The 115,343-nt window shown below is 40.3% G+C and carries 120 protein-coding genes, 1 riboswitch and 1 other annotated feature (2 of these 122 running past the window's edge); of the genes, 5 read left to right on the plus strand and 115 right to left on the minus strand.

Features of this window, described 5'->3' with window-relative positions; all coding sequences use genetic code 11:
• From CR194_RS07970 to smc, 57 genes are all read right to left on the minus strand, one after another.
• Nucleotides 1-105 carry the 5' portion of a hypothetical protein gene (locus CR194_RS07970; protein ID WP_110609152.1) on the minus strand. 237 nt of this gene lie to the left of the window's left edge, so 105 of the gene's 342 nt are visible here — the first part of the coding sequence; its start codon is at nt 103-105; its stop codon lies off the left edge, out of view.
• A complete protein-coding gene (locus CR194_RS07975) occupies nt 105-593 on the minus strand; it encodes a chemotaxis protein CheD (RefSeq protein WP_110609153.1) in 489 nt (162 codons plus the stop codon). Before CR194_RS07975 ends, CR194_RS07970 begins: the two co-directional genes overlap by 1 nt.
• Nucleotides 586-1,227, minus strand: a complete 642-nt coding sequence (locus CR194_RS07980; protein WP_110609154.1) for a chemotaxis protein CheC — start codon at nt 1,225-1,227, stop codon at nt 586-588. The genes CR194_RS07975 and CR194_RS07980 overlap by 8 nt, the downstream gene beginning before the upstream one ends.
• Nucleotides 1,227-1,703, minus strand: coding sequence for a chemotaxis protein CheW (locus CR194_RS07985; RefSeq protein WP_110609155.1), 477 nt, complete (start codon nt 1,701-1,703; stop codon nt 1,227-1,229). The genes CR194_RS07980 and CR194_RS07985 overlap by 1 nt, the downstream gene beginning before the upstream one ends.
• 54 nt (nt 1,704-1,757) lie before the next feature.
• The gene (locus CR194_RS07990) at nt 1,758-3,791 is read right to left on the minus strand and encodes a chemotaxis protein CheA (protein WP_110609156.1); all 2,034 of its coding nucleotides are present in this window, start codon (nt 3,789-3,791) and stop codon (nt 1,758-1,760) included.
• A gap of 15 nt (nt 3,792-3,806) precedes the next feature.
• Nucleotides 3,807-4,895, minus strand: coding sequence for a protein-glutamate methylesterase/protein-glutamine glutaminase (locus tag CR194_RS07995; RefSeq protein ID WP_110609157.1), 1,089 nt, complete (start codon nt 4,893-4,895; stop codon nt 3,807-3,809).
• Between the two features lie 15 nt (nt 4,896-4,910).
• Entirely contained in the window at nt 4,911-5,795 is an 885-nt protein-coding gene (locus tag CR194_RS08000; RefSeq protein WP_110609158.1) for a MinD/ParA family protein, read from the minus strand.
• Between the two features lie 7 nt (nt 5,796-5,802).
• On the minus strand, nt 5,803-6,915 hold the full coding sequence (gene flhF / locus CR194_RS08005) for a flagellar biosynthesis protein FlhF (RefSeq protein WP_110609159.1): 1,113 nt from the start codon (nt 6,913-6,915) through the stop codon (nt 5,803-5,805).
• Entirely contained in the window at nt 6,915-8,960 is a 2,046-nt protein-coding gene (flhA, locus tag CR194_RS08010) for a flagellar biosynthesis protein FlhA (protein ID WP_110609160.1), read from the minus strand. The genes flhF and flhA overlap by 1 nt, the downstream gene beginning before the upstream one ends.
• A 45-nt stretch (nt 8,961-9,005) precedes the next feature.
• Nucleotides 9,006-10,085 carry a flagellar biosynthesis protein FlhB gene (gene flhB / locus CR194_RS08015; RefSeq protein WP_110609161.1) on the minus strand — a complete coding sequence of 360 codons (1,080 nt, stop codon included), beginning with the start codon at nt 10,083-10,085 and terminating at the stop codon, nt 9,006-9,008.
• Between the two features lie 3 nt (nt 10,086-10,088).
• Nucleotides 10,089-10,865 carry a flagellar biosynthetic protein FliR gene (gene fliR, locus CR194_RS08020; protein ID WP_110609162.1) on the minus strand — a complete coding sequence of 259 codons (777 nt, stop codon included), beginning with the start codon at nt 10,863-10,865 and terminating at the stop codon, nt 10,089-10,091.
• A 4-nt stretch (nt 10,866-10,869) separates the two neighbouring features.
• Nucleotides 10,870-11,139, minus strand: a complete 270-nt coding sequence (gene fliQ, locus CR194_RS08025) for a flagellar biosynthesis protein FliQ (RefSeq protein WP_110609163.1) — start codon at nt 11,137-11,139, stop codon at nt 10,870-10,872.
• Between the two features lie 12 nt (nt 11,140-11,151).
• Nucleotides 11,152-11,820, minus strand: a complete 669-nt coding sequence (fliP, locus tag CR194_RS08030) for a flagellar type III secretion system pore protein FliP (protein ID WP_110609944.1) — start codon at nt 11,818-11,820, stop codon at nt 11,152-11,154.
• A gap of 8 nt (nt 11,821-11,828) precedes the next feature.
• Nucleotides 11,829-12,521: a flagellar biosynthetic protein FliO gene (locus CR194_RS08035; protein WP_110609164.1), complete on the minus strand. Its 693-nt coding sequence runs from the start codon at nt 12,519-12,521 to the stop codon at nt 11,829-11,831.
• A gap of 21 nt (nt 12,522-12,542) precedes the next feature.
• Nucleotides 12,543-12,905, minus strand: a complete 363-nt coding sequence (locus CR194_RS08040; protein WP_110609165.1) for a response regulator — start codon at nt 12,903-12,905, stop codon at nt 12,543-12,545.
• A gap of 32 nt (nt 12,906-12,937) precedes the next feature.
• Entirely contained in the window at nt 12,938-14,137 is a 1,200-nt protein-coding gene (fliY, locus tag CR194_RS08045) for a flagellar motor switch phosphatase FliY (RefSeq protein WP_110609166.1), read from the minus strand.
• Entirely contained in the window at nt 14,130-15,125 is a 996-nt protein-coding gene (gene fliM / locus CR194_RS08050) for a flagellar motor switch protein FliM (RefSeq protein ID WP_110609167.1), read from the minus strand. Before fliM ends, fliY begins: the two co-directional genes overlap by 8 nt.
• A gap of 30 nt (nt 15,126-15,155) precedes the next feature.
• The gene (gene fliL, locus CR194_RS08055) at nt 15,156-15,587 is read right to left on the minus strand and encodes a flagellar basal body-associated protein FliL (RefSeq protein WP_110609168.1); all 432 of its coding nucleotides are present in this window, start codon (nt 15,585-15,587) and stop codon (nt 15,156-15,158) included.
• Between the two features lie 2 nt (nt 15,588-15,589).
• Nucleotides 15,590-15,811, minus strand: coding sequence for a flagellar FlbD family protein (locus CR194_RS08060; RefSeq protein ID WP_110609169.1), 222 nt, complete (start codon nt 15,809-15,811; stop codon nt 15,590-15,592).
• Between the two features lie 99 nt (nt 15,812-15,910).
• Entirely contained in the window at nt 15,911-16,729 is an 819-nt protein-coding gene (gene flgG, locus CR194_RS08065; protein ID WP_110609170.1) for a flagellar basal body rod protein FlgG, read from the minus strand.
• A gap of 83 nt (nt 16,730-16,812) precedes the next feature.
• A complete protein-coding gene (locus CR194_RS08070; protein WP_110609171.1) occupies nt 16,813-17,202 on the minus strand; it encodes a TIGR02530 family flagellar biosynthesis protein in 390 nt (129 codons plus the stop codon).
• A 22-nt stretch (nt 17,203-17,224) separates the two neighbouring features.
• Entirely contained in the window at nt 17,225-17,668 is a 444-nt protein-coding gene (gene flgD, locus CR194_RS08075) for a flagellar hook assembly protein FlgD (protein ID WP_233254280.1), read from the minus strand.
• Nucleotides 17,669-17,700: 32 nt separating this feature from the next.
• Entirely contained in the window at nt 17,701-19,059 is a 1,359-nt protein-coding gene (locus tag CR194_RS08080) for a flagellar hook-length control protein FliK (protein WP_110609173.1), read from the minus strand.
• A 34-nt stretch (nt 19,060-19,093) separates the two neighbouring features.
• Entirely contained in the window at nt 19,094-19,660 is a 567-nt protein-coding gene (locus CR194_RS08085; protein WP_110609174.1) for a MotE family protein, read from the minus strand.
• A gap of 14 nt (nt 19,661-19,674) precedes the next feature.
• Nucleotides 19,675-20,112 (minus strand): flagellar export protein FliJ, encoded by a 438-nt coding sequence (gene fliJ, locus CR194_RS08090; protein WP_110609175.1) that lies wholly within the window; start codon nt 20,110-20,112, stop codon nt 19,675-19,677.
• Complete coding sequence (gene fliI, locus CR194_RS08095) at nt 20,109-21,431, minus strand: flagellar protein export ATPase FliI (protein WP_110609176.1); 1,323 nt, start codon at nt 21,429-21,431, stop codon at nt 20,109-20,111. The genes fliJ and fliI overlap by 4 nt, the downstream gene beginning before the upstream one ends.
• Nucleotides 21,418-22,233 (minus strand): flagellar assembly protein FliH, encoded by an 816-nt coding sequence (gene fliH / locus CR194_RS08100; protein WP_158282207.1) that lies wholly within the window; start codon nt 22,231-22,233, stop codon nt 21,418-21,420. Before fliH ends, fliI begins: the two co-directional genes overlap by 14 nt.
• On the minus strand, nt 22,226-23,236 hold the full coding sequence (fliG, locus tag CR194_RS08105) for a flagellar motor switch protein FliG (RefSeq protein WP_110609178.1): 1,011 nt from the start codon (nt 23,234-23,236) through the stop codon (nt 22,226-22,228). Before fliG ends, fliH begins: the two co-directional genes overlap by 8 nt.
• A gap of 15 nt (nt 23,237-23,251) precedes the next feature.
• The gene (gene fliF / locus CR194_RS08110; protein ID WP_110609179.1) at nt 23,252-24,838 is read right to left on the minus strand and encodes a flagellar basal-body MS-ring/collar protein FliF; all 1,587 of its coding nucleotides are present in this window, start codon (nt 24,836-24,838) and stop codon (nt 23,252-23,254) included.
• A gap of 522 nt (nt 24,839-25,360) precedes the next feature.
• Nucleotides 25,361-25,669: a flagellar hook-basal body complex protein FliE gene (gene fliE, locus CR194_RS08115; RefSeq protein ID WP_110609180.1), complete on the minus strand. Its 309-nt coding sequence runs from the start codon at nt 25,667-25,669 to the stop codon at nt 25,361-25,363.
• Between the two features lie 17 nt (nt 25,670-25,686).
• Nucleotides 25,687-26,142, minus strand: coding sequence for a flagellar basal body rod protein FlgC (gene flgC, locus CR194_RS08120; RefSeq protein ID WP_110609181.1), 456 nt, complete (start codon nt 26,140-26,142; stop codon nt 25,687-25,689).
• Nucleotides 26,143-26,149: 7 nt separating this feature from the next.
• Nucleotides 26,150-26,554 carry a flagellar basal body rod protein FlgB gene (gene flgB, locus CR194_RS08125; RefSeq protein ID WP_110609182.1) on the minus strand — a complete coding sequence of 135 codons (405 nt, stop codon included), beginning with the start codon at nt 26,552-26,554 and terminating at the stop codon, nt 26,150-26,152.
• A 457-nt stretch (nt 26,555-27,011) separates the two neighbouring features.
• Nucleotides 27,012-27,788 carry a GTP-sensing pleiotropic transcriptional regulator CodY gene (gene codY / locus CR194_RS08130; RefSeq protein WP_110609183.1) on the minus strand — a complete coding sequence of 259 codons (777 nt, stop codon included), beginning with the start codon at nt 27,786-27,788 and terminating at the stop codon, nt 27,012-27,014.
• 14 nt (nt 27,789-27,802) lie between these two features.
• Nucleotides 27,803-29,203 carry an ATP-dependent protease ATPase subunit HslU gene (gene hslU, locus CR194_RS08135; RefSeq protein WP_110609184.1) on the minus strand — a complete coding sequence of 467 codons (1,401 nt, stop codon included), beginning with the start codon at nt 29,201-29,203 and terminating at the stop codon, nt 27,803-27,805.
• 53 nt (nt 29,204-29,256) lie between these two features.
• Nucleotides 29,257-29,805 (minus strand): ATP-dependent protease subunit HslV, encoded by a 549-nt coding sequence (gene hslV / locus CR194_RS08140; RefSeq protein ID WP_233254281.1) that lies wholly within the window; start codon nt 29,803-29,805, stop codon nt 29,257-29,259.
• 25 nt (nt 29,806-29,830) lie between these two features.
• Nucleotides 29,831-30,727 (minus strand): tyrosine recombinase XerC, encoded by an 897-nt coding sequence (gene xerC / locus CR194_RS08145; RefSeq protein ID WP_110609186.1) that lies wholly within the window; start codon nt 30,725-30,727, stop codon nt 29,831-29,833.
• 260 nt (nt 30,728-30,987) lie between these two features.
• Nucleotides 30,988-33,060 carry a type I DNA topoisomerase gene (gene topA / locus CR194_RS08150; protein ID WP_110609187.1) on the minus strand — a complete coding sequence of 691 codons (2,073 nt, stop codon included), beginning with the start codon at nt 33,058-33,060 and terminating at the stop codon, nt 30,988-30,990.
• 258 nt (nt 33,061-33,318) lie between these two features.
• A complete protein-coding gene (gene dprA / locus CR194_RS08155) occupies nt 33,319-34,200 on the minus strand; it encodes a DNA-processing protein DprA (protein ID WP_233254282.1) in 882 nt (293 codons plus the stop codon).
• A 70-nt stretch (nt 34,201-34,270) separates the two neighbouring features.
• Complete coding sequence (sucD, locus tag CR194_RS08160; RefSeq protein WP_110609188.1) at nt 34,271-35,179, minus strand: succinate--CoA ligase subunit alpha; 909 nt, start codon at nt 35,177-35,179, stop codon at nt 34,271-34,273.
• A gap of 16 nt (nt 35,180-35,195) precedes the next feature.
• Complete coding sequence (gene sucC / locus CR194_RS08165; RefSeq protein WP_110609189.1) at nt 35,196-36,359, minus strand: ADP-forming succinate--CoA ligase subunit beta; 1,164 nt, start codon at nt 36,357-36,359, stop codon at nt 35,196-35,198.
• A gap of 265 nt (nt 36,360-36,624) precedes the next feature.
• Nucleotides 36,625-37,401, minus strand: coding sequence for an alpha/beta fold hydrolase (locus CR194_RS08170; protein WP_110609190.1), 777 nt, complete (start codon nt 37,399-37,401; stop codon nt 36,625-36,627).
• 292 nt (nt 37,402-37,693) lie between these two features.
• The gene (locus CR194_RS08175) at nt 37,694-37,888 is read right to left on the minus strand and encodes a hypothetical protein (RefSeq protein WP_110609191.1); all 195 of its coding nucleotides are present in this window, start codon (nt 37,886-37,888) and stop codon (nt 37,694-37,696) included.
• 162 nt (nt 37,889-38,050) lie between these two features.
• Nucleotides 38,051-38,356, minus strand: a complete 306-nt coding sequence (locus CR194_RS08180; protein ID WP_110609192.1) for an EscU/YscU/HrcU family type III secretion system export apparatus switch protein — start codon at nt 38,354-38,356, stop codon at nt 38,051-38,053.
• On the minus strand, nt 38,353-40,104 hold the full coding sequence (locus CR194_RS08185) for a hypothetical protein (protein ID WP_110609193.1): 1,752 nt from the start codon (nt 40,102-40,104) through the stop codon (nt 38,353-38,355). Before CR194_RS08185 ends, CR194_RS08180 begins: the two co-directional genes overlap by 4 nt.
• A 39-nt stretch (nt 40,105-40,143) precedes the next feature.
• Nucleotides 40,144-40,914 carry a ribonuclease HII gene (locus tag CR194_RS08190; RefSeq protein WP_110609194.1) on the minus strand — a complete coding sequence of 257 codons (771 nt, stop codon included), beginning with the start codon at nt 40,912-40,914 and terminating at the stop codon, nt 40,144-40,146.
• A 207-nt stretch (nt 40,915-41,121) separates the two neighbouring features.
• Nucleotides 41,122-41,964: a ribosome biogenesis GTPase YlqF gene (gene ylqF, locus CR194_RS08195; RefSeq protein ID WP_110609195.1), complete on the minus strand. Its 843-nt coding sequence runs from the start codon at nt 41,962-41,964 to the stop codon at nt 41,122-41,124.
• A gap of 12 nt (nt 41,965-41,976) precedes the next feature.
• Nucleotides 41,977-42,522 (minus strand): signal peptidase I, encoded by a 546-nt coding sequence (gene lepB / locus CR194_RS08200; protein ID WP_110609196.1) that lies wholly within the window; start codon nt 42,520-42,522, stop codon nt 41,977-41,979.
• A gap of 524 nt (nt 42,523-43,046) precedes the next feature.
• Complete coding sequence (rplS, locus tag CR194_RS08205; protein WP_110609197.1) at nt 43,047-43,397, minus strand: 50S ribosomal protein L19; 351 nt, start codon at nt 43,395-43,397, stop codon at nt 43,047-43,049.
• A gap of 109 nt (nt 43,398-43,506) precedes the next feature.
• Nucleotides 43,507-44,259, minus strand: a complete 753-nt coding sequence (gene trmD / locus CR194_RS08210; RefSeq protein WP_110609198.1) for a tRNA (guanosine(37)-N1)-methyltransferase TrmD — start codon at nt 44,257-44,259, stop codon at nt 43,507-43,509.
• Nucleotides 44,259-44,780: a ribosome maturation factor RimM gene (gene rimM, locus CR194_RS08215; protein ID WP_110609199.1), complete on the minus strand. Its 522-nt coding sequence runs from the start codon at nt 44,778-44,780 to the stop codon at nt 44,259-44,261. The genes trmD and rimM overlap by 1 nt, the downstream gene beginning before the upstream one ends.
• Nucleotides 44,773-45,189 carry a YlqD family protein gene (locus CR194_RS08220; RefSeq protein WP_110609200.1) on the minus strand — a complete coding sequence of 139 codons (417 nt, stop codon included), beginning with the start codon at nt 45,187-45,189 and terminating at the stop codon, nt 44,773-44,775. Before CR194_RS08220 ends, rimM begins: the two co-directional genes overlap by 8 nt.
• 87 nt (nt 45,190-45,276) lie before the next feature.
• Complete coding sequence (locus CR194_RS08225; RefSeq protein WP_110609201.1) at nt 45,277-45,504, minus strand: KH domain-containing protein; 228 nt, start codon at nt 45,502-45,504, stop codon at nt 45,277-45,279.
• A gap of 36 nt (nt 45,505-45,540) precedes the next feature.
• Nucleotides 45,541-45,813 carry a 30S ribosomal protein S16 gene (rpsP, locus tag CR194_RS08230; RefSeq protein WP_110609202.1) on the minus strand — a complete coding sequence of 91 codons (273 nt, stop codon included), beginning with the start codon at nt 45,811-45,813 and terminating at the stop codon, nt 45,541-45,543.
• A 136-nt stretch (nt 45,814-45,949) separates the two neighbouring features.
• Entirely contained in the window at nt 45,950-47,308 is a 1,359-nt protein-coding gene (gene ffh, locus CR194_RS08235) for a signal recognition particle protein (protein WP_110609203.1), read from the minus strand.
• Nucleotides 47,309-47,320: 12 nt separating this feature from the next.
• On the minus strand, nt 47,321-47,650 hold the full coding sequence (locus tag CR194_RS08240; RefSeq protein WP_110609204.1) for a putative DNA-binding protein: 330 nt from the start codon (nt 47,648-47,650) through the stop codon (nt 47,321-47,323).
• A gap of 187 nt (nt 47,651-47,837) precedes the next feature.
• The gene (gene ftsY / locus CR194_RS08245; protein ID WP_110609205.1) at nt 47,838-48,836 is read right to left on the minus strand and encodes a signal recognition particle-docking protein FtsY; all 999 of its coding nucleotides are present in this window, start codon (nt 48,834-48,836) and stop codon (nt 47,838-47,840) included.
• A 24-nt stretch (nt 48,837-48,860) separates the two neighbouring features.
• Nucleotides 48,861-52,427 carry a chromosome segregation protein SMC gene (gene smc / locus CR194_RS08250; RefSeq protein ID WP_110609206.1) on the minus strand — a complete coding sequence of 1,189 codons (3,567 nt, stop codon included), beginning with the start codon at nt 52,425-52,427 and terminating at the stop codon, nt 48,861-48,863.
• Between the two features lie 153 nt (nt 52,428-52,580).
• On the opposite strand from smc, the gene CR194_RS08255 reads away from it, so the two are divergent.
• Complete coding sequence (locus tag CR194_RS08255; protein ID WP_110609207.1) at nt 52,581-52,835, plus strand: DUF1128 domain-containing protein; 255 nt, start codon at nt 52,581-52,583, stop codon at nt 52,833-52,835.
• A 77-nt stretch (nt 52,836-52,912) separates the two neighbouring features.
• A complete protein-coding gene (locus CR194_RS08260) occupies nt 52,913-53,302 on the plus strand; it encodes a kinase-associated lipoprotein B (protein WP_110609208.1) in 390 nt (129 codons plus the stop codon).
• 66 nt (nt 53,303-53,368) lie between these two features.
• On the opposite strand, the gene CR194_RS08265 is transcribed toward CR194_RS08260, so the two are convergent.
• The 14 genes from CR194_RS08265 to CR194_RS08330 all read right to left on the minus strand — a co-directional run bounded on the left by CR194_RS08265 (nt 53,369) and on the right by CR194_RS08330 (nt 65,952).
• The gene (locus tag CR194_RS08265) at nt 53,369-53,599 is read right to left on the minus strand and encodes an excisionase family DNA-binding protein (RefSeq protein ID WP_110609209.1); all 231 of its coding nucleotides are present in this window, start codon (nt 53,597-53,599) and stop codon (nt 53,369-53,371) included.
• 57 nt (nt 53,600-53,656) lie between these two features.
• The gene (locus tag CR194_RS08270) at nt 53,657-54,112 is read right to left on the minus strand and encodes a GNAT family N-acetyltransferase (RefSeq protein WP_110609210.1); all 456 of its coding nucleotides are present in this window, start codon (nt 54,110-54,112) and stop codon (nt 53,657-53,659) included.
• A gap of 196 nt (nt 54,113-54,308) precedes the next feature.
• Nucleotides 54,309-55,019, minus strand: a complete 711-nt coding sequence (gene rnc, locus CR194_RS08275) for a ribonuclease III (RefSeq protein ID WP_146035946.1) — start codon at nt 55,017-55,019, stop codon at nt 54,309-54,311.
• 220 nt (nt 55,020-55,239) lie between these two features.
• Entirely contained in the window at nt 55,240-55,473 is a 234-nt protein-coding gene (gene acpP, locus CR194_RS08280) for an acyl carrier protein (protein ID WP_110609212.1), read from the minus strand.
• 59 nt (nt 55,474-55,532) lie between these two features.
• Nucleotides 55,533-56,273, minus strand: a complete 741-nt coding sequence (gene fabG, locus CR194_RS08285; RefSeq protein ID WP_110609213.1) for a 3-oxoacyl-[acyl-carrier-protein] reductase — start codon at nt 56,271-56,273, stop codon at nt 55,533-55,535.
• A gap of 4 nt (nt 56,274-56,277) precedes the next feature.
• Nucleotides 56,278-57,225 (minus strand): ACP S-malonyltransferase, encoded by a 948-nt coding sequence (gene fabD / locus CR194_RS08290; protein WP_110609214.1) that lies wholly within the window; start codon nt 57,223-57,225, stop codon nt 56,278-56,280.
• Complete coding sequence (plsX, locus tag CR194_RS08295; protein WP_110609215.1) at nt 57,222-58,223, minus strand: phosphate acyltransferase PlsX; 1,002 nt, start codon at nt 58,221-58,223, stop codon at nt 57,222-57,224. The genes fabD and plsX overlap by 4 nt, the downstream gene beginning before the upstream one ends.
• The gene (gene fapR / locus CR194_RS08300) at nt 58,220-58,798 is read right to left on the minus strand and encodes a transcription factor FapR (protein WP_110609216.1); all 579 of its coding nucleotides are present in this window, start codon (nt 58,796-58,798) and stop codon (nt 58,220-58,222) included. The genes plsX and fapR overlap by 4 nt, the downstream gene beginning before the upstream one ends.
• Before the next feature lie 81 nt (nt 58,799-58,879).
• Nucleotides 58,880-60,913: an ATP-dependent DNA helicase RecG gene (gene recG / locus CR194_RS08305; protein WP_110609217.1), complete on the minus strand. Its 2,034-nt coding sequence runs from the start codon at nt 60,911-60,913 to the stop codon at nt 58,880-58,882.
• 12 nt (nt 60,914-60,925) lie between these two features.
• Nucleotides 60,926-61,807 (minus strand): L-serine ammonia-lyase, iron-sulfur-dependent, subunit alpha, encoded by an 882-nt coding sequence (gene sdaAA / locus CR194_RS08310; protein ID WP_110609218.1) that lies wholly within the window; start codon nt 61,805-61,807, stop codon nt 60,926-60,928.
• A gap of 33 nt (nt 61,808-61,840) precedes the next feature.
• Nucleotides 61,841-62,503: an L-serine ammonia-lyase, iron-sulfur-dependent subunit beta gene (gene sdaAB, locus CR194_RS08315; protein ID WP_110609219.1), complete on the minus strand. Its 663-nt coding sequence runs from the start codon at nt 62,501-62,503 to the stop codon at nt 61,841-61,843.
• 403 nt (nt 62,504-62,906) lie between these two features.
• Nucleotides 62,907-63,770, minus strand: a complete 864-nt coding sequence (locus CR194_RS08320) for a DegV family protein (RefSeq protein ID WP_110609220.1) — start codon at nt 63,768-63,770, stop codon at nt 62,907-62,909.
• A 105-nt stretch (nt 63,771-63,875) separates the two neighbouring features.
• On the minus strand, nt 63,876-65,561 hold the full coding sequence (locus CR194_RS08325) for a DAK2 domain-containing protein (protein WP_110609221.1): 1,686 nt from the start codon (nt 65,559-65,561) through the stop codon (nt 63,876-63,878).
• A gap of 25 nt (nt 65,562-65,586) precedes the next feature.
• On the minus strand, nt 65,587-65,952 hold the full coding sequence (locus CR194_RS08330) for an Asp23/Gls24 family envelope stress response protein (protein ID WP_110609222.1): 366 nt from the start codon (nt 65,950-65,952) through the stop codon (nt 65,587-65,589).
• Between the two features lie 270 nt (nt 65,953-66,222).
• Here CR194_RS08330 and rpmB point away from each other — a divergent pair, with 270 nt between their 5' ends.
• Complete coding sequence (gene rpmB, locus CR194_RS08335; protein ID WP_110609223.1) at nt 66,223-66,411, plus strand: 50S ribosomal protein L28; 189 nt, start codon at nt 66,223-66,225, stop codon at nt 66,409-66,411.
• Nucleotides 66,412-66,577: 166 nt separating this feature from the next.
• Here rpmB and spoVM read toward each other — a convergent pair whose 3' ends face one another.
• The 15 genes from spoVM to CR194_RS08405 all read right to left on the minus strand — a co-directional run bounded on the left by spoVM (nt 66,578) and on the right by CR194_RS08405 (nt 81,425).
• The gene (gene spoVM, locus CR194_RS20850; protein WP_110609224.1) at nt 66,578-66,658 is read right to left on the minus strand and encodes a stage V sporulation protein SpoVM; all 81 of its coding nucleotides are present in this window, start codon (nt 66,656-66,658) and stop codon (nt 66,578-66,580) included.
• 116 nt (nt 66,659-66,774) lie between these two features.
• Nucleotides 66,775-67,443 (minus strand): thiamine diphosphokinase, encoded by a 669-nt coding sequence (locus CR194_RS08345; RefSeq protein WP_158282208.1) that lies wholly within the window; start codon nt 67,441-67,443, stop codon nt 66,775-66,777.
• A gap of 37 nt (nt 67,444-67,480) precedes the next feature.
• Nucleotides 67,481-68,041, minus strand: coding sequence for an energy-coupled thiamine transporter ThiT (thiT, locus tag CR194_RS08350; protein ID WP_110609226.1), 561 nt, complete (start codon nt 68,039-68,041; stop codon nt 67,481-67,483).
• 91 nt (nt 68,042-68,132) lie between these two features.
• Nucleotides 68,133-68,237: riboswitch (TPP riboswitch) on the minus strand.
• Nucleotides 68,238-68,257: 20 nt separating this feature from the next.
• A complete protein-coding gene (rpe, locus tag CR194_RS08355) occupies nt 68,258-68,908 on the minus strand; it encodes a ribulose-phosphate 3-epimerase (protein WP_110609227.1) in 651 nt (216 codons plus the stop codon).
• Between the two features lie 2 nt (nt 68,909-68,910).
• Nucleotides 68,911-69,795, minus strand: coding sequence for a ribosome small subunit-dependent GTPase A (rsgA, locus tag CR194_RS08360; protein WP_110609228.1), 885 nt, complete (start codon nt 69,793-69,795; stop codon nt 68,911-68,913).
• A 131-nt stretch (nt 69,796-69,926) separates the two neighbouring features.
• Nucleotides 69,927-72,068: a Stk1 family PASTA domain-containing Ser/Thr kinase gene (gene pknB, locus CR194_RS08365; RefSeq protein ID WP_199228148.1), complete on the minus strand. Its 2,142-nt coding sequence runs from the start codon at nt 72,066-72,068 to the stop codon at nt 69,927-69,929.
• Nucleotides 72,065-72,817, minus strand: a complete 753-nt coding sequence (locus CR194_RS20405) for a Stp1/IreP family PP2C-type Ser/Thr phosphatase (protein WP_199228149.1) — start codon at nt 72,815-72,817, stop codon at nt 72,065-72,067. Before CR194_RS20405 ends, pknB begins: the two co-directional genes overlap by 4 nt.
• Before the next feature lie 36 nt (nt 72,818-72,853).
• Entirely contained in the window at nt 72,854-74,230 is a 1,377-nt protein-coding gene (rsmB, locus tag CR194_RS08370; protein WP_110609229.1) for a 16S rRNA (cytosine(967)-C(5))-methyltransferase RsmB, read from the minus strand.
• Nucleotides 74,223-75,170: a methionyl-tRNA formyltransferase gene (fmt, locus tag CR194_RS08375; protein ID WP_110609230.1), complete on the minus strand. Its 948-nt coding sequence runs from the start codon at nt 75,168-75,170 to the stop codon at nt 74,223-74,225. Before fmt ends, rsmB begins: the two co-directional genes overlap by 8 nt.
• 19 nt (nt 75,171-75,189) lie before the next feature.
• Complete coding sequence (gene priA, locus CR194_RS08380) at nt 75,190-77,628, minus strand: primosomal protein N' (RefSeq protein WP_110609231.1); 2,439 nt, start codon at nt 77,626-77,628, stop codon at nt 75,190-75,192.
• Nucleotides 77,629-78,834: a bifunctional phosphopantothenoylcysteine decarboxylase/phosphopantothenate--cysteine ligase CoaBC gene (gene coaBC, locus CR194_RS08385; protein WP_110609232.1), complete on the minus strand. Its 1,206-nt coding sequence runs from the start codon at nt 78,832-78,834 to the stop codon at nt 77,629-77,631.
• 430 nt (nt 78,835-79,264) lie between these two features.
• Complete coding sequence (gene rpoZ, locus CR194_RS08390; RefSeq protein ID WP_110609233.1) at nt 79,265-79,483, minus strand: DNA-directed RNA polymerase subunit omega; 219 nt, start codon at nt 79,481-79,483, stop codon at nt 79,265-79,267.
• A 4-nt stretch (nt 79,484-79,487) separates the two neighbouring features.
• Nucleotides 79,488-80,099: a guanylate kinase gene (gene gmk, locus CR194_RS08395; protein ID WP_110609234.1), complete on the minus strand. Its 612-nt coding sequence runs from the start codon at nt 80,097-80,099 to the stop codon at nt 79,488-79,490.
• A gap of 138 nt (nt 80,100-80,237) precedes the next feature.
• Entirely contained in the window at nt 80,238-80,501 is a 264-nt protein-coding gene (gene remA, locus CR194_RS08400; RefSeq protein WP_110609235.1) for an extracellular matrix/biofilm regulator RemA, read from the minus strand.
• A 42-nt stretch (nt 80,502-80,543) separates the two neighbouring features.
• Nucleotides 80,544-81,425, minus strand: a complete 882-nt coding sequence (locus tag CR194_RS08405; RefSeq protein WP_110609236.1) for a YicC/YloC family endoribonuclease — start codon at nt 81,423-81,425, stop codon at nt 80,544-80,546.
• Nucleotides 81,426-81,665: 240 nt separating this feature from the next.
• Between CR194_RS08405 and CR194_RS08410 the strand changes: the two genes are divergently transcribed.
• Entirely contained in the window at nt 81,666-83,384 is a 1,719-nt protein-coding gene (locus tag CR194_RS08410) for an Rqc2 family fibronectin-binding protein (RefSeq protein WP_110609237.1), read from the plus strand.
• 413 nt (nt 83,385-83,797) lie between these two features.
• Here the strand turns inward: CR194_RS08410 and CR194_RS08415 are convergent, their stop codons facing one another.
• The 16 genes from CR194_RS08415 to CR194_RS08495 all read right to left on the minus strand — a co-directional run bounded on the left by CR194_RS08415 (nt 83,798) and on the right by CR194_RS08495 (nt 103,685).
• Nucleotides 83,798-85,651 (minus strand): ABC transporter ATP-binding protein, encoded by a 1,854-nt coding sequence (locus tag CR194_RS08415; RefSeq protein WP_110609238.1) that lies wholly within the window; start codon nt 85,649-85,651, stop codon nt 83,798-83,800.
• 12 nt (nt 85,652-85,663) lie between these two features.
• Nucleotides 85,664-87,418 (minus strand): ABC transporter ATP-binding protein, encoded by a 1,755-nt coding sequence (locus CR194_RS08420; protein WP_110609239.1) that lies wholly within the window; start codon nt 87,416-87,418, stop codon nt 85,664-85,666.
• 389 nt (nt 87,419-87,807) lie between these two features.
• Nucleotides 87,808-88,797: a ring-cleaving dioxygenase gene (locus CR194_RS08425; RefSeq protein ID WP_110609240.1), complete on the minus strand. Its 990-nt coding sequence runs from the start codon at nt 88,795-88,797 to the stop codon at nt 87,808-87,810.
• 603 nt (nt 88,798-89,400) lie between these two features.
• Entirely contained in the window at nt 89,401-90,033 is a 633-nt protein-coding gene (pyrE, locus tag CR194_RS08435) for an orotate phosphoribosyltransferase (protein WP_110609242.1), read from the minus strand.
• A gap of 2 nt (nt 90,034-90,035) precedes the next feature.
• Nucleotides 90,036-90,746 carry an orotidine-5'-phosphate decarboxylase gene (pyrF, locus tag CR194_RS08440; RefSeq protein ID WP_110609243.1) on the minus strand — a complete coding sequence of 237 codons (711 nt, stop codon included), beginning with the start codon at nt 90,744-90,746 and terminating at the stop codon, nt 90,036-90,038.
• Nucleotides 90,716-91,657 (minus strand): dihydroorotate dehydrogenase, encoded by a 942-nt coding sequence (locus CR194_RS08445; protein WP_110609244.1) that lies wholly within the window; start codon nt 91,655-91,657, stop codon nt 90,716-90,718. Before CR194_RS08445 ends, pyrF begins: the two co-directional genes overlap by 31 nt.
• Complete coding sequence (locus CR194_RS08450) at nt 91,654-92,433, minus strand: dihydroorotate dehydrogenase electron transfer subunit (RefSeq protein ID WP_110609245.1); 780 nt, start codon at nt 92,431-92,433, stop codon at nt 91,654-91,656. The genes CR194_RS08445 and CR194_RS08450 overlap by 4 nt, the downstream gene beginning before the upstream one ends.
• Complete coding sequence (gene carB / locus CR194_RS08455) at nt 92,430-95,642, minus strand: carbamoyl-phosphate synthase large subunit (RefSeq protein WP_110609246.1); 3,213 nt, start codon at nt 95,640-95,642, stop codon at nt 92,430-92,432. The genes CR194_RS08450 and carB overlap by 4 nt, the downstream gene beginning before the upstream one ends.
• Entirely contained in the window at nt 95,635-96,729 is a 1,095-nt protein-coding gene (carA, locus tag CR194_RS08460) for a glutamine-hydrolyzing carbamoyl-phosphate synthase small subunit (protein WP_110609247.1), read from the minus strand. Before carA ends, carB begins: the two co-directional genes overlap by 8 nt.
• Nucleotides 96,726-98,030, minus strand: coding sequence for a dihydroorotase (locus CR194_RS08465; protein WP_110609248.1), 1,305 nt, complete (start codon nt 98,028-98,030; stop codon nt 96,726-96,728). Before CR194_RS08465 ends, carA begins: the two co-directional genes overlap by 4 nt.
• Complete coding sequence (locus CR194_RS08470; RefSeq protein WP_110609249.1) at nt 98,014-98,922, minus strand: aspartate carbamoyltransferase catalytic subunit; 909 nt, start codon at nt 98,920-98,922, stop codon at nt 98,014-98,016. The genes CR194_RS08465 and CR194_RS08470 overlap by 17 nt, the downstream gene beginning before the upstream one ends.
• Nucleotides 98,923-99,074: 152 nt before the next feature.
• Complete coding sequence (gene uraA, locus CR194_RS08475; RefSeq protein ID WP_110609250.1) at nt 99,075-100,394, minus strand: uracil permease; 1,320 nt, start codon at nt 100,392-100,394, stop codon at nt 99,075-99,077.
• 153 nt (nt 100,395-100,547) lie between these two features.
• Nucleotides 100,548-101,138: a bifunctional pyr operon transcriptional regulator/uracil phosphoribosyltransferase PyrR gene (gene pyrR / locus CR194_RS08480; RefSeq protein ID WP_269845706.1), complete on the minus strand. Its 591-nt coding sequence runs from the start codon at nt 101,136-101,138 to the stop codon at nt 100,548-100,550.
• Nucleotides 101,139-101,347: 209 nt separating this feature from the next.
• Complete coding sequence (locus tag CR194_RS08485; RefSeq protein ID WP_110609251.1) at nt 101,348-102,259, minus strand: RluA family pseudouridine synthase; 912 nt, start codon at nt 102,257-102,259, stop codon at nt 101,348-101,350.
• 2 nt (nt 102,260-102,261) lie between these two features.
• The gene (lspA, locus tag CR194_RS08490; RefSeq protein ID WP_110609947.1) at nt 102,262-102,723 is read right to left on the minus strand and encodes a signal peptidase II; all 462 of its coding nucleotides are present in this window, start codon (nt 102,721-102,723) and stop codon (nt 102,262-102,264) included.
• A 383-nt stretch (nt 102,724-103,106) separates the two neighbouring features.
• The gene (locus CR194_RS08495; RefSeq protein WP_233254284.1) at nt 103,107-103,685 is read right to left on the minus strand and encodes a TraR/DksA C4-type zinc finger protein; all 579 of its coding nucleotides are present in this window, start codon (nt 103,683-103,685) and stop codon (nt 103,107-103,109) included.
• A 37-nt stretch (nt 103,686-103,722) separates the two neighbouring features.
• Here CR194_RS08495 and CR194_RS20250 point away from each other — a divergent pair, with 37 nt between their 5' ends.
• A complete protein-coding gene (locus CR194_RS20250; protein WP_158282209.1) occupies nt 103,723-103,890 on the plus strand; it encodes a hypothetical protein in 168 nt (55 codons plus the stop codon).
• A gap of 142 nt (nt 103,891-104,032) precedes the next feature.
• Here CR194_RS20250 and ileS read toward each other — a convergent pair whose 3' ends face one another.
• The 13 genes from ileS to ftsA all read right to left on the minus strand — a co-directional run.
• Nucleotides 104,033-106,798: an isoleucine--tRNA ligase gene (ileS, locus tag CR194_RS08500; protein ID WP_110609252.1), complete on the minus strand. Its 2,766-nt coding sequence runs from the start codon at nt 106,796-106,798 to the stop codon at nt 104,033-104,035.
• A gap of 125 nt (nt 106,799-106,923) precedes the next feature.
• Nucleotides 106,924-107,171 (minus strand) — a binding site (T-box leader).
• A gap of 93 nt (nt 107,172-107,264) precedes the next feature.
• Nucleotides 107,265-107,765 (minus strand): DivIVA domain-containing protein, encoded by a 501-nt coding sequence (locus CR194_RS08505; protein ID WP_110609253.1) that lies wholly within the window; start codon nt 107,763-107,765, stop codon nt 107,265-107,267.
• An 81-nt stretch (nt 107,766-107,846) separates the two neighbouring features.
• The gene (locus tag CR194_RS08510) at nt 107,847-108,620 is read right to left on the minus strand and encodes a YlmH family RNA-binding protein (protein ID WP_110609254.1); all 774 of its coding nucleotides are present in this window, start codon (nt 108,618-108,620) and stop codon (nt 107,847-107,849) included.
• Between the two features lie 15 nt (nt 108,621-108,635).
• On the minus strand, nt 108,636-108,899 hold the full coding sequence (locus tag CR194_RS08515; RefSeq protein WP_110609255.1) for a YggT family protein: 264 nt from the start codon (nt 108,897-108,899) through the stop codon (nt 108,636-108,638).
• A gap of 22 nt (nt 108,900-108,921) precedes the next feature.
• A complete protein-coding gene (locus CR194_RS08520) occupies nt 108,922-109,347 on the minus strand; it encodes a cell division protein SepF (protein ID WP_110609256.1) in 426 nt (141 codons plus the stop codon).
• A 15-nt stretch (nt 109,348-109,362) separates the two neighbouring features.
• Nucleotides 109,363-110,046 carry a YggS family pyridoxal phosphate-dependent enzyme gene (locus CR194_RS08525; protein WP_110609257.1) on the minus strand — a complete coding sequence of 228 codons (684 nt, stop codon included), beginning with the start codon at nt 110,044-110,046 and terminating at the stop codon, nt 109,363-109,365.
• Between the two features lie 310 nt (nt 110,047-110,356).
• Entirely contained in the window at nt 110,357-110,626 is a 270-nt protein-coding gene (locus tag CR194_RS08530) for a YlmC/YmxH family sporulation protein (RefSeq protein WP_110609258.1), read from the minus strand.
• Between the two features lie 96 nt (nt 110,627-110,722).
• A complete protein-coding gene (sigG, locus tag CR194_RS08535) occupies nt 110,723-111,508 on the minus strand; it encodes an RNA polymerase sporulation sigma factor SigG (protein ID WP_110609949.1) in 786 nt (261 codons plus the stop codon).
• A gap of 126 nt (nt 111,509-111,634) precedes the next feature.
• The gene (gene sigE / locus CR194_RS08540; protein ID WP_110609259.1) at nt 111,635-112,354 is read right to left on the minus strand and encodes an RNA polymerase sporulation sigma factor SigE; all 720 of its coding nucleotides are present in this window, start codon (nt 112,352-112,354) and stop codon (nt 111,635-111,637) included.
• Nucleotides 112,355-112,381: 27 nt separating this feature from the next.
• Nucleotides 112,382-113,302: a sigma-E processing peptidase SpoIIGA gene (spoIIGA, locus tag CR194_RS08545; RefSeq protein WP_110609260.1), complete on the minus strand. Its 921-nt coding sequence runs from the start codon at nt 113,300-113,302 to the stop codon at nt 112,382-112,384.
• A 280-nt stretch (nt 113,303-113,582) separates the two neighbouring features.
• A complete protein-coding gene (locus CR194_RS08550) occupies nt 113,583-113,825 on the minus strand; it encodes a hypothetical protein (RefSeq protein ID WP_146035927.1) in 243 nt (80 codons plus the stop codon).
• A gap of 290 nt (nt 113,826-114,115) precedes the next feature.
• Nucleotides 114,116-115,276: a cell division protein FtsZ gene (gene ftsZ / locus CR194_RS08555; protein WP_110609262.1), complete on the minus strand. Its 1,161-nt coding sequence runs from the start codon at nt 115,274-115,276 to the stop codon at nt 114,116-114,118.
• 48 nt (nt 115,277-115,324) lie between these two features.
• A protein-coding gene (gene ftsA, locus CR194_RS08560; protein ID WP_110609263.1) for a cell division protein FtsA crosses the window boundary here: on the minus strand, nt 115,325-115,343 show its 3' portion. It continues 1,271 nt past the right edge of the window; the window shows 19 of its 1,290 coding nt (coding positions 1,272-1,290); the start codon falls outside the window, past its right edge; the stop codon is at nt 115,325-115,327.

Raw genomic sequence — 115,343 nt, forward strand, 5'->3', positions numbered from 1 at the left:
GTATATGGAGGTTAAAAGTTCATTATTCAAGCTAGACCCTGTAAAGACGATGATAAATCCTATTAGTGAGAAAATGATAATAAACGATAGTGTCCTGTTTCTCATTATACTTGAACCACACCTTTATTTACGGTACGAATTTCCAGTAGGCTTGTTGCCGGATTGAACTCAATGGTTCTTCCGCTGCTTCCACCAACATCTTCATATACAAGCGGAATATTTAATTCATTGAGAATTTTCTTTACAGCTTTGACGTTTCTTGGCCCAATTCTCATAGCCTCAGAATTCAGAGAAAACTTAAACATTTGAGCGCCACCGGCTATTTTAGCTTTCAGACGATATTTAGAAGTTCCTGCTTTAATAAGCAAGTGAATTAGGTCATGGATGGCCGTATCCGCATACTTCGCTCGATTCATTTGGCCTGATCTGGCAAAGGAGGAATCTGGGAGCATAATATGCGCCATTCCCGAAATCTTAGCTCGATCATCATAGAGGATGATTCCCACACAGGATCCTAAACCTGATGTTCGTATTGTATGAGGGGGACTGGCTAAACTTATATCCGCCATACCAACTTTGATTAAGTTATTCATCCACACAAACCTCTAATGCCAGGAACATTTTGTCTAATGAGTCCGGATCTGGGAGAAGAAAGAAATGTCCCTTTGATTGAGTTGAATTATCTTTGTCCTTCTCATTAATCTCAGTATCAATGACAATAGCGTAATCCCCTGCTTGAGAAAGTTCAACAAGCCCTGCTGATATCAACGCCATCGACATATCCACCGCTGAAGCAGGTGGCGTTGGCTGTAAGTTTAGTTTCGTGAAATCTGAAAGAGCTGATAAATAGGAGCCTGCCAAGATATTCCCTAATTCATTGAGTGCTGAAGCCCCCATCTCGTTCATAGGCTCTTCGTTTAAATCCAACTGCGGATCTCCGATCAATTGCCGGATTAACTCGTTCGCTTCATGCAACGGCAACATAAAAAACATATTCCCTGGCGCATCGCCTTCAATCCGGAGAAAAACAGCTGCTACGACCGTTTCTTCTCCGCCAACTGAATCGCTAATTTCATGAAAAGGGACAACCTTAACTGCAGGGACCTTCATATCAATCGTTTTACTAAGCATTTGAGATAGAGCCGTTGCAGCGTTTCCTGCACCAATATTTCCTACCTCTTTTAAAATATCTAAATGCTGTGGTTGAATAGAAGATAAATCCCTCATTAAACTTTTCCTTCGATCTCTTTTATCTCTTCCATTTCATCTGGATTCAATACTTTGTCTAAATTCAACAAAATCAGTAATCTCTTTTCTAGCTTTGCGACTCCTCGAATATATGCAGCTTCTAGCCCGCCAACCACTTTTGGTGGAGGCTCTATAGCATTTTTAGGAATATCAAGAACGTCATTTGCCGCGTCTACCACAAGCCCCACGTCCATTTGACCTACGGTGACAATAATGACTCTTGTTGTCTCCGAATGGTCCAACCCTTGTATAGCAAATCTTTTACGAAGGTCAATAATTGGAGTGACAACTCCCCGAAGGTTAATTACCCCTTCTACAAAATCCGGAGTACTAGGGACACGCGTAATATGCTGAACCCGTTCAATAGAACGCACTTGCGCTACTTCCACTCCGTAATCTTCATCCTTCAATTGAAATACTATGACTTTAACGTCTTCTATAACTGTTTCATTCATGTTGACACCCTCCTTTTAATTGTGGTGCTATTTCTTTCATAATTGTTTGTATAGTTATTTAATTAAAGAATTACAATCTACTATCAGTGCCACTTGTCCATTACCTAAAATCGTTGCCCCAGAAATGGCAAACACATTAGTTAAGTAATTCCCCAGTGATTTCAAGACAATTTCTTGCTGTCCTATGAAAGAGTTCACCACAAGCGCGGCCATTTTCTCTCCTTTTCTAACGATGACAATGGAATAATAATCATTTTCTTCTTTTGACACAGGGACATCAAAGAAGTCAGTGAGATTAATAAGTGGAACGACACTGCCTCTGAAATCAATGACTTTTTGATTATGGGCAGCCATAATATCTTCTTTCTTGATAATAGCTGTTTCAATAATGGAAGATAAAGGAACGGCATAAATTTCTTCTTGGACTTCCACTAACATGACAGAAATAATCGATAAGGTTAACGGTAATTGAATAGAGAAAGTTGTTCCCACATTTGGAGAGGAATGAACGGAAACGTTTCCTCCTAATGATTCAATTTTATTCTTGACGACATCTAAACCTACTCCTCGACCTGAAATATCTGAAATTTCATCCGCGGTGCTTAATCCACTTGAAAAGAGTAGTTCATATACTTGTTTATCACTAAGAGTTGCTCCGTTCTCACTTGAAACCACACCACTATTGATCGCCTTTTGCAATACTTTGTCTCGGTTAATTCCCGCTCCATCATCCGACACTTCAATAAAGACATGATTGCCACTATGATAAGCTTTCAACGTGATCGTGCTTTCTTCTCGTTTCCCAGCTTGCTTCCGTTTCTCCGGTGTTTCTACGCCATGATCGATGGAATTTCTTAGTAAATGAACAAGAGGATCGCCGATCTCATCGATCACCGTTCGGTCTAACTCTGTCTCTGCACCGATAATTTCTAAATGAACGATTTTATTTAAGTCTTTAGCCAATGCTCGAACCATTCGTGGGAAACGATTAAAAACTTGTTCAATTGGAACCATTCGCATATTTAAAATAATGCTTTGTAGATCACCTGAAATACGGGACATATGTTCAACTGTTTCCGTTAACTCGCTGCTTTTTAAATCTCTTGAAATCTGTTCCAGTCTCCCTCGATCAATGACTAGTTCTTCAAAGAGATTCATCAAGCTGTCTAGTCGTTCAATATTGACGCGAATGGTTTTGTTTGGAGATGACGATGGTTTTTCTTCTTTTTCAGTTCCGTTCTCTTTATTATTCCTTTGAGTCTGCTTTTCAGAAAGTAGCACTTTTTCTTCATTCGCTGATTCTTGGAGAGAAGTGCCTTGCTCTTTTGTCATCTCTTCAACATCGATTCTTTGAACCTCTACTGTATCAATCTCTGAAACTTTCATGATTCTAGCCTGAACATCATTCTCTGCTTCTTTTGTAACGATCGTTACAGAGAACGCTAAATCGAAATTTTCTTCCTCTAATTGATCCACTGTAGGCGTTGATTTAATCACTTCACCTATTTGTTCTAACACTTCAAAAACCATGAAAACTCGTGCTGCTTTTAATATGACGTCTGCTCTTAATGAAATATTAATGGAGTATGCATGAAATCCTTGCTCCGTTGATTGGCTTAATACAGTCAATTCAAAGTCATCATAGGAGTTTTGATTTCCATGAGTCTTTTGATCTGCTTCTTTTGTGGCAGCTATTTCTTCTGAGAAGTCTCCTTTTTCAATTTTCTCTAGTTTAGCAACGACTTCAGTCACATCTCTTTTTCCTTCACCGCCGTTGGCTATATCTTGAACCATCGCTTCTAAATGATCCACCGATTCAAAAACGACATCAAGTAAGTCACTAGTGGCCTTTAATTTGTCGTTTCTTATGGCATCTAAAACATTCTCCATTTGATGAGTTAAACTGGCTAGATCTTCGTAGCCCATGGTTGCTGACATTCCCTTTAACGTATGGGCCGAACGAAACACTTCATCAATGATGGAATAATCCCCAGGTTGATTCTCCAACTTAAGTAAATGGTCGTTCATCGCTTGCAGATGTTCGGTACTTTCATCTATAAACATATCCAAGTATTGATTTTTATCCAAAATGATCCCTCCAAATTAGCAATATTTTATTATGGTAGTAGCTACATCATTCAGATCAACAACTTCATCGACAAGATTCGTATCAATGGCTGCTTTTGGCATACCATATACGACTGAACTTGACTCTGCTTCTGCAAGAGCAATCGTTCTTTTAGCCTTCTTCAATCGAACGAGGCCTTTTTTTCCATCAGATCCCATTCCAGTCAATACGACAGCAATAACGCTTTGAACTGGCATTGAACTGATGGATGTGAACATCACATCGACGGATGGACGATGACCGTTGACAAGAGAATTTTGATCTAAATGAACCGCGACTGAAGTCCCGATAGTTCTTACCTTTAAATGGTATCCTCCCGGAGCGATATAGGCAACACCTTTTTTTAAAACTTCTCCATTTTCTGCTTCTTTGACGGTTATTTCTGAAAGTGTATTTAATCGTTCACTTAGTGATTTGGTGAAGCCTTTAGGCATATGCTGAACAATTAATATTGGATGAGGAAAATCCCTAGGAAGATGAGGCAATACACTTTGCAACGCTTTCGGTCCTCTCGTTGATGTGCCAATTAGAACCACTTTTGAGAAGTTCTTGACCTGTTCCTTTGAAGGCTCCTTAGACTTTTGGATACTAGTTGAATGACTCTCTTGATGGAGGTTCACTTGATTTTTTCGCACTTTTGGTAGGGGCTCTTTTTTTAGTTTCATTAATGAGACTTTAGAAGCGTAAAGAACTTTTTCAATGATTTCTTGTTCCACTTTATGTATATCTAAAGAGATAGACCCAGACGGTTTAGAAATAAAATCGAATGCGCCATACTCCATAGCTTTAATCGTCGTTTCAGCTCCTGCTTTCGTTACGCTAGACACCATAATCACGGGGGTAGGACGTATCGCCATAATTTCTTTCAAGGCATCAATTCCTGACATAATCGGCATTTCTACATCCATTGTGACCACATCGGGTTTTAGTTTCAGCACTTTTTCTACTGCGTCTTTACCGTTCCTTGCCTTGTCTACCACGTGAATGTTATCGTGATTTGCTAACATCTCAGACAGCATTTTTCTCATAAAAGCAGAGTCATCCACTACAAGAACATTGATCATCTTTTCACCTGCTTTCTATGACTTTCTCATTAGTTTCTTTAACTTTGCCACAAATGAAGGGACCAATTTCTCTTTGGTTTGATCGAAAGGGTTATCGTTTAAATACTGTTGGATCGCTTTTTCAATAGCTATGGAAGGTTTTGATCTAGGTGCAAACAACATAAACGGTTTTTGAGAGCGGACCGACTTCCACACAATTTCATCATCTGGTAAGGTTGTTAAGTAACTGAGGTCTTTATTTAAAAATTGTTTCGTGACGTTGATCACATTTCGCGAAGTGTTATCGCTGTCTTTTTTAGAATGAGCTCGATTTATGATGATTGAGATAGGTAACTTTGCATCTTGAATATCGATGTACTTGATCATTCCATAAGCATCTGTGATCGAAGTAGGTTCAGGAGTGGTCACAAGAAAAATTTCGTGGGCTGATAAAATAAAATGTGTGCTGCTACTCGTCACCCCTGCCCCCATATCTAAAAAGATATAGTCAAATTCCTCTTGTAAAGATTCCATTTGATTAAAAAAGAACTCTGCCTTTTCTCTATCCATTTCAAATATTGAGGATAACCCGCTCCCGCCAGCAACATAAGAAAGACCTAATGGACCTTTTTCAATAACTGACCATATAGACATTTCACGTTCAATCATATCGACAATAGAATAAGCAGACGATTGACCTAAAAGAATATCGATATTGGCCATACCAATATCTAAATCTATAATTAATACTTTCTTCTGTTTCTTTTGTAAACCCAATGAAAAGTTGACGACAAAATTGGATTTACCTACTCCGCCCTTACCACTCACTACCGCAATGACCTTGCCGTTTCTTCCTTCGTTGGTTGAAGAGAGTTTCGTACCGATCATCTTATGTCGTAGAGCATCTGCTTGATCATGCACAGGACCTTCATCTCCTCACTAATCGCTCAATTACTTTTTCAGTGGTAGCTTCTTCAATATCATCAGGCACGTTTTGTCCTGTAGCTAAATAGCTTGCACCAATACCAAAATCGACCATCACATTTAACATGGCGCCAACCGAGTCAGTTTCGTCCAATTTAGTGAAAATGAATTTGTTGATATGGATTAATTTGAATTGTTCAATGATTTTACTCATATCACGGTATTTAGAAGTCATCGCTAGGACTAGATGTGTTTCCATTTCTTCATTGAAATCGATCACTTGATTTAATTGTTCCACATATAATGGGTTGCGAAAATTCCGACCAGCAGAATCAATTAATACAAAGTCATAATCACTAAAACGTGATAGGGCTTCTTTGAAATCTTTCATGGAATAGGCCACTTCCATTGGAACATCAAGAATTTTGGCGTATGTTTTTAATTGTTCGATCGCTGCAATTCGAAACGTATCTGTTGTAATAAACGCTACTTTCTTTTGATCATGCAACACGGCTTTAGCTGCGATCTTTGCTAACGTGGTCGTTTTACCGACGCCTGTAGGTCCAACAACGTTCAAATATTTCTTCGAATAATTAAAACTGCCAAAATCTTTATCGACAAGTAACTCAGTTAACTGTTCGATCATCCACTTCTCAATTTCTTCGTCACTTTTACTGTCACCATCTTCTTGATACCACCGTTTTAACAATTGTTTCATCACTTGCATTCGATAAGAATCAGACACCTCTTGGTCGACTAAACGACGATTGATTGGATCTAACGATGATGGATAATCTTCTTTTGTCCCCGGAGCCCCTTGATGCAATTCCTTAATCATATTTTTTAATTCATTTATTTCATTAGTAAGTTTCACTGTATCCTGTTTAGGCTTCATCGCCTGTTTCTGTTTATTAACGATTGGTCGCTTTGATGTAAGTGGCCGATTTTCTGGATCTATTGCGGCAATCACTTCCATGTTTTTTTTAGTAAAAAAACCTAGAAAACCACCTGTTTCAACTCTTTTAGAATTCAAGATGACCGCATCTTGACCTAACTCAGCACGAATCTTTGTCATTGCTTCACTCATGTCTTTAGCTAAATATTTTTTTATTTTCATTAAACGTTCACCACCCCAACACTTTGAACTTCAATATGCGGTTCCAGCTCGTTATAAGAGAGCACAGGAACTTGAGGAATATACCTTTCAATTAGGTGTCGAATGTACATACGAACAGCTGGAGAACAAAGGAAAACCGGCATTTGTCCCGTTTCTTGCATTTTCTCAACTTCTGCCATCATCGACTCAAGAATCGCTTGAGTTGTATTAGGGTCTAAATTGAGAAATGCTCCATGATCCGTTTGCTGTATGCCATCCGCCACAGCTTTCTCCACCTTGCCACTAACAGTAATAACAAATAGAGGTTCCCCATCTCCCGCATATTGCTTGGAGATCTGTCGTGAAAGAGCTTGCCTTACATATTCAGTTATCAAATCAGTATCCTTCGTCATTTGGCCGTAATCTGCTAATGTTTCAAAAATGACCGGTAAATTTCGAATCGAAACTTTTTCTTTTAACAAGTTACTAAGTACTTTCTGAATATCTCCTGTAGAAAGAGGGTTAGGTGTCACATCTTCAACCAATGTAGGATACGTTTCATTCAAGTGATCCACTAATTGTTTCGTCTCTTGACGACCAATTAATTCATGAGCATGTCGTTTAATCACTTCTGTTAAATGAGTCGATACAACTGAAGGCGGATCCACAACTGTGTAACCTGAAAGCTCCGCCTGTTCTTTTAATTCCTCTGATATCCATAGAGCAGGCAAGCCAAAAGCAGGTTCGATCGTTTCTATCCCTGTAATGCTCTCATCTTCTACCCCAGGGCTCATCGCCATGAAATGATCGAGGAGCAATTCTCCTTTTGTCACTTCGTTCCCTTTTATTTTTATCGAGTATTCATTCGGTTGCAATTGAATATTATCTCGAATCCGTATAACAGGCACAACCATTCCCATTTCAATGGCCAATTGACGGCGGATCATCACAACTCTGTCTAGAAGATCTCCACCTTGATTAGCATCGGCCAGTGGAATTAACCCATAACCGAATTCAAATTCTATCGGATCTACTTGCAGAAGGTTTACAACACTCTCAGGGGACTTCATATCGTCTTCCTCCCCACTTGATGCTTGTTCATCCTCCACATCTTCCATCTCGAGGAGTTTTTTCTCATTTCGACTGAGCAAGAATCCACCTAATCCAAGGGCAAAAGCCACTGAAGTCGTCACCATCGTCTCAATCGGTGTAAATATTCCTAGCGCTGCAATCGTTCCACCTGCTACGTAGAGCATTTTAGGATAGGCAAGTAATTGTTGCGTAATATCATGACCTAAATTTCCTTCTGAAGCCGCCCTCGTCACTACAATACCTGTAGCTGTTGAAATGAGTAAGGCGGGTATCTGACTGACTAGACCGTCCCCAACAGTTAAAAGAGTGTATTTGTCAGCCGCTTCTGCCACTGGCAACCCTTCTTGAAGCATCCCAATAACTAAACCAAAAATGATATTAATAATAACAATAACGATCCCGGCAATGGCATCCCCTTTAACAAATTTACTGGCACCATCCATGGATCCGTAAAAATCAGCTTCTTGTTCAATTTTCTTTCTTCGTTCTTTAGCTTCAATATCAGAGATCATTCCTGCGTTCAAGTCTGCATCTATACTCATCTGTTTCCCGGGCATAGCATCCAATGTAAAACGTGCCCCAACTTCAGAAACTCTCTCAGCACCTTTCGTAATAACAACAAACTGAATGACTACTAAGATAACAAATACAACAAAACCTACCAATGCATTCCCACCAACAACAAACTGACCAAATGTTTCAATTACATTCCCAGCGTCTCCTTGGTTACCAAGAATGGCTCGAGTAGTCGATACGTTCAAACCTAATCGAAATAACGTGACAAGTAATAGTAACGTTGGGAAAATAGAGAATTGGAGTGGTTCTCTCGTATTCATTGAAACTAAAATAATTAACAGCGCAAATGAAATATTAATGATGATTAAAAAGTCAATGATCCCTGTTGGTAAGGGAATGATGAGCATAATCACAATTAAAATGACTGTTAATAATATGCTGAAATCCTTCAATGGCATTTGCGCTTCTCTCCTTCTACTGTTCACACAGCCAGTCTAACGTTCTTAAATCTTTCTTTGTAATCGATAAACATATGCTAATACTTCCGCTACAGCCTTAAATAAATCTTCTGGCACTTGATCTCCAATTTCTGCCTGAGCATATAAGGCTCTAGCCAAAGGACGATTTTCAACCGTCATTACCTCGTTATTTTTAGCAATATTAATGACTTTCAACGCAATGTAGTCTACCCCTTTTGCGACGACCACAGGCGCATCCATATTTGAATCATCATACTTTAGACAAACCGCATAATGGGTGGGGTTGGTAATGACCACATCAGCTTTAGGAACTTCTTGCATCATACGACTCATCGCCATTTGCCGCTGCTTTTCCTTGATTTTTGATTTAATTAACGGATCCCCTTCTGTTTTCTTGTATTCGTCTTTCACATCTTGTTTTGACATTTTGATGTTTTTCTCATGGTCATATTTCTGGTACATGTAATCCAAAATCGAAAGGAAAACCAATAAAATAGCTACCGCTAGTCCCATAAGGACAATTAACATGCCAATTAACCCCATGCCATCTTCTACAGAAAACAGTCCCAGTTTTAATAAGTCTTCCATGAAAAACCACATGACCGCACCTGTAACCAGTCCGACAAGTACAATCTTTAACATGGATTTCAAAAATTCCACTAGCGCTCGGATGGAAAAAATTCGTTTAAACCCTTTAATAGGATCAATTTTACTTAACTTCATTTTCACGGCTTCTGGGGCAAACAAAAACCCCACTTGTAAATAATTACTGAATAGAGCCGCTAAAATGGTAATAAGCATCATCGGCGCTACGACGATCACTGCCTGATAAGAAAATTCCAAGAACATGGCTTGCACATTTTCTTCAGAGAGATTCATAAGTAAATAATCCGTAAAAGTAAACCTAGCCATCGTAAACATTTGCTCTACCATGAATGACCCGATGAACCAAAAAAATAAAAAAACAAATAAAAGAATAAAAGCCGTATTGACATCGGAACTCTTCGCCACTTGCCCTTTATCACGGGATTCTTTTCTTTTCTTAGGTGTTGCTCTCTCCGTCTTTTCTTGGGCAAAATATTGCAAGTCCAACGTTAAATACATTCTTTACACCCTTCCATACAGTTCCATCAAGGTCCTCATTGTCAATGTCATCGTTTCTACTAAATGCTCTACTAAAATAAAAAAAGGTGCCATCGTTAAAGCGAGCATGATAAAGCCTAAAAAGATTTTCAATGGAAGCCCTACGACAAACACATTCACCTGTGGAACCGTCCTAGCTACCATACCTAGTGCCACGTCAACGAGAAAAATCGAACCTACTATTGGCATAGACATTTGAAACGCAATGATGAACATCGTATTAAAGCTTGAAACGACGTGCTCAATAACAAACATTTCTCCGAAAGGAAGATAAAGCTGCTCCATCGGAACGAATTGATAACTATAAAACATTCCATCTATTAACAAATGATGCGCGTCCGTTGCCAAGATGAACAATAATGAGAACGTATATAAATAACTCCCTGTAAGGGGAGATTGTGCCCCTGTTTGCGGATCAATGACATTGGCAATCATAAACCCTAGTTTTAAATCAATCAGTCCCCCAGCTACTTGAATCGCATAGAGAAGAATCGTTGCAATAAGTCCAACCGTTAAACCAAAGAGAGCTTCTTTAATGATTAATAAAAAAAACTCATAATTTATTTCAAAAGCGGGCCAGTCCTCCGTAAAGAAGATGATCCAAGACATGAAAATAGCGATCCCTATTTTCATTTGGGCAGGAATATTTTGATAAGAAAAGAATGGAAGTGTTAATAAAAAAGATGTGATGCGCACAAGTATAAGTAAAAATGCAGGAAACCATTCAAAAAACTCTAACATAAAATCATCCTATAAACTGATGTAAATTGCTGAAGATCTCTTCAGCAAGGGTTAACACTTGCGTCAACATCCATGGCCCGAAAATGATTAGAGCAATCAACACTCCTGCAATCTTCGGAATAAAAGCCAACGTTTGCTCTTGAATTTGGGTCGTAGCCTGAAATATACTCACGCCCAGGCCTATTGCTAATGCAGTAATCAGTAAGGGCCCTGCGACCAATAAAACAGTGAAAACTCCTTGTTCTGCCCAAGATATAACCATTTCTGGACTCATCATGCCCCTCCTCTAAAAACTGAATAACAACGACCGTACTACTAAATGCCAACCATCTACCATAACAAAAAGTAGTACTTTAAACGGTAAAGCAATCATAACTGGAGGCAACATCATCATCCCCATGGCCATTAACACACTGGCGACGACCATATCAATCACTAAAAATGGAACAAAAATCATAAAACCGATTTGAAAAGCCGTTTTCAGTTCACTGATAGCGAAGGCAGGGACAAGTGAAGTTAATGGAATATCATCTAATGTTTCGGGCCTTTCTTGTCCTGCGTATCCCATAAACAACGCTAAATCTTTTTCTCTCGTATGCTCTGCCATAAACTCTTTCATAGGCGCTGCCGCAGAATCAAATGCTTCCTCTTGAGTAATTTCACCATCAAAGAGGGGTTGAAGGGCATTCTCATTTACTTCAGAAAATACAGGCGCCATGATAAAAAACGTTAAAAATAACGCAAGACCTACCAACACTTGGTTAGGAGGCATTTGTTGCGTCGCCAACCCTGATCTGACAAAGGATAACACGATGATAATGCGTGTAAAGCTCGTCATCAGTATTAAAATTGCCGGAGCCAGTGAAAGGACGGTTAATAGGAGTAATAACTGAATGGTTGCAGTTAAATTCGCAGGGTCGTCACTGAATATGTCTAATGCTGGAATATCAATCATTGCAATCATTAATCTTTCTCCTCTAATACAGAATGCACCTTTGTTTGCGATTTCTTTACGTCTTTCATTTCATGATCAAGCAAACTTCTAAATGCGGCTTCATTCGCATTTCCTTTAGGTGATTTCTTCCTTTTCTCTAGCCAGCCTGTCAAACGGGAAATAGGCTGTTCAAATATCTCTTGTGAGCTTTGATGAGTTTGCATCATTAACTCAATTTCTTGAGGATCTTCAATCTCTTTCAACAGTTCTACGGTATCGCCAACACCTACAACTAAAACCCGTTTTCCGACACGAACAATTTGTACCGATCGATTCGGTCCAACACCGGTTCCACCCATGTTTTGAATCGTATTGTGACTGTTGAAATTTTGCGCCCGTTTATTAATAAATTTAAGCAATGCATAAATAACGAATAATACGGCTCCTAGAGCTAAAAACATTTGTAAGACAAGAAAGAATAAGTTCTGGTTTTGACCACTACCAATGACTGGCTCTTCTTCCTCTTCTTCATCTAGAAAGCCCTCTTGCAGATCCTCTTCATTACCAATGTCTTCATTATGTTCCTCTGACTCTTGTTCAGTTGAATTAAGTATTTGATTAATGTTGCGGTCACCTTCTCCAAAATCATCGGCTGACACATCCATCATGGTGTAAACCGACAAACAAATGAAGACAGTAAATATTCGTCCTATTTCCTTCATCCTGACACTCCCTTGGAGCCATTAGCCTAGTGTTTTATTGATTGCTTCGATGACTCTGTCTGCTTGAAATGGCTTAACGATGAAGTCCTTCGCTCCCGCTTGGATGGCATCGATTACCATCGCTTGCTGCCCCATGGCAGAACACATAATCACTTTTGCATTTGGATCGTGCTTTCGAATTTCTTTTAACGATGTAATACCGTCCATTTCAGGCATCGTAATATCCATGGTTACGAGATCCGGAGAGTGCTCTTTATACATATCTACAGCTTGAGCACCGTCACCCGCTTCTCCTACCACTTCAAAATCATTTTTTGACAATATATCCTTGATCATCATTCTCATAAAAGCTGCATCATCTACTATTAATACTCTCGTTCCCATTCGTTTCGTCCTCCTTGTTTTTAAACCCCTGTTTAGCGTAAATTATGAATACGTTCTTTTTGACTAACAATATCTGTTACTCGCACACCAAAGTTTTCGTCAATGACGACGACTTCTCCCTTGGCAATGAGACGGTGATTAACCAATATATCTACCGGCTCACCTGCTAATTTGTCTAGTTCGACAATCGACCCTTGCGATAACTCTAAAATTTCCTTGATCGACCTTTTCGTTCTCCCTAATTCAACAGTGACTTCTAATGGAATATCTAATAACATATCTAAATTTTTGGCTTCATTTTCATTCAATACAGGTGCCTCAAAATTGGAAAATGCAGCAGGTTGAACATTAGCCGATCGTTCTGACGGTCTAGGCCCAGACGACAAGTGTTGTGGCTCTGATCGTGGAGCTTGCTGCTGAGGTGCAGGAGCTTGTTCACGATGTTCAGGCGCTTGTTGATTCTCGTGTTGCTGATGTTGATCCTGTTCAACAGCCTTCTCTTCCTCTATAGCTACCTCTTCACTTGCCTGATCAGGGTTCATTAGTTGTTCAACCATGTCTTTAGCAAAAGAAACAGTGACTAGTTGCATGATCTTGGAATCTATCAAATCGCCAACTTTGAGGTCGAAAGAAATCTTCACTAAGATCTCTTCATCTGGCAACTTAACTTTATTAGGGTTTTCTTGTAAGTCCAAGAGATCGATCCCTGGTGGTGAAATATCTACTTTTTTATTGAAAATAGTAGACATAGATGTAGACGCTGAGCCCATCATCTGATTCATCGCTTCTTGGACCGCGCTGATTTCCATCTCTCCTAAATCGTCGGAAGTATTTTTCCCATCATATCCTAACATAAGATCAGCGATAATAGCTGCGTCTGTCGTTTTAATGACAAGTAAATTCATGCCCTCAAATCCAGCTGTGTATTGCACAGAGATAGCTACATGTGGCTTTGGGAATTCCTGATCCAATTCTTCACGACTAATGATCGATACTTTCGGGGTAGTAATATCAACTTTTTGATTAAGGAGAGTAGATAACGCTGTTGCTGAACTCCCAAAAGAAATATTTCCAATTTCACCTAAAGCATCTTGTTCAATTCCGGAAAGGTAATTTTCAACTTTCAACTTGGTTTGACTGCTGTCTTCTGTTTGTTCGCCCTCGTCGTTATCGTCATCCATCCCACTTAACAGGGCATTTATCTCTTCTTGTGAAAGCATATCATCATTCATCTGAAGTCCCCTCCTCTTCAATTATATCGGTAATTTGTACAGCTACATGATTTTTCATTTTACCTGGCTGCACTCTATACTTTGGTTCTTCACCTATGCGAAGCAACAGCGATTCATCGATTAATTGATCAAGTTCAATAATGTCATCGACGCCTAAGTGCAAAAATTCGTCTATCGTAATCTCTGATTTACCTAACTCTACCGCCAAATCAAGAGGCGCTTTTTTTAAATTACTTTTCAATGAATGTAATTCCCCTGGCAATCGATCCTTTTTCTTTGCTTGCATCCACAAATGAACAGAGAGCTTAGGTAGAATTGATTCGATCACGACATGTGGCAAACAAATATTGATCATTCCTGAAGATTCCCCAATCGTCGTTGAAAGAGAAATAACAACGACTGTTTCATTCGGTGAAACCAATTGTAAAAACTGCGGATTTACTTCTAAATCATCCATGACGGGATCTAACTCTTCCACTGAAAGCCACGCTTCTCTAAAGGTTTCTAACGATCGTTGAAAAAGCTGGGACATAATTTTCGTTTCAATTTCTGTTAAATTTTCCACCTTGTTATACGCTTCTCCTTGACCACCCAACATGCGGTCAAGCATCGCATAGGCGATATTAGGATTTACTTCCATGACAAATCTACCGTCTAATGGAAAAGGTTCGAAAACATTTAAAATCGTCATCTTCGGAACTGATCGAATAAATTCATCGTAAGGAAGTTGATCGACGGAGGCCACATTCATCTGGACGAACGTACGAAGTTGAGCAGACAATTGAGTCGTTAATAACCGAGCATAGTTTTCGTGAATTCTTGTCAAACTTCGAATTTGATCTTTTGAGAAACGCAGCGCTCTTTTGAAATCGTATGATCTTATTTTTTTCTTTGTATCTTCTTTCTTTAACTCCTCTGCATCCATTTCCCCTGTAGAAATAGCTGAAAGGAGTGCATCAATCTCACCTTGAGACAGAACATCTGCCATCTAGTCTCACCTCGCTTCGTTCTTGCTAATTTATTGAATCACACGCTGATTCATATACACTTGAACCACGTAGCCCTCTTGCATAATTTGATTTACCCTGCTTCTTATTCGATCTTCAAGGTTTTCAATCCCATCTGACCCTTGAAAATCATTTGCTGACATATCTGAGAGTTCTTGAATAATAATGTTCTCTACTTGAAAGCTTCGTTTTTCAAATTCATTTTTCGCTTGTGCGTTTTCCATTTGAATAACAAATTGTGAACGGATAATATGATTAGATAATAAATTCGTTGTGATTTCTTCTGTCTCCACTGACCGTTCAAGCACTTGGTCTATCGTAGGTTCGCCTTCCGCCTCTTCTACTTGAAAAAGCTGGGTGTAAACCACCAATGCCATGACACCAATAAGCGTTAATGCTACGAGGATGATCATCATAATATTCACTAATCGATTTTGAAACATATTTAACCCTCCTCATCTTCTTGTAATTTGGATATGAGAGGAATTAATCCAATACGCTTGTAAAAATGCTCAATCCGATTGATCACTTCTTCTTCGGTTTCCGTCACAACAATTTTCTTCCCATTGGACAAAGTAATGGTCGTGTCGGGAAAGGATTGAATTTGCTCGATATATAATGCGTTTAATGTGAACGTTTGATTGTTTAAGCGAGTTAATGTCACCATATTTAGTTACGAGCACCACTTTTAAAAGCGAGACTCTTCCTCCTCATTATGTAAAATGGGGTTGGCTTAGCATCCTCTGAATGCTAAGCCAAGCCAGTCTTATCGTTTCAAGTTCACGAGTTCTTGGAGAATTTCATCTGATGTTGTAATCATTCTTGTATTCGCTTGGAATCCACGCTGTGATACGATCATTTCAGCAAATTCTTCAGACAAGTCTACGTTAGACATCTCAAGAGTGGAACCGACTAAATTGCCCCGGCCTTCTACTCCAGGCAGACCAACTTGAGGAGCGCCAGAGTTATTCGTCGCTTCATAAGTGTTCCCGCCTGCTTTGTTTAGACCTGCTGGGTTATTAAAATTAGCTATGGCAATATTGCTTAAGACATCAACTGTACCATCAGCAAATACACCATTAATTTCTCCTGTTGGCGAGATATTAAAGCTTTCCAGTGGGTTCCCTGCCGGTTGACCAATCTCAATCTGAATTGTGTTACCCCCCACATCCATGACTCTTAGCCCATCAGCGTTGACCATGGTTCCATTGCTGTCTAAATAGAAATTACCTGCTCTGGTGTAAACGTCTCCGCCACCATCTTCTTCAGATAATACAAAGTATCCATCTCCAGAAATGGCAATGTCCAAATCTCTTCCAGTAGACTGTAATGACCCTTGCGTATTAATCGTATCAACAGAGGACATGCCTCCACCAAGACCAATTTGCATAGGGTTTGTTCCTCCACGGCCTCCATCGACAGCTGTACTTGCACCCGCCATCTGTTGGCTTACTAAATCGTTGAAAGTCGCCCGTCCTTTTTTAAACCCAAAAGTGTTGACGTTGGCGATATTGTTTCCAATAACATCTAATTTGTTCTGGAAGTTGTTCATTCCACCTATCCCTGAATATAAAGATCGAATCATGTTGTTCGTTCCCCTTTCGTTTCTCGTTAAATTTGCGCTGCTTCTGTCATTCCACAGCGATCGGCTTCCTTTAGGTCCAGCCGTTATTTGTTAATAATGATCGCTCCGTTAATGTTCGTAAATAATTGTGACGCCGCTTCTTCACGATTCATCGCCGTAATCACCGTTTCATTTTTTGCATTTACTACAAAGGCTGCTTCATTTGTTAATACGAGCGAATCTTGAACGCCTTTTTGTTTCGCTTCTTTTACCTTGGCATGAATTTCATTCCATACATCACCGGTCACTTCAATTCCTCGGTCCATTAACCGTTTTTCAGCATGTTTGGTGAGTTTCAGTTCCTTTTGCTCATCAATTTTACTAGAGAGCATATTTTGGAAGCTGGGTCCTGAAACCTTTTGCTGTTCAACTCGCTTAACAGGTGGCTTCGGTAATGATTGCTGAAGGTGATGGGGCATGATTTTCGAGCTCATGGAGATCACCTCACCTTGAAAATTATGGATTTGTCACAGACAATAAATCTTTAGCAGCCACTTTCGTTTCTCCGTCAATGACTAACTTAGCTTGTCCGTCTTTGAATACCACAGATGTAACAATACCTTCCGTGGAGTTCGTTTGCTTGTCTCCATCTTTATCAGTTACTGTTTTATTCCATTCTACTTTTTTGCCAATTAAGTCACTGTGGGATACAAAATCAGTTTGTGTTTGTCTTTCAATAAATTTTTGGATGTTCTCGTTCATGTTCGTCATTTGCTCTAAACTTGAAAATTGTGCCATTTGTGCAATGAATTCTTTGTCTTCCATAGGATTCATCGGATCTTGATTTTGCAATTGTGTAAGCAAAATTTTCATGAATGCATCTTTATCTAAATCTTGATTTCCTACACCTTTATCTTTTTGCTTTTGCATGTAATCGGCATGGTACAAACTTTCTGTCACATGATTATTAATCGGGATAAGTCACCACTCCTTTACGCTTCCGTATTAATGGTATTCTCTAAGAATTCTGCAAAATCCAGATCATCTTCTTCTTCATCTTCATTAAATGTCTTTGAATCTTGCTGTTCGTGTTCTTTTTTGGCACTCTCTTGATTTGAATCTTTAAGTAGCTGTTGTTGAGTTTGCTGCTGCGTGACCTCAATCTTATCTACTTGGATATTTTGTCCTTGAAACGCATTCCTCAATTGTGACAATTGCCCATCGACCAAATCTCTAGCTACCTTTGTCGTTGTCATCAATGTCGCCATCATCACTCCATTCACCTGCTGGATCGTAATATCCATTCGTCCTAATGAAGCAGGATGAAGCTTCAAGTTAAGTTGTTGCACACCTTTACTTAATTGTTGAAACGAACTTCTGGATAAGAGGTTCTGAAATTGCCGGAGAAATTGTTCTTGGGACGGTCGTTCAGGATTACTCTCCCCAGAAGGCACCATCACCGTTTGGAACCTTGCCATCTGACTATTGGTTGTGTCTAACATCATAGAAAGTGGCTGAGCTTTTACCTCCGTGTTAGCTGGATTGCTTGTAGATGCTAATTGATTGACATAGGCTAACTCTGCAAATCGATTCGTGTTCAACACGTGACCGTCTAAGCGGCCTGGCGAAGATGTGTTTAGCATTCCTTGACGATTTTCGAAAAGACCTTTTACTTGTGTCATTAGTTGCTGGAACCCTTGACCTTTTCCTTCTTGAGTCATGACTGGCAGGGAGGTATAACTTTTGTCTTCTTGAATGAGCTTAGGAAAAAATGCAGAGACAATGTTTTTTAACGCTTGCCAGGCCTCTTTGTGGTTACGCTCGTTTTCTAATGGACTCAGTTGATTTTCTTTGACTGAGAAGGTTGAAATCACTGCTAGTAAATGTACAGGATCACCATTACGTTCAAAATCTTCAATTAGTCCTTCAAGAGAAACATGATCGTGAAACAATTGTTCAAATTCTTCCGCCCATTGATCCGGCATAACCTCGATGAATGCTTTCATTTCTGCAGTGTGTAACATATCGTCAGAAAGAAAACTTTCGTCTAATGGTAATTCTTCAATGACATTTGACAACTTTTCAACTTCCTCATTTAATGAAGTAACTAGTTCTTCTAAGGATGTAAAACTTAGTAATTCCATTAATTCAGGAGCCAGGTCCATCTCTTTTAAGAGCTGGGTCTTCCCATTCATTTCTTCCTCTGAGTCACCTTCCACATTCATAAGAGAACCTAGTAAAGTTAGAAACGTATCGTTTCCCTCTTCTTCTGAGGAGTTCAACGTTAACTCTCCTTGTTTTCCTAGATGGTTCAGTTGGAGCATTGGCCTCATGGCCATCATTCCGTTCATCTATTCTCACCTCCCTTCAATCTCCACTTGCGAATTAATTTTCCATCTGAATGAGTAACTGGGCGGCAACTTCTGGGTCTACCCGGCTTAAAATATTTGAACGGTTATTCACTCTCATCATTCTTAAATAAGTAACTGCCTCTTCTTCTGGTAGTTCGCTTATGATATCCGCTGCTTTTGAAGCCGTCATATCCTCTAAAGTCTTGACGATATCGTTTAAATCTGCGGTAACTTCTTCCGTTTCTTCTTCATCCAATACTTCTTCTGATTCCTGATCGAAAAGTTCCGCTTCTAAACTGGCTATTTCTGTGTCTTTTGCTTCGATTTCACTCTCGAGCTGTTGAATCTGTTGAAGATAAGATTGATTCTCATGTTCTACTTGAGCCATGTGTTCTTCATCAGACATTTGTTCTTCTGTCTCATCATCTATAAACGGCAGCATACTAGCAGCTTGTTGAAATGTCCCGCCAACGTTAAATCCAACATAATAAAGAACCACTACGGCTAAAATCACTGCGAAGATGGCAGGAATTAATACGACCATAAAGAAAACTTGTAATTTATTTTGACCTTTGTCTTTTGGTTGGTTGTTTTTACTCATAGGTTCACCTGATTTCATCGCCTGACAAACTGTTGAACAGAGATTTCATCTAGAAACCTTTGTTCGGTTCGTTTTTCATTTTCAATATATTGCGTCTTTTTTATCTCTTTCATTTTTTCATACTTTTTTAGATCAATCGATTTGAAAGTTAAATAACGTTCTTTTTCATTCATCCTCTTTCTTGCTTCTTGTGTGTTTACTTGAAGATGATCAATCTCTTTTTGTAGGTAACTAATCGTTTCTTCATTCAGTTGAATCATGGAAATAGTTAAACCTTTTTCAAGTTTTCTTTCATTCGCTAAGATTAATTCTTCTTTTCTTTTCAGCAATTCGTATAGTTTCGTAGCTACGCCTTCAAAATGTTTTACAGATTCTGTATAAGCAAGTTCAGCATCGGTTTTCTCAAAATCTTTCACTTCCAGGACTTTTTCTAACGTGAATTGAAAGCTCATGCTTGCCCCCCTTTGCCAAACTGTTGAATCATCATCTTTACATTTTCACTAAAATCATTTGATTCATTGAGACCTTGTTTCAAAAATGCCATAATCTCCGGATACATATTGATCGCTTCATCTACCTCTTTATTGGAGCCTTTCTTATAGACGCCAATATTAATGAGATCCTCAGAATCATGGTATGTAGCAAGCATATTGCGGATATAATCAGCTGTTTGCTGATGTTCCTCAGAAACAATGTCGTTCATCACCCTGCTAATACTTGTTAGAACATTAATCGCTGGAAAATGACCTTTATTTGCTAATTTCCTGTCTAGGACAAGGTGTCCATCCAAGATCCCCCGGACGGCATCAGCAATTGGTTCGTTCATATCATCTCCATCGACTAATACTGTATAAAAAGCTGTAATTGAGCCGGATTCATTCATGCCACTTCGTTCAAGCAGTCTAGGTAATATGGCAAATACAGAAGGGGTATATCCTTTAGTTGTTGGAGGTTCGCCTATAGCCAAACCTATTTCCCTCTGAGCCATAGCCACTCTAGTCACGGAATCCATCATCAAGGTGACATTAAGACCTTGATCTCGAAAATACTCACATATGGCCGTAGCTGTCATTGCTCCTTTAATTCTCATTAACGCCGGCTGGTCAGATGTAGCAACAACAACAATCGTATTGTTTAAGCCTTCATCGCCAAGGTCTCTTTCGATAAAGTCCCTGACTTCTCTGCCACGCTCTCCAATTAAAGCAATAACATTCAAATCTGCATTTGAATTTTTAGCGATCATAGCCATGAGCGTACTCTTACCAACTCCACTTCCTGCGAATATCCCCATACGCTGTCCTTTACCAACAGAAAAGAGACCATCCATAGCTTTTACACCTAAACTGAGCGGTTCACTAATTCTCGGTCGTTTTAACGGATTAGGTGGAGGATTGTCAGTGGAAAACGATTGAAATCCACCTTCTAGTTCACTCCCATCAAAGGACCTCCCTAAACTGTCTACAACACTACCAATCATCGCTGAACTTACTTTTACTTGTAAAGGATGGTTCATTGTTTCTACTAAACTACCTGGTGATATTTCTTCCACACGGTCAAAAGGCATAAGTAAGACATTTTGATCACGGAACCCTACCACTTCTGCGAGTATCTTCCGAGGAAAAGCCTTCCCTACTATAATTGAACACAAGTCTCCTACTGAAGCTTGGGGACCTTTCGATTCAATCATCAGACCCAAAACTTGAGTCACTTTTCCATAGTGCTTAAACGGAGAGATGTCTTTAATTTGTGGTAGTAGTTCATGAATACTCATTCGATGTCCCTTCTTTGAGCTTTTCAACTAACACTCTCTTAAGCTCTCTCAATTGACTGTCTACTGAAGCATTGACTTGTCCATAAGGTGTTTCTATAAAGCAATCGTACTTATTCAATGATTCATCAGGAAAAACAAGCAATTCTCGTGTATGAAGAGCAATCCCTTGCAACTCTTTCTTGTGCTTAAGGGTTGTCTCATACCAAGTGGGGTGCACATAAATCTTCACTTCTTCTTGCTCCCTAACTTCTGTGACCGCTTGTTTTACAAGGGATAACCAAGCTTGATCATCTTGTTGAAACGTCTGGCCAATAATCTTTTCAGCCACAGCAAAAGCTAGGTCTAACATCACTGATTGGGAATCGTTGAGTTTATCGTGATAATCAAGTTTAGACCTTGTAACAGTGACGTGTGCTTGATTGATCATCTCACTATACTGTTTGATTCCTTGCTCGATACCCTCTTCATAACCTTGGTTAAAACCAGCTTCAGCTGCTTGATTTAATCTAACATCCGCTTCTTCAGCCAATTGTTGTTTTTGATTTTTTTGGTCTGCTTTCCACTGGTTTACTTCATGTTGAAATGATTCCTTTAATTGGTCTAAAGCTTCTCGTTCTTGCTGTAACGTTTGAATTTGATCTTTATAGTGAATATTGTTTCCCGATTGAGTACGTTGTTCACTTCTGTCAGGCTCCTCATGTGAAAACTCTGTACGATGAAGGGCATGGACTGTCCGAAGTTGAATCTTCTTCTCCCCACTAGTGGATTGCTTCGTTAAGGTTGATTTAATGAGTTTAGACAATAATATCATCCCCTCCACCACGAGCGATCACGATTTCACCTGCTTCTTCTAATCGACGAATCACCGATACGATTCTAGTTTGGGCTTCTTCTACATCACGAAGCCGGACAGGACCCATGAATTCCATTTCCTCTTTGAATGTTTCAGACATTCTTTGAGACATATTATTAAACACGATTTCCTTCACTTCATCACTTGCTACTTTCAATGAAAGCTGTAAATCTTCATTTTCTACATCTCTAATCACTCGTTGAATAGATCTGTTATCTAATGTAACGATATCTTCAAAGACGAACATCCTCTTCTTGATTTCTTCTGCTAGTTCAGGATCTTGAATTTCAAGCGCATCGAGAATAGTTCTCTCCGTACTTCGATCTACACTGTTTAACACTTCAACCACTGATTCTATGCCGCCTGCCTGAGTGTAATCCTGCGTAACCGATGCCGAAAGTTTCCTTTCTAAAATACTCTCTACCTCATTGACTATTTCTGGGGAAGTACTGTCCATGAGTGCAATTCTTTTCGCTACATCTGCCTGAACCTCTTGTGGTAAAGAAGAGAGTATTTGGCCGGACTGTTCACTGTCCAAATAAGATAAAATGAGAGCGATCGTTTGTGGATGCTCATTTTGAATAAAATTAAAAATTTGTACTGGATCGGTTTTTCTTGCAAAATCAAATGGCCTCACTTGAAGTGTTGAAGTAAGTCTATTAATAATATGCATTGCTTCTTCAGAACCAAGGGCTTTTTCAAGGACATCTTTGGCGTATCCGATACCACCTTGAGTAATATATTCTTGGGCCATTGCTAGTTTGTGAAACTGATCAATGATGTCGTCTTTTGTATCTTGTTCTACTTTTCTGACCCCTGCTATTTCTAACGTAAGCTTTTCAATCTCTTCTTCAGATAAATGTTTATAAACCTGTGCCGATACATCCGGACCTAAAGAGATTAGTAAGATGGCGGCTTTTTGTTTGCCTGTTAAATTTTTTCTCTTCGCCACTCTTTTCTCCCCCTCTTAATCCTCTGATAACCATGTACGAACAAGTTTTGAAAATTCTTCTGGTTTATCTTTGGCTAGTTTTTCTAATTGTTTTCTTCGTGCTTTTTCTTCTGAATCAGGTTCCGAATCGATTGGAGGAAGTTCATATTGTGACCGTTCTTCAACTGATATTCCTTCTGACTCATCACGATCTTGACGCCTTCTCAATAACAAGAATAGTAAGATAAGAATTCCTAATCCTAATGCTCCAACGACATAATACCAATAAGTGGCACCGGTTACCGGTTCTTCAAATTCAACTTTCCCGAAAAATTCTTGTGAAGTCACAGTGACTCTTTCTTCAAGTTCTTCTGGACCCCATTCTGCTGTTAGCTCAGTATCAATGGATGTACGCACAATTTGACTTAAAATTTGTTGTATATCATTTAACCGTTCTTGAGGTAACGAGTTAGGGTCTTCAGGATCTGGAGGTTCCACCATCACTTGAATACTTACATCTCTTATTTGATAAGGGCTTTCTACGATATCTCTTGAAATTCGATTGACATCGGTGTTAATTCGTTCTTCAATTCTTTCGTAGTCCCCTTGACCTGCACCGACAGCACCAGGGAAGTTCGGTATGTCCGTCTCTCCCGCTCCAGGTACACCACCTTCGGCCAGTTCTTCACCTTCATAGGTTTCTGTAATTCTCTCGACACTCACGGCTAAACCTTCCATATTCTCTTCATCTACGGGTTCCACTAATTCCTCTTGCCTGTTCTCTTGAGTGAAATCTACATCCGTAGAAATGGAAACAAGTACTTTATCTGGGCCAACCATTGTTCCTAACATCTGCTGTAAATCTCTTTGCAAGTCTCGTTCAATATCTCGTTGAATGTTTCGATGTTGTTCATAGATAGATAAAGTTGAATCAGCCATCGATTGATTGTCATTAAGCTCTAAATAACGAGACATTTGATCCATAATGACAATGTTTTCAACAGATAGATTCGGCACACTTTGAGCCACTAAATGATAAAGAGACCTTACTTGATTTTCATCTAAAGAGTAGCCTGCTTGCATATTTAAGAGAACGGACGCTGTAGCTTGATCTGGCTCATCACCAAGCCAAATACTTTCTTCAGGTAAAGTAATCATAACTTGAGATCCTTGTACCCCATCGACGCTTCGAATCAAATCTTCTAGTGATGTTTGTATTGCAGCTCTTTCAAGTAGTTCAAATTCACTATCTGTTGTACCAAATCCCATATTATCTCTGAAGGTCGAATAATCAATTCTACCTGTTTGAGGAATTCCTTCTGCTGCCAGACTAACTTTCAATTCGTCCACCATGGCTTCGGGAACTAAAATAGACGTTCCATCGCTACTTACTTCATTTGATACCCCACGACTGTCTAGCGTCCCTTTAATTTCACCTGTTTCTTGAATGGTCAAATTCGAGTATAGGGGAACATAGTTTGTACGAGAACCAAACCAGGAAAACAACAGGAGTAGAACTAAGATAAGTGTGATTGATCCTACTAGCAACCCTTTTTGATTTTTCGTTCTTGATTGCCAAAATTCAGTTGTTTTATTTTTATATTCAATCAGTCTATCGTTCATTTTTCCTCCCACACTGCCACTTCTTTAAATAAATTCGGAGTTCTACCAAACATTACGGTGACCCTCCCTATCATGCTTTTATCACTGTTAGTGTCTATGTACGTATCAACAACTTGATCAAGCACTCTTTACCCTAAAGCGACTCTATTAGTTTTTGATCTGCCTCCACTTATAAGCAAAACGGCTTACAACGCCTAACTTCTTTTGATTATGTTTACCAAAAGAACATTTTGGGTATTAGGAAGAATATGTAGTTTTTAACATATCGGTTATTACTTTTCGTCATCTCGTGTAAACAATCCACCTAATTTTCCGATAAAATGATTATAACCCTCATAAAATATAGATGTATTCCGAATAAATTGAATATGTATTGACAACTACAGCTTTTAGTAAGCAAGTAGTCGGTGACGTATTTATTTACTTTGTTCTAACACATTGTATTTCAAATGATCTTTTAAGTTTTTATTGAAAGGATCACTTAGCAATATTTAAGAAGTAGCGCTTATTTAAAAATAAAGATTATACTTGCATTCTCATGATTTCCTGGTAGGCTTCTATCGCTTTGTTTCTTACTTCAATGGTTGTTTGAAGGGTAACGCTAGCTTTTTCTGATGCAATCATCACATCATGAAGATCTACTTGTTCACCCCTGGCCATTTTTTCTGTCATGTCTGCAGAATGAACTTGAGCATCATTCACTTCTGAAATGGCATTGTTCATCCACGTTTTAAATGATTGCTGTGCTTCATGCGGCGTTGATTGATTCGATGCCTGTGTTTGGTGTGGCTTCATAACAGAATTCATTTGTTGAATAGCATTAATATCCATGTTTTTCTCCCCTTTTTTTACCTTCCAATTTCAAGTGCTTTCAGTAACATGTTCTTATGGGCGTCGAGAGTTGTAACATTTGCCTCATACGATCGTGTTGTACTCATCAAATCGATCATTTCTTTTAAAGGATCGACATTAGGTAATTGGACATACCCTTCTTCATTGGCATCAGGGTGCTCAGGTTGATAAACTTGTTGGAACGGTGACTGGTCCTCAATGATATTTCCAATCTTCACTCCTTTACCTATGTCCTCACTTGTCCCCATCGCTTTATGAAGATGACTTTTAAAGCCTCCTGATTGATTGGGTTCCATTGTGACCATTTTTCTGCGGTAAGGTTCCCATTCACCATCTACTAACCTACCTCTTGTAGAATCTGCATTAGACATATTACTTGAAACAACATCCATACGTAACCGTTGAGCTGTAAGTGCTGATGCTGAAACATTCATTCCATGAAACATTGACACTTTTCATCTACCTCCCTTGGCCAAGTACGGTTCTGACACTATTAAATCGTCCATTCAATCGATCCACTAACGTATTATAATAAATTTGATTTTTAGCCATCTCGCTCATTTCATGATCTATATCTACGTTGTTGCCATTATGGTTGTATGCCGTATTAGTCCGTTTCATAACAGTGGCAGCATCATTCGATGGTCTCCCGCCGAATTCCACATGACGATCGTCCCGTCTATGGGCATTGAGTCGCTGGCCTTCTTGAGCACGATTTAATTCGTGAGAAAACACCGTCTTTTGAGCCTTGTAATTTGGCGTGTCTACATTCGCTATATTTTGAGAAATGGTATTTTGTCTCGTCATAGAAGAAGATACAGCAGTTTCTAATAATTGATTTGTGGAATTGTTGATCAAATTCATTCTTATTCCCCTTTATATAAAAAAATAAACTAAGAAATATCTTCCTTTTTAACCACTGTCTAGATGTATTTTATATAATATAGAACGATTTGTCTAACAGTCTCGGAAATTGACTTCACTTCAGTGAAATAGACCTACAATAAATTAAGGAAATAGTCATATCGACATTTAAATATTCCACATTCGACTTTTAATGACAATATTTTTCTTTTCTCCTTTTATACACTATCATAATTTTACATCTTTCTGTATGTTTTTATTTATTTCACACTTAAAATTTACGTGCACCTTAACACAAATTTTTTAAAAAAAGTCAATGGCAATGAAAGTATAACTCTCCCCAGCCTCGATAGGCGAATGGATTATCAAACCCACAACAGGAGTAAATAAAGAAAAAAAGAAGACTAATCAAAGATTAGTCTTCTTAACACTTTTCATATTGAAACAGTTATTCTGTTTAGTTCTTGTGCTTTTCTAACTCTACTAGGAACTTGTCATTAAGTACTTTGATGTATGTACCTTTCATTCCTAAAGAGCGCGATTCAATAACTCCGGCACTCTCAAGTTTCCTAAGAGCATTCACAATAACAGAACGAGTGATTCCGACTCTGTCTGCAATTTTACTAGCAACTAGTAACCCTTCGTTTCCGTCTAATTCTTCAAAAATATGATCAACGGCTTCAAGTTCACTATAAGATAATGAACTGATTGCCATTTGCACAACAGCTTTGCTTCTAGCTTCTTGTTCAATCTCTTCCGCTTTCTCGTGAAGGATCTCCATACCTACTACTGTAGATCCATACTCTGCAAGAAGAAGGTCGTCATCATCAAACGAATCATCTAATCGAGCAAGAATAAGTGTGCCTAGTCGCTGACCTCCACCTTGAATAGGGACAATCGTAGTTAATCCATTGGCAAATAAGTCTTTATTTTCTACTGGGAATGCAGTAAATTCGCTGTTTATATCCAAATTAGATGAAGTTTCTCCAATTTTAAATAAGCCTGATGTATACTCTTCTGGAAATTGTCTTTCTTCAAGCATGTTTTTCATTCGAGAATTCTCAATTTCTTGCTTAATTGAATATCCAAGTAATTTACCGCGACGACTAACAATAAATGTATTCGCTTCAATGACATCTCGAAGGGTTACCGCCATATCCTTGAAGTTCACCGCTTGACCAGCACTTTTTTGCAATAGTTCGTTAATCTTTCTTGTTTTTGATAATAAATCCATTATTCTTCCTCCTGTTATAATATATATTGACTTAAATCTCGATTTTTCACTACATTTTGTAGTTTTTCTTCTACATAAGCCGGTGTAATGACTATTTCTTCCATCGTGATTTCAGATGCTTCGAAAGAAAGATCTTCTAACAACTTCTCGAGAATCGTATGGAGCCTTCTAGCGCCAATGTTTTCTGTCTCCTCGTTCACTTCCGTAGCAATTTCTGCAATTCTACGAATAGCATCGTCTGAAAATTTCAATTTTATTCCTTCTACTTCTAATAATGCTTGGTATTGCTTTGCCAAAGCATGTTTAGGTTCAACTAAAATTCGAACGAAATCATCTACTGTTAAACTATTTAACTCAACTCGAATAGGAAATCTTCCTTGTAGCTCAGGAATTAAATCTGATGGTTTCGAGAAATGGAAAGCCCCTGCAGCAACAAACAACATGTGATCTGTTTTAACAGGACCGTATTTAGTAATGACCGTAGATCCTTCTACAATTGGCAGGATATCACGTTGAACGCCTTCTCTTGATATATCTGCTGACTGCTTCTGACTTTTTCCTGCGACTTTGTCTATTTCATCAATGAAGATCATTCCCAATTGTTCAGCTTTTGAAACAGCTTCTTGAGTGACTTCATCCATATCAATAAGTTTTTGAGCTTCATCGTCCGTTAATACTTTTCTAGCTTCTTTGACTTGAAGCTTTCGACGCTTCTTCTTTTTAGGCATCATGTTACCGAGCATATCCTGCATATTCATTCCCATTTGTTCCATGCCAGATCCTGAGAACATATCCATGAAATTAGCTTGTTGTTCATCTACTTCAATGCTCACTTCTTCTGTTTCCAATTCTCCTGCGGCAAGCTTTTGTGCGATTTGTCTCCTTCGATCCCGAGTTGTCGTTTCTTCAGAATCCGCTTCCTTTTGATCTTCTTCACTTTCCTGATTCCCTTGGAAAAGCATTTCAAACGGATTTCGGTAAGAAGATTCTTTCTTTTGGGATGGAACAAGATATTCCACTAGTCTATGGTTTGCATTTTGTTCTGCTCGTTCCTTTACACTGCCCATCTTTTCTTCCCTAACGATTCGGATGGACGTTTCCACTAAATCACGGACCATCGATTCTACGTCCCGGCCCACATAACCTACTTCAGTGAATTTCGTCGCTTCTACTTTAATAAAAGGGGCTCCTACTAATTTAGCTAGTCTCCGAGCGATTTCCGTTTTTCCTACACCTGTAGGACCAATCATTAAAATGTTTTTCGGTGTAATTTCCTCTTTCAATCCATCATTCAGCAAATTTCTGCGATAACGATTTCTTAAAGCGATGGCGACTGATTTCTTGGCTTGTGTTTGACCGACAATCGATTGATCTAATCTTTCAACGATTTGTTTCGGGGTTAACGAAGTACTCATAATATCATCCCTCACTTATTCAATCAGAGTATATCTTTCCATCTTCGGTATGCTTAGTCAACGGCCAATTCTTCGACGATAATTTGGTGATTTGTATAGACACATATATCAGCGGCTGTCTTCAGACTAGCTTCTGCAATTTCTTTAGCTGATAAATGCTCTGCATATTCCTTTAAAGCTCTCCCTGCTGATAAAGCATACGTACCACCTGAACCGATTGCAAGAATGCCGTCGTCAGGTTCAATGACTTCTCCAGTTCCAGCTATGAGATATAAATTCGTTTTATCCATAACTACAAGCATGGCTTCTAATTTCCTTAGAACACGATCACTGCGCCACTCTTTTGCAAGTTCAACCGCTGCTCTTTGCAAATTGCCACCAAATTCTTCTAATTTACCTTCAAATTTCTCGTAAAGTGTAAACGCGTCTGCCACAGAGCCAGCAAATCCTGCTATTACCTTGCCTCTATAGAGTCTACGTACCTTCTTAGCGGAATGTTTCATTACCACAGCATTTCCGAAAGTCACTTGGCCATCTCCTGCAATGGCAGACCCGCCATTGTGCTGAATCGCAAAGATTGTTGTGCCTTTGATTTGATCCACTATGCATCTTCCTTCCTTACTATCTCTAAGCTCTCGGGTGAGATGATCGATACACATCTCTAAGACGATCTTTTGTCACGTGAGTATAAACTTGCGTCGAGGCCAAGTCACTATGACCCAGTAACTCTTGGACCGTCCGCAGATCCGCCCCTTCATTTAAAAGATGAGTGGCGAATGTATGACGCAAAGCGTGAGGACTCATCCTCGAAGATACAGCTGCATCTTTTACGACCTTGTTTAAGATCTTTCTAATACTGCGTGCTTCAAGTTTCCATCCTCGATAACTTAAGAAAATAGCTTTCGTTGAATCTTTCGCCTTTTCTAACAGTTTCGGTCTACTTTCAGAAAGATAAACATTCAAAGCATCCATAGCATAACTACCAACGGGAACATATCTTTCTTTACGACCTTTACCTTGAATGAATAATGTACCTAATTCTTTGTCATAATCGTTTATGCTCAAGCCTACGCACTCACTTACTCGGATGCCGGTACCATAAAGCACCTCAACGAGAGCAAGATTGCGCTGACCTAAAATAGAGTCAATATCAATGGATTCAAAAATGGTCCGCATTTCATCTTCATAAAAAAAGGATGGTAATTTTTTCTCTAGCTTTGGAGTCGTCACCATTTGAAATGGGTTCTTCGGCAAATAATCTTCTCGAACAAGAAACGTCCAGAAAGACCTGAGCGAAGAAATCTTCCTTGCTACAGTTTTTCTTGCATAACTTTTGTTATGTAGCTCCGTTAAGTAAAGACGAATATCCACATACGAAACAGCAGCGATTGATTTACTCAAATGCTGCTCTGTAAACTGGCAAAAGTCATCAATATCTTTTTGATAGTTCAATATTGTATGAGCAGATGCGCGTTTTTCAATTTGTAAATATTCCATGAACTGTTTGACCCAAGTCTTTGACATGTCCTTCACCTTTTTTGAAAAAATCGCTTGAAATTTTACGAAAGTTTGATATCATTCGTTGCACCAACGCTAAGAGCTACTAAATCTTATCACAGTTTAGTAGCTCTTTCAATAAACTTTACCTTTTTTTCACAAAATTCTGAATTGTGCCCATTTTAGCACATGCTACTCAAGAACGTTGGTGGACTGCACCCAGTGTTACTCAGAGAGATTTACTATAAATGATTCTATCTGCTCCTGTCCATTAAATAAGCAGATGATTAATTACTTTCCTCTTTATAATCGCATTCTGTACATTGAACATGGACACCTTTTTTCGATTTCTTTTCTACCAATAAGCTTTCACACTTCGGACACGGCCGGGAAATAGGCTTATCCCAAGAAATAAATTCACATTCTGGATATCTGTCACATCCATAAAAGATCCGCCGCTTTTTGCTTTTACGTTCAACGACATTTCCTTCCGAACATTTCGGACACTTCACTCCGATATCTTTAACAATGGCTTTTGTATTTCGACAGTTCGGAAAATTGGAACAAGCCATGAATTTTCCATATCGACCCATTTTAAAAACCATTTCATGACCGCATTTTTCACAGTCTTCACCAGCAGGTTCATCTTTTATTTCGACTTCCTTCATTTCTTCTTCAGCGGTTTTTAGACGTTTTTCAAAGCCTTTGTAGAAGCGATCAATGATGTGAACCCATTTCTTTTCTCCATCTTCAATGGAGTCAAGATCCGATTCCATTTCCGCTGTAAATTCTACATTTAAAATTTCAGGGAAGAACTCTTCGATCAATTCGAGAACGATCCCACCTAACTCCGTAGGGACAAAACGTTTATCCTCTAAAGCAACGTAACCTCTTCGTTGGACGGTATCGAGTGTAGGCGCATACGTTGAGGGGCGACCAATTCCTAACTCTTCCATTGTTCTAACAAGCCTCGCTTCAGTATATCTAGGAGGTGGTTGAGTGAAGTGTTGATTAGGATCTATCTTTTCAGAAATAACTTGTTCGCCTTCCTTCAAGTCAGGAAGGAGCCGGTCTTTCTCTTCTTTCCCGTCATCGTTTCCTTCAATGTAAACTTTCATAAAACCAGGGAATTTTAATTTAGAACCTGTTGCTCGAAACATCACTCCGTTATTCGTTAAATCAACTGCCATCGTATCCATGACCGCTGGAGCCATTTGACTCGCTACCATACGTTCCCATATCAATTTATATAATCGGTACTGGTCACGACTTAAATGCGGTTTCATAGACTTAGGATCCATCATCACGGACGTAGGGCGGACAGCTTCGTGAGCATCTTGCGTTTTAGCCCCTTGTTTAGATTTCGCTTCAGTCGTATGATGATATTCTTTACCGTAGTGAGTTTCAATATATTCTTTTGCTTCGTTCTTAGCGGTGTCAGAAAGTCTCGTTGAGTCTGTTCTCATATAAGTAATCAAACCAACAGTTCCAGACTTTCCTAGATCGATCCCTTCGTAAAGTTGTTGCGCGAGCATCATCGTCTTCTTAGCACGGAAATTAAGTTTTCGCGCTGCTTCTTGTTGAAGAGAAGAAGTAATAAAGGGAACAACTGGGTTTCTTTTTCTTTCTTTTTTCTTCACTTGATCAATATGAAATTGATCTCCTTCTATTCTCCCTAAAACACGTTCTACATCTTCTTGTGACTTTAATTCCGTTTTCTTTCCATCTACTGTCATGAATTTCGCTTCAAACTTTTGTGAATCTTTTGCCATCGAAGCTTCGATAGACCAGTATTCCTCAGGCTTAAATGCCTTAATTTCATTTTCTCTATCAATAATCATTTTAACAGCAACGGATTGTACTCGACCAGCACTGAGACCTTTTTTAACCTTTTTCCATAATAATGGACTAATGTTGTAACCTACTAGTCGATCAAGGACTCTTCTAGCTTGCTGAGCATCAACTAAATTCGTATTAATCGTACGGGGATGTTTAAATGAATCTTTAATAGCTTGTTTCGTAATTTCATTGAACACCACTCTGCACTCGGAATCTTTATCAATATTTAGACTATCTGCTAAATGCCAAGCAATCGCTTCCCCTTCGCGATCGGGGTCGGCTGCGAGATAGACGCGTTTCGCTTTTTTGGCAGCTTGCTTTAATTCTTTTAATATCGGGCCTTTCCCGCGAATCGTAATATATTTAGGTGAATAATCTTGCTCCACATCTACACCCATTTGACTTTTGGGTAAGTCAATCACGTGACCCATGGACGCTTTCACTGCATATTTCTTACCTAAATATTTTCCAATTGTTTTTGCTTTTGCGGGAGATTCCACGATTACTAAGTAATCGGACATACACTGTTTCCTCCCCTTCAGAGGTAAATTAAATCTTCCCTATTATTGAACACTCTTTTACCATTTGTCAAACATCCTTTTCATAAATAAAACCTTTTAAAGGAAAAACAACTTGAAAAGAGACCAATTCCAATTGTCTCTAATCGCTATGTGAAGCGGATTTATTTTAAAAAAGAAATTTTTTCATTTATTTGAAATTAAAAGACTTAGACTTTCTAAAGGATAACATAAGAAAGGGAAGAACACATAGTACTATAGTTATTCATACTCCACTATAATGTCGTCTGATTTGAGAATCATTTTTGCTCCTTGCTGAATTAACCGATTGGTTCCTGCTGATTCCAGCTGCGATATTCTCCCAGGAAGAGCGAAGACTTCTCTGTTTTGTTCTAGTGCACAATCAGCAGTGATCAGTGATCCACTTTTCTCTTTTGCTTCTATAATAAACGTTGCATGGGACAGTCCACTGATAATTCGATTTCTCTCGGGAAATTGCCATCTTTGGGGACGAACATAAGGAGGATATTCAGTCATGACGAGTTGTTGCGTTTCAAGAGTTTCCTTTAAATTTCTTAATCTTTCTGGATATACCTGGTTCAACCCGAAACCCAGTACAGCAATGGTTTTTCCTCTCTTTTCTAGAGCCAGTTCATGGGCTAATGCGTCAATCCCAAGAGCCATTCCACTGACGACGGTATAGGACTTCTTTAAAATAGGTGAAAGGATCGATGACATTTCTTTTTTAGCGTTCTCTGAAGGGTGCCTTGTACCAACGACACTAAGGCGCTGAGGTTGATTTAAGATGTTTAGGTCTCCTCTGAAGTAGAGAAGCCACGGAGGGTCGTAAATTTCTTTTAACAGAGTAGGATAATGGGGATCAAAGACATGGAGATAATCGATTTTCTGTTCATTAAATTCATGCTTTAAATAGTCTACGTGAATGTCCTTCATTTGTCGAAAAATGTTCAACGCACGGTTTGTGTTTTTCGGAAAGAGGTCTTTAATTTGGTTAGGAGTTAATAAATAGATTGTTTCTAAACTCTGATCATAGTCGAAACATTTCTTTACAAAGGAATAGTTACCGTAAGATGAGTAATGAAGGTGAAGCAAACGATCTGTAAACGTTCGAGGAATAAACACGAGGCACGTTCCCTTCTTTCTATTAAATTATTATTCAGGGCCTGTCAATAAAGACAGACCCTGATTGGTATTATACTTTATGTGTTACACATTTATCGTAAAGATCAGTCTCTTTCAATACGGAAATTAACGTTTCTCCCATAACAGCTGGAGTTTCTGCAACTTTGACACCTGCAGCATTTAACGTCTTAATCTTCTCATCCGCTGTTCCTTTACCACCAGAAATAATCGCACCAGCATGGCCCATACGTTTTCCTGGAGGGGCTGTTTGACCACCAATGAATCCTACAACTGGTTTCGTCATATTTTCTTTAATCCACTCAGCAGCTTCTTCCTCTGCTGTTCCGCCAATTTCACCAATCATGATAACCGCATAGGTTTCTGGATCCTCATTAAATTGCTTAAGGACATCGATGAAATCTGTGCCGTTTACAGGATCTCCACCAATTCCAACCGCTGTGGATTGGCCGATTCCATTTGTAGACAGCTGATGAACAGCTTCGTAAGTTAGCGTACCAGATCGTGATACAACACCGACGTGACCTTTCTTATGAATGTAGCCTGGCATGATACCAATTTTACATTCTTCAGGAGTAATAACCCCTGGACAGTTTGGTCCAATCAGTCTTGTTTTCTTTCCTTCCATATAACGTTTCACTTTAATCATGTCAACAACAGGAATGCCCTCAGTAATCGTAATAACCAAGTCTAATCCTGCATCTGTTGCCTCCATAATAGCATCCGCTGCGAACGGAGGTGGAACGTAAACAACTGAAGCATTGGCTCCTGTTTTTGCTACGGCGTCCGTTACTGTATTAAATACAGGGATGCCTTCTACTTCGGTACCACCCTTACCTGGCGTGACACCTCCAACAATATTCGTACCATATTCAACTGCTTGTTTCGTATGGAATAAACCAGTTGCCCCGGTAATTCCCTGAACAATCACTTTTGTATCTTTATTGATCAAGATGCTCATTCATATCCCGCCTTTCTTACGCTTTAACTAGCGATACTATTTTTTCTGCACCGTCAGCCATGGAATCTGCTGCAGTAATATCTAAACCTGATTCTTCAAGGATTTGCTTGCCTAGATCTACGTTAGTTCCTTCAAGACGAACAACTAATGGAATCGTTAAGCCAACTTCTTTCGTAGCAGCTACGACACCCTCAGCAATGATGTCACATTTCATAATTCCACCAAAAATATTCACGTAGATTCCTTTAACATTTTTGTCAGAAAGAATAATTTTAAATGCTGCTGTTACTTTTTCTTTCGTAGCACCGCCGCCAACGTCAAGGAAGTTAGCCGGGTCACCTGAATAGTGTTTAATAATATCCATTGTAGACATGGCAAGACCAGCACCATTAACCATACAACCAATATTACCTTCTAAAGAAATGTAGCTTAGATCGTATTTAGATGCTTCAATCTCTTTTTCATCTTCTTCATCTAAATCGCGGAATTCAACAATATCTTTTTGACGGAACAACGCGTTAGGATCAAAGTTAAACTTGGCATCCAGTGCCATCACTTTTCCGTCTCCCGTTGTTACCAATGGGTTAATTTCAGCAATTGAACAATCTTTTGCTTCAAAAACTTTGTAAAGTCCCATCATAAATTTCACAGCTTCTTTCAACATTTCTTTTGGAATGTTGATATTAAAAGCCAATCTTCGTGCTTGGTAAGGCATTAATCCCGTAACTGGATCAATCACTTCCTTGAAGATTTTTTCAGGCGTTTTCTCAGCCACTTCTTCAATTTCAGTTCCGCCTTCTTCAGAGGCCATCATCACGATACGAGAAGTTGCTCGGTCAACCACTAGACCAACATAATATTCGTTTTGAATATCACAGCCTTGTTCAATTAACAAACGATTGACTACTTTCCCTTCTGGACCTGTTTGATGCGTGACGAGAGTCTTTCCTAAAATCTCGCTTGCATATGTACGAACCTCATCAAGATTCTTCGCAATTTTCACTCCACCTGCGTTCCCGCGACCACCTGCGTGGATTTGGGCCTTGACAACGGTTACATCTGTTCCTAAAGATTTAGCTGCATCTACAGCTTCAGTAGCTGAATAAGCAACTTTACCATCAGGGACAGCAACGCCATACTTTCTTAGTAACTCTTTACCTTGATACTCATGGATATTCATAGCCATCCTCCTTACTGAGTCAAAATGATATGTTTTTTTACAGTACTATGTACTGCATGGTTCTCGTTCCCTTTATTATCACAAAATAATCTAATAAAAGGAAAGTTGAAAAGCAGAGGTTCACCCTGTTATCTTTTCACACAATATTTATCTTACTATACATTCCGACAATTTTGTGAATAATACACTCAAAAACCTCAATTTTTTTTTGGAAATGAATCTTTTGGTGAAAAATAAAAGCACAAGTGCTTCATCACTTGTGCTTTTACCTTGTATTATCTTGAATATAATTAATGGTTACTTCATTAAATAATTCTGGTTGGTCAATATTGCAGACATGACCTGAATCTTTAATACATTGAAACGATAGGTCTTTGTTCTCTTCCACTAATTTCTTAACCGAAGGAAGAAATAAATAATCTTCATCACCCATGACAAAGAGTGTCGGAATTTGATTGAAGTTATTTTGCAACCTGTTTAAAAGTGGATTTAACGCTTTTGTCAGTGTAAACCAGCGAATAAACTCCTTTTGGCACATTTTCTTCGCTTGATTGACAAAGGCAATTCGTGATTCGAGGTGGTTACTCTTCGGCATAATAATCCAAGCTAGAAAACGATATAGCCACATATAAGGAATAAAATATTTACTAATGCTTCCTAAAGAGATGAGGAATTTCGTTCGAATATTTAATTTGATGATCGCTCCACCTAAAATCATTGAGTCGATCCGGTTTGGATATTTTTGAGCAATCGTCTGAATGATAATGGTCCCTAATGAAATCCCTATAAAATGGGATGATCGAAGTTTCAAATGGTCAAGGACGTGAATAACTTCCGTTGCTACTTCCTCGAAAGTATCCCCTTTTTTCCAAGTAATTTCACTTGATCTACCGTGACCTCTAAGATCTATTAACAAGACATTGAAATGTTTTTTGTATTCTTTTAATTGTTTGAACCATGTATTTGAATTTCCTCCTGCCCCATGAATGAACGTCACCCATGGTTGAGAAGAATCGATAATAAATTCACGGTAATGCAACATGATGTCACACCCTTTCTCGACCTTGTGATACATTTCGCTCTATTATGCCTTTAACTAACATTTAAAGATTATATCAGACTATGAAACAAATGAGTACTTATTTGCATCAAAGGTAGTTATTTCTATATTAGGTTAGATAAGTACCCTGATTTTAAAGAAAATAGGAGGTTTCAACGATAAAAACTAGACTTGAGAAAACATCATTCAAGTCTAGTCCTTGTTAAGTTCTTTCCTAAGAATATTTGCTTCTTTTAAAAAAGAGCTTAGTGTAAAAAATCTGGAAAGCATTGGTTTAACATGGATCGTTGTCTTTTTTGTTGGCTTCCTGCTTTTTTTTAAATATTTTATTGGTTACATGGTGGATGCTTGATTTTTCCGCTAACTGTTGTTGGGATTGAAATATCCCGAATTCGTGAGCAATCTCTTCTCTGTACTGCTGTAAGTACTTGTCTACTTCAGGAACTTCTAGTGGTGATTTTTTTCTCATAGGGCAACCTCCTTACATTTAACTCTGCTCTAGTCAATGCTATCCATATTGAAACAAGTTAGAGATGTAGCTATTGTTTATAAAACAAAGCAACGTTCTAAGCTGTGAAGAGAACAAAGCGTTACTGTTAAGGTCTCCTATTTTCATCATTTTAATAAACGATTATTTTTTAGTTAATTGGTCTCGATCGACTTTGTAAATGAAAGCAAATACTTCTGCTACTACTTCATATAAATTTTCCGGAATTCGGTCATTCGTTTCTAGCTGAGAGAGAATTTCTACAAGGGAGGAATCTTCCTGAATAGGGATGTCATTTTCTGCAGCGCGCCGAAGAATTTCATCCGCTACAAATCCTCTTCCTTTCGCTTTTATTGTAGGCGCCGATTCTTTTTTAATATCATACCCTAAAGCGACAGCACGTTTTTGGCTGTTTCTTTTAAAGTGTTCAGACGAGTTATGCTGACTCATATTCTCACATCCACCCCTCTGTAACCATAATCATCTTTTTGATAGCCTCTACCTAGATCAAACTTAGGTGAAGAAGATTCGGTTTGAGCTGATGGCTGTTTCCATTTAATTGCAGACAAGCGATAGTCTAGCTTTTGAAGATTCTCTGTTAATATAGGCATCCACATTTCTTGAACACCCGCAGGTCTTTCATTCTCATTATATATGGTTAATGTCATAACACGGTTTTGTATTTGAACGTCAACAACAGTATCTTCCAACGCTTCTAACGTAAGGTAAAACAAGATCCGACAGTGTTCCTCGTCGATGGAGCCATCCTTTGTTTGCCTACCTTCCCATTGGATAGTCATATCTTGATATTTATCTGTCACTTTTATCGGCACTTGAAAAAGCGTATGTTGAACAGGCCCATGTTGTTCTGAAGATACTAATTGAAACCCTGTAATTCGTTGCAATAGGAATTCCGCCTGCTCTCTAACTCCTTGTGTTAACCCTTGAGGATGCTGAAGAAGCAAGAGAAGGGCTGATTTTAATGATGCTGCTCGCTGAGCTGAATCTTGAGCTCCTGATCCTGAACGGATATCTGATTCGTATTGCATGCCTAATTGTTGCATAAACATTCGTAAAGGAGAGTCTTCTTTACTGCCCCCTAATAAAAAGGAAGAGTCAGATCTAGCTTCATTCACTAGCGTCCAAAGAGCCCGCGACGAATCCGTAGGCTGAGTTGATAACCATTGATCTAATTGCGTCGTCACCTGATTAGGTGAAGCTTGAGAATTGATTAGTTGAGTAAGCTGTTGAGCTACTAACGGCTGATCCCATTTTACGTTGTTTATTAACATTGAAAATAAACCTCTAGGATTCATTTCTTGCAAATGACTACCTGAACTGTTCTGAAAAAGCTGTGGCCAGATTTGACGAATCATTTCTTGATTTTCCGGGCGTAAAATGGATGTCTTAAATTGTTCAAAAACCTGTTGATCATTTGTATTTTGAGGAATAATCCCAATTTGCCTTGCTGTTTGAAGAGCTTGTTCTTGCATCTGTGGCTGAGTTGAGTTCATCTGCTGCAAAAGAGTTTGCAAGGCCGTCCCTTGCCTCAACGGATCCGATTGATTTAACATTTGCGACAGTAATTGCTGCACGGGTTGCGTTTGCTGATTAGCTCCCCGTAACTGGATGAGAAGCTTGGACATCGTCTCAGACATACTTTCATTGGACTGGAGAGAAGCAAGAGACTGAAACGTTGCCTGTGTAAGAGGCATGTTTCTCTGAATCATGCTCGTAATTAAATCTAATGATGATTGTGATGGCAGAGTCGACTGCTGAAGTAGTCTTGCTCCGTCTGTGAGATTCGCTTTTGTAAAAGGTAAGCCTGATTGATTAAGTTGTGATAAAAGCCTTTCATGGGCTCCTAAAGAGGAAATTCCCATCTGTTGAAGGATAGTTTGAGCATTGGTCACTCCTTGGTTGCCTGACACTTGTGCAGGAGGGACATTTTCCATCACCTTTATTTTAGGGATCCCCTCCCCTGCCATCACTCGAAACCAATATTGTTGACCTTTTTCTAATTGAGCTTCTAACCTGGCTGTTAATGTCATATTTCCCATTTTAAGCTGAGCTAATTGCCCCGGATAAAGTTGAGTAATCGTTCCTTGAAAAACTTGACCTGGGCTTAGTTTAATGGTTTTAGCATGAACAGGATCGAGACCTCGAATCATACTTTGTAGCATTTTTGTTTCAAACATTGTCCCTTCCCCCTTTCACACAGCATGATGGCATTTCCTTTACAAATAAGCTTTTACAGGTGCAAAGGACTTTCGATGATCTTCAAGAATACCAAACTCTTTCATCGCCTCTAAATGCACTTTTGTGCCGTATCCCATATGTTTGTCAAAATGATACTCCGGATACTTACTATGTAATTTTTCCATATAACGATCACGAGTTACCTTGGCAATCACGGAGCTGGCAGCGATGGAGATCGATTTAGCATCCCCTTTTATTAAACTGAGTTGTGATACATCTACAGGAAGCTCCATCGCATCAACTAATAAATGATCTGGTGAAATCCCATGCAAATCGTCTATAGCTCTCATCATGGCTTTCTTTGATGCTTGGTATATATTTAGGTGATCTATCTCTTTTGCCGTCGCTTCTCCAATTCCGACAGCTAACGCTCTATACATAATTTCGTCATAAAAAAGGTCCCGCTGGCCTTTTGAAAGTTTTTTCGAGTCCGTCAAACCTAGTAACTTGAAGTCTTCTGGAAGAACCACACACGCTGCAACGACCGGACCTGCAAGCGGTCCTCTTCCTACTTCATCGATCCCTGCAATCTTTTGATACCCAAAACTGCGTGCTTCTTGTTCGTAGACTGACATGTCATTAAATTGTTTTTCCAACAGCTGTTGTTTTTGCTGACTTTTATGCCATCGTTCAATGATTTGATGAACACCTTTTCTTTCGTCTTCAAGAATTTCTTGGAAAAGAGGATCTTCTTCCTTGGATATAGATGCCATTAGTTCATTAATCTCTTTTATTGTTCTTTTTTTCATTCATTTTCCCCTGCCTACATGTATTATCGGAATACTTGTCGTGTATTTCAATCTAATTTATTGTTCGTTTTTATTTGTTCAGTGATCAATACTCCCTTATTCAGCTGGTTAGCATGCTTCCATACACTTTTACATGAAAGAGCTCTATTGGACCTGCTCAAAAAGAAAAGACACGCATGATTGCGTATCTTCTATCTTTAAAGTGTGTTAGGGCCGCTCTAAACTAATAGTCCCTAACTTCCCTTGCCGGAAATCTCTAAACACAATTTCTGCCACACGATCGTAATCGACAATGCCTCCAGGTACAAGACACCCCCGTCGTTTTCCAATCGCATCAAAAAGCTCTCCTACTTCTTCAGGCAGTTCAGTTAAATTGTAACGATTCTTCAGCTTTTCAGGATAGTTTTTTTTCAGATAGTCCAATAAAAAGACAACCGTTTCTTGAAAGTCGAAAATCTCCTCTTTGATCGCACCGGTTAATGCTAAACGAAAACCGACATCTTGATCTTCAAATTTAGGCCATAAAATTCCCGGAGTGTCCAACAATTCTATTTCTTTACCGACTTTGATCCACTGCTGGCTCTTCGTTACGCCTGGTCGGTCACCGATTTTTGTTATTTTTTTATTAGCTATTCTATTAATAACAGTCGACTTCCCTACGTTAGGAATCCCTAAAATGAGTGCTCGCAAAGCCCTAGGGTTCATTCCTTTTGCAGCAAATTTATCTAAAAGAGGTTTACACAATTCTTTCACTTTAAGAGGAATCTCCTTCATGCCTTTGCCTCTTTGTGCATCAATGACAAGACTAGCCCAGCCTTTATCTTCAAAATATGTCACCCATTTATCTGTCACTGCCTGATCAGCTAAATCAGATTTATTTAATAGAACAAGTCTAGGTTTATGTGACGTAATCTCGTCTACCATAGGATTTCTTGATGATAACGGAATCCTTGCATCGACCACTTCTATTACTACGTCAATGAGTTTAAGCTTCTCCAGTACTTGTCTTTTTGCTTTTGCCATATGACCTGGATACCACTGAATTGTCATACGAATTTCCTCCTAATCTACAAGCCGTACATCTTGAACAGGCCAGAATACAAAGTTTGCTTTTCCAACCACTTCATCATAAGGAATAACCCCTATATGACGACTATCTTTACTATGTTGACGATTATCTCCTAATACAAATACGTGTCCTTCAGGGATCGTATCGTAGCCTGTAACGTCAGATAGATGAAAATCACCAGTGAACGGTCGGTTTGCTGCTTCAGCTTTGAAATCATCTAAATATGGTTCCTCATACTCTTCATCATTGATATATAACACGTCGTCCTCATAGTGAACCGTATCCCCTGGAAGACCAATCACCCGCTTGATGTAGTCTTTATTTTGAGGAGCATGGAAGACAATAATATCGAAACGGTCTGGTTCGGAAATATTGTAGCCTATTTTATTCACTATCATACGGTCATTGTGACCTAGTGTCGGCATCATAGATTGTCCATCCACTACAATTGGTGCAAAGAAAAAGTAACGTATAACAACCGCCAAGATCAAAGCGACTGCCACGGCTTTTACCCATTCCCAAGATTCTGATTTTGCCATTCAACATCCATCCTTTAGCCAATATGTAAATAGTCCGTCTCTTAAGTCATCTTGCATGATGAACCGATTCTCATTTTACCACAATTTCTTCATTAAATGTCCAGACGTTGACGATATACATCCAATCATTTGTGAGACACCACCAAAAAGTGATTGTGTGAGTCTCTCCGGGCGCGTGGGTTTTTGCGAAAAAATTGTTGAATAATGTTATATGAACGAATCCTTCTGCTATATGGCGTAACTTCGGATCTATATGAATTAACTGACGTTCTATACGAACTAACTTAGAATCTATACGAAGGAACTTCACTTCTATATGAACTAACTAATGTTCTATATGACGTAACTTTACTTTTATAAGGGAACATCCACTCTAAAAGATGCGAATAATCCTCCTAAGTGACATTTCCCTTAGTCAGCTTCACAGTTTTTTTACTAAATACAATAAAAAGGACGCTTCTCATAACAGAGAAGCGTCCTTTTAAAACGCTGATTGTCGCTATGCAACTAGCTTGCAGGGAAAATTACTTCCAAGCGCGCTCTTTAATACGGGCTGCTTTACCGCGAAGTGCACGCAAGTAGTAAAGCTTCGCACGACGTACTCTACCGCGACGAGATACTTCGATCTTGTCAACACGTGGTGAGTGTACAGGGAATGTACGTTCAACACCAACGCCGTAAGATATCTTACGAACAGTGAATGTTTCGCTGATTCCAGTTCCGCGGCGCTTAATGACAACACCTTCGAACACCTGGATACGTTCACGAGTACCCTCAACGACCTTAGCGTGTACGCGAAGAGTGTCTCCTGGACGAAAATCAGGAAGATCAGTTTTCAATTGCTCTTTAGTAATATCACGAATGATTTGTTCCATTGTCTGTTCGCCTCCTTCCCTACAGATCTTCATGTCTCAAAATGGACAGCGGAACATCTTGATCTGGCCAAAGCCACAAAAGCTATAATATCATATTACAGTAAATATCTCAACCATTTTTTTCTTCGGATTGAATCTGCCGAAGGATTTTCTCGTCTTCTGACGAAAGTTCTTTCTCGTCTAGCATATCTGGACGTCGTTCGTAGGTTCGTTTTAGCGCTTGGTGATGCCTCCACTCATTGATTCGTTTATGATGACCTGATAACAAGATGTCAGGTACTTTAAGCCCTCGAAACTCTGCAGGCCTAGTATAATGAGGATATTCTAATAGACCTGTACTATGAGAATCGGTTATAGCTGATTGTTCGTTCCCTAAAGAACCTGGCAGGAGCCTAGTCACGCTATCTGCTATGGCCATGGCCCCAATTTCACCGCCGGTCAAAACGTAATCTCCAAGAGAGATCTCATCGGTGATCAAGTGTTCGCGAATTCTCTCATCATACCCTTCATAGTGACCACAAATCAAAATTAGATGGTCCTCTTTAGCAAACTCTTCAGCTTTCTGCTGGGAGTAAGGTTCACCTTGCGGACATAGGAGCACCACTCTAGGTTTTCTCTCTTCTTTCTCTTGAGAGGATTGGACGGCCTCAACTGCATCGAATATAGGCTGAGGAGTTAAGACCATCCCACCGCCTCCACCGTATGGATAATCATCCACTCGCTTGTGACGGGCCTCGGAAAATTCTCTGAAATTAATCACATCATATTTCACTACTTGTTTCTCTTGCGCTTGCTTTAAAATAGAGTGCGAAAAGATCCCGTGGAACATCTCAGGAAACAAGGTTAAGATGGAGATCCTCATTAGTCGAACAACCCTTCCATAGGGGTAATAATAATCTTCTCTTCCTTTACGTTGACATGTTTGACGACAGAATCAATATAAGGAATTAATAAATCTTTTCCTGTATCTGCTGACTGGACCACCCACACATCGTTCGCTCCAGGAGATAGGATTTCCTTCACTTTTCCAAGATAATCACCATCTTCGGTATATACATGCAAACCGATAATGTCACGATAGTAAAACTCGTCCTCGGACAAATGATCATTCACTTTAGCCTTGTCTACCTTTAGCAAAGATCCTTTGAACTTTTCTACATCATTAACATTTCCAAAGTTTTCAAACGTGAGTAAGTCAAACTGTTTGTGCTGACGCCACGACTTCACTTTCACTGGCGTTTGGCGAGTCTTACTTTCAAAGATCATTAACTCGCTTCCTGTAGCATAACGAGTTTCTGGAAAATCCGTTCGGGAGATGACACGGACTTCTCCGTTAATGCCGTGAGTGTTCACGATCTTACCTACGTTTAACCACTCAGTCATCTTCCATGCCTCCGCCTTGCCTTAATTCATGAACGAGTCCGTCTTTAATAACGATCTCAGTCCCTTTCATGATCTCTTCCCAATTATCTCCTTCAGCCACTTGTTCAACCATTTGAATCGTGCCTTCTCGAAGTTCTGCACCTAGATCTAACTCATCAAGTTGACCTAATTTAAGTTCTAATTGGCGCAGACGTTCTTTTCGCTTAGCTACTTCTTTGTTAAAGCTCTCTTTTAAGGACGTTTGATAACTGGTACTTTTGTTTTCTTTCATCTTTTTATGTAGAACAAATTCCAGTTGTTTCAGTTCCTTAGTGATCTGATACTGCCTTGAAAGAAATTGTTCTTTCAACTTCGTGCGACTCTTTTCAGTTAAGATTTGTTTCACGACAACTTTTTTAATAATTTCCATAGGAGCACCTCCAAAAATGTACTAGTTCTATTTTAACATACATTTATTTTCACATACGGAAAAAGGGAGAGGAACATCCTCACCCTTTTAACCGATCTCTAACTGAATGCGTTTGTTCTGATTAGCGCCGGCGGCATTGACAACTGAGCGAATAGCTTTAGCAATTCGTCCTTGCTTACCGATCACTTTCCCCATGTCGTCCGCGTGTACTTCCAGCTTCAGTGTGAGTGAACGACCGTTTTCCACTTCAGTTACCAGAACGTCATCGGGATGATCTACAAGCGCCTTTGCAATCGATTCAACTAGTTGTTTCATGTCACTCACCTTCTTGGATTATTTCCACACGAAGGACTATTTAGCGTTCTTCGCGTTGTGAAGTTGTTCCATTAAACCAACTCTTGAGAACAAGTTACGAACAGTGTCGGAAGGCTTTGCTCCATCTAACATCCATTTCAACGCTGCTTCTTCATCTACGTTAAATTCTACTGGATTTTTCAATGGGTTATAAGTTCCTAGTTCTTGAATAAAACGACCATCACGTGGGGAACGGGAATCCGCTACAACCACACGATAGAACGGCGATTTATTTGCTCCCATTCGCTTTAAACGAATTTTAACTGCCATGTGTTTCACCTCCATAAATCTTTCACACAATTAATTATATTATCATAAAAGGTACAAGGGATCAACCCTAGTAAAGTAAAAAAACTTTACACCTTCTATTTTTCCTTAAAACACTGTTGGAACAGGCTTTTCCCCTTTACATAAACGGGAAGTTCATTCCGCCTAATCCACCTTTTTTCTTTCCTTTACCCTTTTGCATACCAGACATTTGCTTCATCATCTTTTTCATTTCATCGAATTGCTTAATCAGTCGGTTTACTTCTTGGATAGAAGTCCCGCTCCCTTTAGCAATTCGTTTGCGCCTGCTTGCATTGAGTAAAGAAGGTGTTTCTCTTTCAGCTTTTGTCATAGATTTGACGATCGCTTCAATGTGACCAATTTGTTTCTCGTCCACTTGAATATTTTTTAATCCTTTCATTTTGCCAGCTCCTGGCATCATGTCAAGGAGTTCATCTAACGGCCCCATGCTTCTAACTTGGGCAAGCTGTTCAAGGAAGTCATCGAAAGTTAAATCATTTGTCCGCATCTTACGTTCTAATTCTTTCGCCCGCTCTTCATCTACATTTGTCTGAGCTTTTTCAATTAATGTTAGAACATCACCCATTCCGAGAATCCGTGAAGCCATTCTCTCAGGATGGAAAGGTTCTAATGCATCAATCTTCTCCCCGACACCTGCAAACTTGATAGGTGTATCGGTGACAGCTTTAACCGAAATGGCCGCCCCACCACGCGTATCACCATCTAGCTTCGTTAATATTGCGCCTGTTATACCCAGTTGTTCATTGAAACTTTCAGCCACATTTACCGCATCTTGACCGGTCATGGCATCAACGACTAACAAAATTTCATCAGGAGAAGTAGCTTCTTTAATTTGAACAAGTTCATCCATGAGCTCATTATCTACATGAAGGCGTCCAGCCGTATCAATCAGCACGTAATCGTGGTGATCTTCTTTCGCTTTCGCCATCGCTTGTTTAGCAATGTCGACAGGACTTACTTGATCGCCTAAAGAAAAGACCGGCATACTCAGTTGTTTACCTAATGTCTCTAACTGTTTGATTGCTGCTGGACGATAAATATCCGCGGCAACCATGAGAGGATTTCTATTGTGCTTTTTTCTTAAATGGTTGGCAAGTTTACCGGTTGTTGTTGTCTTACCTGCACCTTGAAGACCAACCATCATGATCACTGTAGGAGGTTTTTGAGAGACAGCAATTTTGCTTTGCTCTCCCCCCATCAACTTTGTTAACTCTTCATTTACGACTTTAATGACTTGTTGACCAGGTGTTAAACTATCCAACACTTCCTCGCCAATAGCCCGTTCTTTAACATCTGCAATGAACTTTTTAACCACTTTAAAGTTGACGTCCGCTTCTAACAAGGCAAGTCGAACTTCACGCATCATTTCTTTTACGTCTTGTTCATTAACTTTCCCTTTTCCGCGAATCTTTTTAAGTGTCCCTTGCAGACGTTCTGCTAACCCTTCAAATGCCATTCCATATGCCCCCTATTCCAGTTTCTCGAGAGATTCAACGATCTGGATCAACCTATCGGGACTTTCTTTCTCTTGAATCATCGATTTCATTTTTTCTAGTAATTTTAGGCGTTTTTCGTACCGGGAAAGAAGTTGTAATTTATCTTCATATTCCTCTAATAAGGCTTCTGTCCGTTTAATATTATCATAAACTGCCTGACGACTAATTCCGAAATGATCGGAAATCTCACCGAGAGACCAATCATCTAAGTAGTACATGCTCATATAATGATTTTGCTTGTTTGTAAGCAATGCTTGATAAAAGTCATACAGATAATTCATGCGGATTGTCTTTTCAATCAAGAAGCACACCGCCTTGTTAAGGTATTTTCCTTTACGAAAACTAATGATACAAGAGCATAGAGACCCTGTCAAGTTTTTTTCTTGTCAATTAAATCAATGTCATCAATCATCCCTTTTTAAGGGTTATTCCACTCTTTATAGCTCGATGTACTCCAATCGCTCACTTTCCGCGAATGAACGGCCACACTTATTCTTCTGCCGCTTCTTCTACTTCCTCTAGAACATCTGCAAACAATCCGTGAACGTATTGATCTGCTTCGAACTCTTGAAGATCATCCATCCCTTCTCCTAAACCGACAAGTTTGACGGGGATATCCAGCTCATGGCGTATCGCAAGGACGATGCCACCCTTTGCTGTACCATCTAACTTCGTTAAGACAATTCCTGACACATCCGTGGATTTGCCAAACGTTTTGGCTTGGCTCATCGCATTCTGTCCTGTAGTTGCGTCTAACACGAGCAAAACTTCATGGGGAGCATCAGGAACTTCTCTCGTTAGAACTCGCTTCACTTTTTCCAATTCGTTCATTAAGTTCACTTTATTTTGTAAACGTCCTGCTGTATCACATAAGAGAACATCTGCTTTTTTAGACTTTGCTGAGCGAATGGCATCGTACATCACAGCCGCAGGATCAGACCCTGCTTGTTGCTTAATCACATCCACGCCAACTCTTTCGCCCCAGACTTCCAATTGTTCAATAGCGCCTGCTCTGAACGTATCACCAGCTGCCATGACCACTCGCTTTCCTTCTCCTTTAAACTTATGAGCAAGCTTTCCAATGGTCGTCGTTTTCCCTACGCCATTGACCCCAACGAAAAGAATGACAGTCAACTCATTTTCTTGCATGTTCAATTTCGTTTCTTCATCGGTTTTTTGGAGAAGTTCTGCAAGTTTCTCAGAAATGACCGGTTGGATTTCTTTTGCGTCACTAATATTTCTTGTCCTTGCTTCATCTTTCAAGTCATCAATTAGGTCCATCACAGTATTGACACCTACGTCAGCAGATATAAGAATTTCTTCTAGTTCTTCGAAGAACTCTTCATCCACTTTACGGTAATCTTTTACCAAATCATTCATGGCACCTACAAAGGAGTCTCTCGTTTTCGAAAGACCATCTCTGAATTTTTCGGTGACCGTATCTGTTTGATCCGTGAATTTCTCTTTAAGTTTTTTAAAAAAGCTCATGTAAACTCCCCCAATTCATTCAATTTATGATTCAATTAATTCTTTCGTTTCTTCCAATCTCACGGACACTAAGTTAGAGACGCCAGACTCTTGCATCGTCACGCCATAGAGAACGTCTGCTTCTTCCATCGTGCCTTTGCGGTGGGTCACCACAATGAATTGTGTGTCTTGACTGAAAGATTTCAAATACTGAGCGAATCTTGCAACATTGGCTTCGTCTAGCGCGGCTTCAACCTCGTCAAGAACACAGAAAGGAACAGGCCGGACTTTAAGTATGGAGAACAACAGAGCAATCGCTGTTAACGCCCGCTCCCCACCTGAAAGAAGATTTAAATTCTGCAAGTTCTTACCGGGTGGTTGGGCCACAATGTCTACGCCAGAGTTCAGGAGATCATCTGGTTGAGTTAACTTCAAGGAGGCTCGTCCTCCACCAAATAACTCTTTGAAAACTTCGGTGAAGTGAAGTTGAATCTCGTCAAACGTTTCTTTAAATCGTCGCGTCATTTCTTCATCCATTTCAGCAATGACTTGATGAAGCGTGGACTTAGCTTCCTCTAAATCCATCTTTTGACTACTTAAAAATTCGAACCTTTCCTTGACTCGATCATACTCTTCAATTGCTCCTACATTTACTGTACCAAGTTCTTCAATGGCCATTTTGATTAGCTTCACTTTGTTTTTAGCCTCGTCTAAATCCATCGTCAGTACGAATTGACTTTTAGCTCCTTCAAAGCTTACTTCATATTCTTCTTGCAGTTTATTGAGTCGATTATCCAACTCCACATCCAGTCTGTTAATGAGTACTTCTTTTTCATGAAGAGTTTGCGAAACAAATTTAAGCTGTCGCTTCTGTTCCTTCAACTCTTGCTCATGATCATCATGGTGCTGCTGCAGAGACAATCGTTCTGAACGCCTTTTTGAAATTAACTTAATCGACTTTTCTTTCTCTATTCGACGCTTTTCAATTTGTTCTTCGATTACGTTAGCATCAACTGCCTGATCAGATTGGGCCTTTTCTAACTGAGAAAATTCTTCGTCTTTTTCCACAATCGCCTGATTAACCAGCTGTAATTCTTTAGATAAACGGTCATAGGATTGCTGCGTGTACGACCGTTGTTCTTCTTCTTTGGCAAACTGTATTTTCATGTTAGTTAATTGGCTTGTCAGTTCCTGTCTGGCTGATTGATCTTGTTTTTTCTGGGTAGACAGTTTTTGAATCTCCTCATCAATCTCTTGTACTTTCTTTTCAGACTGATCTATAGCCTTGTCCAAATCTGAGATTCTTTGTTTCTTTTCTGATAAATCTTGCTTGTATTCACTATACTCCAAGTCATACACTTTCAATCGCTCATTCATATTATCTTCAGAGAGTTGAATTTCTTTTAGAATTCCTTTTTTATCTTGTTCTTCGGCCCTGATCTTCTCACCATCTTGAGTTAATTCTCTCACATCTGTTTGAAGACTTTCTCGTTCTGACTTCAACGTCGTCACTTCTTTTTGAAGTTGATCGGTTTGTGTTTCTAACTGTTGTAACTTAGCGACCACTCTTTCCAATTCTTGTTGTCTGCCAAGAATTTGGCTTTGCTTTTGTTTCATGCTCCCACCAGTCATTGCCCCACCTGGGTTAACTAAATCTCCTTCGAGGGTGACAATACGGAAACGATATTTTAAGGACCCGGCAATTTGCTGGGCTGCTTTCATGTCGCGGGCAATCACAACATTCCCTAATATATGGCGAATAACAGACGTATAGGTAGAATCATATTGGATTAACTCACTAGCAACACCGATAAATCCGTCCAACGATTGAACCCGTTGAAGATCATAATCTGGAATGGTTCTCGGTTTCACTACACTGACAGGTAAAAAAGTGGCCCTTCCAAGACGACGTTGCTTAAGAAATTGAATCGCTTGTCGCGCGGTCGCTTCATCTTCAACAATCACGTGCTGCTGAGCCGCTCCCAGTGCGATCTCAATAGCGGTTTGCAGGTCTGTGTTCACATCGATCATTTCAGCGACAGCCCCATATACCCCTTTGAACTTTCGATCCCTTTCTTTTAATACTTCTTTTACTCCTTGAAAGAAACCTGCATAATCTTGCTGCATTTCTTCTAATACTTCTTTCTTTGACTTCAGCGGTTGTAAATGACGAAGGGCTTCATATAAGAGCTTCTCCTTTTTTTCGTACTCTTTATCTTTTCTTTCAAGATCCGTTTTCACTTGCTGATAATCCTTGTACATTTCTTCAATCTTCTGCTTCAGCTTTTCCCATGCTGTTTCAGCTGCTGCACGATCAGTTTGTATGTCTTCTCGCTTGCGGATTAATGCTAGATTGTCCTGCTCTAACCTCGCTCTTTTTTCTTCACTTTTTGACACTTGCTCTCTTAAATAATTTTGTTCATTTGATTTAGACGCTTTTTCGTTCAGCCATTCTATGTAGTCTGCCTTCAGACGTTCCAAATGTTCTTCTGAACCTTCTTCAATTTTTGTCAGTCGTCGTTCCAAATCTTTTTGGAGACTTTTCGTTTCAGTCACTTTCTTCCTTGTTTTATTCAACAATTCCTCTTCCTCTGTTAAAGAGACGGTGAGTTCTTGCTTTTTTTGTTTAAGCTGTTCGATTTCTTGACGAAATTGATCTTTGTTCTGAGAAAAGTTCTTTCGCCGTTCTTTCCATACTTCTTTTTGACCTTCTTGCTTCTCTAAGTCTTCACTTGTTGATAAGAGAATATTTTGTAAGTCCTCAATCGATTCGTCTAACGTTTGCATGTCTGATCTGTAACGCTGAATTTTCGCTTCTAAGCTTTGTACTTTGGACGTAAGCGAAGTTTCTCTATCTTGCAACTCTACTGAATCTTCTTTGCCTTTTGTCCAGTCCTCATGCAAGTTTTCGATCTCTGTAACTAGGACACCTACTTCAATATTTTTTAATTCATCCTTTTTATCCAAATATTCTGTAGCAATCGAGGCTTGCTCTTTCAAAGGTTCTACTTGACCTTCGAGTTCATGAAGAATGTCTTTCACCCGGTTTAAATTATCTTGTGTGTCATCCAATTTTTTTTCAGATTTCTGCTTTCGATGCTTGTATTTTAAAACACCTGCCGCTTCTTCAAAAATCATTCTTCTCTCTTCAGACTTACTGCTGAGTATTTCCTCAACACGCCCTTGGCCGATAATGGAAAAAGCTTCTTTTCCTAACCCTGAATCCATAAATAAATCGACAATATCTTTTAACCGGCAAGGTTGTTTATTTATTAAGTATTCACTATCACCTGACCTATATACTCTTCTTGTTACAGCTACTTCACTATAATCAATGGCCAAATGCTGGTCTTCGTTATCTAAGATGAGAGAGATCTCTGCCATATTTAATCGTGACCTGCTGTCACTACCTGAAAAGATGACATCCTCCATTTTTCCTCCACGGAGATTTTTAGCGGACTGCTCGCCAAGGACCCAACGAATAGCGTCGGAGATATTGCTTTTTCCACTTCCATTTGGTCCAACCACCGCAGTAACACCCGGAACGAAATCAATCGATAACCGTTCTGCAAATGATTTAAATCCGACGAGTTCAAGTCGTTTTAGGAACAATGTCATTCACCTCTGTCTAAAAAATTCAGTCCATTTTTTACATAGACCTTAACTAATTTATTTTATCATACCTTTGCAATAGGGTTAAACGACTTTTCATGGGAAGGTATGGTGTTTTATCGCAATCATGTTAAAATATATGAGTAACTACTAATGACTGAGAGGGTGTTATCATTGTCTACCAATGAAAAAAATAGAGAATCACTAGCCGCTATGATTGAAGACATCAAATCAAAATTGCATATTGTAAACGGGGCTGCCATTAAGCCAGAACACTTTTCCTATGAGAAATATGATGATATTGAAGAAATTCATACGATGGTCATGAAGAAAGACAGATTTAGTGTAAGTGAATTAGATGCCATAGTGTCCGAGTTAGGCAGCATGAAAGATCGTAAAGGCGAATAGACTGAAGCCCCCTCGTATCCAACCGAAGGGGCTTCGTCGTCTATTCTAATCTTATATTGAAAGGAAGGGATTAATCGATGAGCGGCACATATGAAACAGGTCAAATGGTAACTGGCATCTACAAAACAGGGAAATACGCAGGGGAGATAATCGATGTAAACCGAGCTAAAACATCTTATGTTGTAAAAGTTCTTGCCGTTATCAAGCATCCTACCCAAGGAGATCTTCACAATCCACAAAGCGTCAATGTTCCCCTATTCCATGAGAGAAAAGCTCTTAGTTATATGGAGAAAGCGAACATTCCTGCTCCGTATATTAAACCGTATGACGGAGAAATTCCTGAGTATAAGAAGTCATTAGCGGAGGCGTTATCAATCCAAAAGGATGACTTAGTCAAAATGAATAATGAATGGGCAGATAAGTCTCTAGAATCATTAAGATCTTTAGAAAAAGATTACTTCAAATAAGCAATGTAAATCTAAACAAACTTTCTAAGCAAATAATAAAAACTGGGCTTTTGCCCAGTTTTTATTCTAGTCCTCATCTTTTATATCGATGTCTTCCGGGATCGGTTCGTTTTTCCATTCTTCGATAAGAAATTTAACCTTCTCCATTTGATCTAGATGATCATTGAATTGGTCCCGGTTCAATAAATATTGCTCACCATCATGGACAGCCCGAATTCGACTTTGATGAATCAAGTGAAGGAGCGTCGGTTCAGGTATAGATAAGAATTCCGAGGTCTCTTTTACAGTTAAATACATGAACAAACAGCCACCTTTTTCACGGAGTATCTCGGTAAATCAGTCTCTCCGCTATCATTATTGAACATCTTTATGTTCAGTGTCCACCAATGATTTTTGATAAACATAACTTACCCTTTCATAATCCATCTTTTCCTCATAGAACCGGTGAGTCGTTGTCCTCTGAATCCCAGAAGAAAGGGCTACAGAATGATATTTATGGTCTTTTGCCCATTGCTCAACATGTCGAAGAAGCTTTTCCCCGTAACCAATGGAACGTTGCTTTTCATCTGTGACCAAATCGCAAATCCAAATAAACCGGCCATTATAAAGAGTAATCATTGGCATAAAGCCTATAACAGCAACGATCTTGTCGTTCTCATAGAGAGCAAATAGGCGGTATTGCTCTTTTATTTGAGCTTCTAAAACTAATTCAACGTATGTTTTTTCCTCAAGATGATTTCGTAGTTGGCGCATAATCGGGAAAGCCGTTTCGATCTCTTCTTGGCTTCGTAATTCTTTTACTGTAGACATGGTCATTCGCTCCTCACCCTAGTTAAATGCACTTTTTTTCAACTACTTAAACATCCGTCCAACTAGGTTTAGTTAATAAAAATATTAAGATCGTTTGTGTGTACTTGTTTCCTTTATTATACGAAAGCACCCGTATTCACTATTCCCCAAAAGAGGTTAGTAAAAACGGGTGTAGTCAACATTTAACGTCCTCAAACTACTGAGCGTTTAACTTTTCAAGAGCTTTTTGGGCAGCCATTTGTTCGGCTTCTTTCTTAGACTTGCCAGTACCTACTCCTAATTGTTCCTGATCTAGAGAGACTTCGGAAACAAATTCGCGAGCATGGGCAGGTCCTTTTTCTTGAATAATTTTGTACTGAACTTGTCCTTGGTTTTCCCGTTGCACAAGTTCTTGAAGTTGACTTTTAAAATCCATCATATGAGAGAACGCCCCGTTATGAATTTTCGGATAGACATATTCTTCTAAAAATTGATAAACAGCATCCATTCCCATATCTAAATATAGTGCACCAATAAAGGCTTCGAATACATCAGCTAACAATGCAGGACGTTTTCGCCCTCCTGTCATCTCTTCTCCTTTACCAAGCAGCACATAATCACCAAAGTTAAGCTCATCGGCATTCTTTGCAAGAGAGGGCTCACATACGATTGCAGCTCTGAGTTTGGTCATCTCACCTTCGCTCATATGGTCAAAGAGCTTAAACAAGTATTGCGAGATGGCCAATTCCAAAACTGCATCGCCTAAAAATTCAAGCCGTTCATTATCATCATACGGACGAATTCTATGTTCGTTGACGTAAGAAGAGTGGGTAAAGGCTTGGATAAATAAGTTTTCATTTTGATATTCAATATGAATCTTTTTCAAGAAATTACGGTATTTTGATTTTTGCGCATTCGTCATTTGCATTTTCTTAGCTTGGCGCTTTATTCCCCTTCTGTAGATCTTTCTGGATTGTTGCATGAGAACCCCCATCACTTGTCTCAATATCATTTAAAGGCCATATATTTTTTTATCTGCCTTAAATAGAGTTCATTCCGTTAGTTTAAACACATTCCCTTGAAAACCATTAGATTCCAAAGTAAAAGCCAAGCCCTCCTGAATGAAAGAAGGACTTGGGAAAAGTCTATTATTGATGACGCTCTATGTAATCGACTACGTCACCGACGGTACCGATTTTTTCAGCATCTTCATCGGAAATCTCTAAGTCAAATTCGTCTTCGAGTTCCATCACTAGTTCCACTACATCTAAAGAGTCTGCTCCTAAATCGTCTTTAAACGTTGCTTCTCTTTTAACCTCTGATTCATCAACACCGAGGCGTTCGGATACGATTTTAGAAATTCTATCTTGAATCGTTGCCATGATTACTTCACCTCCTCTCAATTATTATAGGACAAACGAGATCAAATTACTAGATTGATTTAAGGCATGACCATTCCGCCATCTACATGAAGGGTTTGGCCTGTCATGTAAGAAGCTGCATCGCTTGCTAAAAAGGCTACCACTTTAGCAACGTCTTCAGGTTTCCCTAACTCACCGAGGGGAATTTGCTTTAGCAACTCTCCCTTTGTATCCTCAGGTAATTTGTCAGTCATTTCTGTTTGAATAAATCCAGGTGCCACGGCATTCGCACGAATATTACGATTGGCTAATTCTCTTGCAAGAGACTTCGTTAAACCGATGACACCTGCTTTACTCGCCACATAGTTGGCTTGTCCGGCATTTCCTAGAACCCCAACCACAGAAGAGATATTGATAATCCGGCCGTAGCGCTGTTTCATCATTGGCCGCGTAACAGCTTTTGCACAGTTGAATACACCTTTTAAATTCGTATCGATCACTGCGTCAAAGTCTTCTTCTTTCATGCGCATAATTAACGTATCTCGAGTGATTCCTGCATTGTTTACAAGGATTTCAATCGCTCCAAATTCGCCCATGACTGTTTTAACCATGGATTGCACACTGGCTGAATCTGCTACATTTGCTTGAATCGTCATCGCCTCTACTCCGTAGGTTCGACACTCGTCAGCGACTTGCTCAGCTTTTTCTTTATTTCCCGAGTAGTTCACAGCGACATGAACGCCTTGACTAGCAAGTTCTAGACAAATGGCTTTACCGATCCCGCGTGATCCACCTGTTACGAGGGCGTGTTGTCCTTTCATGGGATCACTCTCCTTTTTCTTCTAATTTAGTTAAAGCTTTTTCTAAACTTTCTTGATCGAAAACTGGTAAAACGGTCGCTCTTCTTGACACTTTTTTAACTAGTCCACTAAGAACTTTCCCTGGTCCTACTTCAATAAAAGTATCCACACCATCATCCACTAACTGTTTAATTGTATCTTCCCATAGAACAGGAGAGTAAATTTGTTCAATTAATAAAGACGGAATCTGATCCGCCGTTTCAATTGGTTTAGCCGTGACGTTAGCCAACACCGTGATGTCTGGTTTCTTGAACACAATTTTATTTAATTCTTCTTGCATCTTCTCAGAAGCTGGTTGCATCAAACTGGAGTGAAAAGGTCCGCTGACAGATAACGGGATCGCTCGTTTCGCCCCCGCTTCCTTCGCCAACTCCATCGCTCGCTCGACTCCTTCAACGGTTCCGGAGATCACAATTTGACCTGCACAATTGAAGTTAGCTGGCTGAACGGCACCGGTTTCCTCTGATGCTTGTTTCGTCACGTCCGTGAGCTGTTGGCGTTCCATACCTAGAATAGCGGCCATAGTTCCCTTCCCTTCAGGGACAGCTTCCTCCATTAATTGTCCACGTTTGCGTACAGCTTTTACAGCATCAGTGAAGCTCATGGCTTCCCCAGCTACCAATGCTGAGTACTCACCTAAACTATGACCCGCCGCGAAATTCGCAGTAATGTTTTTCTCTTTTAAAATTTGCCAAATAGCGATGCTTGTTGTTAATAAAGCAGGCTGTGTATTTTCTGTTTTCTTTAATTCTTCTTCAGCGCCGTTGAAAATTAATTCACTTAAGTTTTCATTAAGAGCTTGATCTGCTTCTTGATAGACCGCAGCACAAGATGGGTATACGTCAGCCAGCTCTTTTCCCATTCCTACTTGTTGTGAGCCTTGGCCTGGGAATAATAATGCGATATTTTTCATTCTTGCTCTCCTTTCGGCAACTGCTGCAAATTCTTTTCGATCGTTTCAATTACCTTTTCTTCGTGCATCGTATGGGCTTGGCGAATAGCACTGAAAAAAGCTTGAGCATCTGAAGAACCATGCGCTTTAATGACAGGAGCCCTCAAGCCGAAGAGACCCGCTCCACCGTATTCGGAGTAATCCATTTTTTGTTTTACTTTTTTAAAGGATGGTTTCAACACCCCTGCAGCTAATTTATTTTTCAACGATGAAGTCAGTTCTTCTTTTAAGATGGAAAATAAAGACATAGCCGTTCCTTCAATCGATTTAAGAACGAGGTTTCCAGAGAAACCATCGCATACGACGACATCAGCTACTCCATTTAACAAATCTCTTGCTTCCACATTTCCTACAAAATTCATTGAACTATCTTGAAGCTGGGTAAAGACGTGCTTCGTTAAATCTGTGCCTTTCCCCGCTTCTGATCCGACATTTAATAATCCAATTCTTGGCTTTTCAATGCCTCGGACCTTTCTCATATAAACCTCACCCATTAATGCATATTGCACAAGGTGTGAAGGCTTCGCATCCATATTAGCCCCAACATCTAGGAGCAAGAAACCTTCTCCAGCCATTGTTGGCAACATAGGTGAAAGAGCAGGTCGTTCAATTCCTTTTGTACGACCTACTATAAGTAACCCTGCTGTCATGAGTGCTCCTGTATTTCCTGCTGAGACCGCAGCGTCAGCCTTGCCTTCTTTTACTTGTTGAACGGTTAATACCATTGAAGAATCTTTTTTTCTTCTTACAGCCCGAACAGGTGAATCTTCTCCGTCAATGACCATTTCTGTATGAAGAATCTCTACACGATCGGTTGATTTTAAATGGGGCCGAATTTTCTCTTCATCTCCAACGAAAATAATATGTAAATCTTTAAAAGTTTGCAGGGCCTTTTCACAGCCTTCAATTATACTTTTCGGGGCGTTGTCGCCTCCCATAGCATCTACTGCTAATCTCATGCCTTACTTACCTCCCCTTCCGTCTGCTCTTCACGAAACATGGAGAATTCGCCTTTGAAAACAAGTTTTTGCTCCACATAACTATGAACCTCTACTAAAGTCCGACTCTTAGTAATTTCCTTGACCTTTGCTTTCGCTACTACTCTCTCACCCACATTGACTTGACTAACAAAAGATACATCTGCTTGAGCTGTCAAAGCTAGTTCGTCATCAATGATGGCTACGGCAAGAGAATTCGCTTGTGCGAACAAGTGATGCCCCCGTGCAATGCCCGTTCTGGAAAATACATGATCATCCCTAATATCCAAAATAGAAATGGCGTATTTATCCAATTCTAAATCAATGACTTCTCCAATCACTTCTTCTATAGGAAGAGCTTTCACCGTATCGTATTGCTGTTTTGCCACATGCTTAATTCTCTCTCGCACCTCTGGAATGTTCATTTCCAACCGGTCTAAACGAATCGTCTGCACGCTCACTGTGAATTCCTCAGCGAGGGCGTCGTCCGTAACGAAAGGATTTTCTTCTATTTTTTCTCGCAACATCGGTTGCCTTTGTCTTTTAGATAATTTCATCTCGATCACATCCACACTCATATGACTAGGTACTAATAGTAGTATATAGCTGAATTCTTATGTTTTCAACCGAAAAATTGATTAATCGATTTTCGATTGCCGAAAAGCGCCTTGTTTTTCTAATGTTTCTCTTAACATACGATAATCGTCACTCGTCCAAAAAGCGGTAGAGTAAACAAGTTTAGCAGCATCTTGTCTGGCAATTTCAACGATGCGATAGTCTTCAACAATATCTGCCACTTTAAATTGTGGTAAACCGCTTTGTTTCACTCCAAAGAAGTCACCAGGCCCTCTTAACTCCAAATCCCGTTGAGATAGCTCAAACCCATCCGTTGTTTCAGTCATAATCGCCATGCGTTCTTTACCTACATCGGTCTTAGGGTTAGCAAGTAGGATACAGTGTGATTGTTCAGAACCTCGTCCTACTCTTCCTCTAAGCTGATGAAGTTGAGATAGACCAAACCGATCAGCATCATAAATGACCATGACCGTGGCATTTGGAACATTCACTCCTACTTCTACGACTGTCGTTGAAACTAATATTTGTGTTTCATTCGCTGCAAATGAGTTCATGACGGTATCTTTTTCTTCATGGTGCAGTCTGCCATGCATGAGACCAACAGAGACCCCTTGGATCGCTATTGAAAGTTGTTGATGGACATCGATCGCATTTTGCACATCTAGTTTATCTGATTCTTCAATAAGAGGACAAATAATATAGACTTGGTGGCCTCGTTGCACTTCTTTTTTCATAAATTCGATGACTCTAGGAAGCATGTCATGCTTCGCCCAGTGTGTTTTAACCGGTTTTCTCCCTTTTGGCATTTCATCAATGGTGGACACATCCATGTCTCCGAATGCAGATATGGCAAGGGTTCTAGGTATAGGCGTTGCTGTCATAAATAAAATATCCGGTTTCAGGCCTTTGTTTTTCAACACTCTACGTTGCTCCACACCAAAACGATGTTGTTCATCCGTTATGACAAATCCGAGGTTATGAAAGTCTACCCCTTCTTGGATTAACGCATGGGTACCGACGATAATATCGACTTCTCCTGAACGTAATTTTTCCAAAGTCTCTCGTTTTTCTTTCACCTTAGCTGAACCTGATAATTGAGCAATCTTAACGTCCATTCCTTCAAAAAGTTGAGTCAGTGATTCCACATGCTGTTCAGCTAGAATTTCAGTAGGGACCATGAGTGCCCCTTGATAACCTGATAAGACGTTCGCATACAACCCAATGGCTGCCACAATCGTCTTCCCAGAACCAACATCCCCTTGCAATAGACGGTTCATCCGATAAGGCGAGATCAAATCTTCAGTGATTTCCTTTAACACTCTACTTTGTGCACCGGTGAGAGGAAAGGGAAGCCGTTGAATAAACTCATCGATCAATGAAGCTGGAAATCGCTTTTCTTGTCCAGTCACTTCTTCTCGTTCTTTTTTTCTGAACAACTGCATTTTCAGTTGAAATAGTAGAAGCTCTTCATAGATCATCCTGCGTTTAGCTTGGCGAAACATATCAAGATCAGCTGGGAAATGCAGGTGATATAGAGCGGTCTTACGCTCAATTAAACGGTATGTAGTCAATAGTTGTTCAGGTAAGATTTCATGAATATCGTCTCCATATTGGGAAAATGCTTGATCAATTAATTTTTTTAGCATTGTTACTTTCAGGTCACCTTTGACTGAATAAACCGGTTCTAATTCGTTATCTCTCTCCAGTGTTTTAGGCTTCACTGTCCCGCCGGTAATGGCTAATCGATTTCGATCTAACTTCCCTGAAAAAACGAGCACGTCTCCTAAATGGATTTGTTTCTTAAGATAAGGTTGGTTAAAAAAGATTGCTTGAACTAATAAACCGTCCACGAGCACGCGAACGGTCAGTCTAGATTTTTTTTTGCCGAAAAAACGTAAATCAGGTTCACTATGAACTTTGCCTTGAAGGGTCACTCGTTCATCGTGCTGAACTTCATTGATTGGACGAATGGCATGGTCTTCATAGCGAAAAGGAAAATGCTCGATAAGATCTTGGATCGTTTCGATTCCCATTAAACGTAGTTGCTCAGCGGCTTTTGGACCGACACCGCTTAATGATGAAACAGATTGAATCATATATATCACACCTTACTTGGAGCTAGCACCAAAGATTTGCTCCTTATATCGTTTCCCTGTTGGAGTGGCCGCTAAGCCTCCTTCACCTGTTTCCCGAAGAGTGGAAGGCATGGTTTCGCCTATGCGATACATGGCATCAATCACTTCATCGCAAGGTATCCGGCTTTCAATCCCAGCAAGGGCTAAATCAGCTGCTACAAGAGCATTCGAGGCTCCAAACGCATTTCTTTTCACACAGGGAACTTCTACAAGACCGGCTACTGGGTCACAAACTAATCCTAGCATGTTTTTAAGGGCAATGGCCATCGCTTGAGCTGATTGTTTCGGCGTTCCTCCAGCCATCTCTACAATCGCCGCTGCAGCCATGCCTGTAGCCGAGCCAACTTCTGCTTGGCATCCGCCAGCTGCTCCAGAAATGGAGGCGTTATTGGCAATGACGAAACCAAAGGCACCACTAACAAATAAATATCTGATCATTTGTTCATGGGTGGGATTCAATTTTTCTTTCATGGCAAACAAGGTACCAGGTACAACTCCTGCTGAGCCTGCCGTAGGAGTGGCACAAATGGTCCCCATCGCAGCGTTCACTTCGTTGGTTGCCATCGCTTTACTCACTGCATCTAGCATGACATGTCCAGATAACGTGTCATTTAATTGCATGTATTCATTTAATTTCTTACCATCTCCGCCAGTTAAGCCTGAGACAGACCTCACTTGTTCGACAATTCCCCTGTTTGCCGCTCGTTCCATCACACCCAAATTTCTTTCCATTTGGGAGATAATTTCGTCACGCGAACGACCATGAACACTCATTTCCTGTTGAATCATAATTTCTGAAATAGGGAGCTGTTGATCTTCACACATCTGAACAAGCTCTTCTACGTTGCGAAACATTCGATTTCCTCCTTCAATCCATGAAGAATCGGTCTACTCATGGATTTTCGTTACTTTCTTAACGTGCTCAAGTTTTGATAACTCTTTCATCGTTTGTATGTCTATGTTTTGGTCTACTTCAATCACCATTAATGCTTCTTTCCCCTGCTCTTTTCGGGATACTTCCATATGCCCAATGTTTATTTCAGATTGAGCTAATTTCGTAGCAACAGAAGCAATGGTCCCATACCGGTCATCGTGGACAACCAAAATGGCCGGATGATTCCCACTCAATCGCAAGTCGAACCCATTCAGCTCCTTCACTTCCACTTTTCCTCCACCAATGGAAACGCCTACTAACTCCATCTCGTCTTTTCCATCCCCCATGCGAATTCTAACCGTATTCGGATGATCTAACTGAGCTTCTTCTTCGTGAAAAGTAAAAGAAAGCCCGTTGTCTTTCGCATGTTGGAAAGACTCTGTCATTCGTTGATCATCAGTCTCAAAGCCAAGGATCCCGCCAACTAAAGCTACGTCAGTACCGTGACCTTGATACGTTTTAGCGAATGACCCGTACAAATGAAAAGCTGCCCAGGTAGGCTTTTTTTCAAACAATTGCCTGGCGACTAAACCAATTCTTGCTGCACCGGCTGTATGTGAACTAGAAGGCCCAATCATTACTGGACCGATAATATCAAAAACACTTCTGTATTTCATATGATGCCCTCCTTTATCTAGCGGGGGCAAATCTTTTTGATTTACACCCTGAACGTTGTGACCTCTTTATCACAATTGAAATGATATCCATTTTAGTGAACTTTTCCTCAACATGCTTATCTTATCAAATTTGCTGTGAAAGGGCTATCTGATTTAAACTGTCAGAATTCTATATAATATTCAAGCATTAAATCTTTGGCAGGGGCAAACATTTGGAAATATGTGAAACCGCCCCTCCAACGTATCCATAACTCAAAAATCTATAGTACGCTAAAAAGGGACAAAAATCGGAACGACGAGGCTTGTTTGTCCCTTTTCTTCTTCCGATAAAATATTTATGAACTGGTGAAGACGTTCCCTAAAAAGCAAAAAACTGCCCTTAAAGGACAGTTTTCCGTGATCATTATGATTTATCCACTTTCGTTACAGCCACTGAAATTGTTCCAGGTCCTACATGTGCTCCGATCACCGGACCGATATTCGTGATCACTTCTTTTTTTATAGAAAAATGTTCATGAAGCTGCTTCATTAAAGCTTCTGCTTCAGAAGGAGCTGCAGCGTGGGAAATCCCGATGTGAACATCGTCTCTCCCATAACGATCTTGGAATTCTTGGATAATTCTTTGGGTTGCTTTCTTTTGCCCGCGCACTTTGTCAAAAGGAAAGACTTCTCCTTCTTCCGTTAATGATAAGATGGGCTTTATCTTCAATAGCGAGCCTAAGACCGCTGAGGCTTTACCAATTCGGCCATTTTTTTCAAGGTATTCTAACGTATCAACCATGAAAAACACAGAAGTATCTTTTAAAAGGGTGTCTATTCTTGCTAAACACTGTTCTTTTGTCGCTCCAGCTTTTGCTAGCATAGCTACTTCTACCACGATGATCCCGATAGCATAAGAAGCTCTTTTAGAGTCTACTACGGCAACAGAAACATCATCTCCTAAAGTTTGAGAAGCGATATAAGCAGATTGAAACGTCCCGCTCATTTTAGAGGATAAATGAATAGAAATAATATCAGAATCAGCTTCTTTATCAAACAGTCGACGATATTCCATTTCAAATTGATGTGGAGTTGGTTGAGATGTGGAAGGAATTAAATCTGAAGCAGCTAATTTGTCGTAGAAATCAGCTGCTGTTAAATTAACCCCATCCTCAAAAGTTTCTTCGCCAAAATGTACTTTCAAAGGTACAACGTTAATATCAAGATCTTGTTGAATAGACTCTGGGATATCAGCCGTTGAGTCTGTTACTATTTTTACATTTGCCATCTTCACAACCCCCTATTTGATCGTAGTAGAAGTTCTAAAATGATTGGATTTGCTCATTGGTATGAGATGTTCAATCATTGTGCTTACCGGTAACCTTCCCTCTTCTTATTCTACAGATAAGATATAGGAGTAAAGAGGCTGGTTTCCAACGTGCACTTCTACTTCTATTTCTTCGTGTTGTTCTTCGATGTATGCTACAAGTTCATTCGTTTCTTCTTCGCTTCGATCCTCACCTCTGATAATCGTTAAGATTTCACTTTCATCATCTAGGATCTCAGCAATGAGTGCTTTAGCTACTTCCTGAACAGAAGCTCCAGTAGAAACGATGTTCTTTTCATGAATTCCCATGAAGTCACCTTTTTTAATTGAAACACCATTTAAACTTGTGTCTCTCACAGCATAAGTTACTTCACCAGTTTTCACATCTTGCATCGCTTCTTCCATTCCTTCAGCATTTTCATTAAGTGCTAACGCTGGATTAAAGGAAAGCATTGCAGCTAAACCTTGCGGGACTGTTTTAGAAGGGACAACAGTCACTTCCGAATCGGATACATCCGCAGCTTGGTTTGCAGCCATGACGATATTGCTGTTGTTTGGCAATAGAATGATTTTTTCTGCATTACATTCTTCGATCGCCTTGATAAAATCTTCAGTTGAAGGATTCATCGTTTGACCGCCCTCAATGACTTTTTTCACACCAAGCCCTTTAAAGAGGGCTGCAATTCCTGAGCCCATCCCTACGGTAATGACAGCATATTCAGTATGTTTTTCTTTCTTTTTGGCTGTCGGAGCTGAAGGCTCACTGCCAGCTTCATTGAGAATCGTCGTATGTTGTTCACGCATATTTTCAATCTTCACATTGACTAATGCACCGAATTTTTGTGCTTCTGAAATGACGTTTCCAGGGTACTCGGCATGAATATGAATTTTCAATAAATCTTCATCGGCTACAACGAGAAGGGAGTCTCCGTGAACATCTAACTGATTTCGAAATTCATCTTCACTAAAGGGATTCTCTTTAACCTTGTCATCTTCGAATTTCACCATTACTTCTGTGCAATAGCCAAACTCAATGTCTTCAGTTGCAAGGTGGCTTTGCGCAGACTGGTGGTGCTCAAGCCTCACTAGCTCGTCCATTTCAGGAGTTGTTTCCTGCACAGAAGAAGTGATTTTCTCGCCTTTCAATATGGCAAGAAATCCTTCATAAATAGTGACTAAACCTTGACCTCCTGAATCGACTACGCCCACTTCTTTCAGAACAGGGAGTAAATCCGGTGTTCGTTCTAAAGAAGCCTTAGCCTCTTCAAGAACTGCTTCCATTAAGGCAATGATATTCTCATTGTCTTTACTAAATTCGCTACCTTTTTTAGCAGCATCTTTAGCTACCGTTAGAATTGTTCCTTCTACGGGCTTCATGACAGCTTTATAAGCCATTTCTACTCCATATTCCAAGGCCTTACTTAAATCTTTTGCTGCAATCGTTTCTTTTCCTTCAACGGACTTGGAAAATCCGCGGAACAATTGAGAAAGAATGACCCCTGAGTTCCCCCTGGCTCCCATAAGGAGTCCCTTGGCAAAACTTGATGCGATTTGACCTACATGATTATTTGATTGAGCCTTAACTTCTTTCACCCCTGAGGTGATGGTCAGGTTCATATTTGTTCCTGTATCCCCGTCTGGAACAGGAAACACATTTAAAGCATCAATTTTCTTTGAATTATTGGAAAGGTTATCTGCACCTTCTACGAGCATTTGTGCAAACTTCTCCCCTTCGATTATCTTGACAGTCACGAATGTTCCTCCTAACTATGAACTCCTAAAGGTTAGTAACTCGAACACCTTGAACAAAAATGTTCACTGAGTCTACTTTCAAGCCTAGCATTTGATCCAGTTGATATTTCACTTTTGATTGCACATTGTGAGCTACTTCAGAAATTTTAGTCCCGTAGCTGACGATAATATACATATCGATATGAATTTCTTCTTTTTCTTTTTCACGGATGACCACACCGCGTCCTAAATTTTCTTTACCTAATAAATCTGTAATACCGTCTTTTAATTGTTTTTGTGACGCCATGCCAACAATGCCATAGCAATCTACAGCTGCTCCACCTGCAATGACAGCAACGACTTCTTTTGATACGTCAATATTACCAAACTTTGTTTTCATCTCTATGGTCATAGGAAATATGCCTCCTTGTAAGGTGTTTTACCTTTATGGCTATCGTCATTTTACTATAAAAAAACAAATTTTAAAAGAAAACTTCATATATTACAAAAGCATCCTTACCTTACTTTGTTTATTTTAGGGTGTCAAGTTGATTTCCTTGATGAAAATCAATTTATGACTTGAATTCTTCCCCTTGCTATGCTAATATAACCAAGTGTCTAATTTCAATTTAAAAAGCATACGAATGATTGTATTCATCGTGAAACAGAAGGAGGGATATTTATGGCACGTAAATGTGTTATAACGGGTAGAGGCCCTAGAACTGGAAATAAACGCTCTCATGCGTTGAATTCTACAAAGCGCCGATGGGGTGCAAATGTACAAAAAGTACGTATTATGGTCGACGGAAAGCCGAAGCGAGTCTATGTTTCAGCTCGAGCGCTTAAGTCTGGAAAAGTTGAACGAGTTTAATTCTTTACAGGTATAAAAAACGGCGCAGAGTGCGCCGTTTTTTTATACTTTCATTAAGATGAAAGAAGATTGTTTGAACCTGTTCTCAGGCTTTGTCCGTGTCCATTTACTCTTAAGTTATGAAAAATATAGTCTTTTTCCTCTTAAGCTAAATTCTGCTGCCTTATTAATTTTTACGAAAAGTTCCTATCACCGCGCGAACAAATCCTCCAATGAATTTAGGTAATTTAATCGTATAAAATTTCATGCTTTCCCCTCCTCGAAAGAATACCTCTATTCGAAGTGCTCTTGTGATTGAGAAATCACTAATCACTATCTCGTTATTACACATTATATTCAGGAGAGGAAAAATAGTACCTCTTTTTACGATTGATCTAATGAATTCCCTTCATCTTTACTCTGAAATAAATAAATTTCTCCTTTTTCAAAAGAAATCTCGCCTCTACGTTCAGCTATTTCGTTGCTTATACAAAGACTGGAACCTGCCTCGATTCGTGCATCGGTTAATTCATAACGAAAACCTGTTAAATTCAATCCCGTTACTTGTTTCGGTACAGGAATAATTGACACATACCGATAATCGCTTTTCGTTACTGTATATTCTCCTGGTGCTAACATCGTTACTTTATTCCAGCGATCTTGAAGATAGACAGGGATATGTTCCGGAAGGCCTTTTGCCAATAATTGAGCATTCATAAATAAATGATCAAGTCTTCCACCAGTTGCCCCTAAAAGAATGACTTGGGAGGGATTTTGTTCTAAAACCCACGATAAAGCGATCTCCATATCCGTTTCATCTTTTTCACAAGGATAGATCCGTAACCTTGTCTTCGTATTTTCCACCCAGTCACGTTCTTCTTCCGTGAGAGAATCAAAATCTCCAAATGCCTCTGTTGGCTCTATACCTGCACTTAATAATTCAAATACTCCTCGGTCAACTCCGATCCAAGTTGCTTTAGGGTACTGCTCTTTCATAACACTTAACGATGGCACTAGGTGAAGCGGGCCACCTGCCATTAAAATATATGTCAACGGTCTCTCTCCTTCCGACTGGCGCTCTTTCACTTTCTCACGTTGAGAGAGAAGGCTGAATGATTTTTTTGCTTGCATTCCCTAAAAGTAGGACAATTGCTAAACAAATAAGCAGTGACGGGAATAAATAAGATAAATTGTAAGTAAATGCGTACAAGGCAACTGGCGTCCCTTCTGGAGCAAATTCACCAAACCAAACCACTCCGGCAGTGAAATGCGATAGTAAGCGAAGAGCGACCCCTAAAATCACCCCTGCGGTGATCATGATGATCCGACGACTTTGTGACTCATTATGATTGATCGCGAAAATCCCGGCCAGGCCAATCACAGCGAAAGCTATAGGATAATCCAGTAAAGCTTGGAGCCAGTGAACGATAAACGAATTGTACATCATATTCACTGTCCCGAAAATCAGTCCTGTTAACATCCCAGCTTTAACCCCGCGGCGAAAGGCCATTATTAAAATCGGTACCATAGCTAGAGATACAGATCCTCCTTGGGGCCAAAATCTTAAAAAAGTCATTAAATCTAGAATCACTGCTAGTGCGGCCATGATGGAGATTTCAGCCATCAATAAAGTAGGTCTTGCATTTTTCATTCTCTTCTCCTCCTTGTTTTGTTGGAACCACCAGGTTAGATATCCGGACGCACAAAAAAACGACTATTGCCTAAAGAGCAACAGCCGTTTAGTATTATCGGCTCCACATCCCTACGCAAGTGCGAACTTACAGGTTCAAAGGGTCGAAGCGAACAGCTTCCTCTCAGTCCTTCTAAGGACTCCCCTCGTGGTTCTTATATAAATCTATGGTTCATTCTATCTTGTTTGGCGAATACTTTCAATAGCTTTTTTACGATCTTGTTTTCCATAGATAGCAGAACCGGCAACTAAAACGTTTGCGCCCGCTTCCACACATAATTTCGCTGTTTCTGGATTCACGCCACCGTCAATTTCAATGTCAATCTCTTTACCTACGGCATCAACGAGCTCTTTTACTTCTTTCACTTTTGGCAAGACACTATGGATAAATGACTGCCCGCCGAATCCTGGGTTTACTGTCATAAGTAACACTAAGTCTACCTCTTCAATGACATGTTTAATTGTGTCCACTGGAGTAGCAGGGTTCAAAACAACGCCTGCTTTCACTCCTAACTCTTTGATCATATGGACCGTTCTATGTAAATGAGGACAAGCTTCCACATGGACACTAATGATATCAGCCCCTGCTTTAACAAAAGACGGGATATATTGATCAGGGTTTTCAATCATTAAATGAACATCCAATGGAAGTTTCGTCAGTGGTCGGATCGCATCTACCACAAGGGGACCTATTGTAATATTAGGAACGAAATGCCCATCCATTACATCGACATGGATATAGTCCGCCCCTCCTTGCTCTACTTCTGTAATGTCTTGACCTAACTTTGCAAAATCAGCTGATAAGATCGATGGGGCAATTTTAGTCATGATTAATACCTCCGTTTTAGGCTTTTGATTTCTTCTAAAAATTCTACATAATGTTTATAGCGGTATTCGGCAATCTCTCCTGTTTCACAAGCATCTTTCACAGCGCACCCTGGCTCGTTCACATGAGTACACTGACGAAACTTACAATCATTGATGCGAGCTTTCATTTCAGGAAAAAACAAAGACAATTCATCTGCTCTAATCGATTGGAAATCCAATGAACTAAATCCTGGAGTATCCGCAACATAGCCGCCGCCATTTAGGGGAATTAACTCCACATGTCTCGTAGTATGTTTTCCACGACCCAAACTTTTCGAAATTTCATTTGTTTCAATGTTTATCCCTGGTTTAATGGCATTTAATAACGAAGACTTCCCAACACCTGATTGCCCGGCAAACACTGAAATTTTCTCGTTTATATAAGGTTCCAGTGTTTGAAGTGTCTCTTCGATATAGATCGAGGTTCTCAGCACTGTATAACCTAATTTTTTATAGTCTTCTTCATAAGCATTAAGCGCGTCGCGATCTTCAACTACTTCTAAATCTATCTTTGAAAAACAGATCACAGGCTCAATATCATTCGCTTCAACGTGCACTAGAAAGCGATCTAGTAAAACGGGGTTAAATGAAGGATTTTCAATAGAAAATATCAGAATGGCTTGCTCCACATTCGCAATTGGCGGTCTGACTAGTTCATTTTTCCTTTCATCAATATCCATAACGGTTCCATCGGTACGATTATCCGCCTCGAAGTCAACCCAATCGCCCACGAGAGGTGAAATTTTCCGCTTTCGGAAAATCCCCCTTCCGCGACATTGAAAAATTCCATCTTCATTTTCTACGTAATAAAATCCGCTCAGAGCTTTTATAATTCGTCCTCTAGCCATTCCAACCTCCTTTAATTTCAATCCGTTTAAACCTTTATTTTTGAAACAGGAGATTTTCTCCTATCATGAGTGAAGGAGAGAGCACCTAATGTTAGATTCTGTCGGGGCTCTCTTCTGTCATCTCTTCAGATTTATTCTTCTGACCCTTGTAGTTCCTCGTATGTGTATTCATAAGGAGAGTCTTCAAATTCGTCATCTCCCACATAGAGAATCAAAAATCCAGACTCTTCAGGGGACACCGTCATTGGAATATCAAACGATGTATCCTCGGTGATTTCTTCATCAATGATTTGTACTGGTGTTCGATTTTCCATATCCGTTACAGAAATTCGGATTCGGTACGAACTAGCCTCATCTTCATCGTCCACTTCTGGAAGTTCAACAGTAAATGGAACCTCTACAGAAATCGGTTCTTCTTCAATCTCTTCTTCCTGCTCTTCAGGATCTGGCTCCGATTCTGGCTCCGACTCTGGCTCCGACTCTTGGTCCGGATCTTGGCCCTCTTCAGGCTCGGATTCTAGTTCTTCTTCCTGTTCTGGCTCCGGATCAGGTTCAGGCTCTGGCCCTCTCGAGAAGACGACTGTGACCGTGGTACGCTCTCGAATTTCAGTCCCTCTTGAAGGTGATTGCGAAACTACTCTTCCTTCTTCTAACGAAGGATGATATTCTTCTTCTACTTCGAGACTCAGCAGTTCTTCATTTGAAATGAACTCAAGGACCTCTTCTCTAGAATACCCAAACAAATTACTCATAATATATGTTGGACGTTCGGTGACCGTCAATCTTACAACCGTCTCTCGTGGAATTACTTGTTCACCTGCCGCAGGACTCTGCTCAATTACCGTATCATCCACTTGATCTAAGCTTTCCTCATATTGAATTTCAATATCCTCGTAATCTTCCAATGTTGTTTCTGCCATTTGAAGAGATTCTCCAATGACATCAGCCATTTCCACTGGTTCTGACCCTTCACTAACGACTAGAGTAACAACCGTTCCTTCTTTGACAGATTGTCCTACTTCCGGGCGATGAGTGATGACATGATTTTCCTCTGTTTCATCATCATAACGTCGCTCATCTTCCACTTCTAAGTTGAGTTCAGTCAATCTTTCAAAGGCTTCATCATACTCCATCCCAACTAAGTCATCTGGTATTTCTACCTCATTCACATGGAGCCAAGTAGGAATTACATAAAAAGCTACAATCACAAAACCTATGAAAAACAACAACAATAGTGACGAAAGCTTCGCCCAGTGTTTGTATCCTTTTTTCTTCTTCGTCCCAGGAGGTGGCGTTGGCTCTTTTTTCTGATAAGTGGCTGTATCTCTCATCTTTGATTGGGGATGAACCATCGTTTCTCCGAAGTCATCACCACTTTGTTTCCCCACGATAGGTACTGCTTTTGTCATCTCTTCATCCTTGATCGGCAAATAATGCGGGGATTCGTTTTGTCGATCTGGGTCAAGAATCGTTGATAACTCGTACAACATATCATCTGCTGACGAGTATCGTTGCATAGGGTCTTTCGCAGTAGCTTTGATCACGAAGTTCTCCACACTTTGTGGAATGCCTGGCACTTTTTCGCGAATGAGTGGTAAAGGTTCTTGTAAGTGCTTAATAGCTACCGAGACAGCTGTATCACCACTGAAAGGCACTTCTCCTGTCAGCATTTCATAGGTCACTACCCCAAGAGAGTACAGGTCAGATTTAAAGGTGACTTGTCCACCTCTAGCTTGTTCTGGAGAAAGGTAATGAACAGATCCAAGGACGGAATTCGTATGCGTAATCGTAGCTTCACTGATGGCACGAGCTATACCAAAATCGGTCACTTTAGCAACGCCGTCCTGACCAATAAGGATGTTGTGTGGTTTCAAGTCCCGATGCACGATGTGATTATGATGGGCATGGCTTACTGCCGCTGTCATTTGTTTTAAAATGCGAACTGTATCTTCAACAGAAAGCTTTCCTTGTTGTTGAATATAATCTTTTAGCGTTAACCCGTCTACATACTCCATGACGATATAGTAAAGATCTTCTTCTTCACCTACGTCGTAAATATTTACGACATTTGAATGTGATAGACTTGTAGCCGACTGAGCCTCTCTTCTAAATCGTCTAATGAATTCATCATCTCTAGAGAATTGGGACTTAAGCATTTTCACTGCGACTGATCGATCTAGGATCAAATCTTTTGCTAAATAAACGTCAGCCATTCCGCCGCCGCCAATAAGCTTGACAATCTCATAACGGTCGTTAATTCTTTTATTTATCATGTAGGACTCACATCCTTCGCCTGATGGCGAACAAGTGTAATTGTGATGTTATCTTCACCGCCATAGTCATTTGCTTGGTTGACTAAATGCTCAGAAATAGAAGAGATCGTCTCGTCTCCATTAAGACGGGTTTCAATTTCTTGATCTGAAAGTTTATTCGTTAAACCGTCGGAGCAAAGGAGCAGGATTGCTCCTTCTTTCCAGCTAATTGTCTCTACATCTACATCAATGGTATTGTCAGTTCCTAATGCTCTTAACAACACATTTTTTCTCGGGTGATGTTCGGCTTCCGATTCAGAAATCTGACCCGTTCTTACTAGTTCGCCTACTAATGAGTGATCGTCGGTCATTTGCTTCAACTTGTTGTCATCGTATATATAAACCCTCGAGTCTCCTACATTCGAAAACGTTACAAATTCGTCAGAACAAATGGCTGCCACAAGCGTAGTGCCCATCCCTTCACATTGAGGGTTGGACTGAGCATAGTGATAAAGCTCTTGATTCACTTTCGTTACAGTCTCTAACAACCATCTTTCTGCATCTTTAGGCGTAAAGAAGATGTTGTTCTCATTCCAGTGCTTCACCATGCCATCACGTGTCATTTTACTGGCTACGTCTCCTGCTTGGTGACCTCCCATACCATCGGCCACTAGTGCTAGCATCTGGCCGAGTGTGTTTTCAACCACAGCCCCGTTATCTTCATTATGAGCTCTTAATTTACCGATATCTGTACGAAAAATACCTTCCATATATGAATTCCCCCCATAATTTCTGCTACTTTGCGTTTAGGCTTTATCATCCACTTGTTTCTTAATGGCAGAAATGAAAAAGCCGTCAGTCCCGTACTCCCCTGGAAACAGCTGAACCATTCCCGGAGTTTTCACGGATTTATCAGCGATTACAGCAGGTAAAAGGTCTTTCAATCCTTCATCAAAAGCGGCATCCTGATGATTATCCACAAAACTAGTGATCACACGATCATTTTCTTCCTGATCAATCGTACATGTACTGTAAACTAACCGCCCACCTTTTCTTAACAGGGGCCATACTGATTGGAGGATCGCTATCTGAATCTCAGATAAGCGTTGGATATCCGTTTCTTTTTTTGACCATTTTAAATCAGGTTTTCGTTGAATGACGCCTAGACCTGAGCAAGGAGCGTCTACAAGTATCCTGTCAAAGCTTTGCGGCTCATATTGCTCACTCAACTTTCGCGCATCAGATACTTCACCTTGAATTAACGACAGCTTTAATCGTTCCTGTTGCTCTAGAATAAGCTTTACTTTATGTCCATGGATATCTACACTGATTAATTTCCCGTCGTTGTCCATACGTTCGGCAATGTGAGTAGACTTCCCTCCAGGAGCTGCACAAGCATCTAACACAGATTCTTCTGCTCTAGGATCAAGGACATGAGTAACGAGCATGGACCCCTCATCTTGGATGGAAATCCATCCTTGCTGAAAAGCTGAAGTTGTGATGATGGACCCTTTTTTGACACGAAGACTCTCTTCAACAAAAGGACTATCTTCTACCTCTAGTCCTTCTTGTACCAAAGATTCCTTTACTTCTGCCTTTGTAACAAGAGTTGTGTTTACTCTAACAGAGTGAACAGGCTCTTGAATATTGGCAAAAGCAATCTGCTCTGTTTGGTCCATGCCATATTGATCTTTCCATCTGTTTAGAAGCCACTTAGGATGACTCGTTTCAACAGACAGTCGTTCTAAGTCATTCTCGATCTCTGATGTGTCTGGCAAATCATTTCTAAGCATGGATCTTAGAATGCCATTGACCATACCTGAAATTCCTTTGTGCCCTCGCTTCTTCGCTATCTCAACCGCTTCGTTAATAGCCGCATGATGAGGAATCCGATCCAATAAAAATAACTGATACGTCGATAACCTTAATAAGATTCGGACCCAATCTTCAAGTTTACTTAATGGCTTCTTCGAAAAAGTGGTTAAATAAAAGTCTAACTTTTTCTGATGTTGGATCGTTCCGTAAACAATTTCAGTTAATAGCGGAATGTCTCTTGCCGGAACTTTCATTTTTTTGATTGTGTCGTTCAACAATAAGTTACTGTACGCTTGATTCTTTTCTATTTTCAGTAAAATATCTAATGCGGCCTCTCGTACATTGCCTTGTAAATCTTTTTTACTCATCCGTTTGCTCCCCTAACTTCATTCCACTAATCCATGTGTTCCCTGATCCTCTTAAAAAAGTTGACACGTCCATCGGTTTTTTTCCAGATGGCTGCACTTTAAGTAACGATAAGACCGTCCCCTCTCCACATGCTACATGGATAGTCTCATTGGTCAGGTCAATGACCGTTCCTGGCTGTTGATCCGTTTGTTCAGACAAAATTTGGGACTCCCATATTTTAAATCGTTTTCCCTGCACTTCAGTGAATGCCACTGGCCATGGGTTCAAACCGCGGATTTGATTGTGAATATCTGTTGCTGTTTTCGTCCAATGTATTTTTTCTTGGTCTTTTTTTATATTTGGTGAAAAGGTGACTTTCTCTTCTACTTGCGGAACGGATGACGCCCGACCACTTTCAATAAGAGGCAGCGTTTCTAATAATAAGTCAGCACCTAATTCACTTAATTTATCGTGCATCGTTCCAGTCGTGTCCTCTGCAAGAATAGGGATTGAACGTTGAGCAATAATGTCTCCTGCGTCTAGCTTCTCCACCATATACATGATCGTAATGCCAGTCTCCTTTTCACCATCAATCACGGACTGGTGAATGGGAGCTCCACCACGGTATTTCGGTAATAAAGAGGCATGAACATTGATACACCCTTTATTAGGAATATCGAGAAGCTCTTTAGGTAATATTTGACCAAATGCAGCGGTGACAATTAAATCAGGATTGACCTCTTGCACTTTTGTCCAGTCGTTTTTTATTTTTTCTGGTTGAAAAACTGGGATATTTAAGTTTTCAGCAGCCTGTTTGACTGGTGGCGGTGTGAGTACTTGTTTCCTGCCTTTAGGCCGATCCGGTTGAGTCACAACCAGTGCGATCTCATAGCCACGATCTACCATTTTATGTAATACCGGCACAGCGAAGTCCGGTGTCCCCATAAATACTATTTTCATATTCACTCTCTCCTTCTAGCTACAGCATCATATATGGATTTGTATCAATCGTAATCGCTAAACCTGTTCGAGCCATCTCTCCTTGATACGTTTTAATGACTTCTTGCAACGTTTCAGTCAGTTTCGGCTCAACTTTATATTTTATCATGCATTGATAGCGATATCTATCCTTGATCCGTGGGATGGCTGAAGCTACGGGTCCATAAATCATCGTCTCGGTGGAAAGATGATTCTTTAAAAATCCGGTAATTTTTTCTGTAACTGAAACGACCCGATCTAATTGTTCATCGCTCACGTGGATGATCACCAAGAAATAATAAGGAGGATATCCTCCCTGTTTACGTATGTTCATTTCCTTGTCAAAGAAAGAGAGATAGTCATGAGACTTCACATCCATGATGCTGTAATGATCAGGTGTATAGGTCTGTACTAACACTTCGCCAGTCTTCTCATGTCTTCCTGCTCTTCCGCTCACTTGAGTCAATAATTGGAACGTTCTTTCACTCGAACGAAAATCGGGTAAGTGGAGCATGGAATCGGCCGCCAATACACCAACAAGAGTGATATTAGGAAAATCAAGACCTTTTGCAATCATTTGTGTCCCTAAAAGAATATCTCCCTTTCCTTCTCCGAACTGCTGAAGAAGCTTTTCATGGGAGCCTTTGCGACGGGTGGTATCTACATCCATCCGAATCACCCGAATCTCAGGGAAAATCTTCAGGATCTCTTCTTCAACTTTCTGAGTTCCAGTCCCAAAAAAGCGGATCGAATCACTACTGCATTCAGGACAAATGCTAGGAATGGTCTCAATATGACCACAATAGTGACACTGTAAAGATTGATTCGACCGGTGATAGGTTAAAGAAATATCACAGTGAGGACATTCAGCCACATACCCACAGTCTCGACACATTATAAATGTTGAATACCCTCGTCGATTCAAAAACAAGACGGTTTGTTCCTGTTTATCTTTTCTGTCCTGAATGGCCGAGAGTAATTGATTAGAAAACATGGAACGATTGCCGTTCCTTAACTCTTCTCGCATATCCACTAAGGAAACTTGTGGCATCTGCACATCATTCACCCGTTTTTCCATGGTTAACAGATGATAGACCCCCTTTTGGGCGCGGGCATAACTTTCAAGCGACGGGGTGGCGCTTCCCAAAATGACTGGACAATTGTAAAACTGTCCTCGTTTAATCGCTACTTGTCTTGCATGATAGCGGGGGACCTCTTCTTGTTTGTAGCTTGTTTCGTGCTCTTCATCGATAATCACAATTCCTAAGTTCTCAAATGGGGCAAAGATGGCCGATCGTGCACCAACAGCCACATCTACTTTTCCTTCGCGAATCTTTAACCACTCATCATACTTTTCACCCTTTGAAAGGGCACTGTGCAGCACAGCAACTCTTGAGCCGAACCGTCCTTTAAATCGTGTGACCATTTGCGGAGTTAAAGAGATTTCAGGTACGAGAACAATGGCTTCTTTCCCTTTTTTCAGAGCGTAATCAATTGCTTGAAGGTAAATTTCTGTCTTTCCGCTCCCTGTGACCCCTCGTAATAAGAACGTTTCATGTCTTTCTTCTAGTAAAGATGAAAGGATAGGATCAAGCGCTTGTTGTTGTTCGTCCATCAACGTTAGAGGTTGGGACTGTTCAAAAGTCCGTCCTTCATAAGGATCTCGATCGACCACTTGTTCCGCCTTGATTAACAGTCCCTTTTTCACCATTTCTTGTACCGTTTGCCTCGAGACGCCAGCTCGATCCAATAGCTGGACCAATGGGATTTTTTCATGAGTAGCTAAATTTTCACTGAAATAAGCTAACAACTTCTTTTGCTTTTCCGCACGAGCAGTTAACGTTTCTGAAGCTTGGGCCAGTTCTTGACTCGTTTTTTCCGTAAAGACGACCATTTGCTTCTTTTTTGTTTCATTTGTCATAACTAGTGGAGTGACGGAGAGAACGCCATCTTTTACAGCTTTCATCATCTGTTTCTTGTCTTCGTCATTCGCTTGTTTGCGCCATTCGTCCCAGTTTTCTATCTCTTTGTCATCTTTAAAAAACTGTTGCAAAGATAAAGGAAGTTCATTCAGAATCTCAGGTGATTTTAGGGAAAGCTTCTTTTGATATTTCGCTCGCATAGCTGCAGGTAGCATGGATTTTAATACGGATATATGAAAAGATAACGTGTCGTCTTTAATCCATTTCGATAATTCAAGCAACTCCTCCGTTAAAGGAGGGTAAAGATCGATCAATTCAGCTAAAGGTTTTAATTTGCCTCGATCATAATCCGTATGATCATCCGTTGCCAGCACAAATCCTTGAACCTTTCTTGGCCCAAACGAAACATTCACGCGCATCCCCGGAACGATGGCATCCTCAAACTCAGCCGGTACAAGGTAATCAAACACACGATCCGTTTGGTTCACTGCTACATCCACAATGACTTTAGCGATCATTTATTGCCCCTCCAAAAGAGGTTTAATATGGTCTAACAGTTGACTTGCTGCGTCTTTTTTTGTAGTAAGAGGAATCGATGCTTCGTTCCCATTCGCGAAATAGAGAGTTAACGCATTTGTGTCTCCTTGAAATCCTGAGCCTGCTTCCGTAACGGAATTGGCCGCAATGACATCAAGGTTTTTCGCTGCAATCTTCTTTTTAGCATTTTCTTCAATATTTTCTGATTCCGCCGCGAAACCGACCAAGAGTTGTCCTGTTTTCTGGGAACCAAGCGTTTTCAAGATATCTGTCGTTCGTTCCATTTCCACTTCAATATTTCCATCTGATTTCTTCATTTTATTAGTGAATGTATGTTTAGGGCGGTAATCAGCGACGGCTGCAGCTTTAATCACCACGTTAGTGTGAGCATATCGGGAAACCACGGCGTCATACATTTCTTGCGCTGTTCGAACAGAAACGACTTGAACTCCATGAGGTTGCGGTAACGAGCTAGGTCCCGTTACAAGAGTAACGTTTGCTCCTCTTGCTGCCGCCATTTCAGCAATGGCATACCCCATTTTTCCTGAAGAACGATTAGAGAAAAAACGGACAGGATCAATTTCCTCTTGCGTTGGACCGGCAGTGACCAGGACATTTTTTCCGTGCCAAAGTTTATTTTCCCGACGGATAAAATGATGATCAACCATCGCTAATAAATCTTCTGGTTCGGCCATTCGACCTTTCCCTTCATATCCGCAGGCTAAATACCCTTCATCTGGTTCTATAAAGGTATAGCCGAACGTCTTTAATGTTTCCATGTTTTTTTCTACGGCTGGGTGAGCATACATATGTACATTCATAGCTGGAGCAATCATGACTGGGGCTGTCGTAGCCATGACAGTCGTCGTCACCATATCATCGGCAATCCCATTGGCTAATTTCCCGATGACATTGGCTGTAGCTGGGGCGATCATAACCAAGTCAGCCCAATCGGCAATGTCGATATGAGCGATTTTCTCTGGATTGGGTTCGGTAAATGTATCTATGTATACATGGTCTCTTGATAAAGCTTGAAAGGTTAGCGGGGTAACAAATTCTCTTGCTGAACTGGTCATGACTACTTTTACTTCGTACCCTTGTTGTACGAGTTTACTTGTTAAAGCAGCTGCCTTAAAAACTGCAATACCACCCGTAACGCATAATAAAATTCGTTTATGTTTGTTCATATCCTTCGCCTCCGATAACAGGAATCCTTGTCTCATTGCATTTAAGTTCCTCTAATAATAAAACATAGATAGTTTCTTTTTTCGCAAAAGTTAATTTATTCGTGAACCTAGGTAAACTCGCACACGTTGGCGACGTTCACTTCTTATTCTAAATCTGTTCGTCGCTAATCTCGAATGTTGGCGACGTTCACACCTTATTCTAAATCTGTGCGTCGTTAATCTCACATGTTAGCGACGTTCAAACCTTATTCTAAATCTGTGCGTCGCTAATCTTGCATGTTGGCGACGTTCAAATCTTATTCTAAATCTGTGCGTCGTTAATCTCACATGTTGGCGACGTGTTTCAAAAATATTCTCATGGATATCTACTCTCTCTTCTATACGATACCGAAAAAAGACAAGAAAGACAAAAGAAAAAACAACCTAATAATCAGGTTGTTTCTTCATCTTCTTTTATTTCGTATGTTAAATGCTCTGACTCAATTTCTTCTAGTGCTTTTCCAACAAAATTAACGGACTTAGACTCACTGGTCTTTTGAAATAGTTCTGGATGTTCTCGAAGTTGCCTTGCTCTGAGAGCGGACACTGTAACTAGTGTGTACTTCGAATTAATTTTCGTCATTAACGAATCAATGGATGGTTGTAACATGATATCACTCCTCAACTAGTTCTTTATAAAGATGGATCAATCGTTCTTTCTTACAATTCTCGGCAGTTACGATCGATTTTATCCGTTCCACTGCAAGTTCCACTTCATCATTTTCAACGACATAGTCGTATTTATCCATCAAATCGATTTCATCTTTGGCAATTGTCATCCTACTGTCAATCAAATCTTGTGACTCTGTTCCTCTGCCTTCGATGCGATTTCTTAGTTCTTTAATGCTCGGTGGCATAAGGAAAATAAAAACACCTTCTGGAAACGTTTCTTTCACCTGTAATGCCCCTTGAACTTCAATTTCCAAAATGACGTCATGACCTTTTGCAATCGTGTCTTCCACATATTGACGTGGTGTTCCATAATAGTTATCCACATATTGAGCATACTCTAATAATTCATTTTCCCGAATCATTCTTTCAAACTCCTGTTTCGATTTGAAAAAATAACTCACCCCGTCTTCTTCACCTGCACGTGGGTTTCGTGTCGTAGCCGAAACAGAATATTGAATATGAGTATCGTGTTTCCTTAGTGCTCCGCAAACTGTTCCTTTTCCTACTCCAGAAGGACCAGAAAGGACAATTAACAGACCTTTTTCTCTTCTCATATGAACCTCCAGCTTTCTTTGATCACTACATTCTATCACGTTTTTATACCTTTAGGAAAGGTATTCTTCAGTAGAGCTTATTTTTAGAACAAGCTGAATGCCACCGGGAAATCCGGTGGCACCGTTTCGCTTGTGAGATTAATCTTCCGAAGCGTCTTCTTTACTAGTGATGACACGTTGAGCAACGGTTTCTGGCTGGACTGCTGAAAGAATAACGTGATCACTGTCCGCAATAATTACCGCACGAGTACGTCGACCGTACGTCGCATCAACGAGCATATTTCTTTCTCTCGCGTCAGAAATAATTCGTTTAATTGGTGCTGATTCTGGGCTTACAATCGAAATAATTCTATTAGCTGAAACAATATTTCCAAATCCTATATTAATAAGTTTAATATCCAATGGTCAGTCTCCTATCTCTATTCTAAATTTTGCGGTGTTATCTTACTCTACATTTTGTACTTGTTCTTTGATCTTCTCTAACTCAGCTTTCAGATTCACGACGGTTTGACTAATTTCTAAATGATTCGCTTTTGATCCAATTGTGTTTGTTTCTCTATTCAATTCTTGAACGAGAAAATCTAATTTTCTTCCTACCACATGGGCATCATTTAAAATGGTCATAAATTGTTTCACGTGACTATCAATCCGAGTTAATTCTTCTTCTATGTCTGATTTGTCGGCAAAAACGGAAACTTCTGTTAAAATCCGTGATTGATCGATATCCAAATCACTACCTACGAAATCTTCTACCTTTTTTAACAGCCGGTCTCTATATTGAGTTTGAACCAAAGGGGACAAACCACGAAGTTCATCAACGTATGCTGTTATTTGACTTAATCGATGAACCATATCTTTATGTAACTCTTCGCCTTCTTGTTTACGCATGTCTATTAACTGAACGACTGCTTGCTCCACAGCACCCTGAACCATCGTCTCTAGCTCCTCAGAAACGTCATCAGCTTCATTGACGGACACCACTTCCTCGTGAACGAGCAATTCGTTTACAGGGAATTCCGAAGCTGCTCCTGAAGATTTAATCATTTCTTCATGCATTTCCTGGTATTGTTGAAATAGATCCCAATCAATAGACAGCGACCTCTTTACAACCCCCTCACCATGCACATTTAAAAAAACGTCTACCTTCCCCCGCTTCACATACTTGGAAATTTCTTTCTTCATACGGTCTTCCAAAAAGAATAATTGTCTCGGCATTCGAATGTTCATTTCGCAAAAACGGTGATTTACCGCCTTCATCTCTACTGTCACCTGACAATTGTCATTTTCCTTAGTGGATCGCCCGTATCCTGTCATACTCATAATCATTTCTATCACATCCACAATCTATATTCTAAACAATTTTCTAGCTAACAACAAGGGGAGTATGTGAATTAACTGTATATCTTCAGTGGAGCTGAATGAAAATGAATGTTTTTATTTTTTAACTGTCATGTATTTTGCTATAATGTACAAGCGGTGAATCATGAACTGAGCCTTGAAGACTCTAACGGCTCTGAGGCTAGAAGATCAAAGAAATACTTACTTATAACTAAAGGAGGTGTCCTCATGTCATTTGATGGCATTGTAACAAAAGCGGTCACCGATCAATTAAAAGAAACGATTGTTAGCGGAAGAATTGCTAAAATTCATCAGCCTTTTCCTACTGACTTAATGATGACGGTCCGGGCTAACGGAAAAAACCATTCCTTGTTTTTTTCAGTGAACCCCTCTTTTGCCCGTTTTCATTTAACAAATATTAAATTTGAGAATCCTCAAGAACCACCTATGTTTTGTATGGTGCTAAGAAAACACTTAGAGGGTAGTATTCTAGAGAGCATCGAACAAGATGGATTAGAGAGGATCATCACCTTTTCTTTCAAAGGGCGAAATGAATTAGGAGATGTCTCCTACAAAAAATTAATTCTTGAACTCATGGGAAGACATAGTAACATTATTTTTCTAGACAAAGAAAACGACGTGATTCTAGACAGCATTAAACATATTCCACCGTCTGTCTCGCAATATCGTACCGTATTACCAGGACAGTCTTATAAAGAACCGCCTCATCAAGATAAATTAAATCCCCTTGAAATGAATGAGGAATTGTTATTAAAGAAGTTAGATTATAATAGAGGAAAGATGGACCAGCAATTGAGAGATCAGTTTAGCGGGTTATCCCCTCAAGTCATTAAAGAGATTCTTTATCAAGCGAAATTTACAAACCGCGACACGTTGCCACCTGCTTTCCTAAAGGTGTTAGCACCTGTACGCGAGCAAAACTATGCTCCATTTATGATCACGAACTCTGCAAAAGATGCCTTTTCAGTGATTCCTTTAGACCATTTAGATGGAGACCGCCAGCAATTTGATAGCGTCCACGAGATGTTGGATCGGTATTTTGTTGATAAGGCCGAACGAGACCGGGTGAAACAAAAAGCCTACGATTTAGAAAGGTTTTTGAGAAATGAGTATCAAAAAAATAAAAAGAAAATAGCTAAATTAGAGAATACATTAAAAGATGCAGACAAAGCAAAAAAACAACAAAAATATGGAGAGTTACTGACAGCTCACATGCACCTTGTGAAACCTGGCCAAAAGGAAGTCTCTGTCATTGATTATTATGACCCTGATCAGAAAGAAATCACCATCCCTTTAAACGTTCAAAAGTCCGCGTCGGATAATGCTCAGCAATTCTTCAAAAAATACCATAAGTTAAAAAATTCCGTTGCTTATGTAGAAGAGCAGATCAAGGTAGCTACAAAAGAAATGGATTACCTCGATACGATTATTCAGCAAGTGGAAATTGCGTCTACAAGAGACTTGGAAGATATTCGTGAGGAACTAGAAAACGGTGGCTACTTAAAGAAAAAGTCATCTGGTAAAAAGAAGAAAAAACCGTCTAAACCAACAGTGGACCGTTTCGTTTCAAGCGAAGGCGTCGACTTGTATGTCGGTAAAAACAACAAGCAAAATGAATATTTAACAAACCGTCTAGCTAGGCAAGACGACACTTGGCTTCACACGAAAGATATCCCAGGTTCCCATGTGATTATTCGCAGCCAAGACTTCGGAGAACAGACGTTATTAGAAGCAGCCAACCTAGCGGCTTATTTCAGTAAAAGTAGAATGTCTGGACAAGTTCCCGTGGACTACACATTGATTCGTCACGTGAAGAAACCGAACGGTGCCAAGCCTGGTTACGTTACGTATGACAATCAAACCACGGTATTCGTTACACCGGACGAAGAAACTGTACGTCAATTAAAGCTAAATACTGAGAAGTAATTTTCGGTAATGATGAGCGGGGTCAACATTGTGTTGGCTCCGCTTATTTAATTTTAATTTGGTCGTGCGGTGTTAGTAGCACCTACGTAGCATGAGACCCGTAATTAAAGGTCTTATATGCCTTGAAGATAACTTACTAAATCAGGTATTACATGAGTCAATCTCATAATGCATTTTCTTAATCAAGTCAGAAATGTAGAATATTTAAAGTAATCTTTTAATATTTGGTGATTTAAAATCTACTGATGATGTTGAAAACCTAGCTCGCTTGCCGCAGGCAATGCTGAAGCCTTGCCCACGGCAAGCGAGTAGATTTTTTACAATCAGCCTTACTATAAATATTCAACAGTCAAAAAAGGGGCTCCATCAGGGTTGTAGTTTAACAACCTTTCGGGAGACCCTCTTGTATTATTCTATCCTGCATTTAACACTTTAAATTGAGATTTTACCAACCCGTAATATTCGCCTCGTTGATCCATCAGTTCTTGATGGTTGCCTTGCTCTAAAATGTTTCCTTGCTCTAACACAATAATGTTATCCGCTTCTCGGATCGTCGATAATCGGTGAGCAATCATGACCGCCGTTCGACCATGAAGTAGTTTTTTCAGTGCACGTTGAATGAGCTGTTCTGTCTCCGTATCAATCGAAGCCGTCGCTTCATCTAAAATAAGAATTTTAGGATCAGCCAACAGTGCTCGTGCGAAGGAGATCAGCTGTCTCTCCCCTACAGAAAGAACATTTCCTCGTTCTTCTACTTCTGTTTCATACCCGTTGCTTAATTGAGAAATAAATTTATCCGCACCCACTGTTTTCGCTGCTTCAATAATCTCTTCTTCCGTCGCATCAGGACGCCCAAATCGGATATTATCCATGATTGTTCCGGAAAAAATAAACGTATCTTGCAACACAATGCTTACTTTTTCTCGTAAACTATCCAACCGAATATCTCTTAAATCATGACCATCAAGCAAAACTCGGCCTTTCGTAGGATCATAGAAACGGCTGATTAAGTTGACGATCGTTGTTTTCCCACTGCCAGTATGACCCACTAAGGCGACTGTTTGACCTTCTTTCATTTCTAAATTTATCTTATTTAGAGCTGTACGATCACTATCATAAGCAAACTCTACATCCTCAAATTGGATTCTTCCATAAACCTCTTTAAGTTTTTTCGCGCCTTGCTTCTCAGGAACAGACGGCTGCTCGTCAAGAAATTCAAAGATTCGTTCTGATGACGCCATCCCTACTAGCAATTGGTTATACACTTGGCCTAGACGAGAAATCGGTTCCCAGAACATTCCGATGTAAAGAGAGAAGGCAAAAAATTCCCCGATCGAAAGAGCTTCGATTTGAATTAAATGAACCCCATACCATAAGAGGACAGCTGTCCCGATCGCGCCACTCATTTCAACTAACGGGCGGAACATAGCACTTTTTTGTGTGGCATTTCTCCACGCTTCAAAGTTTGTTTCATTCATTTGATTAAAGAAGCCAATGTTTTGTTTTTCTTGCGTGTAGGATTGCGTTACACGAATCCCCTGAATACTCTCGTTCAAATGAGAGTTAATCATGGATTGTTTAATACGAACATCTTGCCATGAACGTCTAATATTTCGTCTTAGCTTTGTTGAAATAAAGAACATCAAAGGTAATACGATCAAGATCGCAAGGGTAAGCTCTGGACTAATGATAAACAACATAACGATAATACCTATGAGCATAATCACGTCCATTAATAAGTTAATTACCCCGTTCGTAAACAAGTCTTGTAAACTATTAACGTCATTCGTGATCCTTACAAGAATGGAACCTGCTGACCTCTGATCAAAAAATCGATGAGACAGGCGCTGAATATGATTAAACAACGCTTTTCTTAAGTCAAAAATAACAAGTTGCCCCAACTTATTCATAAACCGGATTCTTAACGTGTTCCCAATCCATGAAATCACATAGAGACCCGTGATCACCACTACCATGAGAGCAAGGAAATTTACATCTCCTGAATCCATGATATGATCCAAAGCATAACTACCAATTAATATAGGGGCGATAAGTCTAACCGCCGTTGATAATAGCATACCTAAAATAGCAATCGGCAAGATATTTTTAGCGTAAGGCTTCATGTAACCAAATAATCTGGTCATCTGCATCCAGTTAAATGGTTTTTCAATGGCCTGATCTAAGGAGTAATGAAACCTTTTTAACGTTCGTGAATCGGTTTGTTTTTGTTGCTCGTCTTCTGTTAACGTTTCTTCTTTTTCCGGCATAACCTCACCCCCTTATTTCGCTTCTTCTAAAAACTGTTTTCTGTCTTGGAATTGAATATCATAAATACGGCGATAAGGCCCTTCACTTGAACGAAGCAATTCTTCATGGGTACCTCTTTCCACAATTTCTCCATCTTCCAACACGATAATTTCATCAGCATGCATGAGTGATGAAATACGATGAGCAATGATAAACGTGGTACGGCCTTGCATGACTTCTCGGAACGCTGCTTGAATCTTGGCTTCCGTTTCCATGTCTACAGCACTCGTAGCATCATCTAAAATAAGAATACTTGGATTAATACAAATCGCTCTGGCAATGGCAATCCTTTGTTTTTGACCGCCAGATAATCCGCCTCCACGCTCACCTAACACGGTGTCATACCCCTTAGGTAAACCCATGATGAATTCGTGCGCATCGGCACGTTTCGCAGCATCGATAATATGCTCTAAAGTGGCTTCTGGGGCCCCATAAGAGATATTATCTTTCACAGAAGATGAGAACAAGAAAGATTCTTGTAAAACAACCCCGGTATTTTTTCTGATTGTTTTCAACGTGTAATCGGTAATTTCTCTTCCGTCGATCGTAATCTTCCCCCGGTCAGGCTCATAAAACCTTGAGATCAACTGGGTGATTGATGTTTTACCAGATCCAGTGGCTCCGATCAATCCAATCGTCTTACCAGGCTTCGCTTCAAATGAGATATTCTTCAGTGCTAAATCTTCTTCTTCGTCGTAACTGTGACTCACATTCTCAAATACGACGTGACCATCTAGATAATCCTTTCCGATGGCATTAGGCTTATCGAATATGTCTTCTTTTTCGTCGAGTACCTGCAAGATTCTTTCCCCTGAAGCTTTTGACTGAGAGAAAGTATTCACGATGAACCCTAAGTTCATGAGTGGGTTAATAATAAACCAAATTAAACTAAAGAATGCGACTAACACCCCTGGTTGAATGGAGCCGTTTATAACTAACCAACCACCATATCCTAACAAGACCACGACACATATATGTCCGATCAATTCCATAAACGGAAAATACCGCGACCATATATTCGCCGTGTGAATGAATTTGTCTTTATAGTCTGTGTTTTTTTCGTCAAATCTGCCCATCTCAAATCCTTCTTTAGAGAGAGATTTCACGGTGTTCATTCCACTGATGTTCTCTTGAACTTTCGTCGTCATACCGGCAAATGATTTACGAATACTCGTAAATGCTGGATGGACTTTTTGGTCAAATTTATATACTGTGACGATTAGAAACGGCATGGCAGCCAACGTGACTATGGCTAAGGAAGGGCTGTAATAAAACATAATCCCCATACTTAACCCGACTAGCATCGTTAAATTGATGAGTTGGGCAAAACCAAAGGATAAAAAGAAACGAAACCCTTCAACATCTGCTGTCAAACGGGACATAAGGTCGCCTGTTCTCGCGTTGTCGTAGTAGCGAAAAGGCAAGAATTGAAGTTTTCGATAGAGAGCATTTCGTAATTCATAAACCGATTGAATTCCGAATAAATCTCCTAGATATTGATGGTAGTATACAGCGACTGCTTTTAATAACGTGATTAATAAAAAGCCGATCGCCACATAAGGAACTAAACCGAAGTTTCCATCTAACACCACATGGTCAATTGTCACTTGTAAAATAATTGGATATGCTACAGTAAATCCGGTCACTGCTAATAAAAAAATAATGGACAAAAAGAAATACCGTTTATAAGGCCAGTAAAATTCTTTTAAACGTTTAAATGTGTCCATCTTCCCACCTCCTTTAAAATCTGAAAATCTTTCCGCTCTTTAATCACCGACTATTTAGGACTCCCTAACAATAAAAATGAAAGCAGTAGATCTAATATATCGGTTTCCGAAATAAATTTCTATACGTCAATAGACTTGAATTTATCCAAATAGGCTGAATATTCTTCATTAAGTAGCCGTTAACTGGTTTTTCTTTACAATTACACGAATTTTCGCTACCTCTCTCCTTTCAACAACCTTATGCCGAGGACTGTTCGTTCATTTTAAAAAATACTTAAAAAACGCCTAGATCACAGTTGATCTAAGCGTAATGTTATTTATTTTCTTTTGCAACGAAAGGAACTTCCTTTTCATTTTTGAATACAGCCGATCGATTTCAAACAAATTCTTTAAGCGTCCTCTCGTTCTTTCTGGATTTCTTTAGTACTTCTAACAGTATCGATTGGACGAACTGATTTTTCTATTTGAGCTCGCTTAGATTCCAAGAAGGGAGGTAAGGATAATTTTTCACCAAGAGTCTCATATGGCTCATCTCCCATAAATCCTGGACCGTCGGTAGCAAATTCAAATAAAATTTGTGGGGCTACTCTCGCATATAAGGACTTAAAGAAGAACCGATCCACAAATCCAGAAGTTTGAAATCCGAAACTTCTCAACCTCTCATCCCAGTGGTCAAGGACAGCTCGGTCTTCAATACGAAAGGCTGCATGGTGAACCGTTCCGAAACCTTGTTGAGCTGGAGGTAGCACTGTATTGTGCTCAACTATAACTTGAGCCCCATTTCCTCCTTCTCCTACTTCAAATAAATGAGTTGATCCGTCAGCATCCATTTCCTTGAATTCCAATACTTTTTCCAGCACTTCTTTCAAATAGTCGAACTTTTCAATGCGAATAAACAATGGTCCTAACCCTGTAATGGCAAACTCATTAGGGATCGGTCCCTTTTCCCAAGGTGTACCTGATTCCACTCCTTCGTTGTTTTCATCTGATATCAATTGATAGTGCTGATCATCAAAATCAACGAAAGAAAGCGTTTTTCTAGCAAACTGCTCTTTGATGCCTGTGTGGCTAACATCTAAACGGTCAAACCGCTTCACCCAATAATCCAATGCAGCATCAGTTGGGACGCGGAAAGAAGTTTTTGAAATTTCATTCGTCCCGTGGGTACCTTTAGGGATGCCAGGAAAGTCGAAGAACGTCATATCTGTCCCAGGGCTTCCTTTATCATCTGCAAAGAAAAGGTGATAGGTTTGAATATCATCTTGGTTGACCGTCTTCTTTACTAATCTCATGCCTAAAACATAAGTAAAAAATTCATAATTTTTCTCCGCGCTGCTGGTAATAGCTGTTACGTGATGTAGGCCTTTTAATCCATTCATGTTTATTCCTCCTGATTTGAATGTACGATTTGTTATTATGAGTGCCATCTCTTTCTTTTATAACTTTTTTATATCCATTTATAATTCTTTCTATATTGATACTAACATTTATTTTATAACAGTTCAAATGTTATATACTATATTTTTGTAAGTTAATGAAGTTAGTATTTATTAAATTGAGTTATCTATGAAGATCGTGGCGTTTTATCGGTAGATTTAAGAGAGCGAGAAATGAAAAGTGGTCGAGTGAATCGTTTTATCGGTAGAAAAATAAGGTGCGCTCGGGTAAAGCAGCCGATAAACGTAGTTATCGGTAGATTTGGGAGAGCGAGCAGCGAAAAGTGGTCGATAATTCATTTTATCGGTAGAAAAATAAGGTGCGCTCGGGTAAAGCAGCCGATAAACGTAATTACCCTTGATGAGGGAATAACAAAAAAGGATAAACAGAAGAATTCCCCTGTTTAACCTTTAGTAAATGTAATCAGTCAGCATGTCCTCATAAAAAGACGTCGTAAATTCTTTTAGTTGAAAAAACCGCTGAACTTTTCTTATTCATTTTTCTCTGCGATATTATCAAAACAAAAAGGCTTTAAAGGTTCGTTACTAGTTAGCAAGCCAGTTCTCTGGGTCTTGACGCCACTTCTCAAGGAGTGAAACGTCAGCTGGTTGGATCACTCCTTTGTTAGCAGCGATTGATAATAGCTCCGAATAGGAAGTTAACGATTTAATCGTATACCCTGATGATTTCTCTGCTTCTTCCGCATGAGGAAGTCCGTATGTGAAGATGGAGCAAATTCCAAGAACTTTTCCACCTGAAGCTTCTACAGACTTTGCCGCTTCGATAGACGAGCCGCCAGTGGAAATAAGATCTTCAATGACGAGAACCTTTTTGCCTTCTTCCAAAATCCCTTCAATTCGATTTTGCTTTCCGTGGCCTTTGGATGAAGAACGAACATAAATCATCGGTAAGTCTAACTGATCTGCAATCCAAGCGGCGTGAGGAATCCCTGCTGTTGCTGTACCCGCTAGCACTTCTACTTCTGGAAACTCTTTTTTTATGTAAGAAACAAAATGGGCTATAAACTGTTTTCGTTGTTCTGGATAAGACATGATTAATCGATTGTCACAATAAATCGGTGACTTGATCCCAGAACTCCAAGTAAAAGGATTCTCTGGTCTTAACGTGACAGCGCCTATGGATAATAAAAGTTCTGCTACTTCCGTTTGCTGGTTCATAATTATTGCCTCCACTCCCGTAAATATTCTTCATAAGCGACCTTTGGTTGGTCAGCTCGCGTAATTCCTCTTCCCACAACAATGGCTTGACTGCCTAATTCTCTCGCTTTAGCAGGCGTAACTACACGCGCCTGATCATCTGTCGCATCTTGAAGTCGTCGAATCCCTGGTGTGACAGTGATAAAGGAATCTGAGAAATACTCTTGAATCATTGGCACCTCTAGAGCTGAACAGACGACTCCGTCTAATGTTGCACTATTCACTTGTTGACATAAATGAACTACATGCTCCTGTAAAGGGGTGTGAATATCCATCTCTTTGGATAACATCTCAGGCGTTGTACTCGTTAGTTGTGTCACCGCAATACAAGTGGGCATTTCCTTCCCCATAGGTGTTCCTGCTTCCAGACCTTCCTTTGCGGCCGCCATCATGTTGACACCACCTAAGGCATGGACATTGACTAAATCGATCTCTAGACTTGCTAGCTGTTTCATGGCCCGTTTCACTGTTGTGGGAATATCGTGAAGCTTCAGGTCGAGAAAAATTTCATGACCTAGTTGCTTAAGGTGGTAAACAAATTCAGGTCCTTCTCGGTAAAACAATTCCATTCCTATTTTTATGAATAGTTTTTCCTTTGGAAATTGTGAAAGAAAAGCGTCCACTTCTTTTTTCGTGGCAAAGTCTAGTGCCACGATGAGGTTACGTTCTCGCATGATCGCCAGCTCCTTCCAACAATGGAGTTAATATCTTCAATGCCCAGCTCATCCATTCGTTGAGATAATTCCTTGATCAGATTTGGACAGGCAAATGGATCAACAAAGTTTGCCGTTCCTATAGCTACCGCACTGGCACCAGCCATAAGAAATTCTAAAATGTCATCGGCGCAATGAATGCCACCCATACCGATGATCGGGATCTTCACTACTTGACTCACATCATGAATCATTCGAATGGCTACCGGTTTGATTGCTGGACCTGATAAGCCCCCTGTTTTATTAGCAATGACCGGTCGGCCTGTTTTAATATCGATCTTCATTCCTACTAATGTATTAATCATGCTGAGACCATCGGCTCCAGCTTGTTCAACGGCTTTCGCCATACCGACAATATCAGAGACATTGGGCGAGAGCTTTACATAGACAGGGACATTAGAAACAGCTTTTACTTTTCTCGTTAATTCTGCAGCAATTTCAGGATCGCTGCCAAATTGAATTCCGCCTACTTTGACATTGGGACACGAAATATTTAACTCGATCGCTGACACATTTTTAATCGAGGAGAGTTGCTTAGAGACGTGGATATAATCTTCCATCACATTCCCAGCTACATTGACAATGACAGGGATATCGAATTTTTCCAACCAAGGGAGCTCATGCTTCGTCACATGGTCAAGCCCCGGGTTTTGCAGTCCTATGGCATTTAGCATTCCGCCATCCACTTCTGCAACCCTTGGTGTTGGATTTCCGGGCCGTTCGTCGGTCGTCACAGCCTTTACAGTAATGGCTCCTAATTCGTTCAAATCGTAAAACCTTCCATATTCTTGACCAAATCCAAAACACCCGGAGGCTGGCATAACAGGATTTTTCATTGATAACCCTGGCAATACCACTCGTAAGTTCTTCATATGATCACCTCCCCTGCGATAAATACTGGACCATCACTGCAAGCTTTTCGATACTTCTTACCTTCTCCAATGTGATCTTCTGCCACATCGCACACACACGCGAGACAAGCTCCCACTCCGCAGCCCATTCGTTCTTCTAGCGATACGTACCCTTCAGATTTAGCACTTAGTTGAACAGCCCGTAGCATCGGGGTTGGACCGCACGTATAATAAGTCTGGTATGGAACGTCCAACTGAGCCATCCCATCGGTCACATATCCCTTCAATCCTCTAGAACCATCCTCGGTCGTTACCGTCACTTGACCAAGTTTTTTGAACTCTTCTTCAAGAAAAACGTCTTTTTCCGAGCGGAAGCCGAGAATAATCTGTAAGTCTATTCCTTTAGCCGCCAACTTTTTCGCTAAATAATAGAGAGGAGGGACACCTACTCCCCCTCCGACTAACAGGGCGGTTTCACCACGTTCCATATGGTCTGTTGGAAAGCCTTCTCCTAGCGGTCCAAGAACATTGACCGTGTCAGACACTTTCTTTTCGGACAGTTGTTTCGTCCCTTTACCTTCTGTACGATATATGATCTTCAGCTCTTGAGAACCCGCATCCACATCGCAAATACTGATGGGCCGGCGAAGTAGGGGATCGATTCCGTCCGCTACTTTTAAATGAATAAATTGCCCTGGGCTATCCATGTGTGATACGGAGTTTCCCGTTAACTTCATCATGAAAATGTTATCTGCAATTTGCTTTTGCTCTGTGATGAGAAGATCTTCTACGATCATACGAGCACTTCCTTTTTTCGTTTTCCAGCTTTACCAACTGGATCTGCTGAAAAAGTAAATAGTTCAAGAACTTTCAAGAGCGCTTCGGCTGTATCCATGGAAGTGAGACAGACGATGCCATGCTCAACCGCTTCACGTCGAATGCGGAAGCCGTCTCGTGCAGGCTGTTTCCCTTTCGTCAACGTGTTCACAATAAATTGAGCTTTTCCTTCTTTGATCACATCGAGCATATCTGGACGATCTCCGCCGATTTTTGAAATGACGGTGACTGGAATGCCTTCTTCTCTAATTCTTTCCGCTGTCCCTTCCGTTGCTAAAAGGTGGTAGCCGATTTGGTGGAAGCGGTTCGCTAACACCATCGCTTCTTCTTTATCTTTGTCTGCTAAAGTAAACAAGACAGAACCGTGAGTCGGTATTTTCATTCCAGATGCAATCAAACCTTTATAGAGCGCTTTTTCCAATGAGTAATCTCTTCCCATTACTTCGCCGGTGGATTTCATTTCAGGTCCGAGAGTAATGTCCACACTTCTGAGCTTGGCAAAGGAGAACACAGGTACTTTTACTGAAACCAAGTCTGGCTCTGGTAAACAGCCCGTTTCAAAGCCTTGTTCTTTTAATGAGTGTCCTAAAATCGCTTTCGTCGCGATATTGGCCATATTCACCTCAGTAATTTTACTCAAAAAGGGAACCGTTCTGCTTGACCGTGGATTTACTTCGATCACATAAGCTTCGTCTTTGTGAAGGACAAACTGAATATTCATCAACCCTTTGATGTTAAAGCCTTTCGCCAACCGGATCGTATAGTCTATAATTTGCTGTTTTAACCGATCCGTAATGTTTTGCGTAGGATACACGGCAATGGAATCCCCTGAATGGACGCCTGCCCGTTCAATATGTTCCATTACTCCTGGAATGACGACCGTCTCTCCATCGGAAATAGCGTCCACTTCAATTTCTTTCCCTGTTAAATAGCGATCGATTAAGACAGGATGTTTTTCATTTACTCTTACTGCCCGCTCCATGTACCGAAGCAAGTCTTCGTTATTATAAACGATTTCCATCGCTCGCCCTCCAAGAACGTAAGACGGTCTAACGAGGACAGGATACCCAATTCTTTCAGCAATTTTCAATGCCCCTTCCACCGAAGTGGCTGTTTTACCGAGCGGTTGGGGAATGTCTAACTCCATTAATTTTTGCTCAAATTTGTCGCGATTTTCCGCTGCATCCATGTCTTCTAAACTAGTCCCTAGCAAAGTCACGCCCCGTTCAGCTAATTCATCGGCTAGATTCAGCGCCGTCTGACCACCGAATTGAACAATCACTCCTTCAGGCTTTTCATGGTTAATGACGTGCATCACATCTTCTACCGTTAACGGTTCGAAATAAAGTTTATCGGAAATTTCAAAGTCCGTTGACACGGTTTCAGGATTATTGTTAATAATAATCGCTTCGTAACCTGATTCTTGGATCGCCTTCACTGTATGGACAGTAGCATAATCAAATTCGATCCCTTGACCGATTCGGATCGGCCCTGAGCCGAGCACGACAACAGATGGCTTATCTGTAATCCTTGATTCTTGCTCTTCTTCATATGTCCCGTAATAATAAGGCGTCTCAGAAGCAAATTCTGCAGCACATGTATCAACCATTTTAAAAACTGGGGTGATATTGTTGTCACGCAAGTAAGTTTCTACTTCACCTATCGAGCGTCCAGAAAGCTCAGCGACCGTTTCATTTGAAAAGCCCATTCTCTTTACTTGATAGATCAAGTCGTACGTGAGTCCATGCTCATTTACTTCCTTTTCATACTTAATCAATTTTTCAATATGGAACAGAAAGTAACGATCGATTTTCGTTAAGTCATGGATGTCTTCCATGGAAAAACCTACTCGGAAAGCTTCAGCCACATAAAGAATTCGTTCATCGTCCGCATGAGACAATCGCCACTCCAGATCTTCTTTCGTAAATTCTGTTTTCTTTGGGTGTTGTAAGTGAGTCAAGTCCACTTCGGTAGATCTGATCGCTTTTAACAAGGACTCGGGAAACGAACGGCCAATGGCCATTACTTCACCTGTGGCTTTCATTTGTGTCCCAAGCGTGCGATTCGCTGCATCGAATTTATCAAATGGCCAGCGAGGGATTTTCGTGACGATATAGTCTAACGCTGGTTCGAAACTGGCATACGTCGTCTTCGTCACAGGATTAATACACTCATCAAGGTGATAGCCAACCGCAATTTTCGCTGACAGTTTAGCAATTGGGTAGCCTGTTGCTTTCGATGCTAAGGCTGATGAACGACTGACCCGTGGGTTTACCTCGATGATAAAATATTGCTCACTATGAGGATCGAGGGCACATTGGACGTTACAGCCTCCTTCGATTTCAAGAGCTCTGATAATTTTCAATGATGAGTTTCGTAAAATTTGATACTCCCGATCTGATAGTGTCTGACTTGGAGCGACGACAATGGAGTCTCCTGTATGAATGCCTACAGGGTCAACATTTTCCATGTTACAGACGACAATCGCTTGATCATTGGCATCTCGCATCACTTCATATTCCACTTCTTTGAAACCGGCAATGCTTTTCTCGATCAAGCATTGATGAACAGGGCTTGCTTCTAATCCACTAGCTACAATCTCGTGCAGTTGCTTTTCATTATAGACCAAGCCACCGCCTGTTCCTCCAAGGGTATAAGCAGGTCTTACGATCACCGGGTAGCCGATTCGGTTAACGAAAGCTTCTCCTTCTGCTAAAGAATGAATAATATCACTTTCTGGAACGGGTTCATTCAGTTCATTCATGAGTGTACGGAATTTTTCCCGGTCTTCCGCTTGTTGGATCGCATGCAAAGTTGTCCCAAGAAGGGTGACGTTATATTCTTCTAAGATGCCACTTTCGGATAGTTCCATCGCCATATTAAGTCCCGTTTGTCCTCCTAATGTAGCTAACAAACCATCAGGACGTTCTTGGCGGATAATTCTGCTTACAAATTCTTTTGTTAACGGTTCAATGTATACGCGATCGGCTGTCGTTTCATCGGTCATAATTGTCGCCGGATTAGAATTGACTAAGATTACTTCATAGCCTTCTTCCATTAATGTTTGGCAAGCTTGTGTGCCGGCATAATCAAATTCGGCTGCTTGTCCGATGACAATGGGTCCAGAACCGATGACGAGGATTTTTTTAATATCATGACGTTTAGGCATAGGTTTTCCCTCCTGTTTGCGCATTGCTTTTAACTATTTGTTTGAATTCTTTAAATAACCCTTTCGCATCTTCAGGTCCAGGGGACGCTTCTGGGTGATACTGGACGCTAAAGGCTGGATATTCTTTATGACTGACGCCTTCCACAGATTGATCATTCACATTGATGTGCGTGAGTTCTAAATTTGTGCCTTCTAATGAATGAAGGTCTACCGTGTATCCATGATTTTGTGAAGTAATGGCAATTTGTCCTGTTCTCAGATCCTTTACCGGATGATTACTACCGCGGTGACCGAATTTCATTCTTACCGTTTTTGCGCCACATGCTAATGAAAGAAGCTGGTGACCTAAACAAATTCCGAAAATAGGCGTCTTTCCAAGTAATCCCTTTACCGTCTCAATCGCTTGAGGGATATCCATCGGGTCTCCTGGTCCATTGCTTAATACGACTCCATCAGGTTGAAGATCAATAATGTCTTGTGCCGTCATAGAGTATGGAACGACGAGGACTTCATAGCCTTCAGATACCAGGTCTTTCACAATTCCTTTTTTCACTCCGTAATCGACTAAAACAATACGCTCTTTGTTTCCAGGGTTCATGTATCGATTCTTAGTAGATACTCGGGAAACTTGGTCAGAAGGAAATCGTGTCGCTTGTAACTCTTCAACAATTGCTTGGATATCTACATCCATCGTGCAAATTTTCCCTCTAAGAGTACCTGTGTTACGAATCATCCGTGTCAGCTTTCTCGTATCAATCCCTTGTATCCCAGGGATGTCTTCTTTTTTAAGCCATTCATCAATAGAGAGCTGGGAGCGAAAGTGACTTGGATACTCTGCCGCTTCCCTTACAATCAACCCGTGTATACTTGGGTCCACACTCTCAAAATCATCCCGATTCACTCCGTAGTTTCCGATTAGAGGGTAGGTCATCGTTACAATTTGACCGCAGTAAGATGGGTCAGAAAGGATCTCTTGGTACCCTGTCATCCCTGTATTAAAAACCACCTCGCCTGTACTTTCTCGTTCACTGCCAATGGCTTGTCCGATCAGTTGCTCTCCGTTTTCTAAAATAAGTTGTCGTTTCATTTCGCTTCCTCCTCTGCGTTTTCCTGCCATGCGATGTTTCCTTGGTAAACGGTCATTGTCGGCCAAGCTTGAAGGGATGAACCACCGAACGGTGTATTCTTTCCTTTTGAATAAAAAGTGTTTGGATCGACATTCATCTGTTTCGTTCGGTCTATGATCGTGAAATCGGCAAGACCACCTTTTTCAAGCTTTCCATACGGTAAACGAAAAGCTTCTGCAGGTTTCTCTGTTAACCAGTCGATTAGCTGTTTTTCCGTCATGACACCCTCTTTTACTAGGTGAGTGTAAAGAAGTGGGTAGGCAATTTCCAAACCGACTATGCCAAATGGCGCCTCCACCATAGGCAACTGCTTCTCCTCTAGTGTGTGAGGGGCATGGTCAGTAGCAATGAAATCTAACGTTCCATCTAACAGGCCTTCTATTAATGCTTGACGGTCGTCTTCCCCTCTAAGAGGAGGGTTCATCTTATAGTTGGCATCGTCCCCTGGAATGTTGTCCTCGGATAGAATTAAATGGTGAGGAGTCACCTCTGCTGTTACATGGATACCTGCTCTTTTAGCGTCGCGAATGACTCGGACCGATTCCTTCGTACTTACATGACAAACATGATAATGAGCGCCTGTGGCTTCAGCTAGAAGTACATCTCTGGCAATATGAACCGATTCGGTTACAGAGAGAATGCCTGGAATATTTGTTTTTTCCGAAAACGCTCCTTTATGTACCGCTCCCCCATATAACAATGAATTGTCTTCACAATGAGCGACGACGGGCTTTCCTGTTTTCGCAGCTTGTTGCATCGCTTCGTACATTTTTCCCGCTTCCTGAACTCCCACGCCGTCATCTGTGAAAGCAAAGGCGCCGTGATCGGCTAGCTGTTTCATATCTGTGATCGTTTGACCTAATTGTCGTTCTGTAATCGCTGCATAAGGAAGGACACGAACCGATCCTTTTTCTTCCATTCGCTGACGAATCATCTCGAAATTCTCCAAACGATCGGGAACAGGTCTTGTATTTGGCATCGCTGCGATGGTCGTAAATCCACCTCGTGCGGCTGCTAACGTTCCCGTTTGAATCGTTTCTTTCTTCTCTCCGCCCGGCTCGCGAAGGTGAACATGTAAATCGACCATTCCTGGGATGAGTAACTGCTCTTTCACATCAATCACTTTATCAACGGCTTCTTCGTTTATGGGCGTAGAAGAGATCTCTACTACTGTTCCCTTCACTGAATCAACGAGTAGGTGTTGCACCTCTAAAGCATGATCTTGATTGTACATCGAAGCATTTTTATATAACGTCATCATATCGTTTTTCCCCCTTGAGATTTAATACGTGTGCTAATACTGCTTTCCTTACGTGCACGCCATTTTTCATTTGTTTAAAAATTCTAGAACGAGCACACTCAACGAGTTCATCAGCGATTTCTACATCTCTATTGATCGGAGCCGGGTGCATGATAATACTGTGTTTTTTCATCTGTTTTTCTCTCGCTACTGTTAACCCGTATTGTTTATGGTACGTTTCTTTCGTATATCCCCCTTGGCCGTCATGTCTTTCATTTTGTATTCTTAGAAGCATAAGGACATCTGCTTGTTCTACCGCTTCATCCATCGTTAAGTATTGATCTTCTTTCAAATCAGGATCCATCCATTCTAAAGGGCCAGAGTAGGAAACTTTCGCTCCTAATTTTTCGAGGATTTGTCCATTCGTATGAGCCACTCGACTATGACGAATATCTCCGCATATGACCACATGGAGAGATTCGAACCGTTGAAACTCTTGTTTAATCGTTAATAAATCTAATAAAGATTGCGTTGGATGATCCCCTGCTCCGTCGCCTGCATTGATCACCGGAATCGTTAACCCATCTAATTGTTGAAAGTATTTCTTTTCCGGGTGTCTAATGATAAGAGCTTGGCAACCGAGTGCTTCCATCGTCTTTGCGGTATCGTAAAGAGATTCCCCTTTTTGCACACTGGAATGAGACACGTCAAAGGAAATAATGTCGATCCCTAATTGTTTTTCCGCCATTTCAAAACTGCATTTCGTTCTCGTGCTCGGCTCATAAAACATATTCGCCACAATCGGCTGCTCTGTTTTTTTCCAGTAGGAACTTTTCGCGTCCTTGTCTGCTTTCGTAAGCAACGTTTGAAGTTCAGGGAGTGTTAAATCGTTCAATGTTCGCAGTTGTCTCATACAATCCTCTCCTTCTTTTTAGTAGAAGACTCGGGGCAATTTATGTGCAAAAAGGCACCCTTGTCTATACAAGGGTGCCCGAAAGGAGTATACTTCTCTCCTCTACGAAAGCCACCCTTTGAAGTCTCTCTGTACTTCGTTAAAGGATGATACTATGCTACGTCTTCATCTTTCTTATCTGAACTCATATCGTGGAACATTTCATCGCTTGACTTTACTCGGTCTCTGCCAGGTAAAATCAAGTTTAAGAAGATCCCGATGATAGTAGCTAACGCCATTCCTGCAATTTCAATCGTATCCGTTACTTCAATGATCGCTCCACCAATCCCTACAACGAGAATGACTGAAGCAATAATTAGATTCCGCTTCTTTCCGATGTCTACTTGATTATCAATAAGCATTCTCAAACCATTCGAAGCGATAATCCCGAATAACAAGATGGAAACGCCCCCCATGACAGCTGTTGGAATGGTTGTAATAAGAGCTGAAACCTTCCCGATAAAACCGAAGAAGATCGCAAAGACCGCCGCTCCCCCGATGACAAATACGCTGAAGACTCTTGTTAGGGCCACAACGCCAATATTCTCGCCATACGTGGTATTTGGAGGACCACCTAGAAATGAACTAATCACAGTCGCCAAACCATCTCCGAAAAGGGACCGATGAAGCCCTGGTTTCTTAATGAAATTTCTTTCAGCAACTTTACTTAATACCATTTGGTCACCGATATGTTCTGACAAAGTAACGAATGCAATCGGGACCATGATGAAGATAATTTCCCATGAAAAACTAGGTGAATACGTCACAAAAGGCACAAGAAATTCTGGAGCTTGGATCCAGTTTGCTTCCCGAACAGCTGAAAAATCTACGAGACCTTGAAAAGCAGCGAAACTATATCCACCGACGATTCCGATCAAAATCGGTACAAGTCCAAAGAACCCTCGGAAGAAAATCGACGCGATAATCGTTAACACTAATGTAAACATGGCTACTGAAAAATGAAGTCCGCTATATGCCTCTGTCGCTGGATCATTCATAGCCATATCAATCGCCACTCCAGCTAGTCCAAGACCTATGACCATAATGACCGGTCCTACCACAATCGGTGGTAATAATCTTATGAGCCACTGAACGCCCGTCGCACGAATAATGATTGCTACAATACCGTAGACTAGACCTGCAAAGAAGCTTCCGATCATGGCACCTTCTGGTCCGCCTATGGAGATGGCGGCGATAATCGGCATAATAAACGCGAACGATGAACCTAAGTAGGCGGGAATCTTTCCTTTCGTTACGACGATGTAAGCTAACGTTCCCAACCCGCTTGAAACAAGGGCGACAGCAGGGCTTAAACCCGTTAGCAATGGGACTAATATGGTTGCACCAAACATGGCAAACAAATGCTGAATACTTAATACGATCCATTTATCTAATCTTGGTCTCTCTTCAATTTGTATCGTTTCCTGGCTCATGACTTATTCCTCCTTAAATAATTCCGTGATTCTATACAAAAAACCTCTTTCCAGGCGAAAGAGGTTATTCGTCCCTCTATGGCAAAGTACACAAATCGGCACTCCGAACATAAAGAGGAGGAATATACCCCTTTTCAGCCTCTCAGGACTGGGTTAAAGGGAGGTTTTTTGAGTGATCATAACTTCTTCTTCTCCATCTACTTCTTTCAATTTAGCTTCCACGACTTCAGATTTCGATGTGGGCACATTTTTACCGATGAAATCCGGTCGAATGGGTAATTCCCTGTGACCTCTGTCGATTAAAACAGCTAATTGTATTTGTGCAGGTCGACCTAAATCGATGATCGCATCTAATGCCGCTCGGACCGTTCGGCCTGTGTAAAGGACATCATCTACAAGAATCACTTTTTTATCTTTCACTTGTACTTGAATATCAGTCCCTTTTAATTCAGGCTGCTGATCTTTTGTTTTGTGCGTTAAGTCATCCCTATATAGAGTGATGTCCACTTCACCGATGTCGATCTTTTCACCTTCAATCTCTTCTATTCTCTCGGCTAATCGTTGGGCGATGAAGACCCCTCTTGTTTTAATTCCTACAAGGACACAATCTGAGACTCCTTTGTTTCTTTCAATAATTTCATGGGCTATTCGAGTAAGTGCCCTGCGGATGGCTTGTTCATCTAAAATGATTTTTGACATTTGGCCCACCTCTTTTCTTTTACTAGTCCCTGCCTTGACGAGCAAGGTAGTGTTTTTTTATGTTTGCAATAAAAAACCCTCCCGCAGTAGAAGCGAGAGGGTGATGAGATAGATTCAATAACCATCCTAAAGAATATAGAGATATTCTCTAACATGTCGTCTATTTACCTTCTCAGCCTCTCTGGACTGCAGTTAAAGGAAACTGTTAAGTTGTCTTCAGTTATTATTTCATGCAATAGGTAGCAAGTCAATAGTTAAATCTGTTTGACAGCTTTCAAACATGCTTTTAAATCTTCTGGGAGTGGCGCTCTGAAAATCATCTCTTCACCGGTCCGGGGATGAACAAATCCAAGGAGCTCTGCATGCAAAGCTTGACCTACGATTGGAAAGTCGTGCTTCTTTCTTGGACCGTACTTAGGGTCTCCTACAATGGGAAACCCGATATACTTCATGTGAGCACGAATTTGATGTGTTCTCCCTGTTTCAAGTTCACAAGCTACATGGGTGTGACGCTCAAATCTTTCAATCACTTGAAAATGAGTGACAGCATCTCTTGAGTGATGTTCTGTTACGGTCATTTTCTGGCGGTCTTCAGGATCTCGTCCTATTGGAGCATCGATCGTTCCTTTATCGTGAGGAATGACACCAGATACCAATGCTTCGTAACGGCGCTTTGTGGATTTATTTTTTAATTGGTCGACGAGCGATTCGTGGGCCTTGTCATTTTTAGCGACCATAATGAGACCTGACGTGTCCTTATCAATCCGGTGGACGATTCCTGGTCGTACGACGCCATTAATGCCTGACAGATCGTCACAATGAGCCATTAAACCATTCACAAGCGTTCCAGACGGATGTCCAGGGGCGGGGTGAACGACCATTCCTCTAGGTTTGTTTACGACAAGGACATCTTTGTCTTCATAAACAACATCTAGATTCAGATCCTCTGCTTCTACTTCTAACTCTTGCACTTCCGGTTCTTCAATAACCACTTCATCGTCTAGGCGAATCTTGTAATTGCTTTTAGTCTCGACGCCATTTACTTTCACGTGACCATCTTGAATCCATTGTTGCACGTGACTTCTTGACCAATCTTCGGACTGCTCCGTAATCCATTTATCAATGCGTTTACCTTTTTCTTCTGATACAAACTTATGTGATTTCATTTTTATGACTTCCCTTGCTTTTTTTCTTCTTTAAATACGTGAATCATTAACATAATTACCCCTACAACTAATGCTGAATCAGCCACATTGAAAATGGGAAAGTTGTAAGCAAAAATATAGACGTCGATAAAATCAACAACGGCCCCTTCAAGTATACGATCGATGAAATTTCCGATCGCTCCTCCTAATACAAGCCCTAGAGAAACGCCAAACCAAGGTTCGCCCTTTGTATATTTCTGAATGTAATAAGTCACCACACCGATGACCACGACCGTAGCGATAAAAAACAACCATAGTTGTCCTTGTAAAATACCAAATGCAGCTCCGGCATTTCGATGTGAAGTTAAATACAATACATTTTCAATGAGTGGAATACTTTCTCGTAATTCCATATATTCAACGACAAGCCATTTAGTAAATTGATCTAAAATGATGACTGCAACAGCAATGAAATAATAAACCAAAACTTCTTTCCCCCATTCCACCTGTTTATGTACCCTTATGCATTTTAGCACAATGGAGGTCATCAGACAATTGAAAATACCAGTATCTTCTTTATCATGTGCTTGCTTCCGGAGGACCTCAGAACAAAATATCTTCTTTCAATTGCTTGGTTAGTCATTTTTGTTACGAGCTTGATTTTTTATTAAAATGACAAAAGTCCTTTTTTAAGAGGGGGTCAGTCATCATGAGGTTCGCTTGAAAGTAGCTAACTTGCGAATTTCACTACGTTTACGGTTTGATCATTGTCTCAACGTCGCCAACTCGGGAGTTTAGCTACGTTTGCGGCTTGGTAATTCCTTCGTGAACAGATCACCTCAATCGAACCTCTTCATTCTTGTCTTATTTATTCTTCTTGTCTTTCCTCAATATAATGTTCATACTGTTTATTTCTGTGAAATGTGACACGATCCGAGCCTTCAAACCCATTCATTCCTGTAGACAAAAACCCTTCCAACTCTTCTGTGTACCCTGTAGATTCATCATCTGGAGACGTATCTTCATCCATGTAATTACTGTAATAGCCCTGTCCCATTTCATTCATAGCTGCTTCTTCGACGGGGCGATCATTTGGCACACTCCTCGTCCTCTCTTCTTCTAGCACAACGGTCGTCGCTGTTGGTTGCGCAATTAGTCGTTCATAAGGAATGGATTGTCCTGTCTTTTCACAGATGCCATACGTTCCTTTTTCCATTTTATTTAAGGCGATCTCTATTTCTTGCAGGTGTTTCTCCCACTGTTTACGAATAGCCATATCTTTTTCTCGATCATATAATTCTGTCGCTTCATCGGCTGGATGATTATCAACGTGAGAAAGCTCACCAGGGTCATTCATTTTATCAGACGTATACGTCGCCTCTTGCTCGATTTGTTTTAAAATATCTTGTTTATCTTTTTCTAATTGTTTTTTCAAATCTTCATACATGTTCATAACTCCCTTCAAATATGGTCTCTCTTGTATCGTGCCAACAATGATCTTTTTCCATACGTCTGAAAGAGAGTCCACACTAACTACAGCTGACCCAAAACCGGATACAGAACGGTCTATGGACTACAGAGCATTTCAAACCGGCTACAGCGCCATCCAAACTGGATACAGCCCACCTCAAACCGAATACAAAACGGTCTAGGACTACAGCACCTCTCAAACCGGCTACAGCACCATCCAAACTGGATACAGCTCACCTCAAACCGAATACAAAACCATCCAAACTGACTACAACCAAAGCAAAAAAAAGATGCCTGATCAAACAGGCACCTTTCAATATATCCTTAGTTAGCGTAATGATTCACGACCGTATCCGTACAATCTGGACATAGACCTGGGTGTTCTGAATCTGATCCTAATTCAGTTGAAACGACCCAACAACGTTCACAAGTTTCCCCTTCAGCACGGTGAATAGCCACTGTTAAATCTTCATATGCTTTTGCTTCTTGAGAAGCTTCTGCTCGACTTCCAGCAACAGTCGCACCAGAGGTAATGAACAACTTCTTCAAGTCCTCAATTGATTCTAGTAGCTCTCGATCTTTACCATCTGCATAAACAGTGACATGAGCGTGGAGAGTTTTCTTGATTCCTTGATCGTTCCTGGCATCTTCTAATGCTTTTAATACATCATCTCGTAGAACCATGAAACGATCCCATTTTTGACAAAGAGTTGTTACATCGCCAAATGTTTTCACTTCAGGCATATCTGTTAGTTGTACACTATCTTCTTGCACCGCTGGAATGTGTTTCCACACTTCATCCGCTGTGTGAGAAAGAATAGGTGAAACTAACGTCACAAGATTCTTAAGTGTTTCATACATGACCGTTTGAATCCGACGTCGATCGATGTGATCAGCGTGTTTGATGTATAGCGTGTCTTTCGCGATATCCATATAAAAAGAACTTAATTCAATCGTACAGAAATTATGGACTTTGTTATAGACAGCAGCAAATTGGTACTCTTCGTACCCTTTTTTCACATCACGTACTAGATCATTCAGCTTTACCAGCATGTATTGGTCAACTTCTGAAAGATTATCATAAGAAACAGCATGAACGTTAGGGTCGAAGTCATGCAAATTCCCGAGAAGGAAACGGAACGTGTTGCGAATCTTACGGTACACTTCGGCCACTTGCTTCAGTATATCATCGGAAACTCTTACATCTGCTTGATAGTCTACAGAAGCTACCCATAATCGTAAAATGTCCGCTCCCAATTGTTTCATGACTTTATTTGGAATGACGACATTTCCGACTGATTTACTCATTTTCTTCCCTTTTCCATCTAGGGTAAATCCGTGACTGACTACGGCTTTGTAAGGTGCTTTACCTGTAACAGCTACAGATGTGGAAAGGGATGAATTAAACCATCCTCGGTATTGGTCAGACCCTTCAAGATAAACATCAGCAGGTCGAACAAGATCATCCCGTTCTTCTAACACGGCTTGGTGAGAAGATCCAGAGTCAAACCATACGTCCATAATATCCGTTTCTTTTGTAAACGTGCCTTTCGGACTTTGCTCTGAAGTGAAGCCCTCTGGAAGAAGATCTTTCGTATCCCACTCGAACCAAATATTTGACCCGTGTTCGCGGAACAGCTTGGATACGTGGTTGATTGTTTCATCATTGATAATCGGTTGACCATCTTCTCCATAGAAAACAGGGATCGGAACGCCCCAAGCTCTTTGACGGGAAATACACCAGTCACCACGGTCACGGACCATGTTATAAAGTCTAGTTTCTCCCCACTTTGGTAGCCATTCTACTGCTTCAATTTCTCTTAGAAGATCTTCTCTGAAATCTTTAATGGATGCAAACCATTGCGCTGTCGCTCGGAAAATGACAGGTTTCTTTGTACGCCAATCATGAGGATACGAGTGAGTCATGAACGTCAATTTAACAAGCGCCCCTGCTTCCTCAAGCTTTTCGGTGATTGGTTTATTGGCAGCGTCGTAGAATTGTCCTTCAAACATCGGCGCTTCATCTGTAAATACCCCTTTGTCATCCACGGGACATAAAACATCTAGACCGTACTGTTGGCCGACAATGTAGTCATCTTCCCCGTGTCCAGGAGCAGTGTGTACGCAACCAGTACCTGCTTCAAGGGTGACATGGTCACCGAGAATTACAAGTGACTCTCTGTCATACAACGGATGTTTCGCTTTTGTATTCTCTAGTTCTGCACCTTTAAACGTTGAAACCACTTCATGACTTGCCCATTCGAATTCTTCCACTAATTGATTGAGAAGTTCTTTTGCGACAATGTATTTTGTTCCTTCCACTTTCACGACTGCATACGTCAACTCAGGATGGAGGGCGATCGCCAAATTGGCAGGAATCGTCCACGGTGTTGTTGTCCAGATGACAAATTTCTCGTCCCCTTCTAAAACACCTTTGCCGTCTGTTACATCAAATGCCACGTAAATAGATGGTGACCGCTTATCGTGATACTCAATTTCTGCCTCAGCTAAAGCAGATTCAGATGATGGCGACCAGTAGACCGGCTTTTTCCCTTTGTAAATGTAGCCTTTTTTAGCCATATCCCCAAACACTTTAATTTGTTGAGCCTCATAGTCATGAGTCAAGGTCACATATGGGTTATCCCAATCTCCTCGAACACCTAGACGTTTAAATTGTTCTCGTTGGCTGTCGATTTGACCTAAAGCATATTCCTCACACTTTTGTCTGAATTCAGCAATCGATAATTTTTTTCGGTCTACTTTCCCTTTTTTCGTCAAGGCTGTTTCGATCGGCAGTCCGTGAGTATCCCACCCTGGAACATATGGGGCGTTAAATCCACTCATGGATTTATAACGAACAATGAAATCCTTTAGGATTTTATTGAGAGCGTGACCCATGTGAATATCGCCGTTGGCATATGGAGGTCCATCATGCAAGATAAATAATGGGCGATCTTTTGTTCGTTCTTGCACCTTTTCATAAATCTTCATGTCTTCCCATTGCGTTTGCATGTCAGGTTCGCGATTCGGAAGATTTCCTCGCATTGGAAACTCTGTTTTAGGCATTAATAACGTTTCTTTGTAATCCATTTTATTTCCTCCTGTTATTTGGTTTCTTTTCATAAAATCATGTCTCCGTTTGTGAGGTAAAGAGACCCTCTTATTCGAAAGAGCAATAGTTCCTTTTCTAAAAATAAAAAAATCCCTCTCATCCACATAGGGACGAGAAGGAAAAACCCGCGGTACCACCCTTATAAGCACCGTCTTTATTCGTATAAATAACAAATGCTCACTCAGCATGATTTATCGGTCATGAACCGGCATGTTTTACTTGAAAAGGATCCCTTTTCTTTCAATATGCAGCTCGAGGGAGATATTCAAAATAGCTGGACACCGGTCTCACACCATCACCGGTTCGCTTTGGTCACACATCTATTTCTACTGACCCTGTCAACGCCTTTTCCATTTATTGTCGCCTATAGACTAACGTTTTAAACGATAAGGTTGAAAATCTTCTTAAAGTATAAGATAAGTTCAATTTCCCCGTCAAGAATTTTTAAATATTTTCGTACGTTTCTTCTTCTTCCTCTTCACGGGATTGACTTAAGTCATCCCAATCGTCAGTATGTAACATTTCTAATTGAGCTTCAAGCAACATGCGAAAACGAGTCCGGTAGACAGAAGCTTGTTTTTTAAGTTCTTCAATCTCAAGGGCAACCTTACGAGATTTCCCTAAGGCTTCATTGACAATTCTATCAGCATTTTTCTCTGATTCTTTGATGATCAGCTTCGCTTCTTTGTCCGCGTTTCGCTTTACATCCTCTGCTGTCTCTTGAGCAACGAGAATAGATTTATTCAACGTTGTTTCAATGTTTGAGAAGTGCGTCAACTTATCTTCTAATTCTTGGACCCGGTCATATAACTCTTTCTTTTCACGAATAACCATTTCGTAATCTTTGATAATTTGATCTAAAAATTCATTCACTTCATCTTCATCATAACCTCGAAAACCTCGAGTAAATTCCTTGTTATGAATATCCAAGGGGGTCAATGGCATATCGAGAAACACCTCCGTTTGTTTATTAGTATGTACATGGTTTCGACAGTTTCAGGAAGAATCCCTTCCTAATTGACAAACTTATTTTGGAAATCCTAAAATGAGACGCTGTTTTCCTTTTTTCGTCTGTCCTTCCATTTCCACGATCTCGCATCGACCTTTTCCGCGGAAAGATAAGACATCGCCTTTCTCAAGTTGGAAAGCAGGATCATTAATTACTTTCCAGTTCACTTTCACTTTTTCACTCACAATCGCTGGCTTTACTTTGGATCTAGATAAATGAAAAGCTTCAGATATCACGGTATCTACTCTTAGAGAGGATACTGTTACAAACGTTTCTTCTAATTCTTTCACTTGTTTCATGACATCGTCTTCTGAAATAGGCTTTAACTCCACTTTTGCTTTCCCTACTGACTGAAGATTTAAGACGACATAGTCGGCTACTTCCTCCGATAAGATGAGTTGAAATTGGTCTTCTTCTGAGAGAATATCACCGAATTTTTCTCTTTTCATCCCTATGCTCATTAACGAGCCGAGAATTTGAGAATGTTCAATAGTGATGAACTTACTAGGGTAACGCAACTCAAAAGCGGTCAAACGAAAATCTTCATTCACAGGCGTAATATAGTCAGGATAAAGCAAAGCACGTTTCCTCTCTGCCTCACTATGACCTCCCCAAAAGCTTACGTGAACATCGTCATGACTCCCTACAAGCAATTGGACAATCTTTTGTTGACGAGGATCAAGGAAATCCGTTAATTTAGGACGATATTCCAGTTCCACGATGGCCTTCCAATCTAATACTTGATCCACAAAGGCATGTTCTTCTTTTCTGAAATGTTCATACAATGACATGGTACACACTCCTATTTAAGCAAAAAAGGAGAATAAATATCTGACCCCGTCCATAGCAAAACGCAGAGCAAATATTGCAACAAGCGGCGATAAATCAATCATTCCAAGAGGTGGGATGATCTGTCTGAACGGAGCAAAATAAGGTTCTACTATTTTACTAATTGTTTGTCCAAAATTTGATTCCCTTGCATTAGGGAGCCAAGACATAAAGATGTATATGATACAGATAAACCAATAGATTTGCATAGCTTGTAATACAATAGCTTCAACAATAGCCACAATTTTTCACCTTCCTCTACTTCTATGATTCTTTAAACATTTCGGAGATCGACCCTGTAACATCGACATTATCCGGTGTACAGAGAAAGATATTACTACCAAGCTTTTGAATATCTCCTCCAATAGCGTATACTGTTCCGCTTAGAAAATCCACAATTCTTTTTGCTTGATCTCGCGAGATTCGTTGTAAATTGATCACAACTGCTTTACGATTTTTTAATTGGTTGGCAATTTCCTGAACTTCATCGTAACTGTGCGGTTCTAATAAAATCACCTTTGCTTGGTTCTGAACACTGCTTAAACTGACGATATTGGCTTTTTCTTTTTTCTTTTCAAATTCTTTAGGGGGAAATTCCGATTCATGAAGTTCTTGTTCCACTTCTACCTCTGACTCGCTGTACTCATCTTCCATTTCGAAAAAACGCTTCAATTTTGTTTTTATGGTCATGATTTCACCCCACTTTTACTTTTCTTTTCCTACAAGTGATGAACCAATACGAATAAATGTGGCCCCTTCTTCAATGGCAACTTCATAGTCATTAGACATTCCCATTGATAGCTCATGACAAGGAGCATGAGGAAGTTGAAGGTGTTCCACCCTCTCTTTTAATTGCCGCAAATGCTTGAAAGCAGGTCGGAGGGTTTCTTTGTCTTCCTTAAAAGGAGCCATTGTCATTAATCCTACAACTTCAATGGAAGGATATTTTTTTAAATCATCTATGAATCCCATTACTTCGTCAGGATGAAGTCCAGATTTAGACTCTTCTCCTGTTACGTTCACTTGAACGAAACACTTTTTTTTCTCGCCTTCTTCCACTCGTTTATCAATTTCTTTGGCTAACGAAAGGCGATCTAAGGAGTGAATGTACTCAAAAGCGTGAATCATTTTTTTTACTTTTTTAGATTGCAAGTTGCCGATAAAGTGCCAAGTTGCTTGAGAACCAAGTGCTGTCCATTTATCTAAACCTTCTTCGATCCGGTTTTCTCCAAGGTGAACAATGCCTGCATTTATCGCTTCTTGGGCCCTCTCAACTGAGACATATTTCGTCACTGCTACAATATGTATCCTTGCAGGATCTCTATCTGAACGTTTACACGCAGACTGAATCGAGGCTTGTACATGTTCAAAGTTCTGTTTGACTGACAATGGATAAACTCCTTTCAATAAAAGCGCCAGACCCTATCTTGAGTGGTAGACACCTACTGAAATCAAGTAGGCGCTACCCGATGGCGACTGTGCTGTACAATATCTATCTGCACGGTGTATGTTGTTCAAGCAACGAAACATGCACTGGGTCGATAATAATGAGCTGAACAAACATCTTTGCCTAGTTAAATCATCAAGAAACTAAAGATAAACTCTCTTAAAGTATAAAGAAAGTTATTCAATCAAGCAATGGTTTCCATCAAGGAACTCGCATATGTTAGAAAAAAAGTGGAATTTGTTGTCTTTTACGTTAAGGTTGTTCATCATAGAAACTTTCAGAAGAACCCCTTCCTTCGACACGAACAAGAATCACATCTGACCCGATCTTGACGATGTTTTTCCACGGAACTATCGTTTCTTCATCTTTTTGAAACAAATTCTTCATTCGACTTCCGCCAATGACAATGGCAACGACTCTGCCTTTTTCTAAATCAATATCAATATCTGTGAGGTGACCAAGTAATTTTCCATCAGCTAAGTTAACAATGTCTTTTGCTTGTAACTCTGACATATTAAGCATGTTCGCTCTCCTCCTTGTACTTCTCTACCCTTATTTCATCTTATGCCAGGCTTGATTGGGTTATAATCATTAAAAAAATAACCTGCAGGTGACAGGTTATTCTCCAGCGTGCCTATTCATTTGTTTAATCGCTGCTTTTTCCAGACGAGACACTTGTGCTTGGGAGATCCCTATCTCGTCAGCTACTTCCATTTGCGTTTTCCCTTGGAAAAAGCGCATATCTAAGATTGTCTTCTCTCTATCATTTAAACGGATCATCGCTTCTTTTAGAGCTATTTGCTCAATCCAATTGACATCTTTTAATTTATCGTCACTAATTTGATCCATGACATAAATCGGATCCCCCCCATCATTGTAGATAGGTTCAAATAAGGATACTGGATCCTGGATGGCATCAAGAGCAAAGACCACTTCTTCTTTAGGTACACCTAACACTTTGGCAATTTCCTGAACGGTCGGTTCTTTTTCTCTTTTTTTCTCACTCATAAGATTGTCTCGAACCTGAAGGGCTTTATAAGCGATATCCCGCAGTGATCTCGACACGCGAATGGGATTGTTATCTCTTAAATACCGTCTAATCTCTCCAATAATCATAGGCACAGCATAGGTAGAAAATTTAACATTTTGTCCTAAATCAAAGTTATCAATCGATTTCATCAATCCTATACAACCTACTTGAAAGAGGTCGTCTACATACTCTCCCCTGTTATTAAACCGCTGGATGACGCTTAACACGAGTCTTAAGTTTCCATTAACGAGTTGTTCTCGGGCATCGGGGTCACCTTCTTGCATCTCTTTGAAAAGAATTCGCATTTCTTTGTTTTTTAATACAGGTAATTTAGACGTATCTACACCGCATATTTCTACTTTATTTCGTGACAATGGTTTCCCTCCCATCAGGAGATATGTTACAAAATCAGTATCTCCTGAGGAGGGAAATTTATGCAGACAAGCCAATTCGAAATAGTGAGAAAAAGGCTGAAACGCAAGTGGCATAAACACTTTTCTTTAAATCATTTTATTAAATTCTTTTTGAAGCCGTTTAATGATTCTTTTTTCTAGCCTGGAAATGTAAGATTGTGAAATACCTAACATATCAGCGACATCTTTTTGGGTTTTCTCTTCTTCACCCGCAAGACCGAAGCGAAGTTCCATGATTTGCTTTTCCCGGTCGTTCAGCGACAATAGGGCTTTTACTAGCAATTTCCGATCGACTTTTTCCTCCATGCCTTTCGTGATGATATCATCATCTGTTCCTAATACATCAGATAGCAGCAATTCATTTCCATCCCAGTCTATATTCAATGGTTCGTCGAAAGAGACTTCTGAACGCAATTTATTGTTTCTTCTTAAATACATTAGGATTTCGTTTTCAATGCACCGAGAGGCATAGGTGGCAAGCTTGATCTTCTTTTCCGGATTAAATGTATTAACTGCTTTGATTAAACCGATCGTCCCTATACTGATTAAGTCTTCAATATTTATACCGGTGTTTTCGAATTTCCTTGCAATATAGACAACTAGACGTAAGTTACGCTCGATAAGAACAGATCGCACAGATTCATCCCCATTGGGAAGCTTCTTTAGTAAATACGCTTCCTCATCTTTGGACAGAGGTGGGGGCAGGGCTTCACTTCCTCCTATGTAAAATACTTCATCAGACTTCAGACGAAGTTTCTTTAATAAGCGGTACCACATCAATTTAAAGCGGATTGTTAATTTTTTCATTGCTACTCCTCCTCATGTAGTGGTCTTTCAAATCACACTTTTACTATTTTGGAACATTTTAGGGTTGAGAAGACAATGATATTCTCCTTTTTCTCCTAAACTTAAATGACTTAGCCCTAATAATGTTTTGCTGCAATCATAAGCCTTGCCGTTTTCATACACCGTGACTTTATCGGGACGCAGTGTCCATAGAAATTGTTGATCAGTCCCAATGGTTCGATAAGGAACAATGGAAAGTTTCCCCTGATATTGTGGCGGCACATGACTTGCAGAATGAGCTTCCTCCATGGAAAAATTGTACAAGTCTTGGGGGAATTGATCCTTCGTTTCCTTCATATCTATAATCATCACAGGTTTTTTCGTAAACGGATCGGTTAATTGATTGCCGCTATCTACAAAACCTTTCATTGTAAGTATAGAGTCATTAAAACTGACAATAACGTCCATCGTCTCGTCATAGCGGATTTTCACTGACTCTACAGAATCAAACCGCTGTTTAGAATAAATGAAGATGAGCGGGAAACCAATCAACACAAATAACCAGCTGATCGGACTTCCGAAGCCACTGCCTCTAGTAGCAAAGGTTCCATGAATAAATGAACTATCCATTTGTAAAAAAAAATGCAGTCCAATCAGGCCTCCACCTACAGCGAAATTCACAAAATAAAACATCAGCAGGGCTTGGACAAACGAACGAATTTGATGAAACCTAAAAGTGATTAGAATGATAAAGACAGAATAAATTCCTTTCATTAACGGGTGAGTCATCACTTGCAAACTAGGTATGAAAAGGAACCAAATGTACATAGAAGCAAAGAGAGCACCTAAAAATAACCTTTTCTTTGAGACATTCTTTTTCAACACAATCGAAGTTAGAAGCAAGAGTAGGAGATCTATAAAAAAGTTAAGCATCCAAATTACGTCTAAATAAAGAGTCAATGGGACCACCGTCCAACTCCGAATTTAAGGATAAGTATAACCCACAAAAATCACTAAGTCTGTCACTTTATGGAACCAATACGAGACTTATTTTAAGAGATTTTTAAAGATAATGTCATCTGAAATAGGTAACCATAGGGACGGTTCTTGCGGTTGAGATGAGTAGCACCTACCTAGCATGACACTTCAGATCAGGACGAAAACATGAGGAATCAAGAGGAAAATAGAGATGCTAAATTAGAGAGGGCCCCAAAAGGTTTTACTTTTTGGGGCCCTCTCTTCCTATTGTTTATAGGTATTCTCCGCTAAGTCCAAGTTTACGAACTCTCCTACTTTTTTTAAATAAAAATCGTGATGGTTGACTGCTTAATTCTCCTTCTAACGCTTCGGCCCGCTCTATGGGTCCGTGAGTAAAAACAGTCGTCTCGGGCTGTAATACTTCAAGCAGTTTCTCCGTTACCTCAACTCCTGGGTGCACCTTATAACGATTTTGTTCGTATGTGATCCAATCTGAGATTACATAAATCGACAATAATTTTAAGGGATGTCTTTTAGGCAAAAGACTACACTTACGAACGAACGTTTGGTATAATTAAAATACAAACACACGTTCTTGAGGGTTTTAACATTTGTTAAGTGCTAATGGAGCATTTTCGATTGAGAATCTGATTTATTCTGAGGACATGAAAGTGAAGGATAAGCGAGACTATCGCCCCATGAACCTTACAAGCACAAGCATTAGAAAAACATATTATACAAAAAAAGATGTCTCGCAGCGGTCTAAAAGACCGAACGAGACACCTTTTGGTTGCTTTTTTGTTATTAACGATTCCGTCTATTTCTTAAGAACGTAGGAATATCTAACGTATCCATCTCTTCTTCCGCAGGTTGCTGCTGTTGCGGAGTAGGAGCTGGTTTTTGTTGATTTTCTTGTGAAGATGCCGCCTCATTTCGTGAATGAGTTGAAGGTTGACTAGGCTTAGGTTGACCTAGAGAAGGGCGTGAGCTTGTTGCCGGCTTCTCAGCTTGCATTTCGTCAAATCCTGTCGCGATCACTGTAACGACAATTTCATCTTTTAGATTCTCATTGATGACAGAACCGAAGATCATATTTACTTCGCTGTCGGAAGCTGTCGAAACGATTTCAGCCGCTTCATGCACTTCAAACAAGCTTAAGTTTGTTCCACCAGTGATATTCATAAGAACACCTTGAGCACCGTCTACACTCGTTTCAAGCAACGGTGAGGAAATGGCTTTCTTAGCCGCTTCTGCCGCTCGGCTCTCACCTGTAGCAACACCAATTCCCATGAGAGCAGAACCTTTCTCGCTCATAATCGTTTTCACATCGGCGAAGTCCAAGTTAATGAGTCCAGGTACAGCAATTAAATCTGAAATCCCTTGAACCCCTTGACGTAAGACATTATCTGCTTCTCTGAAAGCTTCTAACATTGGCGTGTTCTTATCGACAATTTCTAATAGTCGATCATTAGGAATGACAATAAGCGTATCGACCTTTTCTTTAAGGGCCGCAATACCATTTGTCGCTTGAAGCATCCGTTTACGACCTTCGAAGGTAAATGGACGAGTGACGACACCTACCGTCAAAGCTCCAGCTTCTTTGGCAATTTCTGCAATAACTGGCGCAGCACCTGTACCGGTTCCGCCACCCATACCTGCAGTGATGAATACCATGTCTGCTCCTGTTAATTGTTCTTCTAATTGATCTCTGCTTTCTTCAGCAGCTTTTTTACCAATTTCAGGATTAGCTCCTGCACCTAAACCTCTCGTAAGCTTGCCACCTAGTTGAAGTTTGTGATCCGCTTTTGATAGATGAAGGGCTTGTGCATCGGTATTCACAGCGATGAAGTCAACACCTTGCAAACCATTTTCGATCATGCGATTTACAGCGTTACTCCCGCCACCGCCAACACCTATAACTTTTATTGTGGCTAACTGTTCCATATCCATTTCAAATTCTAACATTTTCGATCCCCCAATCCGAGTTCGTACCAAATTCACACGATTCTCTTTTTACTCAAAAAACATTTTA

The organism is Salipaludibacillus keqinensis (assembly GCF_003226325.1).
Lineage (GTDB): Bacteria > Bacillota > Bacilli > Bacillales > Salisediminibacteriaceae > Salipaludibacillus > Salipaludibacillus keqinensis.

Excerpts from the sequence above, each read along its gene's own strand:
- flgB (WP_110609182.1), bottom strand. The coding sequence starts at position 26,554 with ATGAATTTGATCAACAATTCCACAAATCAATTATTAGAAACTGCTGTA.
- CR194_RS08485 (WP_110609251.1), bottom strand. The coding sequence starts at position 102,259 with ATGAAATCACATAAGTTTGTATCAGAAGAAAAAGGTAAACGCATTGAT.
- sigE (WP_110609259.1), bottom strand. The coding sequence starts at position 112,354 with ATGAAAAAATTAACAATCCGCTTTAAATTGATGTGGTACCGCTTATTA.
- CR194_RS08505 (WP_110609253.1), bottom strand. The coding sequence starts at position 107,765 with ATGCCATTGACCCCCTTGGATATTCATAACAAGGAATTTACTCGAGGT.
- CR194_RS08035 (WP_110609164.1), bottom strand. The coding sequence starts at position 12,521 with ATGAAGGAAATAGGACGAATATTTACTGTCTTCATTTGTTTGTCGGTT.
- CR194_RS07975 (WP_110609153.1), bottom strand. The coding sequence starts at position 593 with ATGAATAACTTAATCAAAGTTGGTATGGCGGATATAAGTTTAGCCAGT.
- ileS (WP_110609252.1), bottom strand. The coding sequence starts at position 106,798 with ATGGATTACAAAGAAACGTTATTAATGCCTAAAACAGAGTTTCCAATG.
- CR194_RS08520 (WP_110609256.1), bottom strand. The coding sequence starts at position 109,347 with ATGACCATAAAAACAAAATTGAAGCGTTTTTTCGAAATGGAAGATGAG.
- sucC (WP_110609189.1), bottom strand. The coding sequence starts at position 36,359 with ATGAATATCCATGAGTATCAAGGTAAAGAGTTACTAAGAAAGTATGGC.
- fliY (WP_110609166.1), bottom strand. The coding sequence starts at position 14,137 with ATGAATGATGATATGCTTTCACAAGAAGAGATAAATGCCCTGTTAAGT.
- sdaAB (WP_110609219.1), bottom strand. The coding sequence starts at position 62,503 with ATGAAATACAGAAGTGTTTTTGATATTATCGGTCCAGTAATGATTGGG.
- pyrE (WP_110609242.1), bottom strand. The coding sequence starts at position 90,033 with ATGAACCAGCAAACGGAAGTAGCAGAACTTTTATTATCCATAGGCGCT.
- CR194_RS08450 (WP_110609245.1), bottom strand. The coding sequence starts at position 92,433 with ATGATCGTAGAAGATCTTCTCATCACAGAGCAAAAGCAAATTGCAGAT.
- flhA (WP_110609160.1), bottom strand. The coding sequence starts at position 8,960 with ATGCCATTGAAGGATTTCAGCATATTATTAACAGTCATTTTAATTGTG.
- fliL (WP_110609168.1), bottom strand. The coding sequence starts at position 15,587 with ATGTTTCAAAATCGATTAGTGAATATTATGATGATCATCCTCGTAGCA.
- codY (WP_110609183.1), bottom strand. The coding sequence starts at position 27,788 with ATGGATTTATTATCAAAAACAAGAAAGATTAACGAACTATTGCAAAAA.
- priA (WP_110609231.1), bottom strand. The coding sequence starts at position 77,628 with ATGATCGCTAAAGTCATTGTGGATGTAGCAGTGAACCAAACGGATCGT.
- lepB (WP_110609196.1), bottom strand. The coding sequence starts at position 42,522 with ATGGCAAAATCAGAATCTTGGGAATGGGTAAAAGCCGTGGCAGTCGCT.
- CR194_RS08425 (WP_110609240.1), bottom strand. The coding sequence starts at position 88,797 with ATGAATGGATTAAAAGGCCTACATCACGTAACAGCTATTACCAGCAGC.
- fliI (WP_110609176.1), bottom strand. The coding sequence starts at position 21,431 with ATGAGTATTCATGAACTACTACCACAAATTAAAGACATCTCTCCGTTT.
- fapR (WP_110609216.1), bottom strand. The coding sequence starts at position 58,798 with ATGAAATTATCTAAAAGACAAAGGCAACCGATGTTGCGAGAAAAAATA.
- ylqF (WP_110609195.1), bottom strand. The coding sequence starts at position 41,964 with ATGACAATTCAGTGGTATCCAGGTCATATGGCAAAAGCAAAAAGACAA.
- CR194_RS08265 (WP_110609209.1), bottom strand. The coding sequence starts at position 53,599 with ATGTATTTAACTGTAAAAGAGACCTCGGAATTCTTATCTATACCTGAA.
- rpoZ (WP_110609233.1), bottom strand. The coding sequence starts at position 79,483 with ATGTTACAACCATCCATTGATTCGTTAATGACGAAAATTAATTCGAAG.
- rsgA (WP_110609228.1), bottom strand. The coding sequence starts at position 69,795 with ATGGCTAGAGGACGAATTATAAAAGCTCTGAGCGGATTTTATTACGTA.
- CR194_RS07980 (WP_110609154.1), bottom strand. The coding sequence starts at position 1,227 with ATGAGGGATTTATCTTCTATTCAACCACAGCATTTAGATATTTTAAAA.
- CR194_RS08220 (WP_110609200.1), bottom strand. The coding sequence starts at position 45,189 with ATGGAAATTATTAAAAAAGTTGTCGTGAAACAAATCTTAACTGAAAAG.
- sucD (WP_110609188.1), bottom strand. The coding sequence starts at position 35,179 with ATGAGCATCTTGATCAATAAAGATACAAAAGTGATTGTTCAGGGAATT.
- fabG (WP_110609213.1), bottom strand. The coding sequence starts at position 56,273 with ATGAAAGGACAACACGCCCTCGTAACAGGTGGATCACGCGGGATCGGT.
- fliE (WP_110609180.1), bottom strand. The coding sequence starts at position 25,669 with ATGGATATTAATGCTATTCAACAAATGAATTCTGTTATGAAGCCACAC.
- fmt (WP_110609230.1), bottom strand. The coding sequence starts at position 75,170 with ATGAAAATAGTATTTATGGGGACACCGGACTTCGCTGTGCCGGTATTA.
- coaBC (WP_110609232.1), bottom strand. The coding sequence starts at position 78,834 with ATGAACAAACATAAACGAATTTTATTATGCGTTACGGGTGGTATTGCA.
- ftsZ (WP_110609262.1), bottom strand. The coding sequence starts at position 115,276 with ATGTTAGAATTTGAAATGGATATGGAACAGTTAGCCACAATAAAAGTT.
- CR194_RS08330 (WP_110609222.1), bottom strand. The coding sequence starts at position 65,952 with ATGACCATAGAGATGAAAACAAAGTTTGGTAATATTGACGTATCAAAA.
- trmD (WP_110609198.1), bottom strand. The coding sequence starts at position 44,259 with ATGAGGATCTCCATCTTAACCTTGTTTCCTGAGATGTTCCACGGGATC.
- CR194_RS07985 (WP_110609155.1), bottom strand. The coding sequence starts at position 1,703 with ATGAATGAAACAGTTATAGAAGACGTTAAAGTCATAGTATTTCAATTG.
- rplS (WP_110609197.1), bottom strand. The coding sequence starts at position 43,397 with ATGGAACAAATCATTCGTGATATTACTAAAGAGCAATTGAAAACTGAT.
- rnc (WP_146035946.1), bottom strand. The coding sequence starts at position 55,019 with ATGCAAATGACGAATGCGCAAAAATCAAAATACCGTAATTTCTTGAAA.
- flhF (WP_110609159.1), bottom strand. The coding sequence starts at position 6,915 with ATGAAAATAAAAAAATATTTAGCTAAAGACATGAGTGAAGCAATGACA.
- gmk (WP_110609234.1), bottom strand. The coding sequence starts at position 80,099 with ATGAGAAGAGAAAAAGGTCTGTTAATTGTCCTTTCTGGTCCTTCTGGA.
- CR194_RS08405 (WP_110609236.1), bottom strand. The coding sequence starts at position 81,425 with ATGATTATGAGTATGACAGGATACGGGCGATCCACTAAGGAAAATGAC.
- CR194_RS08420 (WP_110609239.1), bottom strand. The coding sequence starts at position 87,418 with ATGGACACATTTAAACGTTTAAAAGAATTTTACTGGCCTTATAAACGG.
- ftsY (WP_110609205.1), bottom strand. The coding sequence starts at position 48,836 with ATGAGCTTTTTTAAAAAACTTAAAGAGAAATTCACGGATCAAACAGAT.
- CR194_RS08190 (WP_110609194.1), bottom strand. The coding sequence starts at position 40,914 with ATGAAAAAAAGAACAATAAAAGAGATTAATGAACTAATGGCATCTATA.
- rimM (WP_110609199.1), bottom strand. The coding sequence starts at position 44,780 with ATGACTGAGTGGTTAAACGTAGGTAAGATCGTGAACACTCACGGCATT.
- rsmB (WP_110609229.1), bottom strand. The coding sequence starts at position 74,230 with ATGAGTAAAAAAGATTTACAAGGCAATGTACGAGAGGCCGCATTAGAT.
- CR194_RS08080 (WP_110609173.1), bottom strand. The coding sequence starts at position 19,059 with ATGAACGGAATGATGGCCATGAGGCCAATGCTCCAACTGAACCATCTA.
- CR194_RS08175 (WP_110609191.1), bottom strand. The coding sequence starts at position 37,888 with ATGAGAAAAAAATCACCACTAGAAGTTCCTGAAGTAGACAAGTACTTA.
- fliR (WP_110609162.1), bottom strand. The coding sequence starts at position 10,865 with ATGTTAGAGTTTTTTGAATGGTTTCCTGCATTTTTACTTATACTTGTG.
- carA (WP_110609247.1), bottom strand. The coding sequence starts at position 96,729 with ATGAAACGACAACTTATTTTAGAAAACGGAGAGCAACTGATCGGACAA.
- CR194_RS20405 (WP_199228149.1), bottom strand. The coding sequence starts at position 72,817 with ATGGAAGGTATTTTTCGTACAGATATCGGTAAATTAAGAGCTCATAAT.
- carB (WP_110609246.1), bottom strand. The coding sequence starts at position 95,642 with ATGCCTAAACGTCATGATATTAAAAAAATCCTCGTCATCGGTTCTGGA.
- fabD (WP_110609214.1), bottom strand. The coding sequence starts at position 57,225 with ATGAAAAATATCGCATTATTATTCCCAGGCCAAGGCTCACAACAAGTA.
- CR194_RS08465 (WP_110609248.1), bottom strand. The coding sequence starts at position 98,030 with ATGATGACGTTATATAAAAATGCTTCGATGTACAATCAAGATCATGCT.
- CR194_RS08070 (WP_110609171.1), bottom strand. The coding sequence starts at position 17,202 with ATGAGCTCGAAAATCATGCCCCATCACCTTCAGCAATCATTACCGAAG.
- CR194_RS08415 (WP_110609238.1), bottom strand. The coding sequence starts at position 85,651 with ATGCCGGAAAAAGAAGAAACGTTAACAGAAGACGAGCAACAAAAACAA.
- rpsP (WP_110609202.1), bottom strand. The coding sequence starts at position 45,813 with ATGGCAGTTAAAATTCGTTTAAAGCGAATGGGAGCAAATAAATCGCCG.
- CR194_RS08060 (WP_110609169.1), bottom strand. The coding sequence starts at position 15,811 with ATGGTGACATTAACTCGCTTAAACAATCAAACGTTCACATTAAACGCA.
- fliP (WP_110609944.1), bottom strand. The coding sequence starts at position 11,820 with ATGATTGATATTCCAGCATTAGACATATTCAGTGACGACCCTGCGAAT.
- CR194_RS08495 (WP_233254284.1), bottom strand. The coding sequence starts at position 103,685 with ATGTATGAAGATTTGAAAAAACAATTAGAAAAAGATAAACAAGATATT.
- fliM (WP_110609167.1), bottom strand. The coding sequence starts at position 15,125 with ATGGCAGATGTTCTGTCTCAAGGTGAGATTGATGCACTCCTTTCAGCT.
- CR194_RS08510 (WP_110609254.1), bottom strand. The coding sequence starts at position 108,620 with ATGTCATTGTATGAACATTTCAGAAAAGAAGAACATGCCTTTGTGGAT.
- CR194_RS08170 (WP_110609190.1), bottom strand. The coding sequence starts at position 37,401 with ATGTTGCATTACCGTGAATTTATTATCGATTCTTCTCAACCATGGGTG.
- CR194_RS08445 (WP_110609244.1), bottom strand. The coding sequence starts at position 91,657 with ATGAAGAACTTACGAGTGGTATTGCCAGGGTTATCAATGAAAAATCCT.
- CR194_RS08040 (WP_110609165.1), bottom strand. The coding sequence starts at position 12,905 with ATGGGAACGAGAGTATTAATAGTAGATGATGCAGCTTTTATGAGAATG.
- rpmB (WP_110609223.1), top strand. The coding sequence starts at position 66,223 with ATGGCACGTAAATGTGTTATAACGGGTAGAGGCCCTAGAACTGGAAAT.
- uraA (WP_110609250.1), bottom strand. The coding sequence starts at position 100,394 with ATGAGCCAGGAAACGATACAAATTGAAGAGAGACCAAGATTAGATAAA.
- fliJ (WP_110609175.1), bottom strand. The coding sequence starts at position 20,112 with ATGAGCTTTCAATTCACGTTAGAAAAAGTCCTGGAAGTGAAAGATTTT.
- fliF (WP_110609179.1), bottom strand. The coding sequence starts at position 24,838 with ATGAACGATAGACTGATTGAATATAAAAATAAAACAACTGAATTTTGG.
- CR194_RS08225 (WP_110609201.1), bottom strand. The coding sequence starts at position 45,504 with ATGAAACAACTAGTTGAATCGATTGCAAAGGCGCTTGTAGATCATCCC.
- sdaAA (WP_110609218.1), bottom strand. The coding sequence starts at position 61,807 with ATGTTTCGCAACGTAGAAGAGCTTGTTCAGATGTGTGAAGATCAACAG.
- topA (WP_110609187.1), bottom strand. The coding sequence starts at position 33,060 with ATGTCCGATTACTTAGTAATCGTGGAATCTCCCGCAAAAGCAAAAACA.
- ffh (WP_110609203.1), bottom strand. The coding sequence starts at position 47,308 with ATGGCATTTGAAGGGTTAGCAGAACGTCTGCAAGGGACACTTAAAAAG.
- pknB (WP_199228148.1), bottom strand. The coding sequence starts at position 72,068 with ATGATAAATAAAAGAATTAACGACCGTTATGAGATTGTCAAGCTTATT.
- CR194_RS08320 (WP_110609220.1), bottom strand. The coding sequence starts at position 63,770 with ATGGCAAATGTAAAAATAGTAACAGACTCAACGGCTGATATCCCAGAG.
- flhB (WP_110609161.1), bottom strand. The coding sequence starts at position 10,085 with ATGTATTTAACGTTGGACTTGCAATATTTTGCCCAAGAAAAGACGGAG.
- rpe (WP_110609227.1), bottom strand. The coding sequence starts at position 68,908 with ATGACTAAAATTGCCCCATCGATCTTATCAGCTGATTTTGCAAAGTTA.
- CR194_RS08530 (WP_110609258.1), bottom strand. The coding sequence starts at position 110,626 with ATGCTTAATATGTCAGAGTTACAAGCAAAAGACATTGTTAACTTAGCT.
- CR194_RS08085 (WP_110609174.1), bottom strand. The coding sequence starts at position 19,660 with ATGAGTAAAAACAACCAACCAAAAGACAAAGGTCAAAATAAATTACAA.
- thiT (WP_110609226.1), bottom strand. The coding sequence starts at position 68,041 with ATGAAAAATGCAAGACCTACTTTATTGATGGCTGAAATCTCCATCATG.
- hslU (WP_110609184.1), bottom strand. The coding sequence starts at position 29,203 with ATGAGTACTTCGTTAACCCCGAAACAAATCGTTGAAAGATTAGATCAA.
- CR194_RS08260 (WP_110609208.1), top strand. The coding sequence starts at position 52,913 with ATGAGCGGCACATATGAAACAGGTCAAATGGTAACTGGCATCTACAAA.
- recG (WP_110609217.1), bottom strand. The coding sequence starts at position 60,913 with ATGATTCAATCTGTTTCATCATTAAGCGGTGTCGGTCCAAAAGCCGCT.
- spoVM (WP_110609224.1), bottom strand. The coding sequence starts at position 66,658 with ATGAAATTTTATACGATTAAATTACCTAAATTCATTGGAGGATTTGTT.
- CR194_RS08255 (WP_110609207.1), top strand. The coding sequence starts at position 52,581 with ATGACTGAGAGGGTGTTATCATTGTCTACCAATGAAAAAAATAGAGAA.
- CR194_RS08470 (WP_110609249.1), bottom strand. The coding sequence starts at position 98,922 with ATGAGACAACTGCGAACATTGAACGATTTAACACTCCCTGAACTTCAA.
- CR194_RS07995 (WP_110609157.1), bottom strand. The coding sequence starts at position 4,895 with ATGATCAATGTTCTTGTAGTGGATGACTCTGCTTTTATGAGAAAAATG.
- flgG (WP_110609170.1), bottom strand. The coding sequence starts at position 16,729 with ATGATTCGATCTTTATATTCAGGGATAGGTGGAATGAACAACTTCCAG.
- CR194_RS08180 (WP_110609192.1), bottom strand. The coding sequence starts at position 38,356 with ATGAGTCAGCATAACTCGTCTGAACACTTTAAAAGAAACAGCCAAAAA.
- acpP (WP_110609212.1), bottom strand. The coding sequence starts at position 55,473 with ATGGCAACGATTCAAGATAGAATTTCTAAAATCGTATCCGAACGCCTC.
- pyrF (WP_110609243.1), bottom strand. The coding sequence starts at position 90,746 with ATGCGAGAACGTAACCTCATCGTGGCACTAGACTTTGCCACGAAAAAA.
- xerC (WP_110609186.1), bottom strand. The coding sequence starts at position 30,727 with ATGTCAAAGACTTGGGTCAAACAGTTCATGGAATATTTACAAATTGAA.
- fliQ (WP_110609163.1), bottom strand. The coding sequence starts at position 11,139 with ATGAGTCCAGAAATGGTTATATCTTGGGCAGAACAAGGAGTTTTCACT.
- CR194_RS08410 (WP_110609237.1), top strand. The coding sequence starts at position 81,666 with ATGTCATTTGATGGCATTGTAACAAAAGCGGTCACCGATCAATTAAAA.
- plsX (WP_110609215.1), bottom strand. The coding sequence starts at position 58,223 with ATGAGATTAGCAGTAGATGCTATGGGAGGCGACAACGCCCCGAAAAGT.
- CR194_RS08185 (WP_110609193.1), bottom strand. The coding sequence starts at position 40,104 with ATGTTTGAAACAAAAATGCTACAAAGTATGATTCGAGGTCTCGATCCT.
- CR194_RS08270 (WP_110609210.1), bottom strand. The coding sequence starts at position 54,112 with ATGTCTACAGTAAAAGAATTACGAAGCCAAGAAGAGATCGAAACGGCT.